The organism is Photobacterium arenosum (assembly GCF_014841115.1).
Lineage (GTDB): Bacteria > Pseudomonadota > Gammaproteobacteria > Enterobacterales > Vibrionaceae > Photobacterium > Photobacterium arenosum.
Map to the genome: position 1 here is coordinate 115,344 of NZ_JACYTP010000007.1, position 107,923 is coordinate 223,266.

Sequence of the window (107,923 nt, forward strand, 5' to 3'; positions counted from 1 at the left end):
CACCTTTATCCCGTGACGTCGCAAGGGGCAAGCTGAATGCCTTGAGTGCAGGTGCAGACATCGTCCGAAGAGAGCTACTGGCTTAGTACCAATATAGAGATGATTAGCAGGGTTAGCAGCCGGATTACCTTGCGGTTTAATTGGTTTTTTGCACAAACCAAACTGCTCTGCAATGATGCATGGCGAGGATATCTTCCTCGCCTTGATCTATACGTTTACAAGGCCGTCCATGGGCTGTTCGGAGCGCCCGGTTCGTTATTGAGTGTCCACCACATGGCTTGGTACACCACGCCATTATGGGTGACGCGATCACCGGTTTGATAGGTGGCCTCCGCAGACCAGCTGGCCGCATGGGTGAAGTCCAACTTTTCCCATGGCCCGTGGGGATGGCCGGGTTCGTCGTTTTGGGACCACCATTTAGCCTGATAGACAAAGTGATTGAATCTGACGCGATCACCGGCGAGATAGACGGCATCTGGTTGCCAGTCTGTCACGTCCGGCAGAGTCTTCATATCCAGATTACCAACACCGATATTCATAGCATTGAGCTGATCGCCATTGTCCTGACCGTATTCCCACGAGAACAGGCCGCCGAGTTTTTTGCTGGTAGCCAGCTGGCCTTTGGCAATGATATCTGCCGGGTGATCAAAGCCGACAAACGCCGCATCCGATCCACGCCATGCGTAGTGACACTGACAATCCGGATCGACACGAATTTCGAAGCCGTTCACGCCTTGTCCGTCCGGACCGAGGATCTCATCTGAGATACGGGTATACGTCGCGATACCTTCGACATCCCAGGGATTCACCGCTTTCGGAAAACCGGCGGTCGCCACGCCACCAAAGGGCGATCCCTGAGGATTCAGTGCGACACCGTCCCAGCCCTTGGCATATTTGGCAACGCCCAGTACGAGCTTTTCAGCAGGCATGCCTAAACCAAGCAGATTTTGAACCGCATCTTCAGCGCCAAAACCATACCCTTTGGCTAAGTTACCGCTATGGGCGCTTATCGCAGTGTGATGGCCGACATTGTCAGATGACCAGGCTCCGAAGAAGTCGTAGGTCATCAGGAAAATCAGATCCATGGCAGGCTCTGCCCGCTGGTAGTTGACCTTGGCGGTATAAGACTCCGCTGTCGCTATGGCTGATGTCACCAGATACTCACGGCTGGTTTCGGCGCTGAGTTTGTCCATCGCAGCCCTCAGATCTATCATCAGGTCGGCATAGGCTTCCCCTTCAGCACGGTTTTGCGGCCATTCCCAGTCAATATCCACCCCATCAAAGGCTGGGTTTGCTTTCAGGTAATCCACCATGGCCTGAACGAAAACCTGCCGGTTGTTAATGTTCATCGACATAGGGGCGAACGGACCATCGCCGCCCCAGCCCCCGATCGAGGGCAGAATTTTCAGGTGCGGGAATCGGGTTTTCAGTTCACTGAATTGGGCCGAGAAGGCTTTATCAATCGTGCTGTTATTTTCAGCCAGCGTAAAATCTGGCTTGCCGGTGCAGGTGGCTTCGTGGCCTGCCCGTTGACCCGGACCGCAAATATCTAAAAATGCGTAGAGGATATGTGTCAGGTTGTTCCCGTTGATCTGGCTGATACTGGCCGGATTCGACCAGTTGGCGACATAAGTGGCCACCACATGGCCGCTGTTTTGCTGGAACTCACCATGGGTGCCGGTGAACAGATCAGGCTCAGTGGCATGACTATAGGCAAAAGTGCTTGCAGCCATCAGCGCAAGCGCGGCAGGACACCATTTGAAAGCAGACTCAATCTTCATTGCTGATTCCTTCATTGTTGGATATCGCTTATATGGGATCAGTTTTATCTTGTCGGCAAGTGCTGCAGTTGTGTCATCACACGCTTCTGTGGTGGTGTTTAAAACAGTTTGTCACTGAGCAACTTGTTCTTTGCGGGAATATAGGATCTCTATCAATGTCTATTTTCCCGTGGGGAGTGCCATCAAAGTACATGTTAAGCCGTCATTCCCGCGCAGGCGGGAATCCATACAGCAAGTGTAATTTTGTGGCTGGGTGAGTATGTCGCGCTTGAGTTCGGTGGTTCATTTGGCTTTGTTTGATGCGCGCCAGGTACTCTTTGTGGGCCAAAGAGTACCCAGAAAGCCTTTTTGTTCTTTGGTGCTGTCCGGTGCGGTTGTAGGCGCTCCCGGCGCCGACAACCTGAAAATTCGTCCTGAATTTTCCCCTGGGGGAGTGCCATCAAAGTACATGTTAAGCCGTCATTCCCGCGCAGGCGGGAATCCATACAGCAAGTGTAATTTTGTGGCTGGGAGAGTATGTCGCGCTTGAGTCTGGTGGTTCTTTCGGCATGGTGTGACGCGCGCCAGTGACTCTTTGCTGGCACAAAGCGTAACCAGAAATGCCTTTTTATTCTTTGGTGTTGTCCGGGGCGGTTGTAGGCGCTCCCGGCGCCGACAACCTGAAAATTCGTCCTGAATTTTCCCCTGAGGGAGTGGGGAACGCTGGTTTATTGCTCGTGATTGAACAGGCATGCTTCAGAGTTGTTGCATCATAATTGTGGTAGAACGCAGTTTTATACGTCCTCTTCCGACAACATTTGTCGACAGTTACGAACCGTTAGCACTCTGATCTCATGGCCTAAGCTGTAAATAATACGATAGTGACCGAAAATGATTTCACGATAGTTTGTGTGGGGTATTTCTGGAACAAAGCGCCCCCATTTCAGGCATGCTTCCGAGTAACTTCGTTTTGTCGAAAACATCATTGACCCACTTTTCTGCAGCAGATGGATTATCTAAAGAGATGAACTCTGCTACGTTACCAAGCTTTTGAAGCGCTAAAGGAGACCAAACTACTTTCATTTCTTAATGCGTGCTAGCACTTGGGCGCGTGCATCTTCATGAGAAACACCCAGATCGGAAGCTAACTGAGCTTCTGCTGTGCGCATTTCTTCCAGTAATTCGATTTTCTCTTGCATTGCCTCGTACTCTGCAACGTCAAGAACCACAGCGACACCTTTACCACGTTGTGTAATTACTAATGGACGACGAGTCTCATTGATTTGTTTGATGTAAGAAGCGACACTTGCGCGAAATTCAGACAACGGCTGAATATCTTGATCGAAATGAATACGACTCATGTTGAACTCCATTTGGTACAAAATAACGTACAAATGATAGTTCAGCCAGCTGTGATGAGCAAGAAGTTGATGCTGCGTTATCACGAATGAGGGACCGCAATCGCGTCTGTTATCAGGATTTGGCCTCAAAGCCAGTGCACAAACCGAATGTCGAGGGGCAGTCCCTCTTGAGGCCTTTTACATCATGCACTCTTTCGCCGTTTTCGCTTGCGCGACACCTTTTTCGATGATTGCCAATACTTGATCGTTCTTCACTGAAGATACGATTTTATCTAGCAAATTTTCTGCTGTCGCCTCAGAAGAAACATCAACTAAGCAACTGTAAGAGTTAGAAACTTTATCTGTTGCTGCTGTAACCGCTTGATGGTCTGTGAAATCTGTGTTGATCAATGTGTCTATCGACTGAGTAAAATCTTGCGCCTTTTGGGTCGCATCACCAAAAACTTCAAGATTGAGATGATTCAAATCTAGCGAATCGGCTTTCTGCTGCAGACTATCGACTGCTTTGTTCGCTGCTGCTTGAGCCTCATCAATCGCTTTACTCGCATCATCACAACCCACTAAAGCGAGCATTAAAGTCAAGGTGATTACTGATTTTTTCATCTTAAGCCTCTGAGTGAAAAAGAGATGCCGATACTAAACGAAGGTTTAGAAGCAATGAACAAAAATACCGTAACAGGATGCGACCATCTGATTGCCATCCTCAATGCGATTGCTTCGGGATGGCGTCCGACGGGAAGAAAAAACGGCGTTAATTTAAGGATTGACGCTATAGTTGTTTGTTCAAATTACGTGTCGATACAAGTCTATCTATTCTCGTAACCCATCACCAAACTCATTAAATTCGTTAATTTCACTTAGCTTAAATCGCTTATCAAGTGTAAAGCTCGTCCAACTCTCTTTAAATATTGGATCTGCATGTTCTTCATGACGGTTAATATTTTTCTTCACCAACATTTTCTTTGTCAGGTAGTTAATGCTAGTGACTACTTCTACTGTTGGCCCTCTGTTAGCACTATTGTCATAACCAATGAGCTCAAAATCTGCTCCCTGATAACGAAAATTGTAGCGCCAGTGTCCATAGCGACCATGAGCGAAAAGGACATATAGGTTTCCTTTTTCAATTTTGGTGTAAATATCTGGTACGAAGTATACACCGCCATCTTCTTCTTCCGAATAAAAGCAGTTTAGATTTTCAACGACTAATTCGTAATTTTGTTGGTTTCTTAAAGCAACAATTATTCCTCTTCGGTTGAGGTCTATTTCACCACGAAATTCATCAATAACAACTTTATTTGGGTCTGTTCCTTTTATGATTAAAACAACGTCTTCTTGACTATCTTTGTTTAAGTCACCATAAATCGTTTCAGTCACGAAGTATCCATCAGGAACCAATTCCCGCAGGGAGTCCTCAAGCCCATCATTGTTTTGAGCAAAAGCACTCGCCCCCCAAGTAAGAACAAATGCTAAAAATATACTTCTCATTTTCCATCCCGATATCATTTCAGTCGTCATTCTAACGAATGACATGGACTCCCCCCTCATTAGGTTTGTCACAACTGGGTAAGTCTGATTAAAAAATCGCCTGAGGCCATCAAGATGTCACTATCTATCAATAGCATTGATTTAGCCAAACATAGCTTCAGTATTCACGATGAAGATCACCAAGACAAGGTGTTGATTCACAGAACAATAACGCGGTCAAAAGTCCTTGAGACGTTGGTTAATACACCACCCGCAATTATCGGGATCGAAGCCAGCCAGCCCCCCATAGCAGAGGCAAACCGCCACACCGCCGCCCTCCGGCGTTCAACCAAGCTATTTCCATAATAATGCCGCTTCGGGCTTGTCCAACACCCGGATAAAGTGTCGGCTGCGCGACACTTATCCTTATTTGTTAAATGGCGAGCACACTCCGTGAGACTTAATCACCACCTATTTTTCTTCTTTAATCGCTCAATGCCTAGCGACGCAAACCGGCTATTCAGTATGTGTTTTGGAAAACTTCTGGCCAACTATATCACCTTCTGAATCTTCTAACCAAACTTCAGAAACTTTCTCGCTCACAGTGCCTTTTACAACGTAAGTTTCCCCAGCCTCCGGTGAAAATTGAAGATCGCCCCTTACGGCCAGATTGTCGCCGAACAAAAGCTGCGCATCTGTTGGGAAAAAAATATAGCCTGTTATTGTAAATATCTGTTCTTTAGGAAGAACTTCACGCACGGTGATTTCAGGTTCAAAAGCAGCCCCACTTCCATAATTTGCACTTCGCGTTGCGCCAAAACTATTGGAGACGTAATTTCCATCTATCTTTTGGAGAGTAAAAAAGTGGGCAGTAGTAGATTGCTTATTAGAGTAGCTATCCTTAATGGTAGCCGTTGGCCCATTGTAATTTTCTGGTACCGGCATGAAGCTTGCGCAACCTGCCATAGATACAAACACAATAAAAATCAGTACTGCTTTCACTTTTCTCTCCTTCGATTTACTTATGGTATGATATTTAACATTTTGTTATACGACATTATTTCGCTTAACACTGTCGTAAAATTATCCCTGATTATAATCACCTAAGCGAATGATTATTTTAGATATCTCACGCTACCCAATTGATGTTATTGACTTATTTGTATTTCATGACTGACCGCAAAAAATCACACCCTCTGTATAGCTTCCCGCCTGTCGCGGGAATGACGGGGTGAAAAGTACATTGATGGCATTCCCACAGGGAAAAATTCAGGACGAATTTTTAGGTTGTCGGCGCCGGGAGCGCCTACAACCGGCCCGGACAACGGCAAAGAACAAAAAGGGTTTTCTGGGCACTCTTTATCCCTATAAAGAGTGTCTGGCGCGCATCGCACCATGCCAAACGAGCCACTGGACTCAAGCGCGACATACCTCCGGTTCACCAGAATCCCCTGCCTTAAAAGCTGCACTGGTTGTATGGATTCCCGCCTGTCGCGGGAATGACGGGTTGAAAATGTACATTGATGCATTCCCACAGGGAAAAATTCAGGACGAATTTTTAGGTTGTCGGCGCCGGGAGCGCCTACAACCGGCCCGGACCACGCCAAAGAACAAAAAGGGCTTTCTGGGCACTCTTTATCCCTATAAAGAGTGTCTGGCGCGCATCGCACAATGCCAAGAAAACCCCAGACTCAAGCGCGACATACCTTCGCTTAACCAGAATCCTCAGCCTTAAAAACCGAACTCGCCGCATGGATTCCCGCCTGTCGCGGGAATGACGGGGTGAAAAGTACATTGATGGCATTCCCACAGGGCAAAATTCAGGACGAATTTTTAGGTTGTCGGCGCCGGGAGCGCCTACAACCGGCCCGGACAGCGCCAAAGAACAAAAAGGGCTTTCTGGGCACTCTTTATCCCGATAAAGAGTGCCTGGCGCGCATCGCACCATGCCAAAAGAGCCACCGGACTCAAGCGCGACATACCTCCGCTTCCCCAGAATCCTCAGCCATAAAAAACGAACTCGCTGTATGGATTCCCGCCTTGTCGCGGGAATGACGGGTTGAGAATGTACATTGATGGTACTCCCACAGGGAAAAATTCAGGACGAATTTTTAGGTTGTCGGCGCCGGGAGCGCCTACAACCGGCCCGGCCAACACCAAAGAACAAAAAGGGCTTTCTGGGCACTCTTTATCCCGATAAAGAGTGTCTGGCGCGCATCGCACAATGCCAAGAAAACCCCAGACTCAAGCGCGACATACCTTCGCTTAACCAGAATTCTCAGCCACAAAAAACGAACTCGCTGTATAGCTTCCCGCCTTGCGCGGGATTGACGGGTTGAAAATGTACTTTGATGGCACTCCCACAGGGAAAAATTCAGGACGAATTTTTAGGTTGTCGGCGCCGGGAGCGCCTACAACCGGCCCGGACAGCGCCAAAGAACAAAAAGGGCTTTCTGGGCACTCTTTATCCCCATAAAGAGTGTCTGGCGCGTATCGCACCATGCCAAAAGAGCCACCGGACTCAAGCGCGACATACCTCCGCTTCCCCAGAATCCTCAGCCTAAAAAAACCGAACTCGCCGCATGGATTCCCGCCTGTTGCGGAAATAACGGATTGAAAATGTACATTGATGGCACTCACACAGGGAAAAATTCAGGACGAATTTTTGGATTGTCGGCGCCGGGAGCGCCTACAACCGGCCCGGACAGCGGCAAAGAACAAAAAGGCATTTCTGGTTACTGTTTGTGCCAGCAAAGAGTAACTGGCGCGCATCGCACCATGCCAAAAGAGCCACCGAACTCAAGCGCGACATACCTCCGCGTCACCAGAAACTTCAACCACGACACGAGGCGGGAAACATGTTCCCGCCTCGTGATTGCGTGTTTACCCCAGGGCTTTCACGATTAGAAATGACCAGAACGAACAGTTAAACCCCGAAGTCGAAATCAAAGGTTTGATAAAACGCATTGCCGGTATCGGCAACCAGCCAGAGCAAGACGACGACGTGATGGCCCTTTTTATTTTCAGGCAATGCCACTTGATGATGTGTTTTAGCCGGGAGTTCATGATCCCAGTATGGGGCTTCCGGATAAACATTTTCATAAAATGGCTTGGCTTCAAGCTGAGAGCGGGAAATCGCCTGGTCTGGATTCCAGCCATCTTTGGTGATGAAAGCTACGTATCCACGGGTTTTATGAGCCATGGTATACACCCACTCGATGTCGACAATCTTATTCGTTGGTACTGGAATCTTAGGCCAGGCTGTTTTCCCCTCTGCAATCAGTTCCCTGTCGGTGAGGTTGAGTTTCTGACGCTCATCCTGACGACCACCGCTGCAAATCAAGCCATCTGCAGGTGGCTGTTCGCTGGGTGAATCGGTGGGTTCATACAAGGCAGGGCCACCGGTTAGCTCGGGAAAGTTCTTACCACCTTCCAGTTCGTTGGCATGCCACTCTTGCAGGCCCCACCAACCTTGTTCCATCGCAACGACACCGCGTGAAGGCGGGTTGACAGCACGGCCGTGCTTCGGAGAAATGTTACCGACATTGGGAGATTTTTGAATCATGACTGATCTAGCCTCTTGTTGTTTGTAAGGTCACTTTCAGTTATAGATTAAGATTAATAGTGTGCATCATGTTTCATTTGATTTTGTGAAAATATTGAAATAACTCGAAAGTATGGCAACTGGAGGATCCCGCCAGTGGCGGGTGAACAGGCACTGTGCTGACAGGGAGATACTTCTGTCGGTGCGTCACTTTCTTTCCTTGGCTATTGTTGGCAAATCTATAAAATAGCCCCTTCGTTTGTTGGGCGGAATATCACGTTCTGCCCGGTGTCGCCAAATCCGGCTGACTGACTGCTTTGCCGGTCAGGCCGGGCTGATGAAGGAAGATTGCATGATCCAGAAGCTGACAGGCTGTCGTGACATATGTGGTGCCTGGATGCGCTGGCTCGGTGTCGGGCTGTCTTTCTTCTGCACCTTCGGTGTGATGGCTGCACCAGACAGTCAGGTCATTATTATCGGCGCGGATCACAACTACCCGCCTTATGAGTTCATCAATGAAGACGGTGAGCCGGATGGCTACAACACCGAGCTGACTCTGGCAATTGCCGAACTGATGGGTATCCATATCGAGATCAAAATGGGGGCATGGAATGATATCCGCCGTCAGTTTGATCAGGGCGAGATTGATATCGTCCAGGGCATGATACAGTCCAGTGCCCGGCAGGCGAGATACAGTTTTTCGCCGCCCCATGCCATAGTGCATCAGTCGGTGTTTGCCCGAAAGGGCACCCCCTTTGTGGCCAGTCTTGATGACCTGGCGGGCAAATCCGTGATTGTTCAGCGCAGCGGTGCGATGCACGATTACCTGAGTAATCAGCAGCCGGGTGCAAACCTGGTGCTGGTGGACTCTCACGCCGATGGACTGCGTTTGCTAGCCTCCGGTCAGCATGACTACGCGCTGGTGGCGAACCTGCCGGGTCTGTATACCGGCAAGGCGTTGGATCTGTCGAATATCATTCCGGTAGGGAAACCTTTTGGTGCCCAGCATTACGGCTATGCAGTGCAAAAAGGCCATGAAGATTTACTGGCCCAGTTCAGCGAAGGGCTGGCGATTTTGAAAAACACCGGCCGTCAGCAAGCTATCTACGACAAATGGCTGGGCCCGCTGGAAACGCCGGGGATCAGCTGGAAGAAACTGGGCATGGCGGCGGCCACGATTTCCGCCCTTCTATTGCTGGTGCTGGGGGGGATCATGATCTGGAACCGGGCACTGAGCCGGGAAGTGGCGCGGCGGACAAAAGCGCAGCAACTCCAGCAGCAACAGCTGATTCAGGCGGATAAAATGACCTCGCTGGGCATTTTGGTGTCTGGCATGGCCCATGAGATCAACAACCCCAGCAGTTTGCTGCTGCTGAATTTACCCATTCTCAAAGACGCGTATCAGGATGCGGAAGACATTCTGGATGCCCATTATCAGCAGTATGGCGATTTCACCTTAGGCGGGCTGGCCTACAGCCGGATGCGGGAGGAAATTCCCTCCATGCTGGATGATATGCAGGCGGGGACCCAGCGGATCCGCCGGATTGTCGATGATCTGAGGGATTTTGCCCGCCAGGAACCCAGTGCGCTCAATGAAGTGGTAGATCTGAATCAGGTCACGGCGGCGGCGATTCGTTTGGTCGACAGCACCTTATTGACATCGACCCATCACTTTTCTGTCGAATACGGCGATCAGCTGCCGTGTTTTGAAGGCAACGGCCAGCGGATCGAGCAAGTGATCATCAATCTGATCATCAATGCCTGTCAGGCGCTGACGTCACAGCAACAAAGCATCAGGGTGACGACCGGTTTTAACCCCGCTGACAATTTGCTGATCCTGGAAATCTGCGATCAGGGGCAGGGCATCGACCCTGAGCATCTTCCTCATTTGAGTGATCCTTTCTTTACCACCAAGCGTGAGCAAGGCGGGACGGGCTTGGGGCTGTCTATCTCATTCAGCATAGTGAGTGAACATGGCGGCACGTTGAAATATGACTCTAGACTACAACAAGGCACTTGCGTGACGCTTGCGCTGCCAGCCTTGAAAGGGACAACTGTTTAATGAAGACAAATCGCTATCCTGCATTCGGTGTCTTGCTGGTGGATGATGAACCGGCCTTTCTGCGCAGCCTGAGTATCGTGCTGGAGCGGCGGGGCGGCATCAATCATATCGTCCAGTGTCAGGACAGCCGCGATGCCATGGCCATTATTGAACAGGAAAATATCGGCCTGGTGCTGCTGGATCTGACCATGCCGCACCTGTCCGGCGAAGTCTTGCTGCAGCAGATCAAGACAGAATTTCCTGAAGTCGGCGTCATTATTATCAGCGGGCTGAATCAGGTCGAAACGGCGGTCAATTGTATCCGGCTCGGTGCTTATGATTACTTCGTGAAAACCACAGAGGAAAACCGGCTGATCGAAGGCGTGAAACGGGCCATTTTGCTGCAGGAAATGCGCGAAGAGCACAACGCGCTGCGGCGCCGGTTTCTGACTGACACCCTGGAGCGGCCGGAGGCTTTTGGCGACATCATTACCCGAGATAAAGGCATGCGCTCTGTGTTCCAGTATCTCGAATCGGTAGCGCCGAGCAGCCAGCCTGTGATGGTGTGCGGTGAGAGTGGTGTCGGTAAAGAGCTGATCGCCCGGGCGCTGCATACCCTGAGTGAGCGTGCCGGGCCGCTGATCAGCGTGAATGTCGCCGGACTGGACGACAATGTGTTTGCCGACACCTTGTTTGGTCACCACCGCGGCGCGTTTACCGGTGCCGATAAACCCCGCGCCGGTCTGATCGAACAAGCGGCAGGCGGCACCCTTTTTCTCGATGAAATCGGCGACTTGAGCCAGACATCACAGGTCAAGTTGCTGCGCCTGATTCAGGAAGGGGAATACTATCCCCTCGGCAGTGACAGGCCGAAACGTCTCAACGCACGGATTGTGGTGGCCACGCATCAGAATCTGGTGCAGAAGCAACAAAGCGGCGAGTTCCGCAAAGACCTCTATTACCGTTTGAAAACCCATCAGGTGGATATTCCGCCCTTGCGCCAGCGCCGTCAGGATATTCCTTTGCTGCTGGAGCACTTTTTACAGGAAGCGGCCGATGAGCTGGGCAAAACCAAGCCGACCATCCCGAAAGAGCTGCCGGTGCTGCTGGCAAACTATGCCTTTCCCGGCAATATCCGTGAGCTGAGGGCGCTGGCGTATGATGCCATGAGTCAGCACCGCTCGCGCATGTTGTCCATGGAGGTGTTTCGCCGGGTGCTGGATCAGGACAATGACGTCAGTGAGATGGCTGCAGGAAACAGCCTGACTATGTTCGATCCGGAGCAGTCTCTGCCGACCCTGCAGGAAATGGGCGATTTACTGATTCAGGAAGCCATGCGCCGGGCGGAGGGCAATCAGTCTCTGGCGGCGAAGTTTCTTGGGATCTCGCAGCCCGCGCTCAGCAAGCGACTGAAAAAATCTCAGCCGGAATAATCGCCGCGCATCAGGCTTCACAGGGTCGGGCTGGATGAACCCCTATAACCAAAGTAAAGGTTATAACTTTGTAAATAGTCAATAAGATTATGTTTTATAAAGAAAAGGTTCGGGTTTGCCACTCGCGCCTATTCCTTTGGTTATACCCCTTCTTAGGTTGGTCTATTTCTCTTCTGTTATCTTTTCTAAATAAAAAACAATGACTTGTATTTTCTTTGATGTTTGGCATCATGCTTGCATTAATCCTGTTCCTGTATGTATGGGCTCAGCCCATCCTGACGTGTAAACAATGACAGCTAAGCAGAAACGGGGATTCACCCGACTTCTGTCAATTGGATAAGGAAATAACATGGAACAAGCTCACGAGAAGCCAACCCCGAAAGGTATGTGGGGCGGACTCGCCTTATGGAAGAAAATTCTGGTCGGTATGATTCTTGGGGTCATCGCGGGCAGCCTGCTCGGCCCGGATGCAGAAATCCTCAAGCCTATCGGTACTCTGTTTATCAATGCCATTAAAATGCTCATCGTGCCTCTGGTGTTCTGCTCTTTGGTGGTCGGCGTGACCTCCATGCAAGATACCCGCAAGATGGGACGAATTGGCGCCAAAGCCATTGTGATTTACCTCTCGACCACAGCAGTGGCCATCAGTATCGGTCTTGGCCTGTCCAGTATCCTGGCACCGGGTGCCGGCTTGGAGATGACGGCAACAGCGGCGGCGGCAGAAGCGAAAGAAGCGCCGACTCTGGTTCAGACACTGCTCAGTTTAATCCCGAACAACCCTATCAGTGCACTGGCAACAGGGAACATTCTTCAAATCATCGTATTCGCTCTGGGCCTGGGTGTGGCGCTGAACCTGTGTGGTGAGAAAGGAAAACCTGCCGTTCAGGTGTTCGAAAGTCTGGCTGAGGCCATGTACAAGCTGACTGAACTGGTCATGAAGCTGGCGCCTTACGGTATCTTCGGTCTGATGGCCTGGGTGGCCGGTAAATACGGTCTGGAAATCCTGCTGCCACTGTTTAAAGTGATTGCGGTGGCTTACATCGGCAGCCTGCTGCATGTACTGCTGTTCTACCCGGCGGTGATCAAAGTCTTCGGTCGTCTTAACCCTATGCCTTATATCAAAGGGATTGCGACCCCGGCTGCAGTGGCGTTTACCACCACCAGCAGTTCAGGCACCTTGCCTGCCAGCATTAAATGCGCCCGTGAAGAGCTGGGTGTATCTAAAGGTGTGTCCAGTTTTGTTCTGCCGTTAGGCGCGACCATTAACATGGACGGCACGGCGTTGTATCAGGGTGTGGCGGCGCTGTTTGTCGCACAGGCATTTGGTATTAACCTGGAGTTTGCCGACTATGTTGCCATAGTGATGACAGCAACGCTGGCTTCCATTGGTACCGCCGGTGTACCGGGTGCCGGCCTGATCATGCTGTCGCTGGTACTGACCACAGTTGGCCTGCCAATGGAAGGTCTGGCGATTGTCGCCGGTATTGACCGTATTCTGGATATGGCTCGTACCACTGTGAATGTCTGTGGCGATCTGATGGTTGCTGTCCTGGTTGGTCGCAGCGAAGACGAGCTGGATACTGAAGTCTATAACCGCAGTACAGAGAAAACGACCCTGACGGCGAGCGAAGATATCGCTTAATCCTCGTTGAGCTCTATAGAGAGATAGGCCAGCCGCAAAGGCTGGCCTTTTTTATGCGTGCGACTTTTTACACAGGCGACTTTTTACACAGGCGGCTTTTTATACAGGTGACTTTTTATACGGGCGAATAGGTTTTGTGGACAGAAAATGAGGAAAATCGTGCAAGAGTTTGTGAATTACAATGGGTAGGCAATGCATTTTTAGTGTGATGGATAAAAGACAATATTCAGACCAGGATCATATTCCTGCAGATTGAGCGATCTCGCCAGAGTGCAGGCTAACAGGCTGCTTATAAAAGTGTTTAATGGTTTCATGCATAAGTGATGCATAAAGTGCCGGTTATTAAGCGTTCCGGGCTGATAAGAATAAATAGCCTTTTTTTGCAATCTCTTCAGCTATGCATTAATTGCATTGTTGCTTACTTTTATGCATTTCCCTTTAAGGCTCAAAACGACGATTGTATGAAGCACTTAGCCGCCATAAGAAGCTGAAGATGGCTCGTATAAGCGGCGAAGTGGTATCTCTTTCCTACCCATGAGTTTAAGGTGACCGCTATGCTTGATACTGTCCAGCAAGTACGTATTGAAGAAGATCTGTTAGGCCAGCGTGAAATTCCCGCTTCTGCTTATTACGGCATTCATTCTCTTCGCGCTTACGAGAACTTCAATATTTCTTCAATGCGTATTTCCGACGTGCCAGAGTTTGTTCGCGGCATGGTCTTTACCAAGAAAGCGGCAGCACGTGCCAATATGGAGCTGGGCAGCATTCCGTCGGAAGTGGGCCAGTACATCATTCAAGCCTGCGATCTGATTCTGGAAACAGGTAAATGCATGGATCAGTTCATCTCTGACGTGTATCAGGGCGGCGCAGGTACTTCTGTGAACATGAACACCAATGAAGTGATCGCCAATATTGCGCTGGAGCTGAAAGGCCATGCCAAAGGCGAGTATCACATCATTAACCCGAATGATCATGTTAACAAGAGCCAGTCGACCAACTGTGCTTACCCGACAGGCTTCCGTGTGGCCGTGTACAACAGCATTATCAAGCTGGTGGGTTCTATTGAGCATCTGCAGGCGGCGTTTGATGCCAAAAGCGAAGAGTTCAGTGATGTGCTGAAGATGGGCCGTACTCAGTTGCAGGACGCCGTACCGATGACGGTCGGACAAGAATTCCACGCTTTCAGTATTTTGCTGAAAGAAGAAATCAAAAACCTGAAATATTCCGCGGCCTTGCTGCTGGAAGTGAACCTGGGTGCCACAGCGATTGGTACCGGCTTGAACGCCCCGGCTGGCTATCAGGAACTGGCGGTGAAATATCTGGCAGAAGCGACCGGCCTGGACTGTGTACCAGCAGAAGATCTGATTGAAGCGACCTCTGACTGTGGCGCTTACGTGACAGTGCACGGCGCGCTGAAGCGACTGGCGGTTAAGATGTCGAAAGTCTGTAACGATTTGCGTCTGCTGTCATCGGGTCCGCGTGCCGGTCTCAATGAAATCAACCTGCCGGAAATGCAGGCGGGTTCATCCATCATGCCAGCTAAAGTAAACCCTGTGATTCCGGAAGTGGTGAATCAGGTGTGCTTTAAAGTGATCGGTAACGACACCACAGTGACCTTTGCGGCAGAAGCCGGACAGTTGCAGCTGAACGTGATGGAGCCGGTGATCGGCCAGGCTATTTTCGAGTCGATTGAACTGCTGAGCAATGCCTGTATCAATCTGGCGGACAAATGCATCTCGGGTATCAAAGTGAACCGCCAGATCTGTGAAGATTATGTCTTCAACTCTATCGGTATCGTAACTTACCTGAACCCGTATATCGGCCACCACGAAGGCGATATCGTCGGTAAGATTTGTGCTGAAACCGGTCGTAGCGTGAAAGAAGTTGCGATGGAGCGTGGCCTGCTGAGTGAAGAGGAGCTGAACGATATTTTCTCTGCTCAGAACCTGATGCGCCCGAGCTACAAAGCCAAGCTGTACAGCTGAAAGAATGTAATAACTGAAAGAATTTAAAGAACAATAAATAAAAGGTCTTGAAACCCTACATCCTTTACCTCCCTTGTTTTCAAGGGAGGTTTTTTTATTTCTGGGGGACAGTGATTGTCAGTCCCTGCTCATCAGGCCATCAATCGGGCTGATCTTACTCAGCGCACTCCAGATGGCTTCGCAGGTCGGGTGGAGCCGGGAGTGATAACGGTAAATGTACAAATCCAGCGGCACGGGCTCCCGTGCGGTCAGTATCTGTAGCCGTCCGGCGGCCAGCTCATCTTTGATGGCGTAATCCGGTAACCAGCTGATGCCTTTCCCTTGCATCACCAGGGCTTTGATGAAATCTGTCATCGATGAGGTACAGACAGTATTCGGCGTTAATGTCCGGTTGGCGCGTTGCAGCGCCCGGCCCATGTAACTTTCCGGGGTATAGTCCAGCGACGGCACGGCATCATTGTCTGCGGGATCAAAGAGTGGTTTACCATGTTCATCGACCGCCGACACGCAGTACAGATAAGAGCGCCCCAGATAAACAGAACGGTAAGGCGCCATTTGCAGGCTGTCCTCATAGAATGAAAACAGAAAATCGCATTTACCGTCGATCAGCTGTTTTACCGCGTCATCCACCTCATTGGCTACCACAGAAAGCTGAGTGTTTAAGGTCGGGTTAAACAAACAGGCATGCAGCTTAGGCAGCACACTGATCGCCATGGAATGCGAAGAGCTGATCCGCACGGTATGACGACCCAGAAATGAGCTGCCAGCCAGACGGCTCACTTCGTCATCCAGTTGCTGAAGAATCGACAGCGCAGTCGTTTTAAACTGCTTGCCTTTCAGTGTCAGCTCGATGGGGGTTTTGCTGCGATCGATTAAATTCAGCCCTAGTTCGGCTTCAAGGGATTTTATCCGGCGACTGAAAGCCGGCTGCGTCACATTACGTACAGCGGCTGCATGGGAAAAGTTACGCAGTTCGGCCAGTGTCAGAAAATCCTGTAACCATTTCGTTTCGATATTTTTCATTATATAAGTGGCTGTTTTATCGAATAATCATTTGTATTTACGGCTCAAAATGAACCGTTGCCGGATAAGATTACCAAAACCATGATAATGCCTGCCATCTTTATCTGAAATCATTTGTGTTGCGGCATGGGTTCAGAGGTCGCCATGATTTAAACGGCAGTCATGTTTCGCAATCGTCCTTCACGGGTCACAGCACGAGCTGACCTGATAGAAAAATGCAGACTATGTGTGATGTTGCATTTTATTGGGAACAATATGTCAAAAGCGTTATCCAAGAAGATGATTGGATCACAGGAGATAAATGGATGTTAAAGCGCTTATTGTTAACGGTGGCTACTGTCTTTTCAGTGGCGTCCTTGCCGGCTTTGTCAATGGTGACGGAAGCGGTTAAACGGAGTGATGGTTCGGAGATTACCTATTATCTGACCGGGCGTGGCAGCGACAGTTTGCTGGTGCTGGTTCAGGGTTCAGACTGCAACAGTGTTTTTCATAATAAAAATATCAATGAAAATTTTAGCCAGGTGATGGCAGGTGCCGACATTCTGACGGTAGAAAAATACGGGATTGATAACGGGTTGAGCTGGAATACCGATCCGCAGCGGACGGACTGTCCTGACGCCTATCTGAAACAGGATTCTCCGTTACAACGGGTGGATGATTACCTGGCGGTGCTGGATAAACTGGATCAGGACAATCGTTATGCCCAGATTATCTTGCTGGGGGGCAGTGAAGGGGCGTTGGTGGCGAATCTGCTGGCCGCGAAGAGTGACAAAGTGACCGCTGTGGTAGCGCTGAATGGCGGTGGGCGCTTTTTCATTGATGACGTGCTCTATAATATGCAGTCCCAGATGCCAGCGCAGGCTTTCAGCGAAGCGGAAAAAGGGTTCAGACAGTTTTCTGAAGCCGTGATACAGAGTAACGAGATGGACATTGCTGTCAGTGGGCACGGTTTTCCATGGTGGAAAGCCATGCTGACTGCCGACCAGCAGCAGATACTGCAAGCGATTGATGTGCCTGTGCTTTTGATTCAGTCGGAAGAGGATACCAACGTGAGCCCGTATGCGTTTGACACCATGGTCAGGGCATTAAAGAAAACCGCCCCCCATATCCAACCTCATACCTATGCTGGCCTTGATCATGCTTTCAATGATGCACAGGGCCAGAGCCAGGTTGAACGTGTGCTGGCCGATATCAAAGTCTGGATTGATGGCAGGGTGCAATCAGTGAACTAAAGCGCACAGCCTTATGGTTAGCGCGATTAACTGGCTATGGATAAAATCATTGTGCAGGTGCGATTGAAAACGCTATAAACAGACAACGACATCAAGATCTGAACAGGAAGTCACAGGAACCCGATGAAAGTACATTTTTTTGAAGATAATCAGGATCAACCCTCAGTGCTGGATGTTTTGCGCCAGTTGCGGCCGCAGTACGACAGAGCCGCTTTGCTGGCGCAGATCACCCGGCAGATGGCGCAGGGCTATCAGGTGGTTTACGTCAAATCGGGCGATCAGGTGATGGGTGTGGCAGGGTTTGTAGTGTCAGATAAGCTGGCCTGGGGCAAAGCCATTTATATTGATGACCTGGTGACGGCTGAGCAACACCGCAGCAAGGGGGTCGGAGAATGTTTGATTGACTGGTTTAAAGTGTACGCAAAAGAGCAGGGGTGCCAGCAACTGCATCTGGACTCGGGCGTGCAGCGTTTTGCGGCGCATAAGTTCTATTTACGGGAAGGGTTTCACATTGCCAGCCATCATTTTTCGATGACAGAGATAAAGTAAAGCCGAGAACAACGGAAGCTTTCGCTTCCGTTGTGTTTTTCTGAAATTACAGGCTTGCCAGAATGGTTTCTGCCTTGCTGACTTCAAATTCTTTTGGTGCTTCTACGTTCAGCTGTGTGACAACACCGTTGTCGATGATCATCGCATAGCGTTGCGAGCGCAGGCCGCCGAACTTCGCGGTGTCCATCTCCAGGCCCAGCGCTTTGGTGAAACTGCCGTCACCGTCTGCCAGCATCATAATTTCTGAAGCATTTTGTGCTTCGCCCCAGGCTTGCATCACAAAGGCATCGTTGACTGACACGCAGGCAATGATATCCACGCCTTTGGCTTTCAGCTGATCAGCCAGCACAACATAACCTGGCAGGTGAGATTCCGAGCAAGTCGGCGTGAAGGCGCCGGGAACCGCAAACAACACCACTTTCTTGCCTGCAAACAGTTCTGCAACGTCATGGTTGACCATGCCGTCTTTGGTCAGTTCACCCAGGGTAGCGGCTGGCAGAGTCTGGCCTTGTTGAATCATGGTATTTTCCTTTAGCAATGAGAGTTCAACTCAGTCTAGTCTGATTTGATATGAATAAACACAGATAAATCCTACGGGATTCAGGCTACTATTTTCAGCCTGATCAAAAATATAGGCAAAGATGACAGACCAAAGATGACAGACAGAGAAGGCTTATCGACAGAGCAGTTAAATGGCATTGCTTTGAAGGTTCAAAAATATTTTCTTCAAGGGTGCCTGAGGAGGTGAATATCGGTATGTGTTGCTTATCTGTGCGTTGATTGTCTGGAAGCAGAAATGAAACAGCCAGAAAAGGGGCTTCTTTTCTGGCTATCGGATAACTGATTTAGTGAGCTTTTTTCACCCGAATTTTGCTTTTGGCAAGCGATGTCATGTTCAGGCTGGTTATTGCTGCTTTGGCTTGATCCTGATCCGGCATTTCGACGAAAGCGAAGCCTTTGGAATGGCCGGTTTCCTGATCTAACACCAAAGTGCACTCTGTGACTTTGCCGTGTTCAGAAAACAATTTACGGATGTCTTGTTCAGTGGTTGAACGAGAAAGGTTACGAACTAAAAGTTTCATGATGGGTCGTTTTATTTGAAATGACCGCGGCATTCTCTCAGCTTACCGACCAGAGTGAAAGTAATACTTTGGGGCGGATGCATTGTCTCCATGCCGGATGGCGAAATATTCTGTATACTCTTCCCCGTTACCAACACTGCCACCGAAGAAAAGCTTATGACCCGCGAACAACCGAATAACCCCCTGCACGGCCTGACTCTGGAAAAAATCTTAACCCAATTGGTTGATCATTATGGGTGGATGATTCTGGCGTGCGAAATCGATATTAACTGTTTTAAAAATGACCCTTCCATTAAATCGTCACTGAAGTTTTTACGCAAAACGGACTGGGCGAGAGCAAAAGTGGAAAAGTTATATATTTCAACGTTCAGCTGATTGCAACATCAGGGAGGCATTATGCCTCCCTGATGGTTTCTGTTACCTGCTCGTCACTGCTGCCAGGATTTCAGCAGCTCAGCGTATTTAATGGTCACGCCTTTGGGCTTCTCGTTAGCCAGCTTGGCTTTCGGTGCGCCGGGTTGGGCCAGCCAGTAGGCGGCATCTCTTGGCTTATTGAGTTTAGGGCCACATTCCCCCTGCACATTGGCACGTTCCAGACGTTCCAGCACGCGATCCTGTGCGGTTGCCAGCCCGTCCAGTGCCTGCTGCGGGGTTTTCTCGCCGTTCGCGGCTTCGGCTATGTACTGCCACCAGAGCTGAGCCAGCTTCGGATAGTCAGGCACATTGGTGCCGGTTGGCGTCCACTGAACCCGTGCCGGGCTGCGGTAGAATTCAACCAGGCCACCCAGCTTAGGCGCCGCTTCTGTCATGATGTCAGAGTTGATGTCTGACTCACGAATCGGGGTCAGGCCGACCAGGGTTTTCTTCAGCGACACGGTTTTCGCTACGGTGAACTGCGCATATAACCAGGCGGCTTTGCGGCGCTCGGGATCGGTGGCTTTCATCAGCGTCCATGAACCGGCATCCTGATAGCCCAGTTTCATCCCTTCTTCCCAGTAGGGGCCTTTGGGCGATGGGGCCATACGCCATTTAGGCGTGCCATCCGGATTCACCACTTCCAGCCCGGGTTTAGTCATATCGGCCGTGAAAGCGGTGTACCAGAAAATTTGCTGAGCGATATTGCCTTGTGCGGGAACGGGACCGGCTTCAGAGAAGGTCATGCCCTGGGCTTCTGCGGGCGCGTACTTGTTCAGCCATTCGACGTACTTGGTGGTGGCATAGACAGCTGCCGGGCCATTGGTAGCACCGCCCCGCTCGACGCCGGAGCCAACCGGACGACAGCCTTCCACCCGAATGCCCCATTCGTCCACGGGTTTACCGTTCGGCAACCCTTTATCCCCCGCGCCCGCCATGGAGAACCAGGCATCGGTGAAGCGCCAGCCAAGCGACGGATCTTTTTTACCGTAATCCATGTGGCCGTAAACGCGTTTGCCGTCGATTTCTTTCACATGCTCGGTAAAGAATTCAGCAATGTCTTCATAGGCAGACCAGTTAACCGGCACACCTAAGTCGTAATCGTAGATCTCTTTAAACTGTTTTTGCAGGTCTTCGCGTTCAAACCAGTCGGCCCGGAACCAGTACAGGTTGGCAAATTGCTGATCGGGAAGCTGATAAACCTTGCCGTCCGGCCCTGTGGTAAAGCTCAGGCCGATAAAATCGTCCAGATCCAGCGTGGGCAGGGTAACGTCTTTCCCTTCCCCTGTGATGTAATCGCTGATCGGAATGACCTTGCCGTAGCGAAAGTGGGTACCAATCAGATCGGAATCATTGATATAGGCGTCGTAGATACTGCGGTTCGACTGCATTTCGGTCTGCAGTTTTTCCACCACATCCCCTTCCTGAATCAAATCATGGGTCACCTTGATGCCGGTGATTTCCTCAAAGGCTTTTGCCAGCACTTTTGATTCATACTCGTGGGTGGTGATGGTTTCAGAAACCACTTTGATTTCCATGCCGCGGAAGGGTTTGGCGGCTTCAGTAAACCAGGCCAGCTCTTTCATCTGGTCGTCTTTGCTGAGCGACGACTGCGCAAACTCATCGTCAATCCATTTCTTCGCCGCATCGCTGTATTGATCAGCCAGTGCTGCCGGCGAAAGCAACAAGCTGATGATCAGTCCTAATGTAGTCGGTTTAGGTACAAAGCGTGTCCGGTTCATGCGTGAACTCCTTAGTCTTGTATTATCCCCAACGCAGCAAAATGGCCAGCCATAACACAGATAACGTAAAAGGTATCCATATCGACAGGTCAGTGATGCCAAGGAAGAGCAGGTGTATATAGGCACTGCTGAGCAGGCCGATAAACAGTCGATCTCCCCGGGTTGTGCTGATGGGCAAAAAGCCTTTGCGTTCAACACAAGGTTTGAGGATTTCGAAGACGGTCATCGTCAGCAAAATGCCGGCGATAGAAATAAAGAACAGTGCGCTGGGCAGGGTCCAGGCCATCCAATTCATTATGATCTCCTTTCCGGTATCATGCTAAACACGGCCAAGGGCAAAGCCTTTGGCAACATGGTTGCGAACAAACCAAATCACCAGCAATCCGGGAATGATCGTGAGTACGCCGGCCGCGGCAAGCACGCCCCAGTCAATGCCGGAGGCACTGACAGTACGGGTCATGGTGGCGACAATCGGCTTGGCATTAACGGATGTCAGGGTGCGGGCCAGCAGCAGTTCGACCCAACTGAACATGAAACAGAAGAAAGCGGTGACCCCTATGCCTGAGCGGATCATGGGCAGAAAAATACGGATGAAAAAGCGCGGAAAGCTGTAGCCGTCAATGTAAGCCGTTTCGTCAATCTCTTTCGGTACGCCCGACATAAAGCCTTCCAGAATCCACACCGCCAGCGGCACGTTGAACAGGCAGTGCGCCAGTGCAACGGCAATGTGGGTGTCGAACAGCCCGACAGAGGAATAAAGCTGAAAGAAAGGCAGCAGGAACACCGCCGGCGGCGACATACGGTTGGTGAGCAGCCAGAAGAACATGTGCTTGTCGCCAATAAACCGGTAGCGCGAAAAGGCATAGGCGGCAGGCAGGGCGACCAGCAAAGAAATCACGGTATTCATCGAGACATAAGTCAGCGAATTGATATAACCGCTGTACCAGGAGGGATCGGTAAAGATCACTTTATAATTGGCCAGTGTAAATTCAGTCGGCCAGAAGGTCAGTCCGCCGAGAATCTCCTCATTGGTTTTGAATGACATCATCAGCAGCCAGTAAATCGGCAGCAGTAAAAACAGGATGTACAGCAGCAAAATGAGCGTTTTACGCTTGTGCATGATTATTTCTCCTTATCCATGGCTGTCATTGAGGTGTAGAACAGCCAGCACACCAGCAGGATGATCAGGAAATAGATGATGGAGAACGCCGCGGCAGGGCCAATATCAAACTGACCTACCGCCATTTTGGTCAGGGTTTGCGACAGGAAAGTGGTGGCGTTGCCGGGGCCGCCGCCGGTCAGTACAAAAGGCTCGGTGTAAATCATGAAGCTGTCCATAAAGCGCAGCAGTACACCTATCAGCAGCACATTTTTCAGCTTGGGCAATTGTATATAGCGGAAAACCGCCCAGTTGGAGGCCCGGTCTATTTTGGCGGCCTGATAATAGACATCGGGAATGGCGCGTAAACCGGAATAGCACAGCAGCGCGACCAGTGAGGTCCAGTGCCAGACGTCCATCACCAGCACTGTGACCCAGGCATCGACAGGGTTGGATGCATAGTTGTAGTCAACCCCGATATTGCTCAGAAACCAGCCGAGCAGACCGATGTCAGCCCGGCCAAATATTTGCCAGATGGTGCCGACCACGTTCCAGGGGATCAGCAGCGGAATCGCGAGCACTATCAGTACCAGTGACGCTTTGACCCCTTTGCTCGGCATAGTGAGCGCGACGAGAATACCGAGCGGAATTTCGATCAGCAGCACGCAGGCTGAATAGATAAACTGACGCAGCAGCGAATCATGCAGGCGCGAGTCATTGAGAATTTCTTTGTACCATTCGCTGCCAACGAAATAGGCGGTGTTCTGATCGAAAATATCCTGTATCGAGTAATTCACCACTGTCATTAAGGGAATGATGGCGGAAAAGGCCACCAGCAGAAAAACGGGTAATACCAGCCACCATGCTTTGTTATTGTCGGTTTTATGCTGCATTGTCGCCACCTCCCAGGTCGTCTTTACCACCGTTTTCACTGTCTTCGCCGACCAGATACTCATCGATATACAGCTTCAGCCATCGGCTGGGAAAATTGATCCAGCCTTGGTGCGCTGGTACTGGCGAGCCTTCGGCAAGCCGGATTTTGACCGGGGTATCTGCCAGCATGACGGTGACGATTTTGTAGGTGCCAAGATCTTCGGTATGAGTGACAGTGGCGGCGAAACCGGCCTCTTTTTGTGTGTCCCGCAATTGAACAAATTCAGGGCGTATCCCGACTTTGATGTTCTCTGACTGGGTGTGAGCCAGGGCGAGTTGCTGGCTGGCGCTCAGGGCAATCGGTAACCCGTTGAAAGCCACCTCTGTGGGCTCTTTGCTTCTTGTTACCGGCAGTAAATTCATGCCGGGGCTGCCGATAAAGTAACCGACAAAGGTATGGTTAGGCTGCTCAAACAGTTCGCGTGGCGTACCAAACTGGACAATGGCGCCGTCGTACATCACGGCAATTTTGTCGGCAAAAGTGGCTGCTTCCAGCTGATCATGGGTGACATAGACCATAGTGATATTGAACTGCTCATGGATTTGCTTGAGCTTTCGTCTCAGCTTCCATTTCAGGTGAGGGTCTATCACGGTCAGCGGCTCGTCAAACAAAATGGCCGAGACATCATCACGAACCAGGCCTCGTCCCATCGACACTTTCTGCTTTTCATCGGCATTGAGGTTACGGGCTTTTTTGTCGAGCACTGGTGTCAGTTCGAGAATATCGGCAATTTCCTGCACTTTACTGCGGATTTTTGCTGCCGGTGTTTTCATGTTTCGCAGCGGGAAGGCCAGGTTGTCAAACACTGTCATGGTGTCGTATATGACAGGGAACTGGAAAACCTGGGCGATATTACGCTCCTGAGGCGCCAGCCCGTTCACCGTCTGACCGTTAAACTTTACCGCCCCTTCCGAGGGCGTCAGCAGGCCGGAAATAATGTTCAGCATGGTGCTTTTTCCGCAGCCGGACGGGCCGAGCAATGCAAAGGCACCGCCGTCTTCCCAGACATGATTCATACGGCGAATGGCGTAATCCGCATCGCTGGCAGGGTGCGCTGAGTAACTGTGCGCCAATGATTCCAGACGAATTTCTGCCATTACTGTTTCTCCCAGCCTGAACGGGCAGCCTGTATCAGCTGCCGTTCTTTTGAAAACACATAAAGCTTATGGGTGGGCACATAAATATTGATACGGCTGTCGACTGCGTACTCATGCACGCCGGGGAGATGCAGCACCATAGCCAGTTCCCGGTTGGACACATGGAGAAAAGTTTCACTGCCGCTGATTTCGGCCAGCTCGACATCCACCGCCAGCTCAAGATCGTCATCGTTGTTCGGCACTAAGGTGAGGTGATTCGGCCGGATGCCGAAGACATAGTGATCGGGTGGCAGATCGCTTAAATCATCGTTCAGGGCAAAGTGGACGTGTTCGGAAAATGACACATTATCCGCGCTGATTTGCCCTTTGATCAGGTTGATCGGTGGTTCGCCAAACAGCTCGGCGCAGGTCACACTGGCCGGGTTGTGGTAGACCTCAGAGGTCTGCCCCGACTGAATGATCTCTCCCTCATGCATGAGCACCACATTACCGCCCAGGGCGAGGGCTTCGTTGGGTTCGGTGGTGGCATAAACAGCTATAGTATTTCGGGAGGCAAACAGCTCTCTCATTTCCTGCCTTAACTCTTCGCGCAATTTGTAATCGAGATTGACCAGAGGTTCGTCGAACAAAATGATATCGGCATCTTTCACCAGTGCGCGGGCCATGGCGGTACGCTGTTGCTGACCGCCTGATAATTCAAGCGGGTAGCGTTTGAGGAAATCTTCAATGTGCAGCATCTTTGCGGTCTGCATAACACGTTCATCAATCTGTGCTTTTGGCAGTTTTTCCAGTTGCAGCGGAGAGGCGATATTTTCGTAAACCGTGAGATTGGGATAGTTAATGAACTGCTGGTACACCATGGAGATATTGCGTTCACGGACCGGAAGTCCCGTCACATCGCGGCCATTGAAAGAAATGCTCCCCGTCGTGGGTTTATCTAAACCTGCAATTAAGCGCATCAGAGAGGTTTTTCCAGCCAGCGTGCGGCCCAGTAATACATTAAAGGAGCCGGGCTCAAGCATCAGGCTGGCAGTTTTTATCCAATCTAGCCCGTCTACCGTGCGGGTGATTTTGTCCAATATGAGCGACATGTCCGTTCTGGCTCCCTGTGTGTGACTCATCAGCACTACGCTAAAAACATGCCACCTTTATTTAACATCCTTGAGCATTGACTATCTTTATGATTCACAGGGTATTTTGTCTTTACTGCCTTGTTTGTTATTCGTTAACAACATGTTGGATATGTTGATTGTTAACATTGTGTGAACAATAGTTAACGTTCAGGAATGTGTGTTTGGACTGGCTGCGGCCAAATAGCAATGAGAGTGGAAGCAAAGGTCGACATGGATAACAGATTGCAAAGCGATGATCGCCTTGTCTGCGAATCCTGGCAGCGTTGCCGGGATTACGGATTGGACAGTCACCAGACCCCTGAATTAACCCTTGCGAGCCCCTTGCACTGGCAGCAGAAACGACAGCTGGCAGAGGTGATGGTATCTGTCACCCGCGAGAAAGTGTTACCCGGTTTTCAGAGCATGCTCGCCAACAGCAGCAGTTTAGTCATCCTCACTGATCATGAGGGGTATTTGCTGGAGCGTTGGGGGAATCCGTCTTTCATGCAGCAAATGGCACCGGCATTATTTGAACCCGGAGCCTGCTGGCAGGAGAAAGTGATAGGCACTAATGCGATTGGCACAGCCTTGCACACGCAGCAGATTACCGACATCCGCCGTGATGAGCATTTCCTGCTGCAAAACCGTTTTATGAATGCTTCGGCATCGCCCATTGTTGATCCGCATCGTCAGATTGTGGGAGTACTTAACGTCTCCAGCGATGCTTACCTGCCAACGACCCAGGTACATGGCATGGTGAAAGTCATGTCCCAGGCGATTGAAAATCAGCTGATTCTTGCCGCTTATGGCCAGCACTTCTGGCAATTTGTCTTCAATACCAGTCCTGATAATCTGGGCAGTCAGTGGGCCGGACTGCTGGTGTTTGATTTTCAGGGGCAAATTGTGTCAGCCAACCGCCGGGCTGATTTGTTGTTAGGTAAGCCATTGGCTGGCATCACCATAGACATGGTGGCCGGTATGTCCCTGCAGGCGCTGATGGCAACACAGCAGGACGCCACACTGACATTCAGCGGGCTGACGTCTTTTCCGCTGTTTGCCCGGATAAACGCCCCGGCTGAACCGTCTGTTACTGCGCCCTCTGGCATTGTCTTTCCCCGCCATGCAGCCCGGGAAACACCACAGTGTGAGCCCTCACTGACGGATCTGGATACGGGCGATAAGCAAATGGCAAAAGCCGTTCATCAGGCGATGAGTGTGCTCAACAGTGATATTCCCTTATTGATACACGGCGAAACCGGCGTGGGAAAAGAGCGTTTTGTGCGCGCTTTTCATGCCTCTTCGCATCGGGCAGCGTTTGAGATGGTGGCAGTCAACTGTGCCGCCATTCCTTCTGAGCTGGTGGAATCCGAGTTGTTTGGCTATGTCAAAGGGGCTTTTACCGGAGCCAACCCCAAAGGCAGCATGGGCCTGATCCGTTGTGCCGATAAAGGCACGCTGTTTCTGGATGAAATCGGTGATATGCCGCTGCCGACTCAGGCCAGGCTGCTGCGTGTGCTGCAAGAAAAACGGGTAACGCCTTTAGGCAGCAGTGAAAGCTATCCGGTGGATTTTCAGCTGGTCTGCGCCACGCATCAGTCACTGCGTGATGAGATAAAAGCCAGACAGTTCCGGGAAGATTTATATTACCGGATCAACGGCCTGACTGTGGCTCTGCCTGCTCTTCGTGACAGACAGGATATGGCGCAGCTTGTACTGTCTGTGCTTGATGAAGTCTGCGACGGTGATCGCCATGTCACTGTCAGTGACGAGGTCATGCAGCTGTTCGATTCGCACAACTGGCCAGGCAATATCCGCCAGTTACACAATGTACTGCGGGTCGCTACTGTGCTGGCGGCAGGTAAGGTGATTGAGCCCCAGCATTTGCCGGATGATTTCTTCTGGGATCTCAAAGGGATCGCCCGCATCGCCGACGACATTGATGACGAACTGCTGGAAGAAGACTGGCAGACCGCGTTGCCGAAAGTGTACATGGCGCTGGGCCGCAATGTGAGTAAAACCGCGGAAGCAATGAGCGTGAGCCGAAATACTGTCTATAAACGCTTGAAGCAACTGGGCTTGTGGCATGATGGCTGATCAGCATCAGTCCTGTAATTACAGTATGATTGTGGCTGTCAGTTTTTAAGCAGGGTAAATAACATGTACATCGGCGCGGTATCCAAGCGGGCAGGATTGTCAGTCAAGGCCATCAGGTTGTATGAAGACATGGGCCTGATTCGCGTTCCGCTTCGTCAGGGTAATTACAGGGTATATACCGAGACGGACGTCGAGGTGCTCCAGCTTATCAAAGAGGCCAAGCAACTTGGCGTGACCCTGAACCGGCTGAAAGGCGTGATACGCTACCGGGATGGTGACGTGGACTGGGATCGTATTCATTGTTTCTTGCTTGATGTCAGGCAGCAACTGATGGCAGAGCAAGCATTGCTTGAACAGAAAATAAAACGCGTGGAGCTATGTCTCCGATCTATGGATAGCTGCCCGCAGACGGCTTGACTCTGCCCTATAGGGGAGGCTTTACACTCATGATTGATTCTGGACAACAAGGAAACCTCATGAGCAAAAACATTCTGTTACTGAATGCCAACCCCAAAGCGGAAAGCTTTGCCAAGTGCCTCGCGGATGCGTATGACCTTGAAGCGCGGGAGCACAGTAGCGTGCGTCGTCTGAACCTGTCGGAGATGCACTTCAACCCCAGTCTTGACTCGGGTTACGATGCGGTTCAGCCGCTAGAACCCTGCCTTCAGCATTTCCAGGAATTCCTGCGGTGGGCCGAACATATCGTGATTGTGTCACCTGTGTGGTGGGGCGGGCTACCCGCTAAATTTAAAGGCTTAATTGACCGAACCTTCTTGCCGGGATTTGCTTTTCAATTTGAAGGTGATAACCCGGAGCCGGTGCAGTTGCTGACAGGAAAAACAGCCAGGATCATCCTGACCATGGATGCTCCGCAGGACTTTCTGACGGTACAGGCCGCCCCGGTTCTGGCACAGCTGGATCAGTTTACGCTGCAGTTCAGTGGCGTCAGCGCAGCTGACACCAGCTTGTTCGGCTCGGTGATACTGTCATCAGAATCTGAGCGTGCCGAGTGGATTGCGACAGCGAAAAGATTGGGTTCGCAAGGCGTGTAACAGCGATGTTGAGGTAAAGTGGGCGGGCATTTGCTGCCCGCTATGTTGATGATGTTGCAATCCGCTTTCTAAAAAAAGAAAGTTGCTGGTACTCAGGGCGTGATTAAAGCTTCATTAGCGAATGCGTGGTGTAATAAAGCGATAAAATCACTGGTATCAGAGAAATGCGTTGTATTGATCTTGGAAATCGCGATACCCGGTGTCCAGGAGTTCATGACAGCGGCAGCCTGAAAACAGAGTAAGTTGGTTTCAGTGATATTTTGCTCTTGTTGCGGTATCTGCATTGCGTCCAGCTGACGCTGCACTATCTGCATTGTGGTGCCACGCAACTTTGCCCCCTTGGGCCAGATCACTGCTTCACCGTCCCAGAAGGCGAGATTCCAGATACTCGCTTCAGTTAGCCGGCCCTGGTTATCCGTGAATATGGCGTCATCGAATCCTTGGTTAACTGCTTGACGCATCAAATGGGTTTTTGCAATTTCCCCGACATGCTTAATGGAAGGCAGTATTCGTTCATGAGTAAAGGTTTTCATGGTTAAAGGGCCGTGGGGACCGTCACTGGCTGCAGACTGGCGAATCAGTATGTTTAACCTTGAACTATCCTCTCGGGGAGTAAACTCTCCGCTGTCAGAATACACATAAACCATCAGAGAGCGATTGTTCTCTCCGGACCGTAAGACGTCGCGAATCTGATGAAGAATGGCCTCGTTACTTAACGATTTTCCGAATAAATGGTGCGAGGCGTGTTGCAGGCGTTCAAGGTGCAGGTCGAGTCCCCGAATTTTTCCATTGCGCACTTGCATGGCAGTAAAGTGGGCATGACCAGCAAACGTCAGCGCTGATAATTGAGATCCGGTAGCCAACTGCCCATTGATGACGGCTGTAGCTTGATTTGGCATGAGTTTTCTTGCCTCCATAAGCGTGAGTTTATTGATTGAAAGAAGCTGAACACTGTGAGGAATATTGATTTATTGCGTCGGGAAAGAGAAACAAGTATTACTTGAACCTGCATTTGATAATTTTTGATGATTGATGAACAGTAAATTCATACCGGGAACCAGAGCATTACGGATATTTGTTGCAGCAGGAAAGCATTTACATTTCTCAAAAGCGGCAACAGAAGTCAGCCTTACACCAGCGACAGTGAGTTATCAGATCAAGGAAATGGAAGAACAACTGGGTTTTTCTTTATTTAAAAGAAACAGCCGTTCCATTCAATTAACCCCAGAGGGGAGTATATTGTTTACCGCTGTTTCTGAATCTCTCGATAATATGGAACAGGCACTCGGCTCTGCCAGAAGGATTAACAAGCATAGTTCGCATCTTACTTTGTCAGTCGGCGCCAGATTTGCCACATACTGGCTATTACCTAAACTCGGAGAATTTAAACAATTGAGGCCAGATTTATCGATAACGTTAGACATCACGGATGACGTCAGAGATTTTGGTCGCGATGGTATTGATATGGCCATTCGGTTCGGTAATGGCCGATATCCTGATTGTGTGGCAAATAAGCTATTTGAAACGTCAGTTGTCGCTGTCTGTAGTGCCGAATTTTTAGCAAATCATCAGGATATAAATAAACCGGAAGATCTTCTCGGACTGCCGCTAAGTTATGTCAACTGCACGGTAAATGGGCAAACTTGGCCTGACTGGAAAAGGTGGATGAGCCAGGCAAATGTCAATGCATTCGATAATAGCCAGAGTATTGCGTTCTCTGATCTCAACCTTCAGGATAATGTCACTGTGGGCTTGGTGAACCTAGACTTGTCTCAAACCAGCTATCGCAAGGGTCATTCGTGCAACTGTTTGATCTGACGATGAAACTACCCGATGAGTTTGCGTATTACTTTGTTTATCCGGAAAGCAGTGAGAAAGAAGAAGCAGTGGCTGATTTTTTGAGTTGGTTATTTACTGTCATTGAGAGTCATCAAGGGGAAAATATCGCAGTTGGCGAAGCGAAACATCAGGCCTCTGGAAAGTGAGTCCGTTGTGGTAAAAAAATCCTGTTAAACTCAGTAGATAAACTACCTGAATGCCAAGGAGGCACAATGCAGCAGCGACAAGACAGAATCGGCTTTGCCGTGCTGGGTGTTTGTATATTACTGGGGCTGACTCTGTTGGGCTATTTGCTTGGTCATGCTGCACTGACCTATAAGCAGCTTGACCGCAGTGTGACAGTCAAAGGGTTATCAGAAAGAGAATATCCGGCCGATATCGTGATATGGCCGATACAGTACAATGTCGCGAGTAATGATTTAACGGAGCTGTACCAGATGCTGGATGGCCAGACATCGCAGATCCGATCTTACCTGCGGGGTAATGGCATAGACGTTGATGAGATTTCTGTCTCCACTCCTGCGATCACGGATAAATCTGCCCAGCAATATGGCAGTGATGTGCAGGCGCAGTACCGTTATACCGCGATGCAGACCGTCACTGTGTACTCTACCCATATTGATACGGTACGTAATGTCATGGGATCGCTTTCTGAGCTGGGTAAACAAGGCATCGTTTTTACCGGCGATGCGTATCAAACCCAGACCGAATACCTGTTTACCCGCCTGAACGCCATTAAACCTGAGATGATCGAAGAAGCCACCCGCAATGCCCGTGAAGTGGCGCAGAAATTTGCCTCGGATTCTGACAGCACACTGGGAAAAATCCGAAAAGCGACTCAAGGCCAGTTTTCAATCAGTGCGCGGGATAAAAATAATCCGCACATTAAAAAAATCAGAGTGGTCTCGACCGTCGAGTACTACCTGTCTGATTAAAGAGGCCACGCGCAATACAATACGACGCAGCCGTGTGCTTCTGCTCAGCCTGATTTGCGGATCTGCGTCATTAATACCGGCACACATTTCTCTGCAGCAGCCAGATCTTTACCGACAAATGCCGACACAATCGCGCCCTCTTTCATCAGGCAAATGCTATCCAGCAAGACTTCGTCCGGCGCGTGAAGGTGCTGCTGAATCAGCGCCCGGACTTTGCGTTTGTGCTCGCAACAATAGTCGGTAATTGCGGTATTTTCTTCGCTGAATTCTGCCGATGCATTGATAAAAAAACAGCCGCGAAAAGGGCTTAATGCCGGCACCCTGTCATGGAACCAGTCGCTCAGGCTCCCGAACAGGCAGGTGATCACCTCTTCATCACTGTTTGCCGGCGCTAATTGCTGTTCCAGCCATGTCATAAAAATCTCGTCGCGCGCGGTCAGTGCCGCAAGTATGAGCTCGTCTTTACTGCTGAAGTAGCTGTAGAGCGTTTTCTTTGCTACCCCAGAGACTTTCAGCACTTCGTTGATACCCACAGCATGAATACCCTGGCGGTAAAACAGGGTGAGCGCGGTATCTGTCAGCAGTTGTTTTTTGTCTGTTTTCAATGACCTTGTCGTACTCATGCATCCTCCTCATCTGAAAAGCATCTTGACATAGGTAGACTGACTTGTCTACTCTGGTTTCTCCCAAGTAGACAGATCGGTCTACCAATTGTTAAGAAGGAGTACAAAATGAATCAATACGGTATTGCACTGTTATCCGGACTGGGTGCGGCGGTGGCCATCGGATTATTGTCGCTGGCAGAGAACCTGACCTCGGCCGGACTGTGGCTGATGGCCCCATTCGGCGCGACGGCAGTATTGGTCTTCGGTGTACCGGACAGCCCGTTAGCGCAGCCCAGAAATGTGATAGCCGGTCACTTGTTAACGGCATTCATTGGAGTGTTTTTTGTCAGCTTTGTTGGCGTTACATCCCTGACACTAGCGGTGGCTTCAGGCCTTGCTGTCTCAGCTATGTTGCTGACGAAAACGACACATCCGCCAGCGGGTGCTAATCCACTGTTAATTATGCTGACCGGGCAAACCTGGTCGTTTTTGATAACGCCGGTATTGATTGGTGCCGTTGTCATGGTGCTTGTCGGTCAGATGGTCAATAAAGGTATCTGGCGGTGGAGGCGACAAGCCTGAACGTACCGAAATGTCACTTTTATGGTGAAAAAATGTCTCTTTTTGCGCTATGAAACTGATTCAATGGTTAATAGGATTGAGCCAACTCATTAATCATTCGATTGATAACAATACCTACAGGAATTTGTTGTGTCTGATTCTCTTTCTTACGTGCTGATCAATAGCGTTGAACTGTTCTCGGACTATCAGCAACCGCTGATAGAACTGTTGAAACTCAGTCAGGCTGATGACGCTATTTTAGGCTTCGACACCGGCTTTGATGAACAGAAAGCGAGCCGGTATTTATCTTCACTGGAAAGAGATATCGCCAGTCAGGTGCTGCAAATTCTGATTGGGGTGAAAAACGGCACAGCAGTGGTTTGCTGTTTCTTTAAGAAAAGCCATCAGCAAACCACCAGGCATATTTGTGATCTACAAAAGGGGATGATTCATCCCCATTACCGTAGCCAGGGATTATTGGAACAGACACTGGCTGCGATAGCACAATCGTGCATGTCGCAAGGTGTTGAACTGCTCACACTGGATGTGCGGGGTGGTTCGAAGGCTCATCGAATCTGGAACAAGTGTGGGTTTGAAACGTATGGAATCCTGAATGATTACAGCCGTTATCAGGGGCAGTCATTCGACGGGCATTACATGAAACAACGCACGGTTGATCTCTGGAACCGTTTTAAAACATTCTACAAACAAGGAAGTCAAACTATGTCAGTTGGCGCTGAACTTATTCATAAAAAAGATTTTCGCGAATTAATGCGTGAGACATTAGAAAATCACCTGACCTTAGGTCACCCACTTTTTAAATATCTGCTGGATGAAAATAACCCTAATCCAGATTTATTAAAGTTCACCACTTTGCAGGGCTATCAGCTTACTAAGCACTTTCTGACTTATATTGAGCATCTGTTTTTTCACTGTCCTTTGCCAAAACACAAGCGGGCGCTGTTGCACAACATGTATGAAGAAGAAACCGGCCGGTTATCCAATACTAAAAATCATGTTGAGCTGATGCAGGACTTTATCAAGGCATTAGGCATTTCTGACACTGAACGTGACGCAGCTATTGCACTGCCACAGACTCAGGCACTGATTGATTATCGCTTGATCGCCTGTAAAAACCCGGATTTGTACCACATAGGTGCAGCGGCCGTGATGGTCGCCAGTGAAGGGCAGAACCTGGAAAGTGTGGGAGACGAAGCTCGGCACAATATTCTGGGTAAAGTGTACGACCTGAAAGAAGCTGATTTGCTGTTCTTCTCTGTGCATCAGGAAGAAGATGTCGGCCATGTTCAGCAAGGCCTGGCGCTGCTGGCTGATCTCTGTGATACACCGAAAAAGCAACAGGAAGCCCTTGAGGCGATTAATATCACCTGCGAGCTGTTCTATGGGATGTATCAAGGGGTGTATGAACACTTTGGTTATGACAAAAAAGATCAACAGGTGCAAGCGGAGTCGCTTCAGGAGGCCTGATGGATATATCCCGTAATAAGCAGATAATCGCCATTTCCGTTGGCGTGCTGGTGACCTTTTGGGCGTCCTCGATTAAGGGAAGCTATCAGGTTTACTTCCTGGATTTAGCCAGCATGTGTGGTTTGGGACGGGGTATTTTCTCGTTAACCAGCGCCTTGTTTGGGTTGTCGATTGGCATATTGTCTCCTGTTGTTGGTTGGATATGTGACCGTATCGGCCCGGCGCTGACCATTTTGTCTGGCGCTGTAGTTGCGGTGTTTGTCTATCTGCTGATGGCAGTGTCATTCAACTTCTGGCTGTTCCTGGTGTTGTTCGGCGTGCTGGCGGCTTATGCATTAACGGCGATGACCTTTGTGCCGCTGGCGCTTTTGGTCGACCGTATCTTTGACAGTCAGAACAAAGGCATGGCGTACGCCGCTATTACCAACGGTACAGCAATTGGCTTTATGGTGCTGTCGCCATTCTGGGTGTGGCTGAATACCTTTGTAATCTGGCAAGACATCAGCCTGATCATCTTCGGTGTGTTTGCTGTGGTGATCTTGCCTGCCTGTATCTGGTTATGCCGTGTTTTCCCACGCCGGGAGTTCGTCTCTGAAACAGCTGCCGAGAGCGACGGGGATGATTTGAAATGGCATCAACACCTGAGAAAACCACTGTTTCTGTTACTGGCGCTGTCATTCGGTGGTTGCGGTGCCTCAATGGCTTATGTCGATGTGCATTTGGTTCCTATGTTACAGGAACGTTTTAGCGGGGGAGAAGGGGAGGCCACCATAGTCGCTTCATCGCTGAGCGTGCTGGGTGCAGCAGAACTCATCGGCGCGTTTTTAGTGGGCTATTTACTGCGTTATTCAGCGCCGGCTTTGATGCTGTCTCTGCTTTACGCTGTCCGTGGTGCTTCTATGCTGATTGTGCTCTCAGCAGACAGCTTTCTATTGTGCATGATTTTTGCCGTGCTATTTGGCCTGACCTATATGGGAACAGTAATAGTCACGTCACTCATGTGTCTTAAAGCCTATGGCGAGAAAGTGAAAGGCAAGATTTTTGGCTGCCTGTTTACCGTTCACCAGGTCTTCGTCTTTGGCACGGTATGGCTGGGTGGCCTGTCTTATGATGCGACGCAAAGTTACTCCTTCATCACACTTGCAGTGACTGGGTTGTGTTTTGTCTCTGTCGCAATGGGAATGGTTTTTTACTTCTCTGATGCCTTTAAAGATAAACCGCAATCGCAGGTTGTTACACCATCTTAATCGCCGACTCAATGATGAAAGGAATAAAAAGCATGGAGCAATCAACCCGAGCAATACACATGGAGTTTCCTTCATTGGATGACTCTCATGCCGCGGCCATTGCCATGACATCGGCCTATGATTTTACGTCGGCGCAGGAAGCCAGTGACAGGTTCAACGGGGTGACAGAAGGGAATATTTACAGCCGTTTTACCAATCCATCGGTCGAACATTTTGAACGAAAGCTGGCCTCGCTGGAAAACGCGGAATCCGCCGTGGCCTTTGCTTCTGGTATGGCCGCTTATCTGGCGCTGGCAATGACGTTTCTAAAACAGGGCGACCATGTTGTGCTGGCCAGCGGTATTTTCGGAACCACTACCCACCTATTTCGTCAGTATTTCGGCCAGTTTGGTATCACGGCGACTTGTGTGGATCTTGATGATCAGCATGCATGGCAAGCCGCTATGTGTGATCGTACCCGCATGATTTTGGTTGAGTCTCCCACCAACCCACTGCTGAAAGTGGCGGATTTAACCTGGTTATCCGGGCTGGCAAAACGTAATAATGCCCTGTTGGTGGTGGATAACACTTTGCTGTCTCCGGTCAACCAGCGACCGTTAAACCATGGTGCCGATCTGGTGTTGCATTCAACCGGTAAATTCATGGACGGGCAGGGCAGAACGGTTGGTGGTGTCATCGCCGGACGTAAAGACGTGATCCAGCCATTGAAAAACTATTTGCGCAGTTCCGGAACTTGCATGAATGCCTTTACGGCTTGGGTGCTGAGTCACGGTCTGGACACGCTGACGGCCAGAATGACCATGCATGAACAGAACGCCAGAACGGTCGAAGCCTGGCTGCGTCAGCAGTCTTGTGTGAAGCAGGTCTTTTCCACCTTCAGTCATTCGCATCCGCAGGCCGAGGTGATTGCCAAACAGCAAACCGGCCACAGCCCGGTGATCAGTTTTGTTGTTGAAGGCGGTCAGAAAGCGGCCTGGCGGTGTATTGATGCGCTCAATCTGGTGGCCCGCTGTACCAATATTGGTGATACCAAATCTATGGTGACCCACCCGGCCTCGACGACCCACTGTCGGTATTCTCAGGAAGAGAAGCAGCAGTACGGTATTTCAGACGGCCTGGTCAGGTTGTGTGTCGGGCTGGAAGCCAGTCAGGATATCATTCAGGATCTCGGGCAGGCACTGGCTGCCTCTCAGGTAACACATTCACTCAGGGAAGTTGTATAGCTGTCATGATGAACACATTTCGTAATGCTGCGCTTTTGTTTGCCTCTGTGCTGGTATCCAGCACAGCCAATGCGGCGCAGAACCACACGCCAAACACTTTGTATAAACACAATTATGTGGCTTTTCAGTCCGGCCAATCAGCTGATAATCCGGTGACTGTGGCTGCACGTTTCACCAAACCTGACGGTATTGAGGCACCCCTGCCTGCGGTTATCATAGTGCACGGTTCTGGTGGTGTGGACGAACGCGGCGCACTCTACAGTCAGGTATTGAACAGGCAGGGTTTTGCTACATTAGAAATCGACATGTGGGCTGCCCGAGGGTTGGAAGGCGGGTTGTCTCGTCCGAAACATGTTAAAGAGACGCTACCGGATGTGTATGCGGCAATTGATTATCTGAAATCCCGCCAGGATATTAATGCCGGCGAACTGGGCCTTATTGGCTTTTCCTGGGGCGGTGTGGTTGCCATGCTGATGGCGGGCGAGCAGGAATCAGGCTCACTGAAAGCCTTGGTTGCCAACTATCCGGTGTGCTGGGCCTATAACAAGGTGTCAGGGTATCCCTTTACCGGCATTGCTGCAGACCGCCATTTGATGATCTTGTCAGGCGAAGAGGACAAATATGATGGTCCGGATGATTGCAAGACGCTGGTCAGCCAGTTGCCACAGTCTAACCAGTCCTTGGTGAAACTGGTGACATTGCCCGGTGCCACCCATGCCTTTGAGCTGCCCAGAGCAGAAAGTACCTTTTTTGATCCTTATGCTTTCCGGGGCAAGGGAGGGAATGTCCCTATCCGTTATAACCCGGAGGCCACCAAACATGCTCTCAAACTGGCGTCACAGTTTTTTGTTACCCAGTTGAGCGATTGAGCAGGTATCTCCCTGTACTTTCGGCCGCCGCGTCCACTTTAGCGGCGGATTCTTTTGGCAGGGTTTTATACTTTTTCTTCCAGGCGGCCCGCAATGAACTAGCCTGGGGGAAACCGGACTTAAACGCTGCCACTTCAATGGTGTCACCATTTTCAATGTAGCACTTGGCTTCTTCCAGCCTCAGTTCGACCAGATATTCCCTAATGGTCAGGCCGGTAGCGTTTTTAAATTCTCGCTGCATATGGCGGGAAGAGACCCGAAAGGCGTCGGCTATATCGGCCAGTGCCAGTTTTTCATGCAGTTTTGTCTGCAGGTAATCCTGAATGGAGTGTACCAGCGGTGAAATGTGGCTGCGAAAGCTGAGCTGTTTGGATATCTGTGGATCGTTTGCCATACGGCGACGATAGACCACCAGATCCCGTGCCACTTCCATAGCAAACCGGCTGCCGCTGATATCTTCGATGAGCTGAAGGGCCAGGTCAATACCGGCTGTTACACCTGCTGTGGTGTAGACCTGACCATCCTGTACAAAAATCCGTTCTGGCAACACGTCTGCAGCAGGGAATTGTTGCGACAGCGCCTCTGTGAGCTTGTGGTGCGTTGTCGACTGACGATTATCCAGCCAGCCAGCTAACCCCAGTAAAAAAGCCCCGGTGCAAATACCGAGAATCCGGGTATCGGCTTTCGGGGTATGCCTGAGCCATTCAATGCACCGCTCACTGGCCTGATTCCGGTATATCCCTTCATGGTATTTCGATGCACACACAACCACTATGGCATTATCAGGCAGAGAAGATGGCAAAGGTTGCATGCCACCGAGAGTGAGTCCCTGATGACTGCTCTGGGAATTTTGATCACTGATGAAATGCAGATTCAGATCCATGCCATAGCTGATGGCTTCATGAAAAGCCTGACAGGGGCCAGCCAGATCAAGTAAATGTACGTCAGGAGTCAGCAGGAAGTAGACATCAATCGGGATATTCTTTGGGTTGGCATGCTTCATTGCAATTCAGTCCATTGAAGGTGTATTCAGAAAACAATGTACCACCCAGCCAGACATAGTGACTAGTGCAATTAAAGGAATATGGTAGTCTTGGCCAATAATCCTATGATTTTATTCAATTTAAGGTCGAGATATGGAAATGGAGAAGGCCGCTGAACGGCATCTGGTGAAATATATTTCTTATGTTAACGAGTGTGCCGCCAATGGTATTAAACAATATCAGGCAGCAGTCAGTCATCCTGAAACGTACCTGAAAAGCAGGATAGCGCATGCCGAGGGTTTGGGTTTGCCAGAGGGCTGGCTACCTTCGACTACGTTTTTTTGCATCAGTCACGGTGAGATTGCTGGTGCGATTCGGGTCCGAACTGGCAGCAACGCTTATGTCGAAAATGTTATCGGACATGTCGGCTACGAGACACGCCCGACTGCCAGACGGCAAGGTGTCGCCAGTTTCATGCTGAACTGGGTATGCCGGCATTGTTGCTCTCAGCCTCTCATTATTACTTGCAGCGCTCAAAATACCGCCTCGCGAGGTGTCATAGAGCGCAATGGCGGCCGGTATTTAGGCTCCTATACCGATGTAGGGGGTAGCGAAACCATATTACGATATCAGTTAATGCCGATAATTACTGATATGTCTGAATATAAGGGTAGAGTGTCCGATTAGAGATATGTATTTCTAAGCTGACCTGAGACAATGAATACATACGTACAGCGTATTTTTCTACCATCTCAGCGAAGGCAGCGCATGATCTACTTATTTCCCTTATTGACGGTTTCAATTTGGGCAGGGAATGCCATTGTTAACAAACTTTCCTACAGCGTAATCGATCCGGGAGCGATCGCCTTTTACCGCTGGTTTTTTGCCATGCTGGCACTGACACCTTTTGTTATTACCTCTGTTATTCGTCAGTGGTCAAACATCAAACCGCATTTGTCGAAGCTGGCATTGCTGGCATTTCTGGGCATGGTGCTTAACCAGTCGCTGGGGTATTTTGCCGCACCGACCACCACAGCCACCAATATGGCGCTGATTATGTCACTGGTTCCTCTGATGAGCATGTTTCTGAGTGTACCTATTCTGAAACAAAAGCTATCGCCGCTGGCAATGGTGGGTGCTGTGCTGTCTCTTGGCGGGTTGGTATTGATGCTGAGCCACGGCAATCCGTCTCAGTTGCTCGCACAAGGCATTAATCAGGGTGATGGCTTACTCCTGCTGGCTGCGTTCGTGTATGCGCTTTACTGTGTGTTACTCAAACGCTGGGATATGCCCTTGAGTAACTGGCAATCTGTGTATGTTCAGGGCATGTTTGCCGTTCTGTTCCTCCTGCCTATGCTGTTCACCAGCCAGCGGGTGGCGATTACCGGCGATGCATTACCTCTGGTGTTGTTTGCCGCAATTCCTGCTTCTGTGATTGCACCCTGGTGCTGGATGAAAGGGATCAAAATGCTGGGCGCAGACAAAACAGCCATGTTCATGAACCTGATGCCAGTGATCACCGCTATCATTGCCAGTGTTGTACTGAATGAACAGCTGGAAGCGGTGCATTTGATCGGCGGCGGTATGGTGCTTTGCGGGGTGGCCGTCGCCCAATTGAGGCTGAAAGCCCGCCGGAGCAAACTGGTGACGGCATAATAGTGAATCAGTCAAATATAGCATTCAGAAAGGCAGCGGAAACGCTGCTTTTTTGTATCTGTACTGCACTGTTATTACTGTTGATTGCTGATAGCCAATTAAATATGAATTAAAAACTCCATCTAAGGTAACTCAGTTGAGCAGAAAGATCCGATGATGAATTAATTTTGATGTTGATCAAGATCCACTCGAGAATATCAAAAATATATTCCATATAGGGATAAAATTGATTCTGAGCTATTGAACATAAAGTGGTTAGTGTGACTTTTTCCACAAAAAACACTTAAATAAAATAGAAGTATAGAATAATTAACTTTTAAAACAACGACATATAGTGAGGTTATTGACTATAGATAATTCTATAGGCACTTTTTTGCATATTGACTATTGAAGTTGTAAATAAAGATGTTAAAGTTTCTCAAAATGTTAATAAGGCAATTTTGAAGGAATGACAATGGTTAATAAAAACGCACCAGCATCATTAGCTAACCTACATTTGATATATGTATCAGATGTCGAACGTTCAACAGATTTATATAGAGAACTTTTTAATGTTGAACCTGTTTTCAGTAGCCCACGTTATGTCGCGTTTCCTACTTCTGAATCCGGAAATGCATTATTTGCATTGTGGTCTGGCGGAGCCATACCCGATCCTGAAATCCAGAGGTATAGTGAAATCGGAATCATGCTGAAAACTAATGATGATGTGAATATTAAGTTTGAAACGTTAAAAGAAAATCCAAGTTTATCTATCGTTAAAGAACCTTATGATGAAGTATTTGGCCGAACATTTGTTGTAAGAGATCCTGATGGACACTTAATTCGTATCAGTCCTCTCGATTAATAGTCTTAATTTGGGTGTCAGTTGAATGGATCAATATTGATTTTATGATACCCAATTATTGTAATTTATTTCTTTTAGCTATCATCATTGATGAGTGGCCACTATTTTACACTCTTAATAAGTGAATATTGATTATGAATATTGAAGAAAATACGACACGCGAAAAAAACCGTGAAGTTGTCAGGAAGTATTTAGAATATACAAAAGGAAAATTGCGATTAGAACGACATAAATTGTACGCAGACGATGCACAAGGAGGACTTTGGACGACTGAAACCGGTCAACCGATTATCATTCGTGGTATTGAAAGTTTGGAGCGTCATGCGCATTGGTCTCTAGAATGTTTTCCTGATTGGGAGTGGTATAACATTGAAATTTATACGACGGATAATCCCAATCATATCTGGGTAGAATGTGATGGCAGAGGCATCATTCGCTTTCCGGGTTATCCAGAGAAATATTATGAGAATCACTTTATTCATTCATTTGAATTACAAGGTGGACTGATTGTCAGAAATCGAGAGTTTATGAACCCAATCATGCAGTTAAAAGCTTTAGATATTAGTGTTCCAAGAATAAAAAGAGAAGGTATACCTGCCTAATAATTTAATGCTTATTTTAATGTCGAGAAGATAAATTTAACGTTCATGATTGCCATACTTGATATCTTCAAGGAAATGGAGTTTAAAGGGATTTTCAATGTATAGGACTCTTAAGTCAGAACCATATAATGCGAACGATTTGATCCTTCCTTCTGATCAAGTTTTGAATTGGGATATTAATAAAAGAAGTTGCGCGCTTCTCGTACATGATATGCAAAAATATTTTGTGAATTCATTGCCGAAAGAGACTGCAGAAAATTTAGTGCCTGCAACTGAAAAAATCTTACGTTGGGCGAGAAAAAATAGCATCCCAGTTATCTATAGTGCGCAGCCAGGGCGAATGACACTGGAACAGCGTGGATTACTTGCTGATCTTTGGGGGCCTGGCATGCGGACCTGTGAGGAAGACCGGCGGGTGATTAATGAACTCACCCCACAGTCTGACGATATCGTATTAACGAAGTGGCGTTATAGTGCATTCTTTAATTCCGAATTAGAAGAAATACTTTCAGCGCGCGGTTGTGATTCATTACTGATTACGGGCCTATATGCATCGATAGGTATTCAGGCGACAGCCATTGATGCATTTACACGGGACATCCGTCCAATTGTTGTTGCTGATGCAACGGCTGATTTTACAAAAATAAGTCATCAGCAAGCTTTGAATTACATGTCAGACACGTGCGCAAAAGTCATATCAAAACTTGAGTTAGATAATTATGAGTAGTCTTCTATCTTCAATAATTTCAAATCCAGAAAAACCATTTGCTATTATTTATCGTCCCACAATTGACGCTGGAATGGTCAACATATTTAAGTGCAGTGTTGATAAGCATAAGGTCATTCATGAAGCCATAGAACAGACACAATCAAAATCAGACAAAAGCCTTTTGTTGCTGCCTTTCAGACAAGTCATAGAGAATGATTATAATGCAATAGACGATGAAATGCCCGTACTGAGTTTGGCAATTAAGGCTTCTGAAAAAATTCCTGTACATGAGTTTATTCATTCTATACCAGATTTTTCAGTTAACACAAATCATGAGCATTATAATTTAAACGATCAAGAATATAGTCGCCGGGTTCGTCATTTGATTGATAATGAAATTGGACAAGGTTCAGGGTCAAATTTTGTATTACAACGAAAGTTTCATGCAAATATTGATGAATATGAACCGTCAAAATTGTTCAGCTTATTCCGGCAATTATTAAAAACAGAAAGTTCAGCTTACTGGGTTTTTATGATCCAAACAGGTGAGCAATCGTTTATTGGAGCGTCCCCTGAACTCCACGCATCATTGAATGATGGTGAAGTGATGATGAACCCAATTAGTGGTACCTATGCTTACCCAACTAATGAACCGATGGATGAATCAATTCTGAGTTTTCTTTCATGCAAAAAAGAAATCGGAGAGTTATCCATGGTTGTAGATGAAGAACTAAAAATGATGTCTCGCCTCTGTGAAGCAGGCGGACAAGTAAGTGCATTGAAATTAAAGCAGTTGAGTCGTGTGGCGCATACAGAATATATTCTGAGCGGCCAAAGTGATGCGAGTATTGCTAAAGTCTTGAAAGAGACGTTGCCCGCACCAACTGTCACAGGGAGCCCAGTCCAAAATGCTTGTGACGTGATTTCGCGTTTTGAGCCTGAAGGACGCCGTTATTACAGCGGAGTCGTGGCATTCGTTGAGAAGCATGGTGAATCTACAGCACTGGATTCTGCGATCCTCATCCGTACGGCTGAAATCAGTCAGCAAGGTGAAGTGGAAATTACAGCAGGGGCGACCATTGTCAGAGATTCTATCCCGGTTAATGAAGCCAACGAAACACGGAACAAGGTAGCATCTTTGTACCATGCAATGTTCGGTGTAGATCAACGTTTGGGAGCCAAACAAGCTCATCGCTTACTAGATAAGCAAGCCATTTCGCTGAATGATATCCCGGGGGTTCAGGAGGTTTTAGCACGGCGAAGCTCAGAAAATTCGAATTTCTGGAGAACTGAACCCAAACAGCGAAATCGTCAGGATGACTGTTATCTTGGTAAAAAGGTTTTGATCATCGACGGTAACGATACATTTACATCAATGTTAAAGACGTTGTTTACCTCCGCAGGCGCTATTGCGACTGTTGTCAAAGTGGCAGAAGAGATAGATTTTACTACCTATGATCTGGTACTGGCGGGGCCGGGACCGGGAAATCCGGGAGATAAATCGGATAAACGCGTCTTTTTAATGAGGAAACTGATCAGCAGATTAATCGAAGCAGAACACCCATTTTTTGCTGTTTGTCTGAGTCATCAATTACTGGCTCAAGAGCTTGGGTTACCGATCATTCGTCTTAATCCGCCAAACCAAGGATTGCAGAAAGCCATCACTTTGGGGAACCAGAAAGAACTTGTTGGATTTTATAATACATTTTGTGTCACGGCAGATGATATGACAATCCTCAAAATGAAAGAAAGGGATATTGATTTATATTTAAATGAGACAACACATCATATATATGCTATCCAAAGCAGTCATTTTGCATCAGTGCAATTTCATTTGGAATCATTCTTAACGATTAATGGCCCACAACTTCTTGATTACTTTGTGAAGCCTCTCTTGAATTATCAGTATTTTAAGGAAGCAGAAGTATGCGCAGCCATCTAAATTTAGAATATGGTGTGTTTAATGCTTTTACACACTCGCCAATCTCTGGAAATCCTGTGGCAGTTTTTCATGAGTCTGAACAGTTGTCAGCATCATTCATGCAGTCCATTGCTAGTCAATTACAGTTATCTGAAACGACTTTTCTTCAGACGAGTCATGATAAAAAAAATGTGGAAGTTCGCATTTTTACACCGGTGAATGAATTACCTTTTGCTGGTCATCCATTAATGGGCACTGCTGCTGCATATGCAAGAAAGTACAACGTTAATGATTTTGTATTCCATACAAAAAAGGGGTCCGCATCTGTCTCAGTCAAACATATATCTGATGATGTGAGTGAAGTGGAGATGTCGGTTCCTCTTGCAACGTCACAACCCTTTTCTGAGAAAGAGAAATTACTAAAAGCATTAGGTTTGGAAAGATCTGAATTACCCATTGAAATTTATGATGCAGGTGCCAGGCATGTTTTGGTTTCTGTGAGTGATAAATCTGTGTTACATCAGATTAAACCCAATCATAGCGCGCTTGAAGCATTCGAAAATATGGCAATTAATTGTTTTTGCTGGGATGGAGATAGTATCGAAAATCGAATGTTTTCACCAGCCTATGGCGTTAAAGAAGATGCTGGTACGGGCTCTGTGGTATGGCCAATAGTGCAACACCTGATTCAATATGGCCAGTTTTCAGTCGATAAAAAACTGAGGATACTGCAAGGGACACAACTGAGGCGGCAATGTGAAATGTATGGTGAAATTAAATCTGATCAAGGCACCGAAACCCATGCAATATTATCCGGGGATGTTTATTATTTCTCGGACTGTAAAGCCAGAATTTAATTAATTTAAAGAGATAGAAAATGAGTAGACTTGAGTCATTAACAGGACGATTGAATTTACCATTTCCACAATATGATAATCCACCAGCCTCACCCAAAGAAATAATAAACCAATGGGTATGCCGAGCCCGATCTGGTGATGTTAGAGAACCTGATGCTTATACACTTTCGACATGTAATGCTGCTGGTGAAATAACAATGAGAACAATGTTTCCGATCGGAATAGACGGTGAGGTGATGCTATTTTCAACGCATAGTTGTAGCCGAAAAGGGAGTGATATCAGAGAGAGTGGTATCGCGAGTGCACATATTTACTGGCGTGAACTCGGCCGCCAGTTAAGTGTTTCAGGTACAATGAGTTTAGCGGATGAATCGATCGCTGAATCGGCATGGAATGCACGTGATGCTGCTTATGATCCTGTTTCTGTTGTGTCTCATCAAAGTGAAATTCTTAATGATATTTATTCATTTTCCAGAGATATCCAGGGATATGAAAATCAAGGGAAACAACCAAAGCCTGAACGTTTTGTTGTTTATGCGTTGAAAATTAATCGTTGTGAATTTTGGTCGGCAACCCAAGACCGTATTCATCAAAGATTAGTTTATACATTGACTGAAAAAGGATGGTACTGTGAAAGATTACAGCCATGATCTGAACGAAATGAATGAAATTGAAAATTTGAATAAATCTGAACTTTTTCTTCAGTCAATAATTATGTGGCATTTTTCTGAGGAGACAGGGTCTGAGTTCTGGTTGAAAATACGTCATGAGTTAGAGTTTGACCCAATTAAGGAAGTTAAAACTTTCAGCGATTTGAAGAAGTTTCCTGATTTTTCTGAACGTTTAAGAACGGTTCCTGTCGAGCAATTAATTCCACGTGGATTGAAAGATGATGAGAATTTTTCAGTTTATGAAAGTGGAGGAACCACTGGGGCACCTAAGTATGTGATAGCCTATGATGAATGGATTAATAATCTTGTAGACTGGCGTATGTCCTCTTATAAAAACCGTCCGGGTCGCCCTACAGGGAATACATTGGCTGCGGTTCCTACAGGGCCACATATTGTTGGTGCTATTAATAAAGTCCGAGCTAAAGCATTAGGTGGCGTATTTTTTTCGATTGATATTGACCCCCGCTGGGTAAAACAGTTGATCGCGAAAAGTGAAATGCAGTCAGTTCGGAGTTACTCATCTCATTTAGTTGATCAGATCAGAAATACGCTGATGTCTCAACATATTCGCTTTCTTGTCACCACTCCACCAATTTTGCGAGCCCTGCTCAAAGACGAATCTTTGGTAGAGCATATGCGGAAAACACTTGTTCAGATTACTTTAGGTGGAACAGAAATTGATCTGGATGAAGTTAAATTTATTGCAACAGAAATTTTGCCTGAATGTGAATTCAGCGCGAGCTATGGAAGCACTTCAGCATTAGGTGTTTCTCGTTCTTCACTGATTCATCGTGAGAGCTTATATGTGGAATACGACAATTATAGTCCGTTTATTACGTATGAAGTTGTCGATGCTGCAACACGAGAGCCCGTCAATTATGGTCAGCGGGGACAAGTTATTGTGTCTCATTTAAGCAGATATGCGTTTTATCCACGTGTTATTGAACGTGATACTGCGATCAGATTAGAAGGAAAACCGGGCCAAATTGGCGATAGACTGGCTAATATTTCACCCGTGCGTGTTGTCGAGGGTAATCAAGTGATTGAGGGTGTCTACTGATGGGCACAGAAAAGCTGTCTTTGTCCGAAGTGCCAACGATTAAAGCGATCACTCCTGTTAGCCAAGGCAATATCACACGTTACGTGACTGTTTCTGATATTACAGGTAAAGATTTCGCTCATTTAATTCAATTACCCAGAATGTTTATCATTCATGCAGTGAATACGCTTCGCAAAGGCAAACAACTAACGGCTGATGAGCGAAAAATTGCCTTAAAAAAAGCTGGTCAGCTTTTTCATTCAGGTACAGTCTGCGGGTTCAATCCGGACGATTATGTCAATCAAGTTGTTTCTGTCACCGGCTTACCAGAAGGAGTTGTAAAGAAGGCTCTTCAAAAGATTGGTGATGCCACCTCACATGCTTTTCGTGACTCAGCATTGGGTATCGCTAAAGGCGTCCCAGATGCTTACTCAGATCAGGTGAAACAAAGCGGTTGTGCGCAGGTTGTTCGAAAAGGGGCAGTATTAGCTGTCGTCGCGCCAGGAAATGGAACAGGGGTTCATGCGCTTTGGCCGCAGGCTATCGCATTGGGATATCGCGTTGTGATAAGACCATCAGAACGTGAGCCATGGACAGCGCAGCGATTAGTCCAAGCTTTGACTGAGTCTGGGCTTGCTGATTATGTTGTCATGTTGCCAACCGCTCATGACGGCGTTGAGGAAATCATTGAAGCGGCAGATCTGAGCATCGTGTATGGCGGAGAAGACACCGTGATTCGGTATGAAAACCGTTCTGATGTTCTGGTGCAAGGGCCAGGCAGATCCAAAATGGTGATTGGGGATGATTATCCTCAGCAAGATGCTTTCGAGCTTGTTTTTGAATCCGTCCTTGGTTTAGGGGGCGCAGCATGTGTCTGCACGAGCTGTGTCTTCATTGAAGGTGATGCCGCAGCGTTTGCCCGTGCTTTTCAGGATTATGTGTACAATCGGCTGCAGGATCCGCAAGAGAGAGAGCGTTATCTTCCTCAATTGTCATCTCACCGTTATGACTGGTGGTTACAGCAAGTTGAGCAGTATCAGGGTTTTATATTCAGTAAGCCGGAAGTGTTTTCACTAAAATCGGGCACCAGACAAGTCATGCCATTGGTCATGCTGGCTGATTCAACAGATCAGCCCATCGTCCAACTTGAATTGCCTGTTGCATCGGTGACATTTGTGCCATTTCAACATCAGGCGTGTTTATCATTTTTAGCGCCAGCACTTGTTGTCTCGGTTGCGACAAAGAAAGCGACTTTGATTCAGTCGATCAGTGAGATCCCGGAGATTAGAAACCTATACATTGGTCAGGTTCCTACAATCTGGATGCAAGCCCATGTCCCTCATGATGGGTATATTGCTGAGTTTTTAACACGGTCAAGGGGGTATCGAGTCGATTTTGGTTGAGCGGTAAGTTTTATTCGATGCTTCGTATCAGAAGTTTAATTTCAATTGAGCATTTAATAGCGAATGATGTATGAATAACCCAACAGTAAATGAATTTGATAAAGCGGATTTTCAAGGTGTTTACGAAGGTAAAACATTAATAAGCAGTGCAGAAATAACTGCCGTTCCTTGGGATATTGGTCAACCACAACCGGTAGTTCAGGGTATTCTGGAAAAAGGTAAGAAAAACAGGTTGCTGGATGTTGGTTGTGGATTGGGCCTGAACGCGAAGCAAGCGAATGATTTGGGATATCAGGTCACTGCGATTGATAGCGCAGCAAAAGCGATTGAACATTGTTTAAATGTTCATCAGGAGACAGCCATTCAATTTCAATTAGCGAATGCTTGCGATACAGGTCTCAATGAAAAATTTGATATTATCTTAGACTCAGCTGTTTATCATTCTATTCCATCGAGTGACAGAAGCGCTTATATGAAAGAAATGCGGCGTTTGGCGCATGATGACGCTGAATTTCATTTAATCACATTTGCGCCATCACAACATGGAATGCCGAAACCTTTAGCAATTGAATTGTCAGAGATTATACAATTGGCCGAAATAAATGACTGGGCAATTCAATTTGTTGAAAGGGTGACATATAAAGGAAATGCAGGGGCTATTTCTGATTTCCAAAAGAAAAAGAGCCTCAGCATACTTACTGATGAAAATGGATTAACTTGTTTACCAAGCTGGCACGTTATTCTCAAAGTAAAAATCTGAAAACTCACTGAACTAGGATCTGAATATGAGTCAGAATAAAATGGCCTTTGGTGGTCTGTGTCTTGGATTTTTTATCGTGATGATGGATACAACCACTGTACCATTGATTTATACATCATTAATTAAAGACTTTGGTGTAACCCCTGCGATGGCTGCGTGGGTGAATAACAGCTATTTAATTGCTTATGCAGCATTTCTGCTATTGGGTGGGCGCCTTGGCGATGCATACAATCGAAAAATTCTGGTATCGAGCGCATTACTCCTCCTCTCATTTGGCGCTTTGCTCAGTGGTTATGGAGAAACGTTAAATCAGGTCATCATAGGTCGTGCCATCATGGGTGTTGGTGCTGGTTTATTAACACCTCAAAGTATGGCTTTTATTTCCATTATCTTTGCTGAAGGTGGCAGGGGAAAAGCATTTGGTATCTGGGGTGCTGTGGCAGGGATAGCGACGGCAACAGGCCCGGTTGTGACGCAATTCTTCTTACAGGTGTCTGACTGGCGATGGGTTATGTGGATTAATATACCTGTCGCTATGATTGGACTGTTGGTGACATCAATCTATTTACCAAAGACAGAAGGGAATGGCCTGAAGTTGAAAGAGTTCGTGTTTAACGGATTATTCAGTTTTTCTATTGCCATTGTCATTCTCAGTTTACAACTGATTCATGAGAGTGCTGAAAACATCTATAAGGTTCTGGCGTTTTTAGCGCTTGGTGTTTTAGGCACATTCTGGTTATTAAGACATGAGATTTCTCATCGGTCTGCATATGTTTTACCTTTTGAAATCTGGAAAGACAGAAAATTTATGAGAACGTGTCTTATCTCAGGTTTATTAGGTTTAGGACTGACGTCTCTTTATTTGCCGCTGGCCTATCTCATTGAGTTAAGAATGAATTTTGGTCCTGTTTTTATCAGCATCATAATGGTGACAATTGCGTTGGCGAATGCGGTCGTCGGGCCAGTTGCAGGCAGTCTTTCGGATAAAATAGAACCTGAAGTAATTATTCGTTATGGCCTTTTATCGCTTGCTTTCTCTGCTTTGCTCTTAGGGGGGGTTGGTCTCACTATGGCAGGCGGATTGAATGCATTTGTCATGACGGTGATCGCAATGACTTTTGCAGGAATAGGAACGGGTTTGGCTTTTGCACCTTTGGCAAACCTCGCTTTAAGAGATATATCACCGCAGGTTATTGGTCGCGCTGCTGCATTTTTTAATAGTACACGTCAATTATTAAGTGCACTTGGGAGCGTCATTGTTGCATTGCTTTTTGATTATATGGTTCGAAATAATCAGCTATTTGGTCTTACCGAAGGAAATGCTTTACAGCCCTATTCTCCAGTCGTCGCTTATGCAGCTTTCGCTTGTTTACTGGTCATCGCTGGCTGTGTCGGCCTGGGCGCTTGGTTATCTCGTGAGCATACAGAAACGGAAAATGAAACGGTGCAAAGTTAAGAACCATTAAGGGACAAATACTATGAATATCTGGGTTGTGAGTGGTTGCTCCAGCGGACTTGGTCGTACATGGACTGAATCTATTATCAATGAACGAAAGGAAATCGTGATCGGAATTACTCGCTCTGAAGCATCAGCAGAAGAGATGGTCTCACTTTATTCGGAACGATTTATTCCTTGTATTGCTGATGTTCGTGATGAAAAAAGTCTGAAAGAACAGCTGACGGCATTAGCCCATCAAATTGGTACGCCAAATCGCGTGGTAACGTGTGCTGGCTATGCACAATTTGGGACACTGGAAGACTTATCTAATCAGCAACTGAGAGAGCAGTTCGAAACGAACATTGAAGGAACGCTGAACGTCATCAGGCCGTTACTGCCATTGATGCGGACTTTGGAAGAAGCAAGAATTTTGTTGGTTTCCAGTATGAGTGGTGTTGCTTGCTGGCCACTGTTGGGTGCTTATCAGATGAGTAAGTATGCCATTGAAGCATTAGGTGAAACCATGAGACTCGAACTTGAAGATACACCTATTCAGATTGGCATTATCGAGCCGGGTCCGCATAAAACCGGCTGGGCAACTGTTTCCGCAAAAAGGCAGAAGGTGAGTGATTACTATGACGAAGAAGCCCTGAAAAGTCGCGTGAGCTGTGGCTTTCAAGTGGAAGACCCGACAGCAAGTTTACCTTTTTTCTGGCATATGTTTGATCAAACCCAAATGCCGCTGAGAATTGCAACTTCAAAACCATTTGTTGACATGGTATGTGAAAAATCAATGGAAAACATGCAGTTACTGAGAGGTTCCTTTGAGCAATTATAACGATGTGCTACACACAAACTTGAGCGACAATATTAATGCTTTGATTGCATCCTATGCGCTCGAAGATGGTTCTGAATTATTGTCAAGGCAGACGATTCAAGCTCTCCAGAATAGCCCGTTACTGAGAATTCTTGACGAGAGCCCATTGAATGGCCCAGGCCTGTTGGGTGATGTGGTTTCTGTTTGTCGGTCTCTTGGCAAGATAGATGCTTCACTTGGCTGGCTCGTTGGTGTTTCGAATTCTTCATGGTCAATGAAAGCAAATTTTGATCTTCCTGAGACTGTTCTAGCGAACATGAATGAGAATTCGATGCTGTCAATGGTTCTGGGGCGCCCCGGTACTCTAGTTCCTGACAAAAATGGCGCAGGATGGCGCTTAAATGGGGAGTGGAAGTATGCATCCGGTTATCCATTGTCATCCTACTTTTTCGGTTTGGCTGCAACAAAAGAGGGGATTGTGAAAGTTGTTGTTATGCCGTCTCAGGCACTCAAGATCACTTCACCCTGGCATTCAACCGGATTACATGGCACACAAAGTGTCACGATTCAAGCGTGTGATGCCATGATCCCTGAATCATTCTCTGTGAATTATCAGCCAATATTGCATGGCAGTTTGAATGGCCGATTTGAAGGGCGCTCGTACGCTGGGTATTTCACCGGCGTGTTGATGAACTGCCTTGTTGGCACAATTTTAGGTGCAACCGAATCTGCACTTGATTATGTGGTGGCCAGTTTGCAGCGGCCAATCGGTGGCAGTACTTATGCCTCGATGCGAGACTCGGGTCCTGTCAGGTACGAATTAGGCCGTTTGAAAAGCAATTTAGATCTACTGATACGTGCGGCAGAGTATAACGCCAGCATCGTTGATTATGCCGTTGACAATGCGGCGACTCCTTTATCGAATAAGGACCGGGTTGAGATTCGAGCCAGAGCGACTCAGGTTATGAAAGGCTGTACTGAGATCGTTCAATCTTTGTTGTGGATTTATGGTTCGTCCGGCTTGGATACTAGTTGCCCGCTTGAGAAAATCTGGCGTGATGTGAATGTCGGGGCTCGGCATGGCGGCTTTTCAAAGTTAATTCCAGAGGAAATGATTGGACTGACGTTGCTCAATGCTGATCCGGTTTCACTGTCAAGAATGTTTTAATCGTTCATCTCTCATACAGCATCGTGTCAAATTAGTAATGTCTGTATGAGAGGTATTAATATGGAAATGATATGAACATCACCTCAGAGCTATGCCATGTAAATACAAGCCTTACATGTTTGAATGAAAAATTAGAATGGTTACTTTCAACACAACCGGATAAAGAAGCGCTGATCTGTGGTCAGGTAACTTTCAGTTATCAGCAGGTCATCCAAACAGCACTAGATATTTCAGAGCAATTCGTAGAAGCTGGTCTTGCTAAAGGTCATCGATTAGCACTGGATGCACCAAGATCAAGTGAGCTTTACTCTATTATTATTGCGTGTCTGTTATCTGGTGTTTCATTTATTTATGTACCAAGAAATTTAGAACCTGAAAGTAAAATTAAATTTGCAAAAGATACATCTTGTGCAGCGATATTTTCTTTCACTTCTTATTTTGATTTGTTAGATCAAAACTTGATCGGGACGGGATCTTTATCGATATTTTCTGATCGTCCTATCCCAAGAAATCCTCATCCTCGTTCTGGTACAGAGATTTATTGTGTCAGAACTTCAGGTACAACCGGTGAACCCAAAATTGTCCCAATCTATGACCGGCAGCTTACATCCTTTCTCAAGAATGTCGACATAGAATTCGACATACCAGCGAAGAGAAGATGGCTATGGTTACATGATTTGTCATTTGATTTATCGATATGGGAAATTATAGGGTGTCTATTTTATGGTGGCGGACTGGTGATTCTCAGTGAGGAAGAGAAAAGAGATCCAAGTAGCATATGGCGTGTTCTCGAAGAGAACTATGTCAACCAAATCATGGTAACACCTTCTGAATTCCGTTTTATTTTTAGTGAGGTTAAACCACAGGATGTGACAAAGCTGTCACTTGAAGAAATACTCTTTTGTGGTGAAAAGCTTTCTGTGGAAACAGTTAGGCCATTTTTTTCTGAATTTCATGGTCAAGAAGTTAGGTTAGTGAATACATACGGTCCCTCGGAAGCAACAATATTTTGCTCTGCACATACTGTGACTGAGCAAGATATTATGAACGGTTCAATACCGATTGGAAAAGCATTTCATGACATGATTTTTTCTCTTGGAGGTAAGGATAACGAACACGTCGGAGAGCTTTTATTACAAGGCGGTCAAGTTTTTGAAGGTTATGAAGGGCGACCTTTAGAGGATAATACATATAAGACGGGTGATATTTGCTCAGTTGATTATGATGATGTCTTTCATTATATCAAGCGGATAGGCGGATTTGTGAAAGTGAATGGTTTTCGGATCGATTTATTAGAGATTGAAGAGTATTTACAGTCAATTCCTGGTGTTGGCGAAGCCGTTGTTCTTGTTGAAAATAAATTAGAGGATTTATCCGTTTTATGTGCTTGCATTAATGTGATGTCTGACAGTTTGTTGACGACCAGAGACTTAAGGAAATTCTGTGCGAAGCTATCTCCTTGGTTGCGGCCTGCGCGTTATTTGATGATTCCACAAAATGATTGGCCAATGAATATTCGAGGAAAAACAAATAAGTCAGAGTTAGAGAGGAGACTATATGAAAAGTAATCATGAGATGCTAGAAACATTACTATGTGAAATCAAGGTCGTCCTCGGAGAGAATGATATTAGAGGCAGTGACAATCTGGTTGAGATGGGTGGTAACTCCATCATTGCCATGAAAATATCTGAGACGTTAAAAAAAAGAGACAAAATTTTAGTGAATGTAACACAATTACTTGGAGCTAGAATATCAGATGTCGAATTATCACAATTACAAGGGTAGATTGATTTCATGAAAATAATCAGTATGGACAACCAGCTATCAGTGTCTGAACACCTGGAAAGTGTCGATCACCCAAATCAGATGCAATTAAATACACTGAAATTTTCCGGGTACGCTCAATTTTGGAGAGAACCGGGAAGTGTCAGAGAAATGGCCGGTATTGCCGCCAAAAAAGCTCTATCGAAAGCACGGATTCGTCCTGAAGATATTGGTTTTATCGTTGCTGGTCAATCGGGTGTTCCTGACTATATTGGAATTGATTTTGCGTGCCAGGTCGGAGCAGAATTATCTTGTAAAGATATTCGAACAATTAATATTGTTGAGGGATGTAATAGCGGCATTAGTGTCTGGGAACATGCTGCGTCTCTCATGAAACAACTCCCTGTGGGTAAAGTTGGCCTTGTGGTGGTTGCTCAACGTATTAGCGAGGCACATCAAGACCGATTTGGTTTAATGAATGCGATCTTGAGTGATGGTGCGGCTGTCGCAGTGGTTGCGCCTGAGCATTGGGCGACGGATGGGGCTGCTTTACATTATCTCGGTGCTGAAGATATATCAGATTGCCGTTTTGTGGACATGATGCGTGTTGAGCATGGTGGTGCCCTGCAACCGTATGTCACGGAGGTATTTGATGCTCGTCATGACAAATTGGGGCGTGAACGTATCGCAGATATTTATAATTTTGACGCAGATGCTTTAAATGATTTTTTGACCCTGCGTACCGAGAATAATATTAAGATTATTCAGAAGGTTATCTCTAAAAGTAAAAGGAAAATAGAAAATCCGTTTCTTATTCAAACATTGGAAGGTCAGCAAAGCATTGAAAGCCTATGTGCTAAGTTGGATATACCAACGGATAGAAGTAATTTGGAATTATTATCTGAAGTGGGACATGCCGGTTGTGCTGATTTACTAATATCGTTGGATGTTTTGGTAGATAGAGAGATTATAAAGCCAGGTGATGATATTATCATGAGTACTATTTCAACAGGTTTAAAGTGGGGGGCTGCTATTTTTCATTATCAAAAATGATATGAATAATTCTATTCTATCTATTACTTTTATGATCAAATTCAAACCCACTTTCGATAAGTTTATGCTGAAAGTGTTTGTGTCTAGGGATGAGATGATGTTTTGTATTGGCCTTGAAACGTCATTTTTTAAAGAGTGAATTGAATCGGTTTATTATGGAAAGTACTCTTGAAGTAAATGATATTGAATACAGCGAATTAGATTTTATATCTCCTTCTTTGTTGAAATCTCAATATCCCATATCAGCAAATGAAAAGTTCGAAATTAATAAGTTCAGAAAAACTATTTGTGACATCATTGATGGCAATGATCCCAGATTACTCGTGATTTGTGGGCCATGTTCTATTCATGATCCTTATGCTGCTATTGAGTATGCACAGCGATTGAAGCGGATTTCTGAAAAAGTTGAAGGTCAAATTTTTATTGTAATGCGGGCTTATCTTGAAAAACCGCGCACTGTCTCCGGATGGAAGGGATTGATCAACGATCCTAATATGGATGGAAGTTGCAATATTGAGCAAGGGTTAAAAGTATCGAGAGACTTTTTAACTCATCTTGTTCAACTTGGTATACCATTAGCAACGGAAGTGCTTGACCCAAACATTTCACACTATTTCAATGATATTTTTAGCTGGGCAGCTGTTGGGGCCAGAACTGCCGAGTCTCAAATACATCGTGAGCTTGCATCAGGTCTTTCGATGCCAGTTGGATATAAAAATACAACCAGTGGCAGTGTTTTACCTGCAATTCATGCGATACAGTCATCTTCGTTATCGCATAGCTATATTGGAGTGAATGAGGACGGAAAAGTTTGCTTGATTAGAACGCCAGGAAATTCTCATGGACATATTATTCTCCGGGGAGGGAAGTCGCCCAATTATAGCCATGAGCATGTGATAGACCACGTGTCGGAAATGAAGAAAATGGGTGTTAGACCGAACGTTGTGGTCGATTGTAGCCATGGGAATTCAGAGAAAGACTTTCGTCGTCAATCTATTGTCGCCGATTCAGTGATCACTCAAATTACACAGGGAAATCGCCATATTGTTGGATTAATGCTTGAGAGTCACCTTCACGAAGGGAATCAACCTATTCTTGTACAACGTGAACTGATGAAATATGGCGTTTCTATTACGGATGGCTGCATTAGTTGGCAAGAAACTGAGAAAATCTTGTTGGATATTAATCAAAAAATGAAGAAAGTGAACACTAGGAAGACAAGCGAATGATACAGCTAAAGTTTGAACCTTGATGGTTTCGAGCTGACCCCTGATTGGAAAAGGATGCATGAATAAATTATCTCGGTGTTTGGCAAAGACCAAACACCGAATATTATGCATGAATATCGGACCATTTCAGCCCGAATTTTGCCAGATGAATCAATAATTCCCCACTTCTTCTTGTTAAGTGAACTATCAGCCACTAGTATTCAATCGCTATCAGGACGAGAGTATCAATGCGGCAAGGAAAACCACTACACAGAATGATGATTGTTGCCAGCTTTTTGAGCTGGCTATTGCTCATTGCTATGCCTGTGGTCAATGCCCATCACCAGCCTGCGGGAACCTGGGCCAGCTTGTGCACACTGGGCGGTTTTAAACTCGTTAAACTGGCTGATGGTAAAGATCAGCTCAAGCATGATACTCAGGGGCACTGTCCCATCGGTGTTTTCAGCCTGGCTCATATTGATGAAAGATGGCTGGGGCTGGGTGAGCCAGGCCTCGCACAACCAGCTAACACCTATCAGTTCACGCCTCGCCAGTGGCACTATTTTCTTTCGCCTTCCAGAGCACCGCCAGCGGTTTAACCGGGATAGATCCGTCTTCTCCCCGGCTTACATATTTCCCAAACATTTCTCTATGCTGGTTGTTTCTGCCTGACAGACAGAAACAGTGTAACTGTGCGTATTTTTCGCACTGGAAGGTAACTCAATGACAAATAATAACGAGACTCTGGCGCAGCAGGAAAAGCTGCCATCACCACAACGTAACGGCTACCTGACGGCCTGGCGCTGGCATTTTTATGCCGGTTTGTATGTGGTGCCTTTTTTGCTGATGCTGGCGGTGACTGGCCTGATGATGCTCTACGCGGGGACGATTGATAGTATCCGTTTTAAAGACCTCCTTTTTGTCGAGCCGGCCGCTCAAAGTCTGCCTGTCAGTCAGCAGATCAGTGCTGTTCAGCAAGCCTATCCCCAAGCCACAATTAATCAATATTTAACCCCTAAGCAACCTGAAGATGCGGCGCGTTTTGCGGTAGTGACAGCAGATGGACACGGCTTGTTCGTGACAGTGAACCCTTACACAGCTGAAGTGCTGGGCTCGCTTGATCGCGATAACAACCTGTACACGCTGGCGAATGAAATACACGGCACGCTGCTTATCGGCGATATTGGCGATCGCCTGATTGAGCTGGCGGCGAGTTTTGCTGTGATCCTGATTGTGAGCGGCGCTTACATGTGGTGGCCGTGTGACAACGCCAGCAGAGCAGGTGCGCTGCGCGTGCGTTTGACCAGCGGCAAGCGTACGTTCTGGCGCGATCTTCACGCGAATATTGGGGTATTAACGTCTGTGTTTTTACTGCTTTTTCTGCTGTCAGGACTGTCCTGGTCGGGGGTTTGGGGCAGCAAGATGGTGCAGGCATGGAACAGTTTTCCCGCGGGGGTATTTGGTGATGTGCCGCTCTCGGATGCTAAGCATGCCGACATGAACCACGGCGAACTGGAAGAAGTGCCGTGGAACCTGGAGCAAACGCCCATGCCTGTGTCCGGCTCACATGCCGGTCATCAGGGTATGGTGGGCAAGGTGGATCTGGAGTCGGTTGTTTTGTTTGTCAAACAGCTGGGTTTTACGTCGTTTCGTGTCAATCTGCCTAAAGGTGAGCAGGGCGCATACAGCGTGCTGCAAAGTACCATGAGTAACGATATTAACGATGCGACGCAGGATCGCACCCTGCACATCGACCAGTACACAGGCAAGGTACTGGCAGATATCAGGTACGAACAATATTCCCCGATGGCGAAAGTGATGGCGTGGGGCATTGCGCTGCACGAGGGCGACTTTGGCTGGTGGAACAAAGCAGCAAACACTGTGCTCTGCCTGGCATTCATTGTGATCAGCCTGAGCGGTATCGCGATGTGGTGGCTGCGCCGACCGAAAGGCAAGCGTATGCTTTCTGCCCCGCCAGCACCGAAGAACATGACGCTGTGGAAAGGAGCAACGGTTGTGATTGCAGTGTTAGGCGTCTGCTTCCCGCTGGCCGGGATCACGATTTTAATTGTGCTGCTGGCCGACCGTCTGATCTTCAGCCGGGTCCCGACACTCGCGCGATTCTTTGGGTAATTTTCATTTCCCTCCCCTTGGCAAGGGGAGGGTGGGGTTTGAACAGCGCGCACGGATTTGGCATTTGTGCTCTGTAACCCCCTCCTAACCTCCCCCTTGAAAAGAGGGAGTAACTGTCCGAGTAGTGTAGTCCATAACAGGCATGATTTTCGGATCATGCAGCTAAATTGAGCCAGTCGGGGATAACCTGCCGAAACCAGCTCAGATATTGTTCCGCAGACGCTTTTTTTCGGTCTTTCAGCAGATTTACCACCTCCACCACAATCCAGGCTTTGGCGAGGATAATCTGTCGGACAAGTTGGTCTTCCGGCATTAACGTCGAATACGCCAGATACCGACGGGCAATGGCTTGATAGTCTTCCACAGTCCCCATGCCCTTCACCAAGGGGGCTAAATCGATGGCCGGGCTGCCCCGGCCAAATCGTTCCCAGTCAAACAAAACCAGCTCTCCCTGATCGCGCCGTCCCCAGTTTCCTGTATTACTGTCGCCGGATAAACAGGCGATCGGTAGAAAAAGATCGGAAGATTTTGATTGAAGCTGACACAACTGCTGTCCGGCAGCGGAGGGTAATTGCAGGTGCTTCAAAGCGTGTTCTGTCTGCTGGATTGTCCATTGGTGGAGGCGAACCGGCTGTTGTGCGGGGATGGAGTAATGATGAATGGCCGCCAGCTGGCGAAACGTTTCCTTGTCGGCATTTAAGGCCTCCAAAGACATTGAATGGGGAATATATTCAAGGTGTAACTGGCGAGTGTGTGCATCACAGTGGTACACCTTGGGGGTCTGAATCCCCAAAAGCTGCATTTGCGGGGCAATGTCCTGATAAAAGCACATCTCGACATGGCTGACATTGTGTTTTTCAATACACGGGCTGCCGTTGCGCGTTCTCAGAATAACCTGAGCACGGCCCATTTGTGTTAATTCCTGATCTGTCATGTGATTACGCCCAGTGATTCCAAATTTCTCTCACGACAGGCAGCACAGAGACAACCAGCAATGCGGACATGGTGTAGTTAAACAGACGGCGATACTTGTCCTGAGTCAGTGTTTTTTTCAGCAGGGATCCAAACATCAGCCAGACTCCAACGCACGGAAAGGAAACCAGCAAAAAGATGAGCGCCAGCATCATATTCTGGCCATAAAAATCCGCTCCCACTGTGGTGAAAGCAGCGATGGCACCTGTCGCGACAACCCAGGCTTTGGCGTTAATCCACTGAAACAGAGCTCCTTTCATGAAACTGAAGGGTTGTACCTGTGAGCCGGACGATCCGACATTGCCGGAGCGGGCAATCAACCAGGACAGGTACAATAAGTAAAGAACGCCCAGGCATTTAATGATGAAATGCAGGCTGGGAAACAGCTCAAATAATTGACCAAATCCAATGCCCACCAAAAGCAGCATGATCGCAAAACCCATACAGATCCCACTCAGCAGCGGCAGGCTTTTTTTCACCCCGAAATTCAGCCCTGAAGTCATCACCATAATATTGTTCGGCCCCGGTGTGACGGAAGATGACACGGCAAAAAGAACCATAGCGTACAGATAATCCATAATTGATGCGCTCCTGTTGGGCTGAATCGGATATTTGTGGTTTCGGGTGATGCTCAGAAAATGAGCACCCTTCTGATATGAAGATGAGTGCAATTCAGATCAAGCGCTGAATGCAAAAATAATCAGACAATGATCAGGAAATGTCATTTCGGGTCTTGGCACCGCGGTTCATGGCACGCAGAATCTGCTGTGCGCAGGCCAGAGGGGAATGCGTGTCTGTGTTGATCTCAATATCGTACCGGATCCCCTCATGGACCCGGCTTGCCTGCTCGATGGCAGAGCCTTCCAGACGATCACCCCGTTGTTTTTCCCGTTGGATCAGAAGCTCATCGGCACAGAATATCCCCACGAACAGGCATTGTTTACCGGCAAGGACGGATTGCCAGACAGCCATTTCTTCTGCGCCATTGATGGCATCGTCGACAATCACTTTCAGGCGGTTTGATTTTTCAGGCATCATCGCGATGAAGGTGTCGATACCAAGGTGCAGATAGTAATCGTTCAGACAGTGTTGCAGCTCGCGGGCAATTGAGCTTTTACCTGCACTGCTGGGTCCGTTGAGAAAGATGAGATCCATTTTTTTCTTACGTTTAATAGTGCGCAGCAAGAGTTACTCCGGAAACCCCGGCAGGTGTTGAGTTAGCATACCGGCTTTGTGCCAGGATGCCTGCTCATCGCAGAAAATCTGGCAGTCAGGTGATTTAGAAGACTGCTCGTTCAGTGAACCTGCCGGCACAATCAGGGCTTTCCCGCTCTGTGACAAATAGGGCAGGTTCGCGCCGCATTGGCCGCAAAAGGCATTGGAGAAGGTGCGTGTCGGGTGGTTGTACCTCACTATGGCTTGTTCACCCTGCTCCCACCGGATATTGTTCGGCTGGGTAAAAAGGTTGGAAGCATGGGCTGAACCCGTCAGTTTTTTGCACTGATCGCAGTGGCACAAATAAAAATGAGAAAAATCGTCATCCAGTGAAAAGGTGACTGTTCCGCACAGACAACCGCCATGTAATTTACGCATTAAACATTCCTTGTTATTCGTAACCTGCTAAACGTTGGATTTAACACTATTGCATATTGTTCAAACTGTAAATGCAAAAATAATCAACGCAATAAAGCTGGCAGCCAGCTGATGGCGTTTTTGTTTAATATTCATATTGATGCGTAACATCATTGATAGTAGCCTGATACCAGCATGCAACATTGACGTCAGTTGGCTCAATGGCGAATTGGCATTCTCTCTTCCCTACACACAGAGAAACTTCATGGATAGAAAACATACCTTTGGTGTCATTCTGGCACTGCTTGCCGCTTTTTTTAACGGCATGGTTGGCATACTGAGTGTTAACCTGTTTCAGTCGGGCCTCTCGCCGGAAGCCGTGGCATTTTATAAATGCGTCGTTGCTTTGTTGATCATTGTGGTGTTACTGGCTGCCACCGGACAAATCGCTACCTTGCTTACTTATGTAAAAACCAAATGGAAAGCCTTGTCTGTGTGCAGTTTCTTTGGCTTTTTCATGCTGTATTTTTTTGAAACGGCGTCCTACGAAACACTGAACGTTGCTGTGGTGGTCTTCCTGCTGTTTGGTGTCTCTACGCTGGTAACATTTTTTGCCAATGCGCTGTTTGAAAGGCGAAACCTGGTGGCGCAGGAATGGATGTCGGTACTGTTCGCGGTACTGGGTTTGTACCTGATCTTCATGGAAAATGAGAACATCGCCAGTTCGGATAATACCGGTTTTGTGTTTGCGGTACTGGCGGGTGTGGGTTACGGGCTGTTTTTGGTGCTGAATAAGAAACTGAACATTGGCGGCGGGTTAGTTCCGGTTGGCGGCCTGCTGCTGTTTGGTGTGGTGTATCTGTTTGTTCCCTTTTCCATGTCGGGCTTTGTTGGTGTTGAAAGCGATGTCTGGTTAACCCTCTTATTGCTGGCGCTGCTGCCCACCATAGGCGGCTTCTGGTGCACGACTAAGTCCCTGACGATATTAAAAAGCCAGACGGTTCAGCTGGTTGAGCTTTCGGAGCCTATTTTTGCTTTGATGCTGGGTTTTATTTTCTTAGGTCAGTTAGTCTCGCCGATGCAGATGCTGGGCGGAGGCTGCATTTTGGGTGCGATTCTGATCCATGAAGTGAAGCTGTCCACCTTGAAATCACTGAGTAAGCGAAAAGTGGCGACGGACTCGACCCGGTAAACTTTCCTCTTCTTATCTGCATACACTACAGATCAAACAGCCAGCCTCAGACTGGCTGTTTTTTGTTGCCTCAAAGCGCAGTGTACACACGCGCTTTGTTAGTATTTCCTTGTTCGTCCTGGCCGAGGTGCTTTTTCTGCCGGAGTGGTTTTTATCGCTGGAAAAGCATATTGAACAGCGTGCCAGACCTATCAACCTCTGACTTTTCAAGCCTTAGAATGTGATTAAGAGCGGAGGTGCTCCGTCTGTTTAACTGCCCGGATTGGAGATGATTTTTTATCGGTCGCGCTTTTCCCGGTTATTTTGCGGTCTGTTTGCGAAAATGCACTATTGTTAACACAGCTGGGTTAGCCGTTCAGGGTTTACCATGCCCATTTTTCCTTTCTCTATTTTCTCTCGTCGATCTCCCTCACATTGTCGACAATTCTATTCATCCAGATTTACTTTGTGTTAACAATTGGCTTGTTTTTTATCTTTTATAGGTCTATTTTTTCCTTGTTGATTAAGTATTGTTGACAATGTTGGTTGATTGGGAGGTTGGAGAGAACTGTGAGTATTGATATTGTAGACAATGTGCAAGATCCCACGCTGACTGTGAGCGGTAAAGCTGACGCTGTAAAAGAGCCGACCAAATCCAACAGTTTGCTGGAAGTGCTGGTAGAGCGCATCGTCACCGGGGTTTTTCCTGCCGGCAGCAAGATATCTGAACCTGAACTGGCCCGCCAGTTTGCCGTTAGCCGCGGCCCGCTGCGTGAAGCCATGATGCGGGTTGAAGCCTTGGGTTTGGTCGAGCGCATTCCCCATGTCGGCGCCCGGGTCGTTGCACTCAGCCCGCAGAAACTGGCTGAAATCTATGCGGTGCGGGAAGCGTTGGAAGGTATGGCGGCGCGTCAGGCCTGTGAAAAAATCACTGATGAAGAAATTGCCGGGCTGGAAGTCTTATTGCAAACCCATCAGACCCATATTGAGCAGGTCGAGGGTGCCTCCTATTTTCATCAGCACGGTGATTTCGATTTCCACTACCGGATCATCAAAGCCAGTCGAAACAGCAAGTTAATCAGCTTGTTGTGCGATGAGCTTTATCACTTGCTGCGTATGTACCGCTATCAATCACCGCGTTCGCATTCACGTCCGGAGCGGGCACTGAACGAGCACACACAGATTCTGGCAGCGATAAAGGAGCGCGACGGCGAACTGGCTGAAATGCTGATGCGTCGCCACATAATGCGCAGCAGAACACTGATCGAAAGTCAGTTAAAAAAGGACTGATACTCAGCAGAATGCGTTCTGCCGGATAATTCTTACAACAACAAGGAGCAAGTTATGAAGCCAGGACAGCGTTTCCGTCAGGCTGTTGCAGATAACCACCCGCTGCAGGTGGTGGGTACGATCAATCCATACTGCGCCATGATGGCAAAGCAGGTGGGTCACCAGGCTATTTACCTGTCTGGTGGCGGGATCGCCAACGCCTCTTATGGCCTGCCGGATCTGGGGATCACTACTCTGAATGATGTGACGGAAGACGTGCGCCGGATCACCGCCGCCTGTGACCTGCCGATGCTGGTGGATATTGATACCGGTTTTGGCGGTGCATTCAATATTGCCCGCACCATTCGCGAAATGGAGCGGGCCGGTGCCGCCGCGGTACATATGGAAGATCAGGTGGCGCAGAAACGCTGCGGACACCGTCCGAATAAAGCCATTGTCAGTCAGGCTGAAATGGTGGATCGCATTAAAGCGGCAGTTGATGCCCGTCAGGATGACAGCTTTGTCATCATGGCCCGTACCGATGCGCTGGCCGTTGAAGGGATGGATGCTGCGATCGAGCGGGCCATTGCCTGTGTTGAAGCCGGTGCCGACATGATTTTCCCGGAAGCCATGATTTCTCTCGAGCAGTATCGCCAGTTTGTTGATGCGGTAAAAGTGCCCGTGCTGGCAAACATCACAGAGTTTGGTGCAACGCCGTTGTTTTCCTGCGAAGAGCTGGCCGCGCAGGGTGTCGACATGGTGCTTTATCCATTGTCAGCATTTCGTGCCATGAACAAAGCGGCACTGAATGTCTATCAGCATCTGATGACAGACGGCCACCAGCGCAACGTGGTTGAGCAGATGCAAACCCGTGAAGAGCTTTATGATTATCTTGGCTACCATGAATATGAGCAAAAGCTGGACAAACTGTTCAGCGGACAGTGACAACATGCGCGGATATTCCCTCCCCTTGGCAAGGAGAGGGTTAGGGTGGGGTTCGTATGGTGTGCGCAGATTCAGAAATTGTGTCCGGTAACCCCCTCATAGCCTCCCCTTGAAAAGGGGGAGGGACAGAAAGAATTCATGCAACAGAAGAAGAGAAGGCGTACGAAGTCAGCGTCTCAATCCAATAACGTGACGACCAGTAACAAAAGGAGCCTGTAATGACTGCGACACAATCAGTGACAGCGGACAAAGAAAACACGGCAAACAAGGACAGTTCACTCAACAAGCCACTGGGCGGGGCAGGTCTGCGCGGTCAGAGTGCCGGCAGCACCGCACTGTGTACCGTGGGTAAAACCGGTACCGGCCTGACATACCGTGGCTATGACATCACGGATCTGGCGCACAATGCCCAGTTCGAAGAAGTGGCTTATCTGCTGCTGAAAGGCAAACTGCCGACCCAGGCTGAGCTGGATCAGTACAAAGCGACACTGAAAGCTAAACGCGGCTTGCCCGATGCATTGAAAACCGTACTGGAAGCGATTCCGGCACAGGCGCACCCGATGGACGTTATGCGTACCGGCTGCTCCATGCTGGGTAACTTGGATCAGGAAACGGATTTCAGCCAGCAGGCAGACAAAACCGACACTTTACTGGCTATGCTGCCTGCCATCATTTGCTACTGGTACCGCTACAGCCACGACGGGGTGCGCATCGATACCGCCAGTTCTGAGCAGGATTGTACCGGCGGATATTTTCTGGAAATGCTGACCGGTAAGACGCCGTCGGAACTGCATAAGCAGGTTATGCATTGCTCGCTGATCCTTTATGCCGAGCATGAGTTCAATGCCTCGACCTTCACCGCTCGTGTCTGCGCTTCCACGCTCTCTGATCTGCATTCATGCATTACGGCGGCGATCGGCAGCCTGCGCGGCCCGCTGCACGGCGGAGCGAATGAAGCGGCGATGGCGATGATCGAACACTGGAAAACCCCGGACGAAGCGGAAAGCAATATCCTCACTATGCTGGCGAACAAAGACAAAATCATGGGCTTTGGTCATGCAATTTATCGCGACTCAGATCCACGTAACGCGCTCATCAAAGAGTGGGCACGTAAGTTGTCGGCCGATGCCGGTGACGCCCATTTATACGCGGTGTCTGAGCGGGTGGAAGCGGTGATGAAACGCGAAAAAGGCCTGTTTGCAAACGCGGACTTTTTCCATGCCTCGGCGTACCATTTTATGGGCATTCCCACCAAGTTGTTTACGCCGATCTTTGTCATGAGCCGCGTCACCGGCTGGGCCGCGCATGTATATGAGCAGCGTGAGAATAACCGCATCATCCGGCCGAGTGCAGATTATATCGGCCCGGATCATCAGGACTGGCTGCCGATAGACCAACGCGTCTAGCCGTTAACTTATTTACCTCCCCGCCAACCGGGGAGGACTAACCACACAGACTAATAACGACTCAGAAGTAAAAGGAAAGATGAATGAGCCTCAACGTTGAACTGAATGAACGCCCGCAGCCGGATGAACTGCTGGTAAAAATTGCCGATTATGTGGCCAATAGCGAAGTTACCTCAGCCGAGGCCTATAACACCGCCCGTAACTGCCTGATGGATACTCTGGGCTGTGGCCTGCTGGCACTGCGCTTCCCTGAATGCACCAAGCACCTGGGCCCGACAGTGCCGGGTACGACGGTACTGAACGGCGCGCGTGTACCGGGAACCTCCCATGAGCTGGACCCGATCACCGCTGCGTTTAACATCGGCTGCATCATTCGCTGGCTGGATTTCAATGACACCTGGCTGGCCGCAGAATGGGGCCATCCGTCCGACAACCTGGGCGGTATTCTGGCCACGGCTGACTACCTGAGCCGTGTTGCTGTTTCGGAAGGCAAAGCGCCGCTGACCATGCGCGACGTGCTGACCGCCATGATCAAAGCCCATGAAATTCAGGGCGTACTGGCGCTGGAAAACAGCTATAACCGCGTAGGTCTGGATCATGTGTTGCTGGTGCGTGTGGCATCAACGGCTGTGGTGACTAAGATGCTGGGCGGAAACCGCGATCAGATTATAGATGCCGTGTCTCAGGCCTGGGTCGATGGCTGTGCGCTGCGCACCTATCGTCATGCGCCGAATGCCGGCTCCCGTAAATCCTGGGCCGCGGGTGATGCCACCTCCCGTGCCGTTCGTCTGGCGATGATCACCATGAAAGGCGAAATGGGTCTGCCGTCTGTGCTGACTGCACCTAAATGGGGTTATTACGATGTGCTGTTCAACGGCCAGCCGTTCAGGCTGAATCAGGATTTTGGCAGCTATGTGATGGAAAATGTGCTGTTTAAGATCTCTTTCCCGGCAGAGTTCCACGCCCAGACAGCGGTAGAATGTGCGGTGACACTGCATGATCAGGTAAAGAACCGTCTGGATGACATCGAACGTATCGAAGTGACCACGCACGAATCTGCCATTCGCATTATTTCCAAATCCGGCGATCTGGCCAACCCTGCCGACCGCGATCACTGCCTGCAGTACATGATTGCTGTGCCTCTGATTCACGGCGATCTGATTGCAGAGCACTATGAAGATGACTTCCACCGTGGCGACAGCCGCATTGATGTGCTGCGCAGCAAAATGGAAATCATTGAAGATAAGCGTTACAGCGCCGAATATCTGGAATCAGACAAACGCTCGATTGCCAATGCTATTCAGATTTTCTTCAACGATGGCACCAGCACCGAGAAGGTCTCGGTCGAGTACCCGATTGGTCACCGTCGTCGCCGTGAAGAAGGCATTCCTGTGCTGGAGCGTAAGTTCAGACGCAACCTGCTGACCCGCTTCCCGCAGGGCATGAGCGATAAGATTGTTGAGCTCTGTAGTGATCAGGCCAAGCTGGAAGCCACCCCGGTGAATGAGTTTATGGCGATGTTTGCCATTAACTGATCACAATGTGGAATTGCCCATCTGTAACAGAAACCGGCGTATTGAGCGCCGGTTTTTTTGTCTGTTCTTAATCGTATGATCACACAAGACAAGGCTGCGCATCAGTGAAGAACGGGCTGGGAAATGGCTTTTCTCAATTGTTCAAGTACATACTCAGCAGATACCAGGATCACAAACTTCACTGTGGGTAACCGAAACGTGCTGTCTGTCACCGGCATTGCCGGAAAGGCCTGACTCATCGGCCAGTGTGGCGGCGCCAATGTCTGATGGTTGGTATTATTGGATCTTGGGCTGCACTCTGTTAATTCCAGATGCAGTCTGGGTAGTTGCGTCAGCATGCTCACCTCAATTTACAGGCAGGAGTTTTCCTGTCATCCCTCAAAAAAATAAACGCACTGAAAGTAAGGCTAATGGCTCTCTAGCTATTGATATAAGGGCGAAAAAGCGAACTTCAAGTCTCTGTACTCAGGTTCTTTATGGTTCACGATAAAAAATGAGAACAATATTGATCTGGTGCATCTCAGGGTAGCTGACTGAGCAGTAGAATGCGGGCTGAGTTCGGCTGATGTCCTATTTTGCTCTGCGAGGTCAAGGTGTTGCATTTTTGTCAGACGGCCAGTGTGCTTATTGAACGTGTTCACACGGCACCGGAAGGTATTGCCCGGCTGAGACAGCCGCTGGCGGCTCTGTCTGACGTGTCGGGCTTGCTGGCATTAATCGAAGATTTCTCCGCCGTCACGCAAGTGTCTGAGGTGGCCTGATGATTGGAGAACAGGCTCACCTGAACCGGATCTGGGCACGAACCCTGCTCGAAGAATTGTCCCGCCTGGGGGTGACTGAGATCTGTCTCGCCCCCGGTTCACGCTCGACACCACTGGCGCTGGAAGCCGCCGCGCATCCGGTACTGAATCTGCATACCCATTTTGATGAGCGCGGCCTGGGCTTTCTTGCGCTCGGTATGGCCAAAGCCAGCGACCAGCCTGTAGCGGTTATCGTAACCTCCGGCACCGCCGTGGCCAATCTGTTACCGGCTGTGGTTGAAGCGGGGCTGACCGGTGAAAAGCTGGTGCTGCTGACCGCCGACCGGCCTGCCGAATTGATCGGCTGCGGCGCCAATCAGGCGATCTGCCAGCCGGGAATCTTCTCTTCTCATGTGACCGCCAGCCTGGATTTGCCCAGCCCTTCTGTGTCTGTCCCGTTAAGCTGGCTGCTGACATCGGTAGATGAGCTGTTGTTTCGCCAGCACCAGCAGGGTGGCGCGGTGCACATAAACTGCCCGTTTCCGGAGCCTTTGTATTCGCCTGACCCGCCGGATGAATCGTGCTATTACACAGGATTGCTCGCTCACTGGCGAGTCACGGAACAGCCTTATACCTGTGTGTCTGTTCAGCCTGCACGGGTCACTGTGCCTGATGATATTCAGGCGCTGCGCAGCAAAAAGACGGTCATTATCGCCGGTGGCATGTCTGTTTCAGACGCGCAGGCGGTGGCCGCACTGGCGGCAGCGCTGGAATGTCCGCTGCTGTGTGATCCGCAGTCGGGGATCGGCAGTGACTGGGCGCATTACGATCTCTGGCTGCAGGTTGACGAGCTGGCCGCGCCGCTGAATGAGTGCAATCTGATCCTCCAGTTTGGCTCGCGCCTGATTTCTAAGCGCCTGACTCAGTGGATTGCCCGGCAGGCCAGTGAAAGGCAGGGCGATTACTGGTATGTATCGGCCGACAGGGCGCGCCACAATCCGGACCACCTGCCGCAACGCCATTTTGTCGCGAGTATTGCTGACTGGGCAAACATGGCCCTGGCAGCGTTAGCAAATACCGCCGCTGATGATCCGCTGCCCGGACAGATGCATCAGCAGTCACAACAGCTTCAGCAGCACAAGGGACATGATCCGCAGTGGCGACAGGCACTGCGGCAGACGGCGCTGCAGGTTCATGCCAGAGTCGGCAGCTATTTAGCGGCCTGTGGTGCAATGTCGGAGCTGGCACTGGCGATGGATCTGAGCCTCAGAGGCCAGCAGGCGAGCCTCTTTCTGGGTAACAGCCTGATTGCCCGGCTGGTCGACATGTTTACCGTAGTTAACGGGCGTACTGTTTACACTAACCGGGGCGCTTCGGGTATTGACGGGCTGGTTGCCGCTGCGGCAGGGGTGCAGCGTACCAGCGGCAGTCCTTTGATCTTGCTGCTGGGGGATACTTCGCTGCTGCATGATCTGAATTCACTGGCGTTATTGACTCACAGCAAAACACCTGTGGTTATCGTCGTAACGAACAACGACGGCGGTGCCATTTTTGATCTGCTGCCTGTCCCGCCGGACAGTAAACAGCATCTGTACCAGATGCCGCATGGCTATCAGTTCGAACATGCTGCCCGTCAGTTTGGGCTGGCGTATTGTAAAACCGCGACACTGTCTGCTTATCAAACGGTTGTGAATGAGCATTTGCTTGCCGGGACAGGCGCGCTACTGGTGGAGATTCAGACGCCGCCGGGAGAAGCCTGCGAGCAGCTCAGTCAGTTCATCAGAGATTTGCATGCTCTGTAGCCGGTTTCTAACCCGGAGCGATCAGCCGGATCGTCCGGTACTGGTGTTTCTCCATGGCCTGCTGGGCAGCGGAGCAGACTGGCTTGACTGCGCTCAGTGGCTGCAAGCCTATCCCTGTATCGGGCTGGATTTGCCCGGTCATGGCGGCAGCCGCGCTGTTGTCTGTCACTCTCTGGATGAGGCCGCGGGACAGGTTCGCGATACTCTGATCCAGCATCAGCTGGCGGCCCGTCCTCTGGTGCTGGCGGGCTACTCACTGGGCGCCCGTATCGCCATGCACGGAGTGGCCAACGGCCTGTTTGCACCGCTGAATATCCGGCTGCTGGCGGTGGAAGGCGGTCACTTTGGTCTGACTTCCAAACAGGAACAAATGGTGCGGTGGCGACAGGACTGTCGCTGGGCCCGCCGGTTCCGCCGTGAGCCTGTCGGTACGGTGTTGGCCGACTGGTATCAGCAACCTGTTTTTGCTTCGCTTAATCATGTGCAAAAACAAAGTATGTTTAATTGCCGCAGTGATAACCTCGGGGCCGGTGTTGCCGCCATGCTGCTCGCGACGTCATTGGCCCGGCAAGCTTACCTGGCGGATGCGCTCAAGTCGCAGCACGTGCCACTGCATTACTTTTACGGCGGACACGACAGCAAATTTTCACGAATGGCGAATGACAGCCGGGTGCCGGCAAGCTGTATCGCCGATGCCGGACACAACGCCCATAAAGAACAACCGCAGGCTTTTGCGATGGCGCTCAGGCGTCAGCTGAATCAGTCCCTTGAAATGATATTGTGATCTGAGAGTGAGGATGACGATATTCAGTACCGCACAGCTTGCTTTTCCTTTCCATTGTGAAATGGACAGAGTGTTCTTATTCTGGATTTAATTATCTATGATTTAAGTCTCTGTCTTTGATTATTTTAATTGTTGTTTACTGATTTTTGCCCAGAATAGACAAGCGTTCCTCACGTCGTTCTATCCTTAATATTGAAATATTAACGGATGAATTATGTGAGCATTATAAGAATTTCAGAACAAGTCTGACTGGAAAAAGAATGAGAATCAAACCGCTTCCCCCACTAAACAGCTTAGTTGCCTTTGAAGCTTCGGCCCGGCACCTGAGTTTTACCCTGGCAGCTGACGAACTGAATGTGACTCAAGGTGCAATTAGCCGACAAATTCGCCAGCTGGAGGAATACCTTGGCACAGCGATGTTTACACGCGCAAGCAGGAGTATTTACCTGACACCGACAGGACTTCAGTATTATCAGTCGATCAGCCATTCGTTGCTGGATATTGCCCAAGTCACTGGCGAAGTGAAGAAGTGGCAGGGCGACCATAAAATCACGGTGGCGACAACCAATGCGATGGCGGCACTGTGGCTGCTTCCTAAAGTCGCTGAATTTCAGAATGCGCATGATGACATAGATTTGCGGATTTTAGCATCTGATAACATTCAGGACTTACGGCGGCTCGATTGTGATATAGCGCTTTTCTATTGCCGCACACCACCAGCCGACATGCACGTCACCACCTTGTTTGCTGAAGAGGTTTTTCCGGTCTGCAGCCCGGCATACCTTGAGAAAATCGGTCATCCGACCGAGCCTGAAGATGTGTTCAGCAAAACCTTGCTCTTGCTGGAGGAGTCACAAAGAGACTGGGTGAATTGGGAGGAGTGGTTTCATGCCGTGGGGCTGCCAAATATCACACCTAAAAACCGGATGAATATTAACAATTATCCAATGTTGTTGCAGGCGGCTATTAATGGGCAGGGTATCGCACTGGCATGGGGTTCACTGGTGGATGATTACTTACAAAGTGGTGCCTTAGTCAGGCCAGTGGAGCAAGTGTTGTCGACTGAATCAAATTTCTCGATGCTGGAGCCCATTGGCAGGGGGGTGATGCCAGCGAGCGTGAAGCGCTTTCGCGAGTGGTTATTGCATCAACTCCCGGATGAAGTCGGTGAGAAGGGTTTGATCTAAAAGGATTTTATCCACGCTCAGTTGAACAAAAAAAGCTGGAACTCAGGTTCCAGCTTTTGAATGGATTAGCTTCGCTGGTGCTTTAAGACAATAAGGGTTTTTGGTGGGTTGCCCCTTCTGATTGCGCCGCTGGTGTTGTGTCTGTTTTCAGGGGGGATTTTGGTTCAACGAGTGGTTCGACCGGGCCGTCCAGCTTTTCCTGTTCAGGGTGAACATGCTCCGGAAGCATTGCCCAGGGTTTGGGTTCACGACGCAGACAGTGAAACAGAGTCATACTCATGACGGCGATGAAAATGGCAATCGGGAAGCCAGCGATGATTGATGCCGTTTGCATGGCCTTCAGTCCACCAGCATAGAGCAAGACAGCGGCGATGACTGCAATCATTATTCCCCAGAGTATTCTGATCAAAGTCGGTGGCTCACTGTCACCGGCTGCATCAAGGGTACACAACACCAGCGTGCCTGAATCCGCTGAGGTGATAAAATAGGTGCCAAGCAGTACACAGGCTAGAACGCTCAACAGCTTGCCAAATAAACCCGTATCCAGGTTATCGAACAGGGTAAATAAGGCTCGAGTGGTATCTGCTTTGGTTGCATCCAGAATCGGTCCGCCCGTGAAAGCGGTGGATGGTGTTTGATTGGTCTGCTGCGCGGCTGCAACGACAGTTTGCTCCTGATGGGCAATGCGAGCGTCCTGCTCAACTTTTAGTGCTGCGCCGCCGAAAACCGAGATCCACAGGAAGGTGATCAGGGTAGGTACGATTAATGCCCCGCCTATCAGCTCGCGGATAGTGCGTCCTTTTGAAATCCGAGCGACAAACATGCCAACAAACGGTGCCCAGGTCATCCACCACGGCCAGTAATAGGCTGTCCACCAGTTTTGCCAGCCAGAGTCATTTTGCGCATCGCTCCACAGGCTCATGCCGATAATATTCTGCGCATAAGCGCCAGTACTTTCCAGCAAGGTGTTCAGAATGTAACGCGTTGGGCCAATATAGAGAACGATCACTACCAGTAGCAGCGAAAGCAACATATTCCATTCTGAAAGACGCCGGATGCCTTTGCCAATGCCGGACAGAACGGATGCCACCGCGCAGGTACACAGAGTGACAATAATCACCAGCTGGGTCCCCAGACTGATGTCGATGCCAAATGCCTGATTCAATCCAGAGTTAATCTGGATCACTCCCATACCCAGTGTTTGGGAAATACCAAATGCCGTAACCGCAACCGTTAAAATGTCGACAGTGTGGCCGATGGGGCCGTAAATTCGATCGCCGATTAAAGGGTACAGAATAGAACGGAGTGTGAAGGGGAGATCTTTACGGTATGAAAAATAGGCCAGTGCTAAAGCCACAATGATAAACACTGACCATGGGTGTAAACCCCAGTGAAAGAAGGTCAGTTGCATTGAGGTGGCGGCAGATTGATTGGTCAGTCCTTCAGTAAAAGGATTGTCAGCATAGTGCCACATTGGTTCGGCGACTGACCAGAAAATCAGTCCGATTCCCATGCCGCCAGAAAACAGCATGGACACCCAGGACAAATAGCTAAACTCCGGCTTTTCATTGTCTTTTCCGAGCCGGATATGGCCGTATCGGCTGATCATTAAATAAATAAGAAACCCGACAACCAAGGACACCAGACCAATATAAAACCACTTCATATTCTGCAATAAAATGCTGGAAATGGTTTCGAAATATTGCCCTGCCTGGTTGGCGAGGATAGCGCAGAAAAGCACAAACCCTATCACGACAACTTTTGACGCGATCGTAACAGTAGGGTTTAGCCCTTTCAGTATCCCTGATGTTGCTCTCATAAACATCCCTCTCAGTGCGTGCTGCTCAGTGTTGTTACGTTCTTGTTAATTTTTTGAAGAGTAGAGAGTGCGGAAAGACGTTTCAACTGATTATTTGTCATCCATGAATGAGCTCAGATCATGGAACATTAATTTTATCAATAACAGGGTCTGGCATTATCAGTCCGGCGGATAGAAGTATGACAATTTCTCATTAACACCCTCCAAAAAAGTCGTTTGTTTGTTGCGATGTTGTTAACCAGAATCAGCATCATTAACACATCACCATGTTGTGATCACGGAATGCAATTTCACTTGCGGAGAAAAGAACATGAGCAATGTCAATCAAACCATCATCCCGATTGAGCTGGTCGATCGCGTATTGAATCCGATCAGCGAGGCAACAGGTATGCCGAACGAGGCCTATACCCACGCCGAGTATTTCACCTTTGAGCGTGACCACGTCTTCGGACAGACCTGGGTCTGCATCGGCTTTGCTTCAGATCTGGTGAAGAATGGCTATGTGAAGCCGATTACGTTTATGAATTTGCCCCTATTGCTGATGAAGAACCGTCAGGGGGAAGTGCAGGTTTTTCACAACGTCTGCAGTCACCGCGGTATGAAACTGGTGCATGAAGCGGGTGAAGTTCAGGGAATGATTCGCTGTCCTTATCATTCCTGGACTTATGATCTTGATGGCAACCTGAAAGGCACACCACATATCGGTGGGATCGCCAAGCATAAAGACGACAGATTCAAATGCGAAAAACACGGCCTGAAACCGTTGCGCTCTGCTATTTGGATGGACATGGTTTTTGTCAATTTGTCTGGTGATGCGCCGAGCTTTGAAGAGCATATTGCGCCTCTGGAGCAGCGCTGGCATGGCTTTGTCGGGGACGATGGGCTGGGTTTGCTGCGCCGCGTGAACATGGGCGGCAATCTGGAAATCGAAGTGAACTGTAACTGGAAGCTGGCCGTCGAAAACTACTGCGAGGCTTACCACCTGCCTTGGGTACACCCGAGCCTGAACAGCTACTCCCGGCTCGAAGATCATTACAACATTATGTTTGCTGAGCGTTTTGCGGGCCAAGGCAGTCTGGCCTACAACCTGTCTGATACCGCTGGGACGCATCTGCCGAAGTTTCCGGGCTGGCCTGCGGACAAGCTTCGTCATGCTGAATACGTGTCGCTGTTTCCGAATGTGCTGCTGGGCATTCAGGCTGATCATGCCTTCGCCATGATGATTGAGCCTATCAGTGCAGATAAAAGCATTGAGCATTTACGTATTTTTTATGTCGGGGATGAAGCAACCCAGGATGAATTCGCAGCATGCCGCACCGCAACGGTTGAATCATGGCGTGTGGTGTTTGGTGAAGACATTGGCGCGGTAGAAGGCATGCAGCAAGGCCGTTATTCACCGGGCTTTGGCGGTGGGGTGTTCTCGCCGGAGATGGATATACCGACGCATTTCTTCCAGACATGGCTGGCGAAGCAAGTAAAGTCGGCGATGGAGGGCTGATCATGACGCATTTTCTGAATTATATCGATGGTCAGTGGTGTGATGCAGACCGTTCGCTGACAGTCATGAATCCGGGTACAGCGGAAGTGTATGCGACGGTAGCGCAGGCCAGTATTGCTGATGCAGACCGCGCGATGGCTGCCGCACGCCGTTGCGTAAATGAAGGGCTGTTGTCGGATGTGCGCCCCGCGATCCGATCACAATGGATGCTGAAAGCCGCCGCAGCGATTCGCGAGCTGGTTGATGAAGGCGGACTGATTGCTTGCCGTGAAAACGGCAAATCGCTGCAAGATGCAAAAGATGAATTTTTAGAGTCAGCACGCTACTTCGAATATTACGCGGGTATGGCCGATAAGCTGGAAGGAACCTCCATTCCACTAGGAAAAAATTATATCGATTTTACGCAATATGTGCCGTTTGGTGTTTCTGTGCAGATTGTGCCGTGGAATTTCCCCGTTTCAATTTGTGCTCGCTCGCTGGCCCCCGCGTTGGCTGCAGGCAATGCTGTGGTGATTAAGTCCCCGGAAATATCGCCATTGGCCATGACGCTGCTGATAAAAGCAATTGAAAAAGCAGGCTTCCCGCAAGGTGCCATTCACTTACTTTGTGGAAAGGGGACGGAAATTGGCAGCCATTTAGTGCAGCATCCGGAAGTGGATCAGATCGTCTTTACCGGCTCGGTGCCCACCGGCCAGCGTATCTTGCAAGATGCTGCGCACAGAGCAACTCCGTCTGTGATGGAACTGGGCGGAAAATCGGCGGCGATTGTCCTCAGAGATGCTGATCTGCAAACCCTGCTGAAAAGCGTTCAGGCCGGGATCTTTTTCAACGCAGGTCAGGTGTGCTCTGCGATGTCGAGACTGCTGGTGCACAAAACCCGCTATGAGGAAGTGAAGGCGGCGGTTGTGGCTATGGCGGAAGGGCTGGTCATCGGTCAGGGTGAAAGTCAGCCTGATATGACACCGCTGATCTCCAAAGAGCAGCAAACGCGGGTGCTGGCGATGATTGAACAAGCCAGACAGGAAGGAGCCAAGATCCTGACCGGGGGTTATGCACCTGAGTTGTCTGGTTACTTTGTTGCACCAACTGTGATTGAAGCAACCCCTGACATGCAGATAGCACAGGAAGAAGTCTTCGGTCCTGTTCTGGTCATCACGCCTTTTGAGACAGAGCAGCAAGCGATAGATATCGCTAACGGAACCGTGTTTGGTTTGGTGGCAGGGGTGTTTGGCGAGAGCCTGAATCAGACATTACGGGTGGCTCAGCAACTGCGTGGCGGCCAGGTTTTCATTAACGAATGGTTTGCTGGCGGTATTGAAACCCCGTTTGGTGGCGTTGGGCTGTCTGGCTTTGGCCGGGAAAAAGGACAGGAAGCGATCTATAGCTATGTCCATACACGTAATATCGCGATTCGGTTACAGCTCGACTGAAATGACGTAACAGAATCCGTTCCCTTTCCCCCTATCAGCGTGATCTGGTTGGCGGAGTGAGTCCGGCGGCCCGGTACGGGTGAAAGGGGATGAACCGGATACTGCTGGCAGGCATAGGGTAACAGCAATACCTGACTGGCTTCATGGCAGGGCAATGCAGAACAAGGTAGTTGGAGTAAAAGTGATGAAAAAGTGGCTCTGTATCATTTGCGGCTTAATTTACGATGAAGCAGAGGGCTGGCCCGCGGATGGCATTGCTCCTGGGACAGCCTGGGAAGATGTGCCTGATGATTGGCTTTGTCCTGATTGTCTGGTCAGTAAAGCTGATTTCGAGATGATTGAAATCAGCTCGGATGACACGGCAGGCGCACTGCAGGATAAGGTTGCTGCAGTCGCAGTTCCTGATGATTCAACGGGGGATCCCGCAGCGGATCAATCACCTTCACCTGAGGTGGCCTCCCCTGTTTGTGCCGATGAGCCTATCGTCATTATCGGGAGTGGTCACAGCGGTTATCAGCTGGCAGCAGCACTTCGGGGTCAGTCTGCCCACGTTCCTATCACCGTTTTTACGGCGGATGATGGTGCGTTGTACAGTAAGCCGGCCTTGTCGAATGCATTGTCGCTGGGTAAAGACGGTGACAGTCTGCAGACTGAAAGTGCGCTGGAATGGGAACGTCGCCTGAATATTCGAATTTACCCCAATACACGGGTTGAACAGATTGATCGCGAGAAGCGTATTCTGCACACCGGCATTGGCCCTTACGCCTACAGTCGCCTTGTACTGGCTACAGGCGCATCACCGATTGAGATTCCCATTGCCGGAGATTGCTCTGCCGTGCTGAGTGTCAATGATCTGATGGACTACAGAGACTTCAGACAGCGGCTTGAAGGGAAAAAACGGATTGCCATTTTGGGTGACGGCTTAATCGGTTGCGAATTTGCAAACGATCTGATCGAAAGTGGCGCAGAGGTAACTGTGATTGGTCTGGGGCAATGGCCAATGGCGCGACTGATCCCTCAGCAGCTTGGGGAAAGATTACAGGCTGTGTTCAGTGAACGTGGGGTCAAGTGGTCGCTACAAGACAGCATCCGCGCAATAGAACCAATCGATTGTGATACGCAATCGCCGGGCGGTGCATCAGCCGGAACGGGTTACACCATACACCTTCACAGCGGTAATCAGATTGAGGCTGATCTGGTTCTCAGTGCCGTGGGGCTGACTCCCAATGTCAAGCTGGCCCAGGCTGCGGGTTTAGAGGTAGGACGCGGAATCAAAGTGAACTCCTACGGCCAAACCAGTGATAGCCATATTTTCTCGCTGGGCGATTGCGCAGAAACCGCTCAAGGCTGGCAGCCTTATATCGCACCCATTACTCAAGCTATTCCATCTTTGGTGAAAAGCCTGCTGGGTGAACCAACACCCGTGACACTCAAGGAAAGCCCGGTGATTGTGAAAACGCCCCTCATGCCACTGACGGTCTTCCCTGTGTCTGCCAGCGCACCGGGTGAGTGGCATATCGAATCGGTAGCCGAAGAACTGATGGCGTTTTTCTATTCACCTCAAGGCGAGATGATCGGGTTTGCTTTGCTGGGAAAACAGGTTCAGTCAACGCGTATGCAATGGTTAGGGCAATTGTCACTCAAGCAGTCTGCTGCGTGACGGGAGAGCAAGTATGATTCACTTACCGAATGACGATACAAGCTGCGGCTGGTATGACGCACTGCCCGATACGGCGGTAAACCCACCGTTAGCAGGAGAAGAGAGCGCTGATTATGTTGTGCTGGGTGCGGGATTTGCCGGACTTGCCATGGCAAGGCGATTGGCTGAGCTTTCACCTTATTCCCGTATTCTGCTCATTGACGCGCAGCGAATTGGCCAGGGAGCGTCTGGCCGTAACTCGGGCTTCGTGATTGATTTGCCGCACAAGTTTGCCCTGGAGCATCCTGATCCGGCACATAAACAAAAGCTGCTGTCTTTAAATCGTTTGGCAATTAAACAGCTATCGAAACTGGTGAGCAAGTACAACATTCATTGCCAGTGGTCTGCTGTGGGTAAGTTTCAGGGGGCCGTCGGGCCACGAGGTGAAGCTTATCTCGACCACTTTGAACACCTGATGAAAGATTTGGGTGAACCTTACTTACATGTTGGAGCTGAAAAGCTGTCGAAAGTGTTAGGAACTCGCTATTACAGCCGGGCAATTTTCACACCGGGCGGCTATCTGATGCAGCCCGCGGCACTGGTGCGCGGACTGGCTCAAAGTTTGCCGGATAACGTGGAAATTCTTGAAAACTCTCCGATACGGGGCATCAGTAAAGAGAACGGTTATTGGCGGTTACAAGGCGACAATGGTGTGGTCAAAACCCCGGATTTATTACTGGGTACAAGTATTTTCACCCGCGAGTTCGGTTACCTGAAAAACCGTTTGCTACCAGTGATGACGTTTGCCAGCTGGACACGCCCGCTCAGCGATGAAGAAATGCAGCGCTACGGAGGGCAACTGAATTGGGGGCTGACCCCGGCGGATCATGCCGGCACTACATTGCGAATGACGGCCGATCGACGAATTCTGGTTCGAAACTCCTATAAGCATGTACCCAAATACGGGGCCAGTGTGACAGACGCCATGCGGAAACGAATCCGCGAGGACCACAGACAGGTGTTCTTAGCGCGCTATCCGGCACTGGCAGACGTGCCATTTACTCATACCTGGGGGGGGGTATATGCCATTTCCCGTAACTTCACCAACTTCTTTGGTCAACTGGATGACAGAGTCTATGCCAGCGCCTGTGATAACGGTGTGGGTGCGGCGTGGGGCACCATATCCGGTACGCTGTTGGCGGACTTCGTCATGGGCGAATCTTCCCCCGCCCTGAAAGACATACGCCAGGTCACAGGGATGCCAAGCCTGAACCCCCCAGAGCCTTTTTTGGGGATGGGGGTCAAAAGCCGCATTCATTTAGCCAAATGGCAAAGCCGGAGTGAATTATGAAACGAGTCAGAGTGATAGATAATAAGGATCTCGATTTTACGGTGCGTGGTGACTCGCCGGGCATGGCTTACGTCGCACGTGCACTGAGCCCTGATGTTTCCCCGAATATCGGTGTGGGTTTTGCTAGGTGGGAAGGTGCAAAAGTCGCCTGGACGGTATTGTATGACGAAGTTGTTTTTGTCATTGAAGGGTGTTTTGAGCTGACCGCAAACGGGGAAACCCACCATGTTTACCCGGGACAAATGCTCTGGATACCCGAAGGGACTGAGCTGATTTATGGTGGTCATGCCTTGTTTGGTTATGTTGTGCATCCGGGAAACTGGAAGGAATTACACGGCATTCAGTGACCCTATTCACTTCGGCCTGAAGGGCTTACCACCGAACCAGGGACAGACTCCTCATACGGGCGATGTCTGTTCCTGTTTTGTCTGATTTCTTGTCTCTTTTCGAGCACAACACGCTGCTGAAGTCTTTTTATTTGCCGGTTGCTATACTCCCACTCGCCTTTCTTCTCACTCCATTGTCTGCAACCCCAGTAATTCAGATCAAGTTTGATCTGGCGCAGGTGAAAAATCATGCTTGGCTATAGACTGTCCCGAGGTTTGTTTTGCCTGCCCCTGGTCTCTCAGAGGTCATGATGGCAGGTGAGGTTTCAGTTCGTTGAGGCATGCGGAGTGTTCCAGCACCAGGTGGTTCATGTACTGATTGGCGGTATTCACGCGGCGACGGCAAGCTGTATCGCCCATGCCGGGCACAAGGCCCACAAAGAACAACCGCAGATTTTTTGCAATGGCGCTCTGGCGTCAGCTGAACCCGCACCTTGAAATGGCACAGTGATCTGAGAGTGATAATGATATGGCAATGACCCTGGGTTTGTCTGAAGAGGCACTTTATGCGTCGATCGAATGGGTAAACGGCGGCAGCGGGTATGACGATATTCAGTACCATACATCGAGCGATGGTATCGCCAGAATCACCATCGCCCGTCCGCAGGTGCACAATGCTTTTCGTCCGCAAACTGTCAACGAAATGATCTATGCGCTGTCACAAGCCCGCTACGATGAGTCCGTCGGTGTGATTATTCTCACCGGGCTGGGCGAGGATGCCTTCTGCTCTGGCGGTGATCAGAAAGTACGCGGTGACTATGGGGGTTACCGGGATGACGCCGGCACCCATCATTTGAATGTGCTGGATTTTCAGCGCCAGATCCGCACCTGTCCGAAACCTGTGATTGCCTCGGTGGCCGGCTGGGCGGTGGGCGGCGGCCATGTGCTGCACATGATGTGCGATTTGACCATAGCGGCAGAGAACGCCCGGTTTGGTCAGACCGGCCCGAAAGTCGGGTCTTTTGACGGCGGCTGGGGTGCCGCTTATATGGCACGGATTGTCGGTCAGAAAAAGGCCCGCGAAATCTGGTTTCTGTGCCGTTTTTACGACGCGCAGGAAGCGCAGGAGATGGGGCTGGTCAATACCGTTGTGCCACTGGCTGAGCTGGAAAGGGAGACGGTGCGATGGTGTCGTGAAGTGCTTCAGCACAGCCCGATGGCGCTGCGTTGTCTGAAAGCCGCACTGAATGCCGACTGTGACGGACAGGCAGGATTGCAGGAACTGGCAGGCAACGCCACCATGCTGTTTTATATGACCGAAGAAGGTCAGGAAGGCCGTAATGCGTTCAATGAAAAACGCCAGCCGGACTTCAAAAAATTCCCGCGCAACCCGTGATTTGTCATCACTGAGCGGTCAACACAGAACCGTACATAGAAACAAGGTGTGAACAGGATGACGCGTTCAGCCAGTCTGTATCGTTACCGGTTGCCAATGGACACTGGGGTGATCCTGCGGGGCAGGCGATTAACCGAGCGTATCGGCTACATCGCCGAGCTGAGGGAGGGCGCGCGCATCGGGCGCGGGGAAATCGCGCCCTTGCCAGGCTTCAGTGTGGAATGTGCTGATCAGGCCGGACAACAGAGCCTCCATGCGCTCAAACGCTGGGTGGCCGGACAGGACATCATGGCCTGTGCCCGGTGGCCGTCTGTGGCATTCGGACTGTCGATGGCGGCATTGGAACTGCAAGGCGAACTACCGATCACTGCTAGATACCAGACGGTGCCCTTGCTGAGCCATGAGTCAGTGAACGCCGGGGCGGAAGGCGCTGCCGCAAACCTCAGCGTGCCAGCGGATTGTCGATTTGCCAAACTAAAACTGGGCCGTGGTTCGCCGCAACAGGATGCCATTAATGTCAGCGCTTTGCTGAAAGCGCACCCGTCGCTGATGCTGCGGCTGGACGCCAACTGTGCCTGGTCGCTGCCGCAGGCGCGTGAGTTCGCCCGCCATCTTGCGCCTGCTCATGTTTCACGAATTGCCTTTATTGAAGAGCCTTGTCAGCGACCGGCGGACTGCCTGACTTTCAGCAAAGAAACCGGCCTCGCGCTGGCGTGGGATGAAACCTTGCAAGCTGCCGTCAGGCAACCTGACTTCACTTTGGATACGGATTTCCGGCTGGATAGCCTGAGCGGTGCCAACACCCTTGTCATCAAGCCCACCCTGATCGGCTCTGTGCAGCGCTGCATCGCCCTGATCCGTCAGGCACAACAAACCGGGACAAAGGCGGTGATCAGTGCCAGTCTGGAATCCAGCCTGGGATTAACCCAGCTTGCCCGCCTGTCTTGCTGGCTGCTGCCCGGCAGTGTACCGGGCTTAGATACCCTCAGCCTGTTTCGCAGCCAGCTTGAACTTACCTGGCCGGGCAGCACTCTGCCGGTTAAGCTATTACAACAACAGACACGGGTATGGCACTCATGAAGGCGGACAACCTCTGTCAGCCTTGCCTCTGGCACACCTGGGCCAGCACCCGGCCTGAAGCTATTGCGCTGGTGACGGCAAAGAGTGAGTACACCTGGCAAGCACTGGTTGAGCGAATTCACCGGCTGGCACGAGTGCTCGCCGCTCAGGGGGTGAGCGAAGGTGCTGTGGTGACTGTGGTCAGCAACAACTCGCCGGATGTGGTGATGCTCCATCTGGCTTGCATCCAGCTGGGCGCGATCACAGCCCTGACGATGCCGCAGCCCTACCAGCTAATTCAGGAAAATCTGCGTGTGTTGTATGGCGAGGGGCAGCGACAGTTTGTGTGGAGCAGTGACTCAGCCATCAGTGGTTTTTCAGAACAGGACAGGCAGCGCTTATTCACAGACTGCCAGATACTGAACCTGCAAGCACCGGTTGCTTCTTCGGCGTCGTGCCTTGCCCGCCGCGATGCAGGACGACGAGATGCAGAACAACGCGATACAGAACAACGTGACACAGAAAAAATAGCCTCGATTGTCTTTACCTCGGGCTCGTCCGGCGTGCCCAAAGCGGTCGCCCATACGCAGGAGCAGCATCTGGCCTCGGCCCGTGGCCTGCTGGCGGTTTTGTCGTTTCAGCAGCACGATTGCTGGCTGCTCAGTCTGCCCATATATCACGTTTCCGGTCTGTCGATTCTGTACCGCTGGCTCAGCGTCGGTGCCTGCCTGAAAATCGGCAGCGGTCAACTGGAACAGGACATTCAGGGGGCGACCCATGCGTCGCTGGTAGCCACGCAGCTCAAGCGACTGCTGGATCACCGGCAGCCACTGCAGCTCAGCCATGTGTTACTGGGCGGCAGTGATGTGCCTTTGCCGCTGTGTCAGCAGGCCAGAGACAGTGGTATTGAAACCTGGCTGGGTTATGGCATAACAGAAGCGGCATCGACGGTGACGGCCAAACCGACAGACGGCATCGCAAGCGCCGGGCGTGTGTTGCCAAACCGTCAGGTTCAGTTGAGAAACAAGCGGATTTATATCGCCGGTGATACCTTAGCGAGCGGTTACTATTATCAGGGCCTGCTTATTCCGCTGGTGGATGAACAGGGCTGGTTTGATAGCAAAGATGTCGGTCAGTGGGTCGACGGTGAACTCCGCATCACAGGCCGTGCCGATAACCAGTTTATTTCCGGCGGCGAGAACATCCACTGCGAAGAAATTGAAGCCGTGCTTAACCGTCATCCCGACATCAGGCAAAGTTTGGTGATCCCTGTTCACAGCGCCGAATATGGCGTCCGCCCGGTTGCCCTGATCGACAGCGCCAGCGATCAGTCGGCCCTGCAACTGCCTCTCTGGCTGGCAGATAAACTCACCCGCTTCAAAATCCCCGATGCGTTCTTCCCCATGCCACAACAGCCACAAACCGGCATCAAACTATCGCGAAAGGCCATGAGAGAGTGGCTTTCTGACAATCAAAATGAATACCAGCTCATGAACGCCCCTGAAAATGTTAAGTGACCGCTGCCGCTTTTTCACCAGCACCTGCGACGCTGAACTTCAGGGTAGATCATTAAGCGCGATAAAAACCCAGAATATCAATTGGGTCGTATAAGGTGTTTACGCAAGATACAGGGCAGTGAGTCGTATCACTTACAGATAAAGTTATATGAATAATTGATATGAATCAGTGCGTTAAGACGCATCTTGTTGAGCTGGTTATACGACTGAGTCATATAACATGATGTCGCATAATAAAATGTTATATTTTTAAAAATCAACCAGTTAGCTAACTGGTCAGCTTTGTTCGATTTGTCAATCGGGTTAAGGTTGCGACCTTATAACTTATACTCGTAATACTAAACAATGAATAATAACAACAATGCTGTTGCTGCTGGTCAGGCTGTTTACACGAAGAAAGTACTTTCCATCTATGATCTTTGGGTCCTCGGATTTTCAAATACCTATCTATGGAAATGTTCAACAAAGGTAATCAGTCAAAAGTTTCTAGAGTTAGTTTCTACCAACCACTTAGATGTTGGTGTTGGAACTGGGTACTACTTAAAAAATCACCTTTCCAATATGGAAAGAAGAGTTGCTTTAGTGGATTTAAATCAAAATAGCTTAAAATCAGCAGCTAGTGCAATCCGGCATTTTAATCCAGAAATATATAAAAGGAATGTTTTAGAGCCTTTACAATTAAATTGCGAAAAGTTTGACTCTATCAGTATGAACTATCTGTTACATTGTTTACCTGGTGATTTTTCAGAAAAAGGGGTTGTGTTTTCAAACCTTAGAGAGCTTTTAAATGAAGGCGGAGTATTGTTTGGAAGTACAATTTTAGGTAAAGGTGTACAGAAAAATTTTTTCGCCAATAAGTTGATGAATCTTTATAATAAAAAAGGCATTTTTAGTAACCTTAATGATGACATTATTAGCTTGGAAAAGGTTCTGAAGGAGAATTTTTCAAATGTACAAATTGACATTGTTGGGTGCGTCGTTTTGTTCTCTGGCACAAAAATATAACAAATAAGAATCAGTGTCGCGTAGCCGACACTTTATCCGGATGCTGGACAAGCCCGGAGGGTGTTCATAGTTCTGTGTCAGCATAAGTCACAGATCTACATATTGATCAACCCTGTTTGGGAAGTGGAGGCTCTACTGCTATATCGACAGGCTGAGCGTCATCAACAGGATAGTCAGTCACAATCCTAGGGGAAAAATACAGGGATGTATTTTTAGGGTGTCGGTGCAAGGAGCGCCTACAACCGGCCGGACAGCACCAAAGAATTTAACAGGCATTTCTGGGCACTCTCTGAGCCAGCAAAGAGTGTCTGGCGCGCAAAGCATAATGCTGAGAAGGCGCTGGCTTTAAGCGCTATATACAAACTGCCCCGCTTCCTGGCACTGACTGTCGTAAAATGGTTTTGTGCATCAACACCTTGCCTTGATGATTCTCGCCGTGGATACTAAAACTGTGTGTGGCTAAATCAATGCCATAGACAGATTGTGACATGGCGACTTCCGGTAATATCGTAGCCAAACTTGCCCAGTGCGGCAAAGCTTGATGAGGGAGCATGTCATTCCTTAGGCTTCAAGGAAGAATCAGTGGAAATTAATCTAAGAAACGCAGTACAAGCAGATGTTCAGCAAATAGCGAAAATCCATGTTAGTTCGTGGAAAGCAGCTTTTGATGGATTAATGCCAGATAATTATATTAACGGTTATACTCTTTCGTCTCGTATAGAGGAGTGGCAGAAAACAATATGTACCAATGCCGAGAAAGTAGTTGTTGCTGAGTGTGGTGAGATAGTTGTTGGTTTTATGTCTTATCGTATCCATCCTGAGAACTCAGAAACTATAGAACTTAGTAAGCTCTACCTATGCCCCAGTGTCTATGGGCAAAGGCTAGGAAGCAGGTTTATGAACCATTTAGAAGAAGAATCTCAAGCTCAGGGAATGAAGGCTATTCACCTATATGTGCTCGACACTAACGAAACGGCAATTCAGTTTTACTCTAAACATGGTTTCCAGTTCTCAGATGGTTGTATGTCTGAAGAGTTTGAAGGAACAACAATCATCGATCTACTGATGACCAAGCGAGTTTAAGGCAGATTCGCAACGTTTGGTATTTTTGGTTTGAATCGACATTAGTATTTTCGGAACAATGGTTTAGGTTAGGTGGTAGCGTTGCTCACTACTTAACGTGGCTACATGGATTCTCCCGGTTGTCAGCAACCGCGTCAGGTAATGAAAGGGACTGCCGTGTTACATTCGGTCTTTTCACTGACGATCACAGCTCGTGCGCCATGAAACACATTGTCCACAGATATCGGTTGCTTTTTTGGCAATTCTCCCAAGCCAGGCAGCAAACGTCTCAAGGAGTTTTGATCGCGTTATTGTTTTGTGGGTCAGCACTTTGCCTTGATGATCATCGCCGTGGATACTGAAACTGTATTTGGCTAAATTGATGCCATAGGCAATGATTACCTTTGGTGATGTCGTCATCAGGCTTACCCAGTTTTACAAAGCCTGATGGAGTAGGCCATGTCATTCTTTAGGCCACACATAATCCACATGATGGGAGAGTACATGTTTGATCACGTTAAGATCGGAGTCAGTAACTATACAGAAGGCAAAAACTTCTTCCTGAAGGTGCTCAAGCCATTGGGCGTTGAGATTGGTTCCGAGGGCGAGCCGTCTTACGGTATCGAGTTGTGCGGCAAGAATAACGCTTCGCTATGCTTGTGCCAAGCCATGGAGCCACCTGCACCGCTCCACATTGCGTTCGTTGCTGAAACACGCCAGCAAGTCGACGCCTTTTATCGTGCTGCATTGGATGCTGGGGGTAAGGACAATGGTACCCCCGGGATTCGTACGCATTATCACGACAATTACTACGCAGCCTTCGTTATTGGCCCTGATGGGCACAATATCGAAGCGGTGTGTCATGATGGCGCAGCAGAATGATCGGTGTATGTGTTGAACCGCCGCGCTCCCTTGCTTTCGCAATGGTATACATCGCCTCAAAGTGTAGTGGTACATTGAATGCAAGTAGATTCTACGAAGCTTGTGGATACATTGCTGTCAACGAGTACAACGTAACTCATCGAAAAACATTCACATAACAAACAACGATGGCATCAAGAGCTAAATCAGTACTATAAACAGATTTTGACACGATGACCTTTGGCGATGTCGTCATCAGGCTGACACAGTGTGGCAAAGCCTGATAAGAGGAGTTCATGCGATTCATAATGTACAAGGAGAAATACAGATGAGCCTTAAAGAACACTTTATATTGCTGGCCGCCTACAACCAAAGCATGAACACTACCGTTTACGAGGCTGCGAGTCGTTTAGATAAAAAAGAGCTGACCAAGGATCGTGGCGCATTTTTTGGCTCTGTTTTCGGTACTTTGAATCACATTCTTGTGGGCGATATTATTTGGCTCAAGCGATTTTCCTCGAATCCGTCCTGCATGTCCTCTTTACGTGAGGTCGTCAATCTTCCCAACCCGAGTAGCTTGGATCAGATACTTTTTGAAGATTTCACTGCTTTATCCGAACAAAGATCTTGGTTGGATTGTCAGATTATCTGTTGGGTAGATGAACTCACTGAGACAGATTTGGATCTCTTACTTAGTTATCACAATACCAAAGGCATTTCTGCTAACAAACGGTTTTCAAGCCTAGTTCTTCACTTCTTTAATCATCAAACCCATCATCGGGGGCAAGTATCTGCTTTGCTTTCTCAGGCCGGTGAAGATATTGGTGTGACAGACCTCTTGGCGCTGATTCCTGAGGAAGCTTGTGTTTAACCGGTTGCAGTTGGCGTAAGAACTATCACTTTAAAAGCGAAATTGATGACGTTGTTTTTTCGTCAAGTATCTGTCCAAGAGCTTTACTTAGCGAGCGACAACCAGCTTCAATCCAGATAATAACGTTGGCACATCTGCAGAAGGGCCGAGGATTGTTGAGAGTGCTATTTTTTGTGGATTAGTACCTTGCCTTGGTAGTCTCCAGCTATTATGTAATCAGACTTTCAAGGTGTGGCAAACCTGATAAGGGGAGTCTATATTATTCATTCTGCATTACTAATCTCACTTGTTTTGGAGCCATGATCATGACTGATGACAGAATGCTGCGAACCTCAAGAAACTTGCCTTTCACACCCAAGGAAGTATATAGCGCATTTGCATCGGCAGAGTTATTAGCGTTGTGGTGGGGGCCTGATGGCTTCACCAATACATTCGAGGTTTTTGAGTTTACTGCAGGGGGGCGCTGGAAATTCGTAATGCATAGCCCTGATGGAGCAGATTATCTCAATGACAGCTTCTTCAAAGAACTTGTGCCTGATACTAAAATTGTGATTCATCATGATTGCCCTCCAAATTTCAAGCTTACTGTTAGCCTGACTCCAGAAGGTGATGGTACGCGCTTAACTTGGGAGCAAGTTTTTGACAACGCTGAAACAGCGCACGCTGTAAAAAAAAGGGCAGGTTTAGCAAATGAGCAAAATATTGATCGTCTAACAACTGTGCTAAGAGAAGTCTCGAATTGACAAATAAGGCTATGTGTTGCGTAGCCGACATGTTATCTGGATGTTGAACAAGACTGTGCCGATATATTAATAAAACCGCCGGGTTGAGCGTGAAAACTCAGATATAAAGCAACACATTTAATGCGGAGAAGAATTACACATCAGGATCGTAAATTGTTATCACTGTTATTAATAAATACGGACTTTATGACGAACAAGAACAATGACAGAAAATCAGGCGGAATCACGCTTTTGAAGAATGGGGAAATGCTTTTCTCCCAAAGATATCGGTAGGCTTTCGGCTATTGAAAAATTAGATAAATGGTAATTAAGCACGATAACTTAACTTCTGATGCAAGCATTCATGGTGTATCTTTTGGTGAGCATGCTTCAGAAAACTGTTCGTATGTGGCTTTACTAATGGAATTTTATTACATCACTGACATCCTTGTCGTGTCGGTGTTAAATGCCATTAAGGATATCGAGAATGGAATTAATTCGAAAATTTAAAAAAGAAGAGCAATCAAATCATATATAAAGAAACTTCCAAGCATGCTTAAAAAGGATTACAGGAAATCAAAAAGATATACCCCAAAACAGGTTAAAAGTACGATCGAGAGAGGCTACCTATCTGTCAGGGTAGGAGCATACTTTATTAAATCGCATTCCGAATCGGTAATTACGCTTATATATGCACTTTACGTTTTAATGCCTATAGAAATTAAGCCAAAAAATACTGAATGTTTGCATGATAGGCATTTGTTAACGTTTTTACAAAGTGTGCTCTCGCCCTGCACTATTGATGTCTTGTAACAGGCATCGCCAACCCACGTAAAATTTTGCGGTGAAAAAGTTTTTTTCAATTTTTATAAATTCCATGCATATTTCCTTTTTTATGATGATATTTATTTTTGCAGAATATTTTTAACCGCTTGTTCAATGTTAGGGTATTTGAATTCATACCCCGCGTTGACGATTTTATGAGACACCAAATGTTGCCCATGAAAAGAATCGATAGCGTGATTTTTGCCAGCTTTTGTATTGGCAATGGCTTTATATATATCCTGCGAAGAAGCCGGTTGTGGTGCCACAGAATTATAGACACCATCTAAATTATGTTGCACCGCAAAGGCAAAAATGCCCGCCATGTCGTCCACGTGGTTCCACGGAAATGCATCTGGGCTTGATTGCAAAGCCAGTTGCGGATTCGCACTTACCGCACTTTCAAAAATTGGAAAAATACCACCATCTTTCCCAAGCACCAACGATACTCTTATTTTAGAAACGTGGTCAGCCATACCATCAGTTTTAAATTCATCTGCGGCAGCTTCCCAATCGATACATAATTGTGCATCAAAGTCCGTGCCTGGTTCTCCGTTCTCGTCGATTTCCATTGTTTTGTCGGTATAGCCATAGTAACCAATAGCCGATGCCGATACAAAGCCCGTCAGTTTTTGATTGCGTTCTTTTAATTTTTTCCGCAGAAAATCTGCCGCTCCAATTCTTGTCTCACGTACCAGTTGTTGTCTTTCGGGAGTGAGCGGTGTTCCGTCATTGAGTTTTGACCCAGAAAGATGAACGATATAATCTACATCATCCAATGCTTTTTCGTTTATCGTCCAGTTTTCTAGATTCCATTCGTATTCATTTGAAGCACGAGGCATTCTTGTTAATAATTTAATCGTGTAATTGCTTTCCAATTTTGAAATTAAATGTCTGGCAACAAAACTATTGGCTCCGGTTATCAATACTGTTTGTTTCATTCTGTTTCCTTTTGATTATTGCATAAATTTCGCTTAAAGATACGAAATATATACTATGATAGCATAGAATTATCAGGGCGGGATCGCACTTTGTTAAAGCTATTAATTTACCAAATAATGTAATGATCTAATAAGGAAAAATTTACTCGGTTTCTCTATATGTCACTTTTCCATCACCTGTCTTTAGTTGAACTGGAAATCGCGTCAAGAAACTGCGGCAGAAATGCGCCAAAGAAGAGTAATCCTTTGGGGTTCAATAAAGCGGCAAATAAACTCCGGCGAAAAGCGGCAGCAGGGCTGTCTACTTGCGTTTTTTTGAGTGTGTCTGAGGTGCAGGGTGAGAGCATACTAACTTTTTCATTCATATAACAAACACTTCGTGTATTTTTTGAGCTCAAAGTTTTTATCTTCTCGGCAATTTTCGTAAAATTGGCCTAGATTTTAAGCTCGTTTACCACTTGAACAAGAAATAAACGAAGTATGCTCGCGCCCTGGCCTATCTGTGGTGTATGCATGTTACGGTATTGCTATGTTTTCAAACAGGAAAGACTTCGATCAGTTCCATCAAGAAATCGGCGAAAATTGCGATTATGATGCGATGCGTTGTGAGATAGGAGATATCTACTTTAATGGCAGCTCAGATTTCAGCGTCAGTGACATAACTTCGGCCTCATCAGATTCTGGTGGGGGTATTGATGCTGGAGGTTTTTCTGGTGGAGATAGCGGTGGCGGTGGTGGCGACTAAATATCGGGGGTAGAGATGGATGTAAGCTTAGGTTGTTGACGCCGGGAGCGCCTGTAAACGATCAGAAGCACCTGATTTAATTACAACAAATAAACAACCCGAATAATTGCCCGCTACAACAATATGCCACTGATTTAGTGGAGGTTTTCACTGGGCGATCACCGAATCATGGAGAAAGAAAATAGCAGTGCCGAATGATCTGGCTCAAGCGCTGGAGGCTACATCAGAGGCGCGAGCCACATGGGATGCGACTAACTGGATATGCTGGATAGTTTCAGCTAAACAGGCGAAGGTCGGGAATGACAAGGACAGTCACATTCAAGACAAATTGATGACGTTGTTTTTCGTTAAGTGTCTGCCCAAGAACTTTACGATGCGCGACACAACCCGTTTTCATCCGGATGACAACGTTGACTTGTATGCAAAATGACCGAAGACTGTTGAGTGTACTGTTTTGTGGGTCAGCCCCCTGTCTTGGTGATCCTTGCCGTGGATACTGCTGCTATGTTTGTTTAATCAATGCTATAGACAGATTACGACAGGGATTTCGTAATCAGGCTTACCCAGTGTGGCAGAGCCTGATGAGGGTTCATGTCCAGGGCGACCGCATGAGTGCTTAGTTTTTCATCACCTGACTAAAACCAGCACTTAATACAGCCTCAAGCATTGATGTATTTATCATGCATCGCTTTTGTTTTCCGACGATGCTGAGCTTGGTTGGCACATGCAATTGCCGTATCGACAGGCTGAGTGTCATCAACAGGATAGTCAGCCACAATCCCAGGGAAAAATACATGGATGTATTTTTAGGTTGTCGGCGCAAGGAGCGCCTACAACCGGCCCGGACAACATCAGCAAAATCAAAGGCTTTTCTGGGCACTCTTTGAGCCAGCAAAGAGTGTCTGGCGCGCAACGTAGAATGTTGGACAAGGCGCTGGTTTTAAGCGCGACATACAAAGTGATTCAATGGGGCTGGAGGCTAAACTCACTCCCCCCAGCATAACTGTCTGCTAAAATACTATGTCGTTCGTTCAGGGAAAGTTTCATAGGGAGGTCATCAAATCATGGAGAAAGAAAACAACCGTGCAGAATTCGACGCGCGATTGCTTCGCCCCAGGGACTTGGGCGGCGATAGTGAGTGGGCTTTTGTTGTGTTGCCTCAGGAGGTAAGCGCAACGTTGCCAAGGCGTGGTCGTATCACTGTTTCAGGCACCTTAAACGGTAACAGTTTCACTGTTTTGCTTGAACCGGATGGCAAGAAAAGCCATTGGCTGCGTATCGACCGGGCTCTGCTGGCGGCTTCAGGTGCCAGTATTGGTGACACGGCACATTTCGAGATTTTCGCCGGGGAGGAACCTGAACCGGATGTGCCGGAGGATCTGGCTCAAGCGCTGGAGGCGGCACCTGAGGCGCGAGCCACATGGGATGCGACGACGACCATTGCCCGTGTAGACTGGATTCACTGGATAGTTTCGGCCAAGCAGGCCAAGACCCGCGTGAAACGCATTCATGACGCATGCGACATGCTTGCTTCGGGGAAGAAGAGAGTGTGTTGCTTTGACCCGTCAGGTTTCTACAGCAAAGCGTTCAGTGCGCCACAGGCTGAAGAGTAGAAAAACGGCATGTAACGTGTCGAGGCAGCACTGGTTTTTAAGTGCGATACACAAATCAGAACCAGATTTGGCACGTTTTACAGTGTAAATGAGATGGTTTACCTAACTCAGGCATCCATGCCTGATACGTTGCTATTTGATTGACCGAGACGTTAACGGCGGAAGTGACGACCCCGTGATGAGCGCTCTTTATGGGCTGATGCGGCTTTGGCTTGCGACTTCAAAATGGATTCAACCGTCAGTGCCATTGGCTCTTTAGGCTTCAGGCCATGTGGGAAAGGGCGGGCGCGTGGCGGTAATTCATACTCTTCGCTCGTTGCGCGAGGCATACGCTTAAAGCGGTACAGGTAAAAGTTTTCCAGTTTCTCTCTTGCCCAGTCTGTTTTATTTAGATATTTCACACTGCTGGCAATCGAGGGGTTGACGTGAAAACAGTTAAACCGCATTGCTGTATCCAGAATGTCCCATCCGTAAAAATCGACCAGCTCTTGCAGTAAGGTTTCTAACTTAAGACCGTGCAATGGATTATTTTTTTGTAATTCAATTCTTTCTTCATCTGTCATCATAACGCGTTCCTGAGTTTTTCACGTACCGGGGCTGGTTGGATTGGGTGGTATTCGCTCAACGCTTCAATTTAATACCAGAGCGGCACGAATGAGTAAGCTGTGCCATGAAGGTTGAGGGCACGGGATTCTAGCAGACTCGGCCTTGCTTCCCTATTATTATCGCTATTAATAGCAAGGAAGGAGCAAACCTTTTCCAGTGCCAACTCGCAACAAGCTGTCTTAGCCACTCGTTTTTACAGCAGCGCTTCACCAGTGCCTTTCAGCACTTTTTCAACCACACGCACCACTTTAGAGGTGGTGTAAATAACATCGGCAATCTTGCTGGGATCGTGTTTGGCCTTTATGGCCAGCGACGTCAGGGTGATAAGGTTCGTCACCGCACTTTGGGTACGCGCAACGCCCAGATCGGGTAATGCCAGTGCTTCGCTGAGTTGGGTCAACAGCAGGTTGATGTCTTGCTGTAATTGCAGCGCCTGATCATAATCCAGCGTGATTTCTTTCACCTTGCGCAGCTCATTGATAGCTTCAGCCAGGTAGTTGCCCAATGGCTTGTCGATCATCTCACCCCTCCTCGCAAACAAGTTGATCATCTCTGAGCGCAAAGCCGGTTTCGCAGCTACCCAGCAGAGTGTTCAGTGATGAATAATGTCGGCCGGTTTCGCTGAGTTCGCCTGCAATACGGATGAAGGCTTTACCGCTGAACTCGTTGTTAGCGACCAGTTCGGCAATCGCGTGGTGCTTCTCTTTCAGTGTCTGCGTAGCTTTGGCTAGTTGCTTGAAGATCAGCGCTGTTGAGGCGATATCCACTGAGCGCTGAGTCAGGCTTTCAATTTGCGCGATCACTGCCTCGTGGCTGAGCTTTCCCTGCGTTTTCATGATGTTGAAGCGACGGATATCGGTACTGAGCATATCCCGGCGTTCCGACAGCAGGGCGGCGTACAGTCTGCCGGAGGACAGGCGCTGGCTGATGGTATCGCAGATAGTGCTGATGGTCGGGTCGGCCTTGATAATGATGTCTTTCAGGGCTTTGCGCCGCTGAGATTCTGCTACCGTGGCGCCTATCCCTGCGATGGCGGATGACAGTATGTGGAAGGTGTCATCGCTGGCATCCAGCAGGGGTGTATTGGTCAGGGCAAGATACTGTTTGTTTGCTGAGATCAGCGAACCGCTTAGTTTGGCTGCGGCATAGTCAATGTCGCTGCGGTATTTGGCGTCTGCCAGTTCGCTGAGGGCCTGGCTGTAGTCTTGCAGGGAACGGTTCAGGGCGTATAGCGCGAACTGTTGTTGAGTAATATCGGCATAGGTTTTTGCCTGTTGCGTCATCCGGTCGGAGGTCAGCAGAGTGCTGGGGCGTTCCAGTTCCAGCGCCAGTGTGTTGGTGGCCCGTTTTGTCTGTAAGGTTTTGGTTTCCTGCATCATGTCGCCCAGCTGGCTGGTGAGCAGATTACTGGCTTGCGCATACAAACCAACATCATTACTGGTATTCTGGCTGCAGGCAGAAAGAAAAAGCAGGCCAGCAGTGATGATACTCACTCTTGCAGCGCTAGCTCGGACGGGCATATGAAATTCCAATGACAATATAAAAACGTATATGCATAACATAAATGCTATTGGTTGAGTATTCCCGCCAATTAGGGTTCGGGCGAAGGGAAATGTGCAGCGGGTAACAGTTTCGCTTTACCTTCCACTGGGGGGAAGCTTTAGTCTGCCTGTTGTGTACTGCAATGATTGTGACTTTGGAGGTAACAGTGGGATGTTGTAATCAGCCGCCTGATGGCGGCAGTGGTAATATCGGTTTGCTGGTGAAAACCGTACTGGTTATGGCTGTCGTGATTGCGCTATTGGCCGCGATTTTTGGCTGAGGGGTGTCAACTGATGCCTTGCTGCCGATGTGCGATATGACCGCATACGATAGTCGATGCGGTTGACTCATGATTGAAAATTGCGTATTTTGCGACCGAATTATGTTTTTGGACCACTCTGCAATGTTTTACATCCTATTCAAGAATTTTGTCAGGCGACTGTGCTCCGCGCATTAACACGATGAAGTGTTGCTCGGAGCTGAATGTCTTCTGAATCTTCATCAGATATAGCCGTCATTCCCTGACCCTTCAGGGGAGTTGTCTGTATCTGATGAATGCAGAGTACAGGCCGACGATGACCTTCATCGTCGGCCTTTTAGTTTCTGACCGAGAATCAGTCAGCAGCTAGTTTCAAGATTGCTTGAAGCGAGGGGCCGGTATGCCTTATACCGCCCCTCGTTTTTTATGGATGTAATACAATGAGTTTACTCACAATTCAAAATCTGACTTACCACATCGGCGATAAAACCCTGTATCAGCAGGCCGATTTCACTCTGTTTCCCGGCGAGCATATCGGGGTGACCGGCAAGAATGGGGTGGGGAAAAGTACCTTACTGAAATTGCTGCAATCCGAGTTGCTGCCAGACAGTGGTGACATTCTCTGGCAGCCTGCCGTGCAAATCGGCTATCTGGATCAGCACGCAGAATTGGATCATCAGTTGACGGTACGTGGTTATCTGCAATCGGCGTTTGCCGATTTATACACATTGGAAGCCGAGATGATGGCCATTTACGCCTGCCCGGAGAAAAGTGCCCGCGACAGTTTTCTGACCCGTGCCGCAACGATTCAGGCGATGCTGGAAAGCCAGTCCTTTTATGTCACTGATCACAAAATAGAGGCGGTGGCTGAAGGACTGGGGATTACCCAGTTCGGCATGACAACGCCGCTCGGCGCTTTGAGTGGTGGTCAGCGCCACAAAGTGATGCTGGCAACCCTGCTGTTGGTATCGCCGGATGTGCTGTTGCTGGATGAACCGACCAACTACCTTGATACCGTGCATGTCGACTGGCTGGCTGATTATCTGACTGGCTTTACAGGCGCCTTCATGGTGGTGTCACACGATAAGGCTTTTCTGAACCGGATTGCGACCGGCATCTGCGATATCGACAGACAACAAATCCGCAAATACAAGGGTAATGTTGAGAAAGCGATGGCGCAGAAAGCCAGCGACGATGCGGCTCATGCCAAGCAGTATCAGGCCCAGAAAAAGCATATTGATAAGCTGGAGCAGTTCATTGCCAAAAACGGTGCTGGGGTGAATGCGAGCATTGCCAATGGCCGCAAGAAACAGCTGGCGCGGATTGAGCGCATGGCAGCGCCGGAGTCAGAAAAAGCGGTGTCGTTTTCGTTCCGGGCTGCGGCACTGAGTGCCCAGACTGTGCTGGCGGCTACCGGGCTGGAAATCGGCTATACCCGCTCTTTGCTGCCTCCGATGAATCTGAGCCTGCAGCGCGGTGAAAAAGTCGTGATTGCCGGGTTTAATGGCATCGGAAAGTCCACCCTGCTGAAAACCCTGGTGGGCGACCTGGCAGCGATGTCTGGTCAGTTGGAATTATCACAAGGGCTCAGGCTGGGCTACTTTGAGCAGGAATTGCACTGGCCGTTTCAGGATGCCACGCCCGTGAATCTGGTGAAGTCAGTTTGTCCCGGACTGGATGACAAAGCGGCCAGGCAACATTTGGCGCGCTTCGGCCTGTCCGGCAAGCTGGCCTTGCAGCCTGTCGGCTCGCTCAGCGGAGGAGAGCAGACCAAAGTGAAGCTGTGTCGTTTAGCATTGCAGCCGGTAAATCTGCTGGTGCTGGATGAGCCGACCACCCATCTGGATGCCACGGTGAAAGCGGCGCTGAAGCAAGCGCTGATCGATTTTAGCGGGACTGTCATCATGGTGTCGCACGAGCGGGATTTTGTCGCTGGATGGCCGGACCGGGTGGTTGATATTCAACCTGCCGGTAAAATTGAAAAAGCAGCACTGGCTTAAGGTGAGAACAGTAAGATGAAGTTTGTTTTGTTTTTTATTGCATTTCTGGTTGGCGCCGATGAATTGATGTTGGGGCCAATACTGGCCCCTATCGGTAATGATCTGGGGGTTCCGCCAGAACGCATCACTTTATTTATTACCGCTTATAGTGTGGCGTTAGCCGTAATAGCGCCTTTACTCGGTGCATACTCTGACCGTCGCGGACGCTTAGCTGTGATGATTCCGGCGTCTGTTCTGTTTGGTCTGGCTTCTGTTGCGACTGGGCTGGTGGAGACGTTTGAAGCTGGAGTTGTGACGCGCGTTGTCACGGGACTGGCCAGCGCCGGGATGTTGCCTATTGCCTTTGCACTTGCAGCAGACTCAGGAGGGGAAGATGCCATGAAGAAGATTGCCTGGGTACAGTCGGGCCTGACTCTGGGAATGATTGCCAGTCCGGCACTTGGCGCGGTACTGGCTGAAACATTGACTTGGCGGGCCGCGTTTGTCGTGTTGGGAGTCTGTGCCTGGCTTGTGGCTGTTTCGCTGGCGTTTGTATCAGTCAGACAGCCACACCGGGCTGAGCAACCGGCGACGGGGAACGAAGACGTTTCTGTTAATGTCTGGTCGATCCCCGGTGCCGCAGGTGCCTTGTTAGCGATGTGCTTTGGTTTGGGGGGCGGAATTGGATTGTTTAATCTGGTGGGTCAGCATTTGCGTGATACGCAGGGTCTATCCATGTGGAGCGTCGGCATTGTGTATGCTGTGCTTGGTGTGATCAGTGTCATAGGCAATGTGCTTATGCCTCATGTGACCGGACGGCTGGAAAGTGGACGTCAGACAATGCGCATAGCGCTGGGTGTCTGTGTGGTTGTCAGTGTCTGGTTTTATCTTTCGCCGGCGGAAAATCTGATCGCGCTTATTCCGTTGTTGTTGCTTTGGGCTTTGGCTGGTGGCGTTGGCTCTCCGGCGTTGCAAAGCTATATCTCGGAGCTGTCAGTGGTACATCGCGGTGTTCTGATGTCACTGGCTATGACGATGATGCATTTGGGCGTGGCGATCTGCTCTGGTATTGCTGGTGCTGCGTATAGCACCGGGCAATACAGTATGGCGTTGCTGGCAATTGCGCTGTTTGGGATAGCGATCATCGTCCTGCAACCAGTCAAAATCAGGCATAGTGAATGAGCCGGAGAGAGGCGTAAAGTCATGTGATTCCCTGCCCCGCACAGTCATCATTATGCGGGGCAGGGATGATCGGGGACTAGGGAATTATACCCATCCGGACAGGACAATTTTTCCTATCATTGTTCCTTGCTCTACTATGGCATGGGCTTGGCGCAGGTTCTCAGCGTTGATCGGTGTCAGGTGCTCCTTCATGGTGGATTGCAGGGTATCGGCATCAATCTGCTTGCTGATCTGATTGAGCAAATTACCCTGCTCGGCCATATCATGGGTTTGATACATGGAGCGGGTAAACATGAATTCCCAGACGAAACCGGCACTTTTGCTTTTTAACGGTTCCATATCCAATGGCATATCACTTTCGACAATACTGCAAATCATGCCCTGGGGTTTGATGACTTGCGTCATGGTTGCCCAGTGGCCGGCTGTGTCATTGAGGCAGAAGATGTAGTCCACTGCCGGGAAGCCGAGTTCAGCCAGTTGTGCCGCCATATCCTGCCTGTGATTGATGGTGTGATCGGCGCCCATCTTATGGCACCAGTGCTGGGTGTTTTCCCGTGATGCCGTTGCGATTACCGTCAGCCCTGAAATCTGGCTGGCCAGTTGAATTGCTACAGAACCGACACCGCCAGCACCACCAATGATCAGCAGGCTTTGCTGATCCTGTGTGCCTTTGGGGTTGATATTGAGCCGGTCAAATAATCCTTCCCAAGCGGTGATACTGGTCAGAGGGAGTGCGGCCGCTTCCGCCATCGACAGTGATTGCGGTTTTTTTCCGACAATGCGTTCATCAACAAGCTGGTATTCGCTGTTGGTGCCGGGGCGAGTGATATCGCCAGCATAGAATACCTCGTCACCAACGGAAAACAGGGTGACGTCTTCACCGACAGCGACGACCGTCCCTGCAGCGTCCCAGCCCAGAACACGAGGCTGTGGTTCAATTTTGTCTTTGGGGGCTCTTACTTTGGTATCAACCGGATTGACCGAGACGGCTTCCACCCTCACCAGAATATCCTTGCCTGATACAGCCGGTGCTGAGAGTTCGACATCCATCAGGCTGTCCGGGTTTGATACAGGTAAATAATGGGTCAGTGCGACAGCTTTCATTGGGGGTTCCTCAAGCGTGTTGGTTGTAATAAGGATAATCGGTGTAGCCGGTTTCATTTCCGCCAAACAGGGTGGTGGGATCGGAAATGACATTCAGCGGTAATTGATGCTGCAAGCGGTAGGGCAGATCGGGGTTGGCCAGGAACGGGCGGCCGAAAGCAACCATATCGACCAGGCCAGCCTGCAGTAACTGGTGAGCCGTTGCATGAGTATAGTTACCTGCCACCATGATGCTGCCTGTAAACATCTCTCTCAACGCTGTCCGGAACTGAGGTGACACCTGAGGCGCGTCATCCCAGTCTGCTTCGGCCAGGTGAATATAGGCAATGCCGAGCCGCTGGAAGTGTTTGGTCGCTTCTAAAATGGCTTCTGTTACTGAAGGATCATTCATGCCCCGCTGAGTAATGAAAGGCGCAAGCCGGATCCCGACATTTTCGGCACCAACCGCCTTGCAGACCGCTTCAACAATCTCAATAGCAAAACGGATGCGATTTTCAATTGAACCGCCATACTCATCGGTTCGATGGTTGGATGTACTGCGCAGGAACTGGTCGATTAAATAGCCATTTGCAGCATGAATTTCCACCCCGTCGAAGCCGGCTTCGATGGCATTGATTGCTGCCTGACGATAGTCTTCAATGATAGCCTGGATCTCATGATGCTCCAGCGCTCGGGGAACAGGGCAGTCCTGCATGCTGCCTACGCCGTCTTCATCAACCACCCAGACTTGTGCGTCAGGTGCAATGGCTGAAGGTGCAACAGGTTGGCCGTCGTCGTGAAATGACGGATGTGACATCCGGCCGACATGCCAGAGCTGTGAATAAATTTTACCGCCTTTAGCATGGACGGCCTGCGTGATAAGGCGCCAGCCCTGTATTTGTTCAAAGGAAAAGATACCAGGTGTGAAAGAATAACCTTTACCCTGCGGTGAAATTTGTGTGGCTTCAGTGATAATCAAACCCGCACTGGCACGCTGGGCATAGTATTCAGCCATCAGACGATTGGGAATATCACCGGGTTGGGTAGTGCGGGATCGTGTCATTGGGGCCATTGCAATCCGGTTGGGAAGCACAGCAGCACCAAGTTGATGTGGTGTGAACAGTAGTGAATCTGACATCATGAATCTCCGTGGGTCATCGTACATTCATCAGAATGATGTACGAGTATTGGGTTCAGTCATAAGACATTTACAGTGTATTGATTCGGAAAATATTTATAATTAGCGTAAATACGAAAACATACTTCATAAAAGCTGAATAATATGGCAAAAACAGACGACATGGCCTTGTTTGTTCAGGTGGTGAAATCAGGTGGACTGGCGGCTGCAGGGCGTAAGCTGGGGTTGTCGCCTGCCAGTATGACCGCCAGGATGAATCAGCTGGAACACAGATATCAAACCCGTTTGCTGAACAGAAATACCCGGCATATTTCAATAACTGAAGCGGGCTATCGGTTTTACGAGGCTTGCCTGAGAGTCGTGGAAGAAGTGGAAGCCGCTGAAGCGGTATTAACGCAATGTGAGGCGGAACTGTCAGGTTCCTTGCGTATTACTGCGCCATCCGATTTTGGCAGGCAATATGTGGCGCCGGCATTGGCGGCGTTTTCAGAGGCTCATCCTAAGGTTGCGCCGCATCTGTATCTGACCGATGGCATGGTAAAACTGGTGGATGAAGGCATAGATATTGCCATCCGGCTGGGCAACTTGCCTGACAGCAACCTGATTGCAAAGTCGTTAGTACAAAATCGCCGTGTGGTGTGTGCATCGCCGGCTTATCTGGCGAAAGCGGGGCACCCGGAGCATCCCAATGATCTGCTTCATCACAGATGTTTAGTGATGGAGTGGGCCGGACAGATTATGAATGAGTGGCACTTTGTCACTGATAATGGCCCCATAACGGTGGAAGTTGAACCGGCGATGATTTGTACCGATGGAGCCTTGGTACGTCAATGGGCTGTGGAAGGCTATGGTATCACGATGAAGTCCTGGTGGGATGTTCGGCAGGATGTGCTGGACGGCCGGCTACTGGTGCTGTTTGATGATCAGGTCAGAGGATTGAGTCTCAGTGATACCGAATCTGTCGCTTTGCAGCTTGTCTATCCCGGCCGCAAATTCCAGCCAAGGCAAGTGAACGCTTTTTCGCAGTTTCTGATGGACTGGATGGAAAAATGAAAAGACTTCCCTAGCGTACGCTTCAGGGAAGTCGCCACAGTGATTGTCTTGTCCTCAGGCAACAGAAACCTGCACATGGCAACCTTGCCGGTAGAGCATCTGCATCAGCAGGCCTGCGGCCAGCACTATAACGCCCATAATGACAAAACCCATTTCGGTGATCTGCAGGTAGCTTAATGCCGCAATCAAGACATAACTCAGGCTCTGGCTCAGGGTCGAGAATAATTTCAGACCGCCTTCTATCCGCCCGCGCTCATGCACATTAACTTCGTGGTTGAGCTTATTGGTGCGGGTGATACGGTTTAAGGCGTTGAAAAAGCCCAGGATCACGGTGAGAGAGACCAGTACAACCGGTGTTAACCAGACGGCCATGGTAATCAGCAGGCTCCCCATGATTATCACGGAGTACATCATGGCTTTTTCATGGCTGATGCGTGCCAGCAAACGCGTTACCAGCAGGCCGGTAAGCAAGGCGCCGATGCCATAGCTCAGCGACCAGGACGCAAACCAACTGCCACTGATGTTGTGCTCAGAGAAATACACAGGTACCAGTTTCGCCAGATAGGTGAGCATAGGGTAGGTCAGGCAGGATAACGCCAGAAACAGGTAGAAAGCGGGCTGGCGGGTAAAGATGGTTCTGCTCTCTGCCAACTGTCTGAAAAACGCCTGAGGTTGACTGGACGACAGCCGGCGGCGATACGGTGTCAGCCAGTAGCTCAGCGCGGCAATGCCAGAGGCCAGCGTTGCCAGCAAGGCGAACTCGCTCATCGACCAGGATGTCAGCAGCACTATGCCCGCCGCCCCGGCACTCAGTGTGGTCAGTTGTATGACGACTTCCTGCTGACCCGTCACTCTGGCGTAGTCTGCCTTGTCATAGTTTTCCTGAGTGAAGGCATTATTGGTGCTCCAGGCGACATCGTTGGTCAGCCAGAAAATCAGTTGCGCCAGTGCCAGCAACCAGATGGAATCGGCCTGAAACCGGAAGGCGAACAGTACAGACAGTGCGGTCAGCGACTGAATAACCTGGATGACGATCAGAATGGTTTTGCGAGAATGTCTGTCAATCAGCGTGGCGGTGAAAGGGGTGGCGATAAACGACAAGGCAGTGCAAGTGAGCGAGACAGCCGCCACGAAGACTCCCATGTCGCCCTGATTCAGCATGATCCAAGGCAGTGCCAGCATGAACATCCCGGATGAAATACCGTCAAAAAAGCGCCCGGTGAGATAAGTCGCAGTGCGTGACATCCGTGTTTCCTTCTTGGTTATTGTTAGTGATGGGCAGAGCTTAAAACCTCAAGTAAACTTGATGTCAAGAATAAAATACAAATTATCAGCATGTAAGGATTGGCGATGGAAATGACAGTCGGACAGGTCGCTGCACGCTCCAATGTAAAAGTGTCTGCGTTACATTTTTACGAGCAGAAAGGGCTGATTCAGAGCTGGCGGAACGCAGGTAATCAGCGCCGATATGATCGCAGTGTGCTGCGCCGGATTGCGGTGATTAAAACCGCGCAGCAGCTGGGAATGTCGCTGGAGGAAATCGGCGAAGCGCTGTCTCATCTGCCGTTGGATCACGCACCGACACAGAAAGAATGGCAGGCAATGGCGAACTTATGGCGGCATCAGCTTGATGAACGAATAATCAAATTACAAAAACTCAGGGATTCGCTGGGCGATTGTATCGGTTGTGGCTGTCTGTCACTGAACCGGTGTCAGCTTCGTAACCCCGATGATACGCTGGCAGATGAGGGTCATGGCGCGGTGCTGCTTGAACATCCGCGCTGAAACATTGTGGCTTAGTGGTTAAGGTTACAGGACGCGCGCCAGTTTCTGGCTGAAAAAATCGACCGCTGCCCTGATTTTCGGCACCTGATAGCGGGGCGTGTAATACAGCAGATATAGCCCCAGGCGCTCGGCAGACAGGCAGACCGGTGCAGGAAGGTCGACCTTGATGAGTTTGCCTTCGCCCCGGTCTTCGAAGGTTGACCAGTCTGGCAGCAGCGCCATCACTTTTCCTGCCATCATCAGCTCACGAATATAGCGACCGGAATTGGTTACAACATACGGCTCCAGATCCAGAGACAGCCATTGCCCTTCTCTGACGATCCCCCACTTTAAAATGTGCTTTGGACTCCGATAGTAAGCAAGATGGTGAGCGTGCAGTTCAGTATGATCAGTTGGCAGGCCATAACGCTCAATGTACTGGGGTGTCGCGCACAGGTGTGGCGTGTTATCACATAACCAGCGTGCGTGAATACGTTCATCCGGCAGATATCCGCCACGAATAGCGATATCAATTTCTGCTTTTGACAGATCGGTCAAGCGGTCTGACACATCGATATCAAGTTTGATATCAGGATACAGCGTCTCGAATTCACTCAGATGCGGCAGTACCTGACTGTCAAAGTAATGGCTCATACAACTGATGGTCAAAATACCTGACGGGGTTTGCTGATAGGTGTTTACCAGTTCCTCCGCCTGACGAATTTGCTCAAGGACCTGCTGACATTGTGTCAGGTAGGCTTTGCCTACTTCAGTCAGGTTGATGGTCCGCGTACTGCGTTTGATGAGCTCAGTGCCGAGCTGCGCTTCAAGCCAGCTCAGCTGCCGCGAGGCGCTGGAAACGGGAAGACGTAATTGCTTTGCGGCGCTGGAAATGCTGCCACACTGTAATGTGGTGACGAACACTTCCATGGCTTTGAGTTTATCCATGTTTATTTTCCCATTTAACGCAAAAGTGTTTCTTTAATTTGCGGTCTTATTTTCATTTTCAGCAAGAGTTAGAGTGTGCCTCAAGACAACAAAAGGAACAAGATCATGAATTACAGTGCCATTCTTCTGAAAAAACGCCCAGACATCACCATCACGTCAGATATTTTTGAAAAAGTGTCGAAGACAGTGCCGGAAATTGCCGAGGGCGAGTTTCTGGTCAAGCAAACCCACATGTCACTGGACCCGGCCATGCGCGGCTGGATGAGTGCCGATCGTGAAAGTTATATTCCGCCTGTGGAGCTGGGAGAAGTGATGCGCTCAAGCGGCATCGGTGATGTGGTGGAATCCCGCCACCCGGATTTTCCGGTGGGAACCCGTGTGATGGGTATGATGGGCTGGACGGAATATTTTGTTGCCAAAGGCGGTTTGTCGCCAGTGCCGACCAGTGTGCCGCAGGAAGCCTTGCTCTCTGTGGTGGCCTTGCCGGGCGTGACGGCCTATCACGGCCTGTATGAAGTGCTGAAACCGCAAGCGGGACAGACACTGGTGGTGACAGGCGCAGCAGGCTCTGTGGGCTCTATGGTTGGCCAGTTAGCGAAGCTGGAAGGCGTGACTGTCATCGGTGTGGCTGGCAGCGACGAGAAATGCCACTGGCTGACTGAGACACTGGGTTTTGATGCCGCAATCAACTACCACGATGAGGATTTTGCTGCCAAGCTGGCAACCGCCGCCCCCAACGGCATTGACTTATTCTTTGAAAATACCGGCGGCGTTGCACAGCAGCACATTTATCAACGCATGAACGCCCATGGTCGTGTGGCTGTCTGCGGCATGATCGCCGATTACAACACCGCGACACCGCAACCTGGTCCGAACTGGATGAATATTGTGCGTAAACGACTGATGATTCAGGGCTTTACTATGCCGGATCATTTCCATCGGTTTGCGGAATACGGTCAAAAACTGGCAGAGTTGATGATGGCCGGCAAGCTGCAGTATCGTGCTCATACCCTGCAAGGGCTGGATAGTGCCATTGAAGGGATTAACCTGCTGTTCTCCGGTGAGAATAAAGGTAAGTTGATCGTCGAGCTTTAAACGCTTTCACGGCCGTATCGATGGAAACGGCCGTGCTGTATGGCAGTGTCTGCGATTAGAATTTCATTTGATCGTTTCCGGGCCAATGGTAGACATATTCATCAACCACTGTACCGTCCGGTGCCTGCCAGGTTTGCGCACAATACTCTGTTCCCCCCATCCGCTGATAAAAACCTATGGCCGGCAGATTGGACGCCAGCACTTCCAGATACAGGCTGTCTGACTGAGCGTGCTCGGCCATAATCTTTTTTGCTGTCGCGAGAAGCTGCTTGCCAATGCCCTGTCCTTTTATTTCAGGGTTAACGTGCAGGTTATCGACCAGCGTGCCTAACTCAGGATGGGCATCCAGCTCTATGCAGATAAAGCCACACATTTGCCCGTTTTGTTTCGCAACAAGAATGTGCCGCTGGCTCATGGGCTGAGTCAATCGCGAGTACCAGGTCTGATATCTGTCTTGATGGATATCGTGCATCAGATATTGTTCTGACAAGTCGTTGCAATACACAGCCTGCCAGTTGCGAACATGCAGTTCGGTAATTGCGGAATGATCATCAAGCGTGGCGTAATCAATGGTTAGCATAAGGAACTTTTTCTCTTAACATACTGCTTTAAAAGTATTATGCATGAATGGCGTATCAGGGGAAGCTGGCAGCAAAATTTTACCTGTAACAGGGCGATAAAACCTTATCTGCCTCAAATTTTTGTTGCCTGCACCGTGATTTCATCCCGGTAATGAATAACACTGCTGGCGGCTGAAGTACTTTCAGGGATAAATGAAGCGATGATCAAAGCGCTTTATGAAAGCTATCAGTAATAAATGATAACGATAATGACGTGTACGAACAGAAAGAGAACACCACCATGTCGACAAAGACCATTCTGGTTGTGGATGACGATGTCGAAATCCGCGAGTTATTGCAGGAGTATCTGGTTAAATCCGGCTATGAGGTGATAACCGCAGAAGATGGCGTTGCCATGAAGCAACAGCTTGAAGCGCATACGCCCGATGTCATCTTGCTGGATGTGATGATGCCGGGGGACGACGGCTTTACATTGTGTCAGTTTGTACGGAAATCATCGGAAGTACCGATTATGATGCTGACAGCCGCTTCCGATGAAATGGATCAGATTCTGGGGCTGGAGATCGGCGCCGATGATTATATCGCCAAACCATTCAGTCCGCGTCAGTTGCTGGCACGCATTAAGGCGCTGTTGCGTCGAACCCGCCCTGTGGCCGCGGAGGAGTTGGTACAGCCAACGGCATTACCGCGCGCTATCCGGTTTGGACACTGGCGTCTGGAGACGTTGTCTCACCGACTATATGACCTTCAGACAGAGCAGGACTATGAACTGACGGGCGGCGATTTCAGTTTGCTGATGTTATTTTTATCCCGTCCAAATGAAGTGCTGGACCGGGACACCATTTCCAATGCCACCCGGGGCCGCGAAGCGCTGCCGTTTGAACGGGGGATAGATGTTCAGCTCAGTCGGTTAAGACAGCGGCTGGGCGACAGCGGTAAACATCCCAAGTACATTAAAACCATGCGGGGAAACGGTTATATTTTTACCGCACCGGTAACCTATGAAAATTAAAGAAAACCAGTAAGATAGCGCGGTGAACGGGACAGTATCAGACAGTGCTGAACCTGATTGTAGTTAACGTTAAGGTAATTGAAACACTATGGCACGATTAGAGATTCTCACCGCCCCGGATCCTCGCTTAAAAGAGCAGGCCATTCCTGTAACTGATATTGCTGCTGTTCAGACGCTGGTGGATGACATGCTGGAGACCCTGTATGCCACCTCGAATGGTATTGGCCTGGCGGCGACTCAGGTCGGTCGTCGTGAAGCTGTGGTGGTGATTGATATCTCAGAAACCCGAGATCAACCCTTAGTGCTGATTAATCCGGTCGTGGTGAGCGGTGAAGATAAAGCCATGGGGCAGGAAGGCTGCCTGTCGGTGCCGGAGTATTACGCTGATGTTGAACGTTATCAGTCTGTGGTTGTTACAGCGCTTGATCGTCAGGGTAATTCAGTAACGATTGAGCGTGATGATTTTCTGGCAATTGTGATGCAGCACGAAATTGACCATCTGCGCGGAAATCTGTTCATTGATTATCTGTCGCCACTCAAACGACAAATGGCGATGAAGAAAGTCAAGAAAGCCGTGAAGGTAATGGCGAAAACAGCCTAAAGATAATGAATAAAATCATCCGAGTGAGCCTAATGGCGAGTATTTTGACAAGCTGTGCGAGTGAACCGCAAGAGGAGCCTGTAATCCATGATGCTTGGCTGGAACTGGTCGCAGGGAAAATAGAAAAGAATGGTGGAAAAGTCATCTGTGCTAATCCGATATATCAGAAATGTATGAATATTTCTGAAGGTGTGTGCACCGTTGAGATATCACCTGCTTCGAATTATTGTGCTTCAGATTCCATCAAACGTTATGGGGCTCTGTCTGAAGATAATATTGAAGATTATTTCGTGAATTATCAGGCTTGCATGATGTTTGAACATGCCCGGTTATATGACCTTGACTGGCTAGTGCCACTTCGGTGTATGAGTAAAAATGCGAATGATCATTTTGACAGTCGATCGCTTCAGATATTATTTGACTGAGCATCTTAAAGAGTATGAACCCGAATTCAACTTCGAAGTGCGACACTCTCCAATATCAAGCAGCCAAAGTCATTTCTTCAAATACAATGGCTGGCTGCTTGAAGCCTAAACACTTTCTTGGACGATAATTTATCCGCGATAA

At 48.9% G+C, this 107,923-nt stretch carries 107 protein-coding genes and 1 pseudogene (1 of these 108 running past the window's edge); 73 read left to right on the plus strand and 35 right to left on the minus strand.

The features are described 5' to 3' along the window. Positions 1–86 carry the 3' portion of a methionine synthase gene (locus IFO68_RS12580; protein ID WP_192016195.1) on the plus strand. The gene continues 943 nt to the left of window position 1, outside the view, so the window shows 86 of its 1,029 coding nt (coding positions 944–1,029); its start codon lies beyond the left edge, outside the window; it ends in the stop codon at positions 84–86. A 129-nt stretch (positions 87–215) separates the two neighbouring features. Here IFO68_RS12580 and IFO68_RS12585 read toward each other — a convergent pair whose 3' ends face one another. The 6 genes and pseudogenes from IFO68_RS12585 to IFO68_RS12610 form a co-directional block, all read right to left on the minus strand. Beyond that, positions 216–1,781: a glycosyl hydrolase family 18 protein gene (locus IFO68_RS12585; protein WP_192016196.1), complete on the minus strand. Its 1,566-nt coding sequence runs from the start codon at positions 1,779–1,781 to the stop codon at positions 216–218. A 773-nt stretch (positions 1,782–2,554) separates the two neighbouring features. Further along, positions 2,555–2,843: pseudogene (locus IFO68_RS12590) on the minus strand (type II toxin-antitoxin system RelE/ParE family toxin). Continuing rightward, positions 2,840–3,121, minus strand: coding sequence for a type II toxin-antitoxin system Phd/YefM family antitoxin (locus tag IFO68_RS12595; RefSeq protein ID WP_027250707.1), 282 nt, complete (start codon positions 3,119–3,121; stop codon positions 2,840–2,842). Before IFO68_RS12595 ends, IFO68_RS12590 begins: the two are co-directional and overlap by 4 nt. A gap of 177 nt (positions 3,122–3,298) precedes the next feature. After that, positions 3,299–3,724, minus strand: coding sequence for a hypothetical protein (locus IFO68_RS12600; RefSeq protein ID WP_192016197.1), 426 nt, complete (start codon positions 3,722–3,724; stop codon positions 3,299–3,301). Between the two features lie 207 nt (positions 3,725–3,931). After that, the gene (locus tag IFO68_RS12605; protein WP_192016198.1) at positions 3,932–4,606 is read right to left on the minus strand and encodes a hypothetical protein; all 675 of its coding nucleotides are present in this window, start codon (positions 4,604–4,606) and stop codon (positions 3,932–3,934) included. 495 nt (positions 4,607–5,101) lie between these two features. Next, positions 5,102–5,587, minus strand: a complete 486-nt coding sequence (locus tag IFO68_RS12610; RefSeq protein ID WP_192016199.1) for a hypothetical protein — start codon at positions 5,585–5,587, stop codon at positions 5,102–5,104. Between the two features lie 229 nt (positions 5,588–5,816). On the opposite strand from IFO68_RS12610, the gene IFO68_RS12615 reads away from it, so the two are divergent. Next, positions 5,817–6,320: a hypothetical protein gene (locus IFO68_RS12615; protein WP_192016200.1), complete on the plus strand. Its 504-nt coding sequence runs from the start codon at positions 5,817–5,819 to the stop codon at positions 6,318–6,320. Between the two features lie 1,191 nt (positions 6,321–7,511). Here IFO68_RS12615 and IFO68_RS12620 read toward each other — a convergent pair. Then, complete coding sequence (locus IFO68_RS12620; RefSeq protein ID WP_192016201.1) at positions 7,512–8,150, minus strand: lytic polysaccharide monooxygenase auxiliary activity family 9 protein; 639 nt, start codon at positions 8,148–8,150, stop codon at positions 7,512–7,514. Between the two features lie 331 nt (positions 8,151–8,481). On the opposite strand from IFO68_RS12620, the gene IFO68_RS12625 reads away from it, so the two are divergent. From IFO68_RS12625 to aspA, 4 genes are all read left to right on the plus strand, one after another. Beyond that, on the plus strand, positions 8,482–10,191 hold the full coding sequence (locus tag IFO68_RS12625; RefSeq protein WP_225445211.1) for a transporter substrate-binding domain-containing protein: 1,710 nt from the start codon (positions 8,482–8,484) through the stop codon (positions 10,189–10,191). Then, complete coding sequence (locus IFO68_RS12630) at positions 10,191–11,603, plus strand: sigma-54-dependent transcriptional regulator (protein WP_192016202.1); 1,413 nt, start codon at positions 10,191–10,193, stop codon at positions 11,601–11,603. The genes IFO68_RS12625 and IFO68_RS12630 overlap by 1 nt, the downstream gene beginning before the upstream one ends. Before the next feature lie 349 nt (positions 11,604–11,952). Continuing rightward, on the plus strand, positions 11,953–13,245 hold the full coding sequence (locus tag IFO68_RS12635) for a dicarboxylate/amino acid:cation symporter (protein WP_192016203.1): 1,293 nt from the start codon (positions 11,953–11,955) through the stop codon (positions 13,243–13,245). A gap of 554 nt (positions 13,246–13,799) precedes the next feature. Next, a complete protein-coding gene (gene aspA / locus IFO68_RS12640; protein WP_192016204.1) occupies positions 13,800–15,230 on the plus strand; it encodes an aspartate ammonia-lyase in 1,431 nt (476 codons plus the stop codon). 117 nt (positions 15,231–15,347) lie between these two features. Here aspA and IFO68_RS12645 read toward each other — a convergent pair whose 3' ends face one another. After that, complete coding sequence (locus IFO68_RS12645; protein WP_192016205.1) at positions 15,348–16,253, minus strand: LysR substrate-binding domain-containing protein; 906 nt, start codon at positions 16,251–16,253, stop codon at positions 15,348–15,350. A gap of 305 nt (positions 16,254–16,558) precedes the next feature. On the opposite strand from IFO68_RS12645, the gene IFO68_RS12650 reads away from it, so the two are divergent. Together IFO68_RS12650 and IFO68_RS12655 are read left to right on the plus strand one after the other, a co-directional pair. Beyond that, positions 16,559–17,485 (plus strand): alpha/beta hydrolase family protein, encoded by a 927-nt coding sequence (locus tag IFO68_RS12650; protein WP_192016206.1) that lies wholly within the window; start codon positions 16,559–16,561, stop codon positions 17,483–17,485. Between the two features lie 123 nt (positions 17,486–17,608). After that, entirely contained in the window at positions 17,609–18,034 is a 426-nt protein-coding gene (locus IFO68_RS12655) for a GNAT family N-acetyltransferase (RefSeq protein ID WP_192016207.1), read from the plus strand. Between the two features lie 46 nt (positions 18,035–18,080). Here the strand turns inward: IFO68_RS12655 and IFO68_RS12660 are convergent, their stop codons facing one another. Then, positions 18,081–18,554, minus strand: a complete 474-nt coding sequence (locus tag IFO68_RS12660) for a peroxiredoxin (protein ID WP_161456136.1) — start codon at positions 18,552–18,554, stop codon at positions 18,081–18,083. Positions 18,555–18,879: 325 nt separating this feature from the next. Beyond that, positions 18,880–19,116, minus strand: a complete 237-nt coding sequence (locus IFO68_RS12665; protein WP_192016208.1) for an RNA recognition motif domain-containing protein — start codon at positions 19,114–19,116, stop codon at positions 18,880–18,882. A 156-nt stretch (positions 19,117–19,272) separates the two neighbouring features. Here IFO68_RS12665 and IFO68_RS12670 point away from each other — a divergent pair, with 156 nt between their 5' ends. After that, entirely contained in the window at positions 19,273–19,491 is a 219-nt protein-coding gene (locus IFO68_RS12670; RefSeq protein WP_192016301.1) for a VF530 family protein, read from the plus strand. A 53-nt stretch (positions 19,492–19,544) separates the two neighbouring features. Here the strand turns inward: IFO68_RS12670 and IFO68_RS12675 are convergent, their stop codons facing one another. Genes IFO68_RS12675 through IFO68_RS12700 form a run of 6 tightly spaced genes read right to left on the minus strand, consistent with a single transcriptional unit; the run spans position 19,545 to position 25,493 of the window. Next, positions 19,545–21,272, minus strand: coding sequence for an ABC transporter substrate-binding protein (locus tag IFO68_RS12675; RefSeq protein WP_192016209.1), 1,728 nt, complete (start codon positions 21,270–21,272; stop codon positions 19,545–19,547). A gap of 22 nt (positions 21,273–21,294) precedes the next feature. Then, complete coding sequence (locus IFO68_RS12680) at positions 21,295–21,567, minus strand: DUF2160 domain-containing protein (RefSeq protein ID WP_192016210.1); 273 nt, start codon at positions 21,565–21,567, stop codon at positions 21,295–21,297. Between the two features lie 24 nt (positions 21,568–21,591). Further along, complete coding sequence (locus IFO68_RS12685; protein ID WP_192016211.1) at positions 21,592–22,392, minus strand: carbohydrate ABC transporter permease; 801 nt, start codon at positions 22,390–22,392, stop codon at positions 21,592–21,594. 2 nt (positions 22,393–22,394) lie between these two features. Next, a complete protein-coding gene (locus tag IFO68_RS12690) occupies positions 22,395–23,264 on the minus strand; it encodes a carbohydrate ABC transporter permease (RefSeq protein ID WP_192016212.1) in 870 nt (289 codons plus the stop codon). Beyond that, complete coding sequence (locus IFO68_RS12695) at positions 23,254–24,402, minus strand: ABC transporter ATP-binding protein (RefSeq protein ID WP_192016213.1); 1,149 nt, start codon at positions 24,400–24,402, stop codon at positions 23,254–23,256. The genes IFO68_RS12690 and IFO68_RS12695 overlap by 11 nt, the downstream gene beginning before the upstream one ends. After that, complete coding sequence (locus tag IFO68_RS12700; RefSeq protein ID WP_192016214.1) at positions 24,402–25,493, minus strand: ABC transporter ATP-binding protein; 1,092 nt, start codon at positions 25,491–25,493, stop codon at positions 24,402–24,404. The genes IFO68_RS12695 and IFO68_RS12700 overlap by 1 nt, the downstream gene beginning before the upstream one ends. A 252-nt stretch (positions 25,494–25,745) precedes the next feature. Between IFO68_RS12700 and IFO68_RS12705 the strand changes: the two genes are divergently transcribed. The 3 genes from IFO68_RS12705 to IFO68_RS12715 all read left to right on the plus strand — a co-directional run bounded on the left by IFO68_RS12705 (position 25,746) and on the right by IFO68_RS12715 (position 28,660). After that, positions 25,746–27,608, plus strand: coding sequence for a sigma-54-dependent Fis family transcriptional regulator (locus tag IFO68_RS12705; RefSeq protein ID WP_192016215.1), 1,863 nt, complete (start codon positions 25,746–25,748; stop codon positions 27,606–27,608). Between the two features lie 63 nt (positions 27,609–27,671). Further along, a complete protein-coding gene (locus IFO68_RS12710; RefSeq protein WP_192016216.1) occupies positions 27,672–28,025 on the plus strand; it encodes a MerR family transcriptional regulator in 354 nt (117 codons plus the stop codon). 59 nt (positions 28,026–28,084) lie between these two features. Further along, on the plus strand, positions 28,085–28,660 hold the full coding sequence (locus tag IFO68_RS12715; RefSeq protein ID WP_192016217.1) for an NAD(P)H-dependent oxidoreductase: 576 nt from the start codon (positions 28,085–28,087) through the stop codon (positions 28,658–28,660). Between the two features lie 92 nt (positions 28,661–28,752). Here the strand turns inward: IFO68_RS12715 and IFO68_RS12720 are convergent, their stop codons facing one another. After that, complete coding sequence (locus IFO68_RS12720) at positions 28,753–29,559, minus strand: aminotransferase class IV family protein (protein ID WP_192016218.1); 807 nt, start codon at positions 29,557–29,559, stop codon at positions 28,753–28,755. Between the two features lie 133 nt (positions 29,560–29,692). Here IFO68_RS12720 and IFO68_RS12725 point away from each other — a divergent pair, with 133 nt between their 5' ends. The 3 genes from IFO68_RS12725 to IFO68_RS12735 all read left to right on the plus strand — a co-directional run bounded on the left by IFO68_RS12725 (position 29,693) and on the right by IFO68_RS12735 (position 31,434). Continuing rightward, positions 29,693–30,478 carry a LysR family transcriptional regulator gene (locus tag IFO68_RS12725; RefSeq protein ID WP_192016219.1) on the plus strand — a complete coding sequence of 262 codons (786 nt, stop codon included), beginning with the start codon at positions 29,693–29,695 and terminating at the stop codon, positions 30,476–30,478. Beyond that, a complete protein-coding gene (locus tag IFO68_RS12730; RefSeq protein WP_192016220.1) occupies positions 30,460–30,645 on the plus strand; it encodes a hypothetical protein in 186 nt (61 codons plus the stop codon). Before IFO68_RS12725 ends, IFO68_RS12730 begins: the two co-directional genes overlap by 19 nt. Positions 30,646–30,711: 66 nt before the next feature. Beyond that, entirely contained in the window at positions 30,712–31,434 is a 723-nt protein-coding gene (locus IFO68_RS12735; protein ID WP_192016221.1) for an SIMPL domain-containing protein, read from the plus strand. 44 nt (positions 31,435–31,478) lie between these two features. Here the strand turns inward: IFO68_RS12735 and IFO68_RS12740 are convergent, their stop codons facing one another. Beyond that, a complete protein-coding gene (locus tag IFO68_RS12740) occupies positions 31,479–32,057 on the minus strand; it encodes a TetR/AcrR family transcriptional regulator (protein WP_192016222.1) in 579 nt (192 codons plus the stop codon). Positions 32,058–32,165: 108 nt separating this feature from the next. Here IFO68_RS12740 and IFO68_RS12745 point away from each other — a divergent pair, with 108 nt between their 5' ends. The 5 genes from IFO68_RS12745 (at position 32,166) to IFO68_RS12765 (ending at position 37,427) form a co-directional block, all read left to right on the plus strand. Next, a complete protein-coding gene (locus IFO68_RS12745; protein ID WP_192016223.1) occupies positions 32,166–32,621 on the plus strand; it encodes an HPP family protein in 456 nt (151 codons plus the stop codon). A 129-nt stretch (positions 32,622–32,750) separates the two neighbouring features. Further along, positions 32,751–34,088 carry an iron-containing redox enzyme family protein gene (locus tag IFO68_RS22075; RefSeq protein ID WP_336510274.1) on the plus strand — a complete coding sequence of 446 codons (1,338 nt, stop codon included), beginning with the start codon at positions 32,751–32,753 and terminating at the stop codon, positions 34,086–34,088. Continuing rightward, positions 34,088–35,335 carry an MFS transporter gene (locus IFO68_RS12755; protein ID WP_192016224.1) on the plus strand — a complete coding sequence of 416 codons (1,248 nt, stop codon included), beginning with the start codon at positions 34,088–34,090 and terminating at the stop codon, positions 35,333–35,335. The genes IFO68_RS22075 and IFO68_RS12755 overlap by 1 nt, the downstream gene beginning before the upstream one ends. Before the next feature lie 32 nt (positions 35,336–35,367). After that, positions 35,368–36,558 carry a trans-sulfuration enzyme family protein gene (locus tag IFO68_RS12760; RefSeq protein WP_192016225.1) on the plus strand — a complete coding sequence of 397 codons (1,191 nt, stop codon included), beginning with the start codon at positions 35,368–35,370 and terminating at the stop codon, positions 36,556–36,558. 5 nt (positions 36,559–36,563) lie between these two features. After that, positions 36,564–37,427, plus strand: a complete 864-nt coding sequence (locus IFO68_RS12765; RefSeq protein ID WP_192016226.1) for a dienelactone hydrolase family protein — start codon at positions 36,564–36,566, stop codon at positions 37,425–37,427. Here IFO68_RS12765 and IFO68_RS12770 read toward each other — a convergent pair. Beyond that, the gene (locus tag IFO68_RS12770; RefSeq protein WP_192016227.1) at positions 37,408–38,430 is read right to left on the minus strand and encodes a GlxA family transcriptional regulator; all 1,023 of its coding nucleotides are present in this window, start codon (positions 38,428–38,430) and stop codon (positions 37,408–37,410) included. The genes IFO68_RS12765 and IFO68_RS12770 overlap by 20 nt on opposite strands. Before the next feature lie 133 nt (positions 38,431–38,563). On the opposite strand from IFO68_RS12770, the gene IFO68_RS12775 reads away from it, so the two are divergent. From IFO68_RS12775 to IFO68_RS12870, 20 genes are all read left to right on the plus strand, one after another. Next, positions 38,564–39,097, plus strand: a complete 534-nt coding sequence (locus tag IFO68_RS12775) for a GNAT family N-acetyltransferase (RefSeq protein WP_192016228.1) — start codon at positions 38,564–38,566, stop codon at positions 39,095–39,097. Positions 39,098–39,178: 81 nt separating this feature from the next. Next, complete coding sequence (locus tag IFO68_RS12780; RefSeq protein ID WP_192016229.1) at positions 39,179–40,066, plus strand: DMT family transporter; 888 nt, start codon at positions 39,179–39,181, stop codon at positions 40,064–40,066. Between the two features lie 454 nt (positions 40,067–40,520). After that, the gene (locus IFO68_RS12785) at positions 40,521–40,910 is read left to right on the plus strand and encodes a VOC family protein (protein WP_192016230.1); all 390 of its coding nucleotides are present in this window, start codon (positions 40,521–40,523) and stop codon (positions 40,908–40,910) included. 134 nt (positions 40,911–41,044) lie between these two features. Further along, on the plus strand, positions 41,045–41,512 hold the full coding sequence (locus IFO68_RS12790; protein WP_192016231.1) for a PhzA/PhzB family protein: 468 nt from the start codon (positions 41,045–41,047) through the stop codon (positions 41,510–41,512). A gap of 97 nt (positions 41,513–41,609) precedes the next feature. Next, complete coding sequence (locus tag IFO68_RS12795; RefSeq protein ID WP_192016232.1) at positions 41,610–42,239, plus strand: isochorismatase family protein; 630 nt, start codon at positions 41,610–41,612, stop codon at positions 42,237–42,239. Then, positions 42,232–44,163, plus strand: coding sequence for an anthranilate synthase family protein (locus IFO68_RS12800; protein ID WP_192016233.1), 1,932 nt, complete (start codon positions 42,232–42,234; stop codon positions 44,161–44,163). The genes IFO68_RS12795 and IFO68_RS12800 overlap by 8 nt, the downstream gene beginning before the upstream one ends. Next, complete coding sequence (locus tag IFO68_RS12805) at positions 44,148–44,999, plus strand: PhzF family phenazine biosynthesis protein (RefSeq protein ID WP_192016234.1); 852 nt, start codon at positions 44,148–44,150, stop codon at positions 44,997–44,999. The genes IFO68_RS12800 and IFO68_RS12805 overlap by 16 nt, the downstream gene beginning before the upstream one ends. Before the next feature lie 20 nt (positions 45,000–45,019). Further along, positions 45,020–45,649: a pyridoxine 5'-phosphate oxidase C-terminal domain-containing protein gene (locus IFO68_RS12810; RefSeq protein ID WP_192016303.1), complete on the plus strand. Its 630-nt coding sequence runs from the start codon at positions 45,020–45,022 to the stop codon at positions 45,647–45,649. Beyond that, positions 45,630–46,730 (plus strand): acyl-CoA synthetase family protein, encoded by a 1,101-nt coding sequence (locus tag IFO68_RS12815; protein ID WP_192016235.1) that lies wholly within the window; start codon positions 45,630–45,632, stop codon positions 46,728–46,730. Before IFO68_RS12810 ends, IFO68_RS12815 begins: the two co-directional genes overlap by 20 nt. Continuing rightward, positions 46,730–48,112, plus strand: a complete 1,383-nt coding sequence (locus tag IFO68_RS12820; RefSeq protein ID WP_192016236.1) for an aldehyde dehydrogenase family protein — start codon at positions 46,730–46,732, stop codon at positions 48,110–48,112. Before IFO68_RS12815 ends, IFO68_RS12820 begins: the two co-directional genes overlap by 1 nt. 70 nt (positions 48,113–48,182) lie before the next feature. Then, positions 48,183–48,872: a class I SAM-dependent methyltransferase gene (locus IFO68_RS12825; RefSeq protein ID WP_192016237.1), complete on the plus strand. Its 690-nt coding sequence runs from the start codon at positions 48,183–48,185 to the stop codon at positions 48,870–48,872. 25 nt (positions 48,873–48,897) lie between these two features. Further along, complete coding sequence (locus IFO68_RS12830) at positions 48,898–50,328, plus strand: MFS transporter (RefSeq protein WP_192016238.1); 1,431 nt, start codon at positions 48,898–48,900, stop codon at positions 50,326–50,328. 22 nt (positions 50,329–50,350) lie between these two features. Then, on the plus strand, positions 50,351–51,148 hold the full coding sequence (locus IFO68_RS12835) for an SDR family NAD(P)-dependent oxidoreductase (RefSeq protein WP_192016239.1): 798 nt from the start codon (positions 50,351–50,353) through the stop codon (positions 51,146–51,148). Beyond that, positions 51,135–52,295 (plus strand): acyl-CoA dehydrogenase family protein, encoded by a 1,161-nt coding sequence (locus IFO68_RS12840; RefSeq protein WP_192016240.1) that lies wholly within the window; start codon positions 51,135–51,137, stop codon positions 52,293–52,295. The genes IFO68_RS12835 and IFO68_RS12840 overlap by 14 nt, the downstream gene beginning before the upstream one ends. A 71-nt stretch (positions 52,296–52,366) precedes the next feature. Next, entirely contained in the window at positions 52,367–53,863 is a 1,497-nt protein-coding gene (locus tag IFO68_RS12845) for an AMP-binding protein (protein WP_192016241.1), read from the plus strand. Next, positions 53,853–54,080, plus strand: a complete 228-nt coding sequence (locus tag IFO68_RS12850; RefSeq protein ID WP_192016242.1) for a phosphopantetheine-binding protein — start codon at positions 53,853–53,855, stop codon at positions 54,078–54,080. The genes IFO68_RS12845 and IFO68_RS12850 overlap by 11 nt, the downstream gene beginning before the upstream one ends. Before the next feature lie 9 nt (positions 54,081–54,089). Further along, positions 54,090–55,112: a 3-oxoacyl-[acyl-carrier-protein] synthase III C-terminal domain-containing protein gene (locus IFO68_RS12855; RefSeq protein ID WP_192016243.1), complete on the plus strand. Its 1,023-nt coding sequence runs from the start codon at positions 54,090–54,092 to the stop codon at positions 55,110–55,112. A gap of 155 nt (positions 55,113–55,267) precedes the next feature. Next, positions 55,268–56,341 (plus strand): 3-deoxy-7-phosphoheptulonate synthase, encoded by a 1,074-nt coding sequence (locus IFO68_RS12860; RefSeq protein ID WP_192016304.1) that lies wholly within the window; start codon positions 55,268–55,270, stop codon positions 56,339–56,341. Between the two features lie 254 nt (positions 56,342–56,595). Further along, positions 56,596–56,919, plus strand: a complete 324-nt coding sequence (locus IFO68_RS12865) for a hypothetical protein (protein ID WP_192016244.1) — start codon at positions 56,596–56,598, stop codon at positions 56,917–56,919. A gap of 124 nt (positions 56,920–57,043) precedes the next feature. Then, positions 57,044–58,453, plus strand: coding sequence for a PepSY-associated TM helix domain-containing protein (locus IFO68_RS12870; protein WP_192016245.1), 1,410 nt, complete (start codon positions 57,044–57,046; stop codon positions 58,451–58,453). Positions 58,454–58,607: 154 nt separating this feature from the next. On the opposite strand, the gene IFO68_RS12875 is transcribed toward IFO68_RS12870, so the two are convergent. The 4 genes from IFO68_RS12875 to IFO68_RS12890 all read right to left on the minus strand — a co-directional run bounded on the left by IFO68_RS12875 (position 58,608) and on the right by IFO68_RS12890 (position 61,018). Beyond that, positions 58,608–59,387, minus strand: a complete 780-nt coding sequence (locus tag IFO68_RS12875) for a phosphotransferase family protein (RefSeq protein ID WP_225445212.1) — start codon at positions 59,385–59,387, stop codon at positions 58,608–58,610. A 4-nt stretch (positions 59,388–59,391) separates the two neighbouring features. Then, positions 59,392–60,003 (minus strand): LysE family translocator, encoded by a 612-nt coding sequence (locus IFO68_RS12880; RefSeq protein WP_192016246.1) that lies wholly within the window; start codon positions 60,001–60,003, stop codon positions 59,392–59,394. A 133-nt stretch (positions 60,004–60,136) separates the two neighbouring features. Next, positions 60,137–60,580: a phosphotransferase-like protein gene (locus IFO68_RS12885; RefSeq protein WP_192016247.1), complete on the minus strand. Its 444-nt coding sequence runs from the start codon at positions 60,578–60,580 to the stop codon at positions 60,137–60,139. 33 nt (positions 60,581–60,613) lie between these two features. Continuing rightward, complete coding sequence (locus IFO68_RS12890) at positions 60,614–61,018, minus strand: GFA family protein (protein ID WP_192016248.1); 405 nt, start codon at positions 61,016–61,018, stop codon at positions 60,614–60,616. A gap of 244 nt (positions 61,019–61,262) precedes the next feature. Here IFO68_RS12890 and IFO68_RS12895 point away from each other — a divergent pair, with 244 nt between their 5' ends. From IFO68_RS12895 to IFO68_RS12915, 5 genes are all read left to right on the plus strand, one after another. Then, positions 61,263–62,189, plus strand: a complete 927-nt coding sequence (locus IFO68_RS12895; RefSeq protein ID WP_192016249.1) for a DMT family transporter — start codon at positions 61,263–61,265, stop codon at positions 62,187–62,189. Between the two features lie 588 nt (positions 62,190–62,777). After that, a complete protein-coding gene (locus IFO68_RS12900; RefSeq protein WP_225445219.1) occupies positions 62,778–63,458 on the plus strand; it encodes a GntR family transcriptional regulator in 681 nt (226 codons plus the stop codon). 54 nt (positions 63,459–63,512) lie between these two features. Then, positions 63,513–64,382, plus strand: coding sequence for a methylisocitrate lyase (gene prpB, locus IFO68_RS12905; protein ID WP_192016250.1), 870 nt, complete (start codon positions 63,513–63,515; stop codon positions 64,380–64,382). A gap of 218 nt (positions 64,383–64,600) precedes the next feature. After that, complete coding sequence (gene prpC, locus IFO68_RS12910) at positions 64,601–65,788, plus strand: bifunctional 2-methylcitrate synthase/citrate synthase (protein WP_192016251.1); 1,188 nt, start codon at positions 64,601–64,603, stop codon at positions 65,786–65,788. Between the two features lie 83 nt (positions 65,789–65,871). Next, positions 65,872–67,323, plus strand: a complete 1,452-nt coding sequence (locus IFO68_RS12915) for a bifunctional 2-methylcitrate dehydratase/aconitate hydratase (protein WP_192016252.1) — start codon at positions 65,872–65,874, stop codon at positions 67,321–67,323. 101 nt (positions 67,324–67,424) lie between these two features. On the opposite strand, the gene IFO68_RS12920 is transcribed toward IFO68_RS12915, so the two are convergent. Continuing rightward, a complete protein-coding gene (locus IFO68_RS12920) occupies positions 67,425–67,661 on the minus strand; it encodes a hypothetical protein (protein ID WP_192016253.1) in 237 nt (78 codons plus the stop codon). A gap of 255 nt (positions 67,662–67,916) precedes the next feature. Between IFO68_RS12920 and IFO68_RS12925 the strand changes: the two genes are divergently transcribed. The 4 genes from IFO68_RS12925 (at position 67,917) to gcvA (ending at position 71,836) form a co-directional block, all read left to right on the plus strand. After that, positions 67,917–68,084, plus strand: coding sequence for a hypothetical protein (locus IFO68_RS12925; protein WP_192016254.1), 168 nt, complete (start codon positions 67,917–67,919; stop codon positions 68,082–68,084). Then, on the plus strand, positions 68,084–69,865 hold the full coding sequence (gene menD / locus IFO68_RS12930) for a 2-succinyl-5-enolpyruvyl-6-hydroxy-3-cyclohexene-1-carboxylic-acid synthase (RefSeq protein ID WP_192016255.1): 1,782 nt from the start codon (positions 68,084–68,086) through the stop codon (positions 69,863–69,865). The genes IFO68_RS12925 and menD overlap by 1 nt, the downstream gene beginning before the upstream one ends. Further along, complete coding sequence (menH, locus tag IFO68_RS12935) at positions 69,855–70,649, plus strand: 2-succinyl-6-hydroxy-2,4-cyclohexadiene-1-carboxylate synthase (protein ID WP_192016256.1); 795 nt, start codon at positions 69,855–69,857, stop codon at positions 70,647–70,649. The genes menD and menH overlap by 11 nt, the downstream gene beginning before the upstream one ends. Positions 70,650–70,909: 260 nt before the next feature. Next, positions 70,910–71,836 (plus strand): transcriptional regulator GcvA, encoded by a 927-nt coding sequence (gene gcvA, locus IFO68_RS12940; RefSeq protein ID WP_192016257.1) that lies wholly within the window; start codon positions 70,910–70,912, stop codon positions 71,834–71,836. Positions 71,837–71,918: 82 nt separating this feature from the next. Here the strand turns inward: gcvA and IFO68_RS12945 are convergent, their stop codons facing one another. Continuing rightward, positions 71,919–73,655 (minus strand): BCCT family transporter, encoded by a 1,737-nt coding sequence (locus IFO68_RS12945; protein ID WP_192016258.1) that lies wholly within the window; start codon positions 73,653–73,655, stop codon positions 71,919–71,921. Positions 73,656–73,965: 310 nt separating this feature from the next. Between IFO68_RS12945 and IFO68_RS12950 the strand changes: the two genes are divergently transcribed. The 10 genes from IFO68_RS12950 (at position 73,966) to IFO68_RS12995 (ending at position 85,959) form a co-directional block, all read left to right on the plus strand. Next, entirely contained in the window at positions 73,966–75,153 is a 1,188-nt protein-coding gene (locus IFO68_RS12950; RefSeq protein ID WP_192016259.1) for an aromatic ring-hydroxylating oxygenase subunit alpha, read from the plus strand. 2 nt (positions 75,154–75,155) lie between these two features. After that, positions 75,156–76,583, plus strand: a complete 1,428-nt coding sequence (locus IFO68_RS12955; protein ID WP_192016260.1) for an aldehyde dehydrogenase family protein — start codon at positions 75,156–75,158, stop codon at positions 76,581–76,583. A gap of 184 nt (positions 76,584–76,767) precedes the next feature. Then, positions 76,768–78,243 (plus strand): FAD-dependent oxidoreductase, encoded by a 1,476-nt coding sequence (locus tag IFO68_RS12960; protein ID WP_192016261.1) that lies wholly within the window; start codon positions 76,768–76,770, stop codon positions 78,241–78,243. A gap of 13 nt (positions 78,244–78,256) precedes the next feature. After that, positions 78,257–79,573 carry an NAD(P)/FAD-dependent oxidoreductase gene (locus tag IFO68_RS12965; protein ID WP_192016262.1) on the plus strand — a complete coding sequence of 439 codons (1,317 nt, stop codon included), beginning with the start codon at positions 78,257–78,259 and terminating at the stop codon, positions 79,571–79,573. Continuing rightward, on the plus strand, positions 79,570–79,920 hold the full coding sequence (locus IFO68_RS12970) for a cupin domain-containing protein (protein ID WP_192016263.1): 351 nt from the start codon (positions 79,570–79,572) through the stop codon (positions 79,918–79,920). The genes IFO68_RS12965 and IFO68_RS12970 overlap by 4 nt, the downstream gene beginning before the upstream one ends. A 508-nt stretch (positions 79,921–80,428) precedes the next feature. After that, positions 80,429–81,295 (plus strand): 1,4-dihydroxy-2-naphthoyl-CoA synthase, encoded by an 867-nt coding sequence (menB, locus tag IFO68_RS12975; protein ID WP_192016264.1) that lies wholly within the window; start codon positions 80,429–80,431, stop codon positions 81,293–81,295. Between the two features lie 57 nt (positions 81,296–81,352). Further along, entirely contained in the window at positions 81,353–82,375 is a 1,023-nt protein-coding gene (gene menC / locus IFO68_RS12980) for an o-succinylbenzoate synthase (protein WP_192016265.1), read from the plus strand. Further along, positions 82,363–83,871 (plus strand): o-succinylbenzoate--CoA ligase, encoded by a 1,509-nt coding sequence (menE, locus tag IFO68_RS12985; protein ID WP_225445213.1) that lies wholly within the window; start codon positions 82,363–82,365, stop codon positions 83,869–83,871. The genes menC and menE overlap by 13 nt, the downstream gene beginning before the upstream one ends. A 345-nt stretch (positions 83,872–84,216) precedes the next feature. Next, a complete protein-coding gene (locus IFO68_RS12990; RefSeq protein ID WP_192016266.1) occupies positions 84,217–84,876 on the plus strand; it encodes a class I SAM-dependent methyltransferase in 660 nt (219 codons plus the stop codon). 582 nt (positions 84,877–85,458) lie between these two features. Next, entirely contained in the window at positions 85,459–85,959 is a 501-nt protein-coding gene (locus IFO68_RS12995; RefSeq protein WP_192016267.1) for a GNAT family N-acetyltransferase, read from the plus strand. A gap of 174 nt (positions 85,960–86,133) precedes the next feature. Here the strand turns inward: IFO68_RS12995 and IFO68_RS13000 are convergent, their stop codons facing one another. After that, positions 86,134–86,358, minus strand: a complete 225-nt coding sequence (locus tag IFO68_RS13000; RefSeq protein WP_192016268.1) for a hypothetical protein — start codon at positions 86,356–86,358, stop codon at positions 86,134–86,136. Between the two features lie 84 nt (positions 86,359–86,442). On the opposite strand from IFO68_RS13000, the gene IFO68_RS13005 reads away from it, so the two are divergent. From IFO68_RS13005 to IFO68_RS22155, 4 genes are all read left to right on the plus strand, one after another. Beyond that, the gene (locus IFO68_RS13005) at positions 86,443–86,820 is read left to right on the plus strand and encodes a VOC family protein (protein ID WP_192016269.1); all 378 of its coding nucleotides are present in this window, start codon (positions 86,443–86,445) and stop codon (positions 86,818–86,820) included. 307 nt (positions 86,821–87,127) lie between these two features. Next, positions 87,128–87,670, plus strand: a complete 543-nt coding sequence (locus IFO68_RS13010; protein ID WP_192016270.1) for a DinB family protein — start codon at positions 87,128–87,130, stop codon at positions 87,668–87,670. A gap of 305 nt (positions 87,671–87,975) precedes the next feature. Beyond that, entirely contained in the window at positions 87,976–88,413 is a 438-nt protein-coding gene (locus IFO68_RS13015; RefSeq protein WP_192016271.1) for an SRPBCC domain-containing protein, read from the plus strand. 501 nt (positions 88,414–88,914) lie between these two features. After that, positions 88,915–89,205, plus strand: coding sequence for a hypothetical protein (locus IFO68_RS22155; RefSeq protein ID WP_419555444.1), 291 nt, complete (start codon positions 88,915–88,917; stop codon positions 89,203–89,205). A 92-nt stretch (positions 89,206–89,297) separates the two neighbouring features. Here IFO68_RS22155 and IFO68_RS13020 read toward each other — a convergent pair whose 3' ends face one another. Next, positions 89,298–90,155 carry an NAD-dependent epimerase/dehydratase family protein gene (locus tag IFO68_RS13020; protein ID WP_192016272.1) on the minus strand — a complete coding sequence of 286 codons (858 nt, stop codon included), beginning with the start codon at positions 90,153–90,155 and terminating at the stop codon, positions 89,298–89,300. Positions 90,156–90,624: 469 nt separating this feature from the next. Between IFO68_RS13020 and IFO68_RS13025 the strand changes: the two genes are divergently transcribed. Beyond that, the gene (locus IFO68_RS13025) at positions 90,625–90,900 is read left to right on the plus strand and encodes a DUF6559 family protein (protein ID WP_330872808.1); all 276 of its coding nucleotides are present in this window, start codon (positions 90,625–90,627) and stop codon (positions 90,898–90,900) included. A 1,064-nt stretch (positions 90,901–91,964) separates the two neighbouring features. Beyond that, complete coding sequence (locus tag IFO68_RS13030) at positions 91,965–92,513, plus strand: YdeI/OmpD-associated family protein (RefSeq protein ID WP_192016274.1); 549 nt, start codon at positions 91,965–91,967, stop codon at positions 92,511–92,513. A 152-nt stretch (positions 92,514–92,665) separates the two neighbouring features. Here the strand turns inward: IFO68_RS13030 and IFO68_RS13035 are convergent, their stop codons facing one another. The 3 genes from IFO68_RS13035 to IFO68_RS13045 all read right to left on the minus strand — a co-directional run bounded on the left by IFO68_RS13035 (position 92,666) and on the right by IFO68_RS13045 (position 94,639). After that, the gene (locus tag IFO68_RS13035; protein WP_192016308.1) at positions 92,666–93,076 is read right to left on the minus strand and encodes a VF530 family protein; all 411 of its coding nucleotides are present in this window, start codon (positions 93,074–93,076) and stop codon (positions 92,666–92,668) included. A gap of 236 nt (positions 93,077–93,312) precedes the next feature. Beyond that, positions 93,313–93,639 (minus strand): hypothetical protein, encoded by a 327-nt coding sequence (locus IFO68_RS13040; protein ID WP_192016275.1) that lies wholly within the window; start codon positions 93,637–93,639, stop codon positions 93,313–93,315. A 1-nt stretch (position 93,640) separates the two neighbouring features. Next, entirely contained in the window at positions 93,641–94,639 is a 999-nt protein-coding gene (locus IFO68_RS13045; protein WP_192016276.1) for a hypothetical protein, read from the minus strand. Between the two features lie 721 nt (positions 94,640–95,360). Here IFO68_RS13045 and IFO68_RS13050 point away from each other — a divergent pair. After that, positions 95,361–96,920, plus strand: a complete 1,560-nt coding sequence (locus IFO68_RS13050) for an ABC-F family ATP-binding cassette domain-containing protein (protein WP_192016277.1) — start codon at positions 95,361–95,363, stop codon at positions 96,918–96,920. Between the two features lie 15 nt (positions 96,921–96,935). Beyond that, positions 96,936–98,081 (plus strand): MFS transporter, encoded by a 1,146-nt coding sequence (locus IFO68_RS13055; protein ID WP_192016278.1) that lies wholly within the window; start codon positions 96,936–96,938, stop codon positions 98,079–98,081. A gap of 84 nt (positions 98,082–98,165) precedes the next feature. Here IFO68_RS13055 and IFO68_RS13060 read toward each other — a convergent pair whose 3' ends face one another. Together IFO68_RS13060 and IFO68_RS13065 are read right to left on the minus strand one after the other, a co-directional pair. Continuing rightward, positions 98,166–99,185 carry a zinc-binding alcohol dehydrogenase family protein gene (locus IFO68_RS13060; protein ID WP_192016279.1) on the minus strand — a complete coding sequence of 340 codons (1,020 nt, stop codon included), beginning with the start codon at positions 99,183–99,185 and terminating at the stop codon, positions 98,166–98,168. Between the two features lie 10 nt (positions 99,186–99,195). Further along, positions 99,196–100,305, minus strand: a complete 1,110-nt coding sequence (locus tag IFO68_RS13065) for an alkene reductase (protein ID WP_272872729.1) — start codon at positions 100,303–100,305, stop codon at positions 99,196–99,198. Between the two features lie 141 nt (positions 100,306–100,446). Here IFO68_RS13065 and IFO68_RS13070 point away from each other — a divergent pair, with 141 nt between their 5' ends. Next, complete coding sequence (locus IFO68_RS13070) at positions 100,447–101,355, plus strand: LysR family transcriptional regulator (protein ID WP_192016280.1); 909 nt, start codon at positions 100,447–100,449, stop codon at positions 101,353–101,355. A 54-nt stretch (positions 101,356–101,409) separates the two neighbouring features. Here IFO68_RS13070 and IFO68_RS13075 read toward each other — a convergent pair whose 3' ends face one another. Beyond that, positions 101,410–102,600, minus strand: coding sequence for an MFS transporter (locus IFO68_RS13075; protein WP_192016281.1), 1,191 nt, complete (start codon positions 102,598–102,600; stop codon positions 101,410–101,412). A gap of 105 nt (positions 102,601–102,705) precedes the next feature. Here IFO68_RS13075 and soxR point away from each other — a divergent pair, with 105 nt between their 5' ends. Then, entirely contained in the window at positions 102,706–103,140 is a 435-nt protein-coding gene (gene soxR, locus IFO68_RS13080; RefSeq protein WP_192016282.1) for a redox-sensitive transcriptional activator SoxR, read from the plus strand. A 24-nt stretch (positions 103,141–103,164) separates the two neighbouring features. Here soxR and IFO68_RS13085 read toward each other — a convergent pair whose 3' ends face one another. Next, on the minus strand, positions 103,165–104,067 hold the full coding sequence (locus IFO68_RS13085; protein ID WP_192016283.1) for a LysR family transcriptional regulator: 903 nt from the start codon (positions 104,065–104,067) through the stop codon (positions 103,165–103,167). Positions 104,068–104,172: 105 nt separating this feature from the next. Between IFO68_RS13085 and IFO68_RS13090 the strand changes: the two genes are divergently transcribed. After that, entirely contained in the window at positions 104,173–105,162 is a 990-nt protein-coding gene (locus tag IFO68_RS13090) for an NADP-dependent oxidoreductase (protein WP_192016284.1), read from the plus strand. A gap of 55 nt (positions 105,163–105,217) precedes the next feature. Here IFO68_RS13090 and IFO68_RS13095 read toward each other — a convergent pair whose 3' ends face one another. Beyond that, a complete protein-coding gene (locus tag IFO68_RS13095; RefSeq protein ID WP_192016285.1) occupies positions 105,218–105,742 on the minus strand; it encodes a GNAT family N-acetyltransferase in 525 nt (174 codons plus the stop codon). Between the two features lie 281 nt (positions 105,743–106,023). On the opposite strand from IFO68_RS13095, the gene IFO68_RS13100 reads away from it, so the two are divergent. From IFO68_RS13100 to IFO68_RS13110, 3 genes are all read left to right on the plus strand, one after another. Continuing rightward, positions 106,024–106,755, plus strand: a complete 732-nt coding sequence (locus IFO68_RS13100; protein ID WP_192016286.1) for a response regulator — start codon at positions 106,024–106,026, stop codon at positions 106,753–106,755. A gap of 88 nt (positions 106,756–106,843) precedes the next feature. Then, positions 106,844–107,356, plus strand: coding sequence for a peptide deformylase (def, locus tag IFO68_RS13105; RefSeq protein ID WP_192016287.1), 513 nt, complete (start codon positions 106,844–106,846; stop codon positions 107,354–107,356). Positions 107,357–107,361: 5 nt separating this feature from the next. Continuing rightward, a complete protein-coding gene (locus IFO68_RS13110) occupies positions 107,362–107,781 on the plus strand; it encodes a hypothetical protein (protein ID WP_192016288.1) in 420 nt (139 codons plus the stop codon). The last annotated feature ends 142 nt before the right edge of the window (positions 107,782–107,923 follow it).

Bases quoted from the DNA above. Each gene is read 5' to 3' on its own strand.
- IFO68_RS12760 (WP_192016225.1), top strand. From the start codon at position 35,368: ATGGAGCAATCAACCCGAGCAATACACATGGAGTTTCCTTCATTGGAT.
- IFO68_RS12755 (WP_192016224.1), top strand. From the start codon at position 34,088: ATGGATATATCCCGTAATAAGCAGATAATCGCCATTTCCGTTGGCGTG.
- IFO68_RS13110 (WP_192016288.1), top strand. From the start codon at position 107,362: ATGAATAAAATCATCCGAGTGAGCCTAATGGCGAGTATTTTGACAAGC.
- IFO68_RS12735 (WP_192016221.1), top strand. From the start codon at position 30,712: ATGCAGCAGCGACAAGACAGAATCGGCTTTGCCGTGCTGGGTGTTTGT.
- aspA (WP_192016204.1), top strand. From the start codon at position 13,800: ATGCTTGATACTGTCCAGCAAGTACGTATTGAAGAAGATCTGTTAGGC.
- IFO68_RS13030 (WP_192016274.1), top strand. From the start codon at position 91,965: ATGGAGAAAGAAAACAACCGTGCAGAATTCGACGCGCGATTGCTTCGC.
- IFO68_RS13010 (WP_192016270.1), top strand. From the start codon at position 87,128: ATGAGCCTTAAAGAACACTTTATATTGCTGGCCGCCTACAACCAAAGC.
- IFO68_RS12745 (WP_192016223.1), top strand. From the start codon at position 32,166: ATGAATCAATACGGTATTGCACTGTTATCCGGACTGGGTGCGGCGGTG.
- IFO68_RS12810 (WP_192016303.1), top strand. From the start codon at position 45,020: ATGAGTAGACTTGAGTCATTAACAGGACGATTGAATTTACCATTTCCA.
- IFO68_RS13005 (WP_192016269.1), top strand. From the start codon at position 86,443: ATGTTTGATCACGTTAAGATCGGAGTCAGTAACTATACAGAAGGCAAA.
- IFO68_RS12955 (WP_192016260.1), top strand. From the start codon at position 75,156: ATGACGCATTTTCTGAATTATATCGATGGTCAGTGGTGTGATGCAGAC.
- IFO68_RS12645 (WP_192016205.1), bottom strand. From the start codon at position 16,253: ATGAAAAATATCGAAACGAAATGGTTACAGGATTTTCTGACACTGGCC.
- IFO68_RS12675 (WP_192016209.1), bottom strand. From the start codon at position 21,272: ATGAACCGGACACGCTTTGTACCTAAACCGACTACATTAGGACTGATC.
- IFO68_RS13020 (WP_192016272.1), bottom strand. From the start codon at position 90,155: ATGAAACAAACAGTATTGATAACCGGAGCCAATAGTTTTGTTGCCAGA.
- IFO68_RS12635 (WP_192016203.1), top strand. From the start codon at position 11,953: ATGGAACAAGCTCACGAGAAGCCAACCCCGAAAGGTATGTGGGGCGGA.
- menD (WP_192016255.1), top strand. From the start codon at position 68,084: ATGATTGGAGAACAGGCTCACCTGAACCGGATCTGGGCACGAACCCTG.
- IFO68_RS12945 (WP_192016258.1), bottom strand. From the start codon at position 73,655: ATGAGAGCAACATCAGGGATACTGAAAGGGCTAAACCCTACTGTTACG.
- IFO68_RS12870 (WP_192016245.1), top strand. From the start codon at position 57,044: ATGACAAATAATAACGAGACTCTGGCGCAGCAGGAAAAGCTGCCATCA.
- IFO68_RS12660 (WP_161456136.1), bottom strand. From the start codon at position 18,554: ATGATTCAACAAGGCCAGACTCTGCCAGCCGCTACCCTGGGTGAACTG.
- IFO68_RS12585 (WP_192016196.1), bottom strand. From the start codon at position 1,781: ATGAAGATTGAGTCTGCTTTCAAATGGTGTCCTGCCGCGCTTGCGCTG.
- IFO68_RS12725 (WP_192016219.1), top strand. From the start codon at position 29,693: ATGAACAGTAAATTCATACCGGGAACCAGAGCATTACGGATATTTGTT.
- menE (WP_225445213.1), top strand. From the start codon at position 82,363: ATGGCACTCATGAAGGCGGACAACCTCTGTCAGCCTTGCCTCTGGCAC.
- menC (WP_192016265.1), top strand. From the start codon at position 81,353: ATGACGCGTTCAGCCAGTCTGTATCGTTACCGGTTGCCAATGGACACT.
- IFO68_RS13040 (WP_192016275.1), bottom strand. From the start codon at position 93,639: ATGATCGACAAGCCATTGGGCAACTACCTGGCTGAAGCTATCAATGAG.
- IFO68_RS13085 (WP_192016283.1), bottom strand. From the start codon at position 104,067: ATGGATAAACTCAAAGCCATGGAAGTGTTCGTCACCACATTACAGTGT.
- IFO68_RS13055 (WP_192016278.1), top strand. From the start codon at position 96,936: ATGAAGTTTGTTTTGTTTTTTATTGCATTTCTGGTTGGCGCCGATGAA.
- prpC (WP_192016251.1), top strand. From the start codon at position 64,601: ATGACTGCGACACAATCAGTGACAGCGGACAAAGAAAACACGGCAAAC.
- IFO68_RS12775 (WP_192016228.1), top strand. From the start codon at position 38,564: ATGGAAATGGAGAAGGCCGCTGAACGGCATCTGGTGAAATATATTTCT.
- IFO68_RS12665 (WP_192016208.1), bottom strand. From the start codon at position 19,116: ATGAAACTTTTAGTTCGTAACCTTTCTCGTTCAACCACTGAACAAGAC.
- IFO68_RS12825 (WP_192016237.1), top strand. From the start codon at position 48,183: ATGAATAACCCAACAGTAAATGAATTTGATAAAGCGGATTTTCAAGGT.
- IFO68_RS12960 (WP_192016261.1), top strand. From the start codon at position 76,768: ATGAAAAAGTGGCTCTGTATCATTTGCGGCTTAATTTACGATGAAGCA.
- IFO68_RS12885 (WP_192016247.1), bottom strand. From the start codon at position 60,580: ATGGATCTCATCTTTCTCAACGGACCCAGCAGTGCAGGTAAAAGCTCA.
- IFO68_RS12875 (WP_225445212.1), bottom strand. From the start codon at position 59,387: ATGACAGATCAGGAATTAACACAAATGGGCCGTGCTCAGGTTATTCTG.
- IFO68_RS13045 (WP_192016276.1), bottom strand. From the start codon at position 94,639: ATGCCCGTCCGAGCTAGCGCTGCAAGAGTGAGTATCATCACTGCTGGC.
- soxR (WP_192016282.1), top strand. From the start codon at position 102,706: ATGGAAATGACAGTCGGACAGGTCGCTGCACGCTCCAATGTAAAAGTG.
- IFO68_RS12630 (WP_192016202.1), top strand. From the start codon at position 10,191: ATGAAGACAAATCGCTATCCTGCATTCGGTGTCTTGCTGGTGGATGAT.
- IFO68_RS12915 (WP_192016252.1), top strand. From the start codon at position 65,872: ATGAGCCTCAACGTTGAACTGAATGAACGCCCGCAGCCGGATGAACTG.
- gcvA (WP_192016257.1), top strand. From the start codon at position 70,910: ATGAGAATCAAACCGCTTCCCCCACTAAACAGCTTAGTTGCCTTTGAA.
- def (WP_192016287.1), top strand. From the start codon at position 106,844: ATGGCACGATTAGAGATTCTCACCGCCCCGGATCCTCGCTTAAAAGAG.
- IFO68_RS13075 (WP_192016281.1), bottom strand. From the start codon at position 102,600: ATGTCACGCACTGCGACTTATCTCACCGGGCGCTTTTTTGACGGTATT.
- IFO68_RS13050 (WP_192016277.1), top strand. From the start codon at position 95,361: ATGAGTTTACTCACAATTCAAAATCTGACTTACCACATCGGCGATAAA.
- menB (WP_192016264.1), top strand. From the start codon at position 80,429: ATGGCAATGACCCTGGGTTTGTCTGAAGAGGCACTTTATGCGTCGATC.
- IFO68_RS12705 (WP_192016215.1), top strand. From the start codon at position 25,746: ATGGATAACAGATTGCAAAGCGATGATCGCCTTGTCTGCGAATCCTGG.
- IFO68_RS12860 (WP_192016304.1), top strand. From the start codon at position 55,268: ATGGAAAGTACTCTTGAAGTAAATGATATTGAATACAGCGAATTAGAT.
- IFO68_RS12720 (WP_192016218.1), bottom strand. From the start codon at position 29,559: ATGCCAAATCAAGCTACAGCCGTCATCAATGGGCAGTTGGCTACCGGA.
- IFO68_RS12765 (WP_192016226.1), top strand. From the start codon at position 36,564: ATGATGAACACATTTCGTAATGCTGCGCTTTTGTTTGCCTCTGTGCTG.
- IFO68_RS12890 (WP_192016248.1), bottom strand. From the start codon at position 61,018: ATGCGTAAATTACATGGCGGTTGTCTGTGCGGAACAGTCACCTTTTCA.
- IFO68_RS12670 (WP_192016301.1), top strand. From the start codon at position 19,273: ATGACCCGCGAACAACCGAATAACCCCCTGCACGGCCTGACTCTGGAA.
- IFO68_RS12830 (WP_192016238.1), top strand. From the start codon at position 48,898: ATGAGTCAGAATAAAATGGCCTTTGGTGGTCTGTGTCTTGGATTTTTT.
- IFO68_RS13070 (WP_192016280.1), top strand. From the start codon at position 100,447: ATGGCAAAAACAGACGACATGGCCTTGTTTGTTCAGGTGGTGAAATCA.
- IFO68_RS12880 (WP_192016246.1), bottom strand. From the start codon at position 60,003: ATGGATTATCTGTACGCTATGGTTCTTTTTGCCGTGTCATCTTCCGTC.
- IFO68_RS12700 (WP_192016214.1), bottom strand. From the start codon at position 25,493: ATGTCGCTCATATTGGACAAAATCACCCGCACGGTAGACGGGCTAGAT.
- IFO68_RS12680 (WP_192016210.1), bottom strand. From the start codon at position 21,567: ATGAATTGGATGGCCTGGACCCTGCCCAGCGCACTGTTCTTTATTTCT.
- IFO68_RS12820 (WP_192016236.1), top strand. From the start codon at position 46,730: ATGGGCACAGAAAAGCTGTCTTTGTCCGAAGTGCCAACGATTAAAGCG.
- IFO68_RS13065 (WP_272872729.1), bottom strand. From the start codon at position 100,305: ATGATGTCAGATTCACTACTGTTCACACCACATCAACTTGGTGCTGCT.
- IFO68_RS12845 (WP_192016241.1), top strand. From the start codon at position 52,367: ATGAACATCACCTCAGAGCTATGCCATGTAAATACAAGCCTTACATGT.
- IFO68_RS13090 (WP_192016284.1), top strand. From the start codon at position 104,173: ATGAATTACAGTGCCATTCTTCTGAAAAAACGCCCAGACATCACCATC.
- IFO68_RS12625 (WP_225445211.1), top strand. From the start codon at position 8,482: ATGATCCAGAAGCTGACAGGCTGTCGTGACATATGTGGTGCCTGGATG.
- prpB (WP_192016250.1), top strand. From the start codon at position 63,513: ATGAAGCCAGGACAGCGTTTCCGTCAGGCTGTTGCAGATAACCACCCG.
- IFO68_RS12865 (WP_192016244.1), top strand. From the start codon at position 56,596: ATGATGATTGTTGCCAGCTTTTTGAGCTGGCTATTGCTCATTGCTATG.
- IFO68_RS12805 (WP_192016234.1), top strand. From the start codon at position 44,148: ATGCGCAGCCATCTAAATTTAGAATATGGTGTGTTTAATGCTTTTACA.
- IFO68_RS12895 (WP_192016249.1), top strand. From the start codon at position 61,263: ATGGATAGAAAACATACCTTTGGTGTCATTCTGGCACTGCTTGCCGCT.
- IFO68_RS12920 (WP_192016253.1), bottom strand. From the start codon at position 67,661: ATGCTGACGCAACTACCCAGACTGCATCTGGAATTAACAGAGTGCAGC.
- IFO68_RS12740 (WP_192016222.1), bottom strand. From the start codon at position 32,057: ATGAGTACGACAAGGTCATTGAAAACAGACAAAAAACAACTGCTGACA.
- IFO68_RS12850 (WP_192016242.1), top strand. From the start codon at position 53,853: ATGAAAAGTAATCATGAGATGCTAGAAACATTACTATGTGAAATCAAG.
- IFO68_RS12770 (WP_192016227.1), bottom strand. From the start codon at position 38,430: ATGAAGCATGCCAACCCAAAGAATATCCCGATTGATGTCTACTTCCTG.
- IFO68_RS13060 (WP_192016279.1), bottom strand. From the start codon at position 99,185: ATGAAAGCTGTCGCACTGACCCATTATTTACCTGTATCAAACCCGGAC.
- IFO68_RS12690 (WP_192016212.1), bottom strand. From the start codon at position 23,264: ATGCAGCATAAAACCGACAATAACAAAGCATGGTGGCTGGTATTACCC.
- IFO68_RS12950 (WP_192016259.1), top strand. From the start codon at position 73,966: ATGAGCAATGTCAATCAAACCATCATCCCGATTGAGCTGGTCGATCGC.
- IFO68_RS12620 (WP_192016201.1), bottom strand. From the start codon at position 8,150: ATGATTCAAAAATCTCCCAATGTCGGTAACATTTCTCCGAAGCACGGC.
- IFO68_RS12655 (WP_192016207.1), top strand. From the start codon at position 17,609: ATGAAAGTACATTTTTTTGAAGATAATCAGGATCAACCCTCAGTGCTG.
- IFO68_RS12685 (WP_192016211.1), bottom strand. From the start codon at position 22,392: ATGCACAAGCGTAAAACGCTCATTTTGCTGCTGTACATCCTGTTTTTA.
- IFO68_RS12855 (WP_192016243.1), top strand. From the start codon at position 54,090: ATGAAAATAATCAGTATGGACAACCAGCTATCAGTGTCTGAACACCTG.
- IFO68_RS12595 (WP_027250707.1), bottom strand. From the start codon at position 3,121: ATGAGTCGTATTCATTTCGATCAAGATATTCAGCCGTTGTCTGAATTT.
- IFO68_RS12695 (WP_192016213.1), bottom strand. From the start codon at position 24,402: ATGGCAGAAATTCGTCTGGAATCATTGGCGCACAGTTACTCAGCGCAC.
- IFO68_RS12785 (WP_192016230.1), top strand. From the start codon at position 40,521: ATGGTTAATAAAAACGCACCAGCATCATTAGCTAACCTACATTTGATA.
- IFO68_RS12790 (WP_192016231.1), top strand. From the start codon at position 41,045: ATGAATATTGAAGAAAATACGACACGCGAAAAAAACCGTGAAGTTGTC.
- IFO68_RS12835 (WP_192016239.1), top strand. From the start codon at position 50,351: ATGAATATCTGGGTTGTGAGTGGTTGCTCCAGCGGACTTGGTCGTACA.
- IFO68_RS12990 (WP_192016266.1), top strand. From the start codon at position 84,217: ATGAATAATAACAACAATGCTGTTGCTGCTGGTCAGGCTGTTTACACG.
- IFO68_RS12795 (WP_192016232.1), top strand. From the start codon at position 41,610: ATGTATAGGACTCTTAAGTCAGAACCATATAATGCGAACGATTTGATC.
- IFO68_RS13095 (WP_192016285.1), bottom strand. From the start codon at position 105,742: ATGCTAACCATTGATTACGCCACGCTTGATGATCATTCCGCAATTACC.
- IFO68_RS13015 (WP_192016271.1), top strand. From the start codon at position 87,976: ATGACTGATGACAGAATGCTGCGAACCTCAAGAAACTTGCCTTTCACA.
- IFO68_RS12605 (WP_192016198.1), bottom strand. From the start codon at position 4,606: ATGAGAAGTATATTTTTAGCATTTGTTCTTACTTGGGGGGCGAGTGCT.
- IFO68_RS12650 (WP_192016206.1), top strand. From the start codon at position 16,559: ATGTTAAAGCGCTTATTGTTAACGGTGGCTACTGTCTTTTCAGTGGCG.
- IFO68_RS13100 (WP_192016286.1), top strand. From the start codon at position 106,024: ATGTCGACAAAGACCATTCTGGTTGTGGATGACGATGTCGAAATCCGC.
- IFO68_RS12715 (WP_192016217.1), top strand. From the start codon at position 28,085: ATGAGCAAAAACATTCTGTTACTGAATGCCAACCCCAAAGCGGAAAGC.
- IFO68_RS12965 (WP_192016262.1), top strand. From the start codon at position 78,257: ATGATTCACTTACCGAATGACGATACAAGCTGCGGCTGGTATGACGCA.
- menH (WP_192016256.1), top strand. From the start codon at position 69,855: ATGCTCTGTAGCCGGTTTCTAACCCGGAGCGATCAGCCGGATCGTCCG.
- IFO68_RS12710 (WP_192016216.1), top strand. From the start codon at position 27,672: ATGTACATCGGCGCGGTATCCAAGCGGGCAGGATTGTCAGTCAAGGCC.
- IFO68_RS13035 (WP_192016308.1), bottom strand. From the start codon at position 93,076: ATGACAGATGAAGAAAGAATTGAATTACAAAAAAATAATCCATTGCAC.
- IFO68_RS12800 (WP_192016233.1), top strand. From the start codon at position 42,232: ATGAGTAGTCTTCTATCTTCAATAATTTCAAATCCAGAAAAACCATTT.
- IFO68_RS12780 (WP_192016229.1), top strand. From the start codon at position 39,179: ATGATCTACTTATTTCCCTTATTGACGGTTTCAATTTGGGCAGGGAAT.
- IFO68_RS13000 (WP_192016268.1), bottom strand. From the start codon at position 86,358: ATGACGACATCACCAAAGGTAATCATTGCCTATGGCATCAATTTAGCC.
- IFO68_RS12970 (WP_192016263.1), top strand. From the start codon at position 79,570: ATGAAACGAGTCAGAGTGATAGATAATAAGGATCTCGATTTTACGGTG.
- IFO68_RS12600 (WP_192016197.1), bottom strand. From the start codon at position 3,724: ATGAAAAAATCAGTAATCACCTTGACTTTAATGCTCGCTTTAGTGGGT.